The organism is Anaerostipes sp. PC18, from assembly GCF_039789045.1.
GTDB classification, from domain to species: Bacteria; Bacillota; Clostridia; order Lachnospirales; family Lachnospiraceae; genus Anaerostipes; species Anaerostipes hominis.
In genome coordinates this window covers 2,351,012-2,465,220 of record NZ_CP121164.1, presented here as the reverse complement: position 1 = coordinate 2,465,220, position 114,209 = coordinate 2,351,012, and the positions used below count along the sequence as shown (strand labels likewise).

At 44.1% G+C, this 114,209-nt stretch carries 124 protein-coding genes, 1 tRNA gene and 7 pseudogenes (2 of these 132 running past the window's edge); 114 read left to right on the top strand and 18 right to left on the bottom strand.

The genetic code is table 11. The annotated features are described in order from the left end of the window. Positions 1–927, top strand: partial view of an IMP dehydrogenase gene (gene guaB / locus P8F77_RS13420; RefSeq protein ID WP_024726815.1) — the 3' portion only. Its footprint begins 528 nt before the window's first position; the window shows 927 of its 1,455 coding nt (coding positions 529–1,455); its start codon lies off the left edge, out of view; its stop codon occupies positions 925–927. 240 nt (positions 928–1,167) lie between these two features. Here the strand turns inward: guaB and P8F77_RS13415 are convergent, their stop codons facing one another. Further along, positions 1,168–1,809: a superoxide dismutase gene (locus P8F77_RS13415; protein ID WP_024726816.1), complete on the bottom strand. Its 642-nt coding sequence runs from the start codon at positions 1,807–1,809 to the stop codon at positions 1,168–1,170. 136 nt (positions 1,810–1,945) lie between these two features. Between P8F77_RS13415 and P8F77_RS13410 the strand changes: the two genes are divergently transcribed. The 33 genes from P8F77_RS13410 (at position 1,946) to P8F77_RS13250 (ending at position 36,191) form a co-directional block, all read left to right on the top strand. Next, a complete protein-coding gene (locus P8F77_RS13410; RefSeq protein WP_148459661.1) occupies positions 1,946–5,623 on the top strand; it encodes an efflux RND transporter permease subunit in 3,678 nt (1,225 codons plus the stop codon). A 121-nt stretch (positions 5,624–5,744) separates the two neighbouring features. After that, positions 5,745–6,461 (top strand): phosphatase PAP2 family protein, encoded by a 717-nt coding sequence (locus P8F77_RS13405; protein ID WP_287517307.1) that lies wholly within the window; start codon positions 5,745–5,747, stop codon positions 6,459–6,461. Continuing rightward, on the top strand, positions 6,451–7,473 hold the full coding sequence (locus P8F77_RS13400; protein ID WP_024726819.1) for a lysylphosphatidylglycerol synthase transmembrane domain-containing protein: 1,023 nt from the start codon (positions 6,451–6,453) through the stop codon (positions 7,471–7,473). Before P8F77_RS13405 ends, P8F77_RS13400 begins: the two co-directional genes overlap by 11 nt. Positions 7,474–7,483: 10 nt before the next feature. Then, positions 7,484–8,095, top strand: coding sequence for a CDP-alcohol phosphatidyltransferase family protein (locus P8F77_RS13395; RefSeq protein ID WP_024726820.1), 612 nt, complete (start codon positions 7,484–7,486; stop codon positions 8,093–8,095). 12 nt (positions 8,096–8,107) lie between these two features. After that, positions 8,108–8,989: a phosphatidylserine decarboxylase gene (locus P8F77_RS13390; protein WP_148459660.1), complete on the top strand. Its 882-nt coding sequence runs from the start codon at positions 8,108–8,110 to the stop codon at positions 8,987–8,989. Positions 8,990–9,057: 68 nt separating this feature from the next. Continuing rightward, positions 9,058–10,266 carry an HD domain-containing protein gene (locus tag P8F77_RS13385; protein WP_287517308.1) on the top strand — a complete coding sequence of 403 codons (1,209 nt, stop codon included), beginning with the start codon at positions 9,058–9,060 and terminating at the stop codon, positions 10,264–10,266. Positions 10,267–10,379: 113 nt separating this feature from the next. Further along, positions 10,380–10,799: a transcriptional repressor gene (locus P8F77_RS13380; RefSeq protein ID WP_024726823.1), complete on the top strand. Its 420-nt coding sequence runs from the start codon at positions 10,380–10,382 to the stop codon at positions 10,797–10,799. A 134-nt stretch (positions 10,800–10,933) separates the two neighbouring features. Next, on the top strand, positions 10,934–12,283 hold the full coding sequence (glmM, locus tag P8F77_RS13375) for a phosphoglucosamine mutase (protein WP_148459658.1): 1,350 nt from the start codon (positions 10,934–10,936) through the stop codon (positions 12,281–12,283). A 3-nt stretch (positions 12,284–12,286) separates the two neighbouring features. Further along, positions 12,287–14,512 carry a primosomal protein N' gene (priA, locus tag P8F77_RS13370; RefSeq protein WP_034548972.1) on the top strand — a complete coding sequence of 742 codons (2,226 nt, stop codon included), beginning with the start codon at positions 12,287–12,289 and terminating at the stop codon, positions 14,510–14,512. Positions 14,513–14,541: 29 nt separating this feature from the next. Beyond that, entirely contained in the window at positions 14,542–15,012 is a 471-nt protein-coding gene (gene def, locus P8F77_RS13365) for a peptide deformylase (RefSeq protein ID WP_024726826.1), read from the top strand. A 10-nt stretch (positions 15,013–15,022) separates the two neighbouring features. Further along, the gene (gene fmt / locus P8F77_RS13360; protein ID WP_024726827.1) at positions 15,023–15,952 is read left to right on the top strand and encodes a methionyl-tRNA formyltransferase; all 930 of its coding nucleotides are present in this window, start codon (positions 15,023–15,025) and stop codon (positions 15,950–15,952) included. A gap of 1 nt (position 15,953) precedes the next feature. After that, positions 15,954–17,300 (top strand): 16S rRNA (cytosine(967)-C(5))-methyltransferase RsmB, encoded by a 1,347-nt coding sequence (gene rsmB, locus P8F77_RS13355; RefSeq protein ID WP_287517309.1) that lies wholly within the window; start codon positions 15,954–15,956, stop codon positions 17,298–17,300. Then, positions 17,297–18,361: a 23S rRNA (adenine(2503)-C(2))-methyltransferase RlmN gene (gene rlmN, locus P8F77_RS13350; protein WP_024726829.1), complete on the top strand. Its 1,065-nt coding sequence runs from the start codon at positions 17,297–17,299 to the stop codon at positions 18,359–18,361. The genes rsmB and rlmN overlap by 4 nt, the downstream gene beginning before the upstream one ends. A gap of 1 nt (position 18,362) precedes the next feature. Continuing rightward, on the top strand, positions 18,363–19,100 hold the full coding sequence (locus tag P8F77_RS13345; protein WP_024726830.1) for a Stp1/IreP family PP2C-type Ser/Thr phosphatase: 738 nt from the start codon (positions 18,363–18,365) through the stop codon (positions 19,098–19,100). After that, the gene (gene pknB / locus P8F77_RS13340) at positions 19,094–20,881 is read left to right on the top strand and encodes a Stk1 family PASTA domain-containing Ser/Thr kinase (protein ID WP_270430280.1); all 1,788 of its coding nucleotides are present in this window, start codon (positions 19,094–19,096) and stop codon (positions 20,879–20,881) included. Before P8F77_RS13345 ends, pknB begins: the two co-directional genes overlap by 7 nt. 9 nt (positions 20,882–20,890) lie before the next feature. After that, positions 20,891–21,766 carry a ribosome small subunit-dependent GTPase A gene (gene rsgA / locus P8F77_RS13335; protein WP_024726832.1) on the top strand — a complete coding sequence of 292 codons (876 nt, stop codon included), beginning with the start codon at positions 20,891–20,893 and terminating at the stop codon, positions 21,764–21,766. Next, positions 21,766–22,401 carry a thiamine diphosphokinase gene (locus P8F77_RS13330; protein ID WP_287517313.1) on the top strand — a complete coding sequence of 212 codons (636 nt, stop codon included), beginning with the start codon at positions 21,766–21,768 and terminating at the stop codon, positions 22,399–22,401. The genes rsgA and P8F77_RS13330 overlap by 1 nt, the downstream gene beginning before the upstream one ends. 22 nt (positions 22,402–22,423) lie before the next feature. Next, positions 22,424–22,702, top strand: coding sequence for a hypothetical protein (locus P8F77_RS13325; protein ID WP_024726834.1), 279 nt, complete (start codon positions 22,424–22,426; stop codon positions 22,700–22,702). A 32-nt stretch (positions 22,703–22,734) separates the two neighbouring features. Next, positions 22,735–23,775, top strand: coding sequence for a hypothetical protein (locus tag P8F77_RS13320; RefSeq protein WP_287517315.1), 1,041 nt, complete (start codon positions 22,735–22,737; stop codon positions 23,773–23,775). A gap of 382 nt (positions 23,776–24,157) precedes the next feature. Next, on the top strand, positions 24,158–24,451 hold the full coding sequence (gene gatC / locus P8F77_RS13315; RefSeq protein ID WP_024726836.1) for an Asp-tRNA(Asn)/Glu-tRNA(Gln) amidotransferase subunit GatC: 294 nt from the start codon (positions 24,158–24,160) through the stop codon (positions 24,449–24,451). 9 nt (positions 24,452–24,460) lie between these two features. Further along, complete coding sequence (gene gatA, locus P8F77_RS13310; RefSeq protein WP_024726837.1) at positions 24,461–25,933, top strand: Asp-tRNA(Asn)/Glu-tRNA(Gln) amidotransferase subunit GatA; 1,473 nt, start codon at positions 24,461–24,463, stop codon at positions 25,931–25,933. Further along, positions 25,933–27,372, top strand: a complete 1,440-nt coding sequence (gene gatB, locus P8F77_RS13305) for an Asp-tRNA(Asn)/Glu-tRNA(Gln) amidotransferase subunit GatB (RefSeq protein WP_287517316.1) — start codon at positions 25,933–25,935, stop codon at positions 27,370–27,372. The genes gatA and gatB (P8F77_RS13305) overlap by 1 nt, the downstream gene beginning before the upstream one ends. A gap of 337 nt (positions 27,373–27,709) precedes the next feature. Continuing rightward, positions 27,710–28,504 (top strand): HAD family hydrolase, encoded by a 795-nt coding sequence (locus tag P8F77_RS13300; protein WP_287517317.1) that lies wholly within the window; start codon positions 27,710–27,712, stop codon positions 28,502–28,504. Positions 28,505–28,516: 12 nt separating this feature from the next. Further along, positions 28,517–29,491: a sugar-binding transcriptional regulator gene (locus P8F77_RS13295; protein ID WP_024726840.1), complete on the top strand. Its 975-nt coding sequence runs from the start codon at positions 28,517–28,519 to the stop codon at positions 29,489–29,491. A 224-nt stretch (positions 29,492–29,715) separates the two neighbouring features. After that, the gene (locus P8F77_RS13290) at positions 29,716–30,114 is read left to right on the top strand and encodes a transcriptional regulator GutM (RefSeq protein ID WP_024726841.1); all 399 of its coding nucleotides are present in this window, start codon (positions 29,716–29,718) and stop codon (positions 30,112–30,114) included. 10 nt (positions 30,115–30,124) lie between these two features. Further along, the gene (locus tag P8F77_RS13285; protein ID WP_024726842.1) at positions 30,125–30,676 is read left to right on the top strand and encodes a PTS glucitol/sorbitol transporter subunit IIC; all 552 of its coding nucleotides are present in this window, start codon (positions 30,125–30,127) and stop codon (positions 30,674–30,676) included. Next, on the top strand, positions 30,669–31,652 hold the full coding sequence (locus P8F77_RS13280) for a PTS glucitol/sorbitol transporter subunit IIB (RefSeq protein ID WP_024726843.1): 984 nt from the start codon (positions 30,669–30,671) through the stop codon (positions 31,650–31,652). The genes P8F77_RS13285 and P8F77_RS13280 overlap by 8 nt, the downstream gene beginning before the upstream one ends. Before the next feature lie 95 nt (positions 31,653–31,747). Further along, a complete protein-coding gene (gene rpiB, locus P8F77_RS13275; RefSeq protein WP_024726844.1) occupies positions 31,748–32,197 on the top strand; it encodes a ribose 5-phosphate isomerase B in 450 nt (149 codons plus the stop codon). Between the two features lie 15 nt (positions 32,198–32,212). Next, the gene (locus P8F77_RS13270; RefSeq protein ID WP_148459644.1) at positions 32,213–33,391 is read left to right on the top strand and encodes a sn-glycerol-1-phosphate dehydrogenase; all 1,179 of its coding nucleotides are present in this window, start codon (positions 32,213–32,215) and stop codon (positions 33,389–33,391) included. A gap of 12 nt (positions 33,392–33,403) precedes the next feature. Next, complete coding sequence (locus P8F77_RS13265) at positions 33,404–33,784, top strand: PTS glucitol/sorbitol transporter subunit IIA (protein ID WP_024726846.1); 381 nt, start codon at positions 33,404–33,406, stop codon at positions 33,782–33,784. A 174-nt stretch (positions 33,785–33,958) separates the two neighbouring features. Next, the gene (locus tag P8F77_RS13260; protein WP_270430284.1) at positions 33,959–35,143 is read left to right on the top strand and encodes a sn-glycerol-1-phosphate dehydrogenase; all 1,185 of its coding nucleotides are present in this window, start codon (positions 33,959–33,961) and stop codon (positions 35,141–35,143) included. Between the two features lie 12 nt (positions 35,144–35,155). After that, positions 35,156–35,950, top strand: a complete 795-nt coding sequence (locus tag P8F77_RS13255) for an HAD-IIA family hydrolase (protein ID WP_024726848.1) — start codon at positions 35,156–35,158, stop codon at positions 35,948–35,950. A 61-nt stretch (positions 35,951–36,011) separates the two neighbouring features. Next, positions 36,012–36,191, top strand: coding sequence for a hypothetical protein (locus P8F77_RS13250; RefSeq protein ID WP_024726849.1), 180 nt, complete (start codon positions 36,012–36,014; stop codon positions 36,189–36,191). A gap of 121 nt (positions 36,192–36,312) precedes the next feature. Here P8F77_RS13250 and P8F77_RS13245 read toward each other — a convergent pair whose 3' ends face one another. Next, entirely contained in the window at positions 36,313–37,233 is a 921-nt protein-coding gene (locus P8F77_RS13245; RefSeq protein WP_287517322.1) for a TIGR01212 family radical SAM protein, read from the bottom strand. 124 nt (positions 37,234–37,357) lie between these two features. Between P8F77_RS13245 and P8F77_RS13240 the strand changes: the two genes are divergently transcribed. The 9 genes from P8F77_RS13240 (at position 37,358) to pfkB (ending at position 45,734) form a co-directional block, all read left to right on the top strand. Continuing rightward, complete coding sequence (locus P8F77_RS13240) at positions 37,358–37,627, top strand: hypothetical protein (RefSeq protein ID WP_330625550.1); 270 nt, start codon at positions 37,358–37,360, stop codon at positions 37,625–37,627. A gap of 124 nt (positions 37,628–37,751) precedes the next feature. Then, the gene (locus P8F77_RS13235; RefSeq protein ID WP_270430287.1) at positions 37,752–38,450 is read left to right on the top strand and encodes an HAD family hydrolase; all 699 of its coding nucleotides are present in this window, start codon (positions 37,752–37,754) and stop codon (positions 38,448–38,450) included. A gap of 143 nt (positions 38,451–38,593) precedes the next feature. Next, complete coding sequence (locus P8F77_RS13230) at positions 38,594–40,684, top strand: BglG family transcription antiterminator (RefSeq protein ID WP_148459641.1); 2,091 nt, start codon at positions 38,594–38,596, stop codon at positions 40,682–40,684. A gap of 4 nt (positions 40,685–40,688) precedes the next feature. Continuing rightward, entirely contained in the window at positions 40,689–41,153 is a 465-nt protein-coding gene (locus P8F77_RS13225) for a PTS sugar transporter subunit IIA (RefSeq protein WP_024726853.1), read from the top strand. Next, complete coding sequence (gene gatB, locus P8F77_RS13220) at positions 41,150–41,425, top strand: PTS galactitol transporter subunit IIB (RefSeq protein ID WP_024726854.1); 276 nt, start codon at positions 41,150–41,152, stop codon at positions 41,423–41,425. Before P8F77_RS13225 ends, gatB (P8F77_RS13220) begins: the two co-directional genes overlap by 4 nt. Before the next feature lie 41 nt (positions 41,426–41,466). Continuing rightward, complete coding sequence (locus P8F77_RS13215) at positions 41,467–42,822, top strand: PTS transporter subunit IIC (RefSeq protein ID WP_024726855.1); 1,356 nt, start codon at positions 41,467–41,469, stop codon at positions 42,820–42,822. Positions 42,823–42,887: 65 nt separating this feature from the next. Beyond that, on the top strand, positions 42,888–43,736 hold the full coding sequence (gene gatY / locus P8F77_RS13210) for a tagatose-bisphosphate aldolase subunit GatY (protein WP_287517327.1): 849 nt from the start codon (positions 42,888–42,890) through the stop codon (positions 43,734–43,736). A gap of 9 nt (positions 43,737–43,745) precedes the next feature. After that, positions 43,746–44,795, top strand: coding sequence for a galactitol-1-phosphate 5-dehydrogenase (locus tag P8F77_RS13205; protein WP_287517359.1), 1,050 nt, complete (start codon positions 43,746–43,748; stop codon positions 44,793–44,795). Between the two features lie 3 nt (positions 44,796–44,798). After that, a complete protein-coding gene (gene pfkB / locus P8F77_RS13200) occupies positions 44,799–45,734 on the top strand; it encodes a 1-phosphofructokinase (protein ID WP_024726858.1) in 936 nt (311 codons plus the stop codon). 123 nt (positions 45,735–45,857) lie between these two features. On the opposite strand, the gene P8F77_RS13195 is transcribed toward pfkB, so the two are convergent. The 3 genes from P8F77_RS13195 to P8F77_RS13185 are packed head-to-tail and all read right to left on the bottom strand — an operon-like array spanning position 45,858 to position 47,888. Further along, positions 45,858–46,343, bottom strand: a complete 486-nt coding sequence (locus P8F77_RS13195; RefSeq protein ID WP_270430288.1) for a prolyl-tRNA synthetase associated domain-containing protein — start codon at positions 46,341–46,343, stop codon at positions 45,858–45,860. Positions 46,344–46,359: 16 nt separating this feature from the next. After that, positions 46,360–46,992 carry an HAD family hydrolase gene (locus tag P8F77_RS13190; RefSeq protein WP_024726860.1) on the bottom strand — a complete coding sequence of 211 codons (633 nt, stop codon included), beginning with the start codon at positions 46,990–46,992 and terminating at the stop codon, positions 46,360–46,362. A gap of 14 nt (positions 46,993–47,006) precedes the next feature. Next, positions 47,007–47,888: an aldose 1-epimerase family protein gene (locus P8F77_RS13185; protein WP_024726861.1), complete on the bottom strand. Its 882-nt coding sequence runs from the start codon at positions 47,886–47,888 to the stop codon at positions 47,007–47,009. Positions 47,889–47,977: 89 nt separating this feature from the next. Between P8F77_RS13185 and P8F77_RS13180 the strand changes: the two genes are divergently transcribed. The 11 genes and pseudogenes from P8F77_RS13180 (at position 47,978) to P8F77_RS13130 (ending at position 59,067) form a co-directional block, all read left to right on the top strand. Continuing rightward, a complete protein-coding gene (locus tag P8F77_RS13180; RefSeq protein WP_024726862.1) occupies positions 47,978–48,883 on the top strand; it encodes a YafY family protein in 906 nt (301 codons plus the stop codon). Between the two features lie 64 nt (positions 48,884–48,947). Then, positions 48,948–49,409, top strand: a complete 462-nt coding sequence (locus tag P8F77_RS13175; RefSeq protein WP_024726863.1) for a GyrI-like domain-containing protein — start codon at positions 48,948–48,950, stop codon at positions 49,407–49,409. A gap of 9 nt (positions 49,410–49,418) precedes the next feature. Next, a complete protein-coding gene (locus P8F77_RS13170) occupies positions 49,419–50,315 on the top strand; it encodes a radical SAM protein (RefSeq protein ID WP_024726864.1) in 897 nt (298 codons plus the stop codon). Between the two features lie 207 nt (positions 50,316–50,522). Continuing rightward, positions 50,523–51,704 carry an ABC transporter ATP-binding protein gene (locus P8F77_RS13165; protein ID WP_287517332.1) on the top strand — a complete coding sequence of 394 codons (1,182 nt, stop codon included), beginning with the start codon at positions 50,523–50,525 and terminating at the stop codon, positions 51,702–51,704. A 3-nt stretch (positions 51,705–51,707) separates the two neighbouring features. Further along, complete coding sequence (locus tag P8F77_RS13160) at positions 51,708–53,285, top strand: glycine betaine ABC transporter substrate-binding protein (RefSeq protein WP_287517333.1); 1,578 nt, start codon at positions 51,708–51,710, stop codon at positions 53,283–53,285. 616 nt (positions 53,286–53,901) lie between these two features. Then, positions 53,902–55,029 (top strand): annotated as a pseudogene (locus P8F77_RS13155) (acyltransferase). A 206-nt stretch (positions 55,030–55,235) separates the two neighbouring features. Next, positions 55,236–55,451 carry an SHOCT domain-containing protein gene (locus P8F77_RS13150; RefSeq protein WP_287517336.1) on the top strand — a complete coding sequence of 72 codons (216 nt, stop codon included), beginning with the start codon at positions 55,236–55,238 and terminating at the stop codon, positions 55,449–55,451. Positions 55,452–55,507: 56 nt separating this feature from the next. Continuing rightward, positions 55,508–56,021, top strand: a pseudogene (locus P8F77_RS13145) (transposase); the annotation flags it as partial. Positions 56,022–56,151: 130 nt separating this feature from the next. Further along, entirely contained in the window at positions 56,152–57,396 is a 1,245-nt protein-coding gene (locus P8F77_RS13140) for a tyrosine-type recombinase/integrase (RefSeq protein ID WP_148459440.1), read from the top strand. Next, a complete protein-coding gene (locus P8F77_RS13135; protein ID WP_024728891.1) occupies positions 57,386–58,342 on the top strand; it encodes a tyrosine-type recombinase/integrase in 957 nt (318 codons plus the stop codon). Before P8F77_RS13140 ends, P8F77_RS13135 begins: the two co-directional genes overlap by 11 nt. Beyond that, positions 58,339–59,067: a tyrosine-type recombinase/integrase gene (locus P8F77_RS13130; protein ID WP_287517342.1), complete on the top strand. Its 729-nt coding sequence runs from the start codon at positions 58,339–58,341 to the stop codon at positions 59,065–59,067. The genes P8F77_RS13135 and P8F77_RS13130 overlap by 4 nt, the downstream gene beginning before the upstream one ends. Before the next feature lie 45 nt (positions 59,068–59,112). Here P8F77_RS13130 and P8F77_RS13125 read toward each other — a convergent pair whose 3' ends face one another. Continuing rightward, a complete protein-coding gene (locus P8F77_RS13125) occupies positions 59,113–60,021 on the bottom strand; it encodes an IS3 family transposase (RefSeq protein WP_289707463.1) in 909 nt (302 codons plus the stop codon). Next, positions 60,018–60,350, bottom strand: a complete 333-nt coding sequence (locus P8F77_RS13120; protein WP_289707462.1) for a transposase — start codon at positions 60,348–60,350, stop codon at positions 60,018–60,020. The genes P8F77_RS13125 and P8F77_RS13120 overlap by 4 nt, the downstream gene beginning before the upstream one ends. 173 nt (positions 60,351–60,523) lie before the next feature. Here P8F77_RS13120 and P8F77_RS13115 point away from each other — a divergent pair, with 173 nt between their 5' ends. The 10 genes from P8F77_RS13115 to P8F77_RS13070 all read left to right on the top strand — a co-directional run bounded on the left by P8F77_RS13115 (position 60,524) and on the right by P8F77_RS13070 (position 68,314). Continuing rightward, positions 60,524–60,889, top strand: coding sequence for a GNAT family N-acetyltransferase (locus P8F77_RS13115; RefSeq protein ID WP_330625732.1), 366 nt, complete (start codon positions 60,524–60,526; stop codon positions 60,887–60,889). Positions 60,890–61,019: 130 nt separating this feature from the next. Beyond that, positions 61,020–62,615, top strand: a complete 1,596-nt coding sequence (locus P8F77_RS13110; RefSeq protein WP_287520487.1) for a peptide chain release factor 3 — start codon at positions 61,020–61,022, stop codon at positions 62,613–62,615. A gap of 216 nt (positions 62,616–62,831) precedes the next feature. Then, entirely contained in the window at positions 62,832–63,326 is a 495-nt protein-coding gene (gene infC, locus P8F77_RS13105) for a translation initiation factor IF-3 (protein ID WP_006569065.1), read from the top strand. A gap of 39 nt (positions 63,327–63,365) precedes the next feature. Further along, positions 63,366–63,563 carry a 50S ribosomal protein L35 gene (gene rpmI / locus P8F77_RS13100; protein WP_006569064.1) on the top strand — a complete coding sequence of 66 codons (198 nt, stop codon included), beginning with the start codon at positions 63,366–63,368 and terminating at the stop codon, positions 63,561–63,563. Positions 63,564–63,593: 30 nt separating this feature from the next. Continuing rightward, a complete protein-coding gene (rplT, locus tag P8F77_RS13095; RefSeq protein ID WP_287520491.1) occupies positions 63,594–63,950 on the top strand; it encodes a 50S ribosomal protein L20 in 357 nt (118 codons plus the stop codon). Between the two features lie 270 nt (positions 63,951–64,220). Next, positions 64,221–65,369: a C40 family peptidase gene (locus P8F77_RS13090; protein ID WP_024726868.1), complete on the top strand. Its 1,149-nt coding sequence runs from the start codon at positions 64,221–64,223 to the stop codon at positions 65,367–65,369. A 149-nt stretch (positions 65,370–65,518) separates the two neighbouring features. Next, a complete protein-coding gene (locus tag P8F77_RS13085) occupies positions 65,519–66,802 on the top strand; it encodes a glucosaminidase domain-containing protein (protein WP_158221709.1) in 1,284 nt (427 codons plus the stop codon). Between the two features lie 340 nt (positions 66,803–67,142). Continuing rightward, positions 67,143–67,487, top strand: a complete 345-nt coding sequence (locus tag P8F77_RS13080) for a helix-turn-helix transcriptional regulator (protein WP_095142856.1) — start codon at positions 67,143–67,145, stop codon at positions 67,485–67,487. Between the two features lie 399 nt (positions 67,488–67,886). Beyond that, the gene (locus P8F77_RS13075; protein WP_024726871.1) at positions 67,887–68,225 is read left to right on the top strand and encodes a hypothetical protein; all 339 of its coding nucleotides are present in this window, start codon (positions 67,887–67,889) and stop codon (positions 68,223–68,225) included. Positions 68,226–68,230: 5 nt separating this feature from the next. Beyond that, positions 68,231–68,314, top strand: a tRNA-Leu gene (locus tag P8F77_RS13070). Positions 68,315–68,501: 187 nt separating this feature from the next. Here the strand turns inward: P8F77_RS13070 and P8F77_RS13065 are convergent. From P8F77_RS13065 to P8F77_RS13050, 4 genes are all read right to left on the bottom strand, one after another. Continuing rightward, positions 68,502–70,103, bottom strand: coding sequence for a transposase (locus P8F77_RS13065; protein ID WP_347256053.1), 1,602 nt, complete (start codon positions 70,101–70,103; stop codon positions 68,502–68,504). Positions 70,104–70,396: 293 nt separating this feature from the next. Beyond that, positions 70,397–71,305, bottom strand: a complete 909-nt coding sequence (locus tag P8F77_RS13060) for an IS3 family transposase (RefSeq protein ID WP_289707463.1) — start codon at positions 71,303–71,305, stop codon at positions 70,397–70,399. Next, positions 71,302–71,634 (bottom strand): transposase, encoded by a 333-nt coding sequence (locus P8F77_RS13055; RefSeq protein WP_055159092.1) that lies wholly within the window; start codon positions 71,632–71,634, stop codon positions 71,302–71,304. The genes P8F77_RS13060 and P8F77_RS13055 overlap by 4 nt, the downstream gene beginning before the upstream one ends. Positions 71,635–71,664: 30 nt before the next feature. Further along, positions 71,665–71,802, bottom strand: a complete 138-nt coding sequence (locus P8F77_RS13050; RefSeq protein WP_347256150.1) for a hypothetical protein — start codon at positions 71,800–71,802, stop codon at positions 71,665–71,667. Positions 71,803–72,309: 507 nt separating this feature from the next. On the opposite strand from P8F77_RS13050, the gene P8F77_RS13045 reads away from it, so the two are divergent. The 16 genes and pseudogenes from P8F77_RS13045 (at position 72,310) to P8F77_RS12970 (ending at position 83,727) form a co-directional block, all read left to right on the top strand. Further along, the gene (locus P8F77_RS13045) at positions 72,310–72,945 is read left to right on the top strand and encodes a helix-turn-helix transcriptional regulator (protein ID WP_132280861.1); all 636 of its coding nucleotides are present in this window, start codon (positions 72,310–72,312) and stop codon (positions 72,943–72,945) included. Positions 72,946–73,079: 134 nt separating this feature from the next. After that, positions 73,080–73,172, top strand: a pseudogene (locus tag P8F77_RS13040) (conjugal transfer protein); the annotation flags it as partial. Positions 73,173–73,294: 122 nt separating this feature from the next. Then, positions 73,295–73,900 carry a recombinase family protein gene (locus tag P8F77_RS13035; RefSeq protein WP_347256149.1) on the top strand — a complete coding sequence of 202 codons (606 nt, stop codon included), beginning with the start codon at positions 73,295–73,297 and terminating at the stop codon, positions 73,898–73,900. 350 nt (positions 73,901–74,250) lie between these two features. Further along, entirely contained in the window at positions 74,251–76,455 is a 2,205-nt protein-coding gene (locus P8F77_RS13030; RefSeq protein ID WP_347256148.1) for an immunoglobulin-like domain-containing protein, read from the top strand. A 17-nt stretch (positions 76,456–76,472) separates the two neighbouring features. Continuing rightward, positions 76,473–76,697 carry a hypothetical protein gene (locus P8F77_RS13025; RefSeq protein ID WP_132276313.1) on the top strand — a complete coding sequence of 75 codons (225 nt, stop codon included), beginning with the start codon at positions 76,473–76,475 and terminating at the stop codon, positions 76,695–76,697. A 176-nt stretch (positions 76,698–76,873) separates the two neighbouring features. Then, positions 76,874–77,293 carry a sigma-70 family RNA polymerase sigma factor gene (locus P8F77_RS13020; protein ID WP_347256147.1) on the top strand — a complete coding sequence of 140 codons (420 nt, stop codon included), beginning with the start codon at positions 76,874–76,876 and terminating at the stop codon, positions 77,291–77,293. Positions 77,294–77,298: 5 nt separating this feature from the next. Continuing rightward, a pseudogene (locus P8F77_RS13015) lies at positions 77,299–77,534 on the top strand (helix-turn-helix domain-containing protein). 230 nt (positions 77,535–77,764) lie between these two features. Continuing rightward, positions 77,765–78,289, top strand: a complete 525-nt coding sequence (locus P8F77_RS13010; protein ID WP_024726875.1) for a DUF4865 family protein — start codon at positions 77,765–77,767, stop codon at positions 78,287–78,289. 101 nt (positions 78,290–78,390) lie between these two features. Beyond that, positions 78,391–79,044, top strand: a pseudogene (locus P8F77_RS13005) (conjugal transfer protein); the annotation flags it as partial. A 120-nt stretch (positions 79,045–79,164) separates the two neighbouring features. Beyond that, on the top strand, positions 79,165–79,980 hold the full coding sequence (locus P8F77_RS13000; RefSeq protein ID WP_024726876.1) for a MerR family transcriptional regulator: 816 nt from the start codon (positions 79,165–79,167) through the stop codon (positions 79,978–79,980). An 80-nt stretch (positions 79,981–80,060) separates the two neighbouring features. Beyond that, the gene (gene tsaA, locus P8F77_RS12995) at positions 80,061–80,537 is read left to right on the top strand and encodes a tRNA (N6-threonylcarbamoyladenosine(37)-N6)-methyltransferase TrmO (protein WP_024726877.1); all 477 of its coding nucleotides are present in this window, start codon (positions 80,061–80,063) and stop codon (positions 80,535–80,537) included. A 13-nt stretch (positions 80,538–80,550) separates the two neighbouring features. Further along, positions 80,551–81,111: a GNAT family protein gene (locus P8F77_RS12990; protein ID WP_287520403.1), complete on the top strand. Its 561-nt coding sequence runs from the start codon at positions 80,551–80,553 to the stop codon at positions 81,109–81,111. 9 nt (positions 81,112–81,120) lie between these two features. Beyond that, positions 81,121–81,332, top strand: a pseudogene (locus P8F77_RS12985) (hypothetical protein). Between the two features lie 238 nt (positions 81,333–81,570). After that, a complete protein-coding gene (locus P8F77_RS12980) occupies positions 81,571–81,900 on the top strand; it encodes an RNA polymerase subunit sigma-70 (RefSeq protein WP_287520401.1) in 330 nt (109 codons plus the stop codon). A gap of 402 nt (positions 81,901–82,302) precedes the next feature. Continuing rightward, complete coding sequence (locus P8F77_RS12975; RefSeq protein ID WP_287520399.1) at positions 82,303–83,274, top strand: AraC family transcriptional regulator; 972 nt, start codon at positions 82,303–82,305, stop codon at positions 83,272–83,274. Positions 83,275–83,292: 18 nt separating this feature from the next. Then, positions 83,293–83,727: a DUF3788 domain-containing protein gene (locus tag P8F77_RS12970; RefSeq protein WP_024726882.1), complete on the top strand. Its 435-nt coding sequence runs from the start codon at positions 83,293–83,295 to the stop codon at positions 83,725–83,727. Positions 83,728–83,759: 32 nt separating this feature from the next. Here P8F77_RS12970 and P8F77_RS12965 read toward each other — a convergent pair whose 3' ends face one another. Further along, positions 83,760–84,392: a helix-turn-helix transcriptional regulator gene (locus tag P8F77_RS12965; protein WP_287520396.1), complete on the bottom strand. Its 633-nt coding sequence runs from the start codon at positions 84,390–84,392 to the stop codon at positions 83,760–83,762. 124 nt (positions 84,393–84,516) lie between these two features. Here P8F77_RS12965 and P8F77_RS12960 point away from each other — a divergent pair. From P8F77_RS12960 to P8F77_RS12925, 8 genes and pseudogenes are all read left to right on the top strand, one after another. Further along, positions 84,517–85,020, top strand: a pseudogene (locus P8F77_RS12960) (dihydropyrimidinase); the annotation flags it as partial. Positions 85,021–85,099: 79 nt separating this feature from the next. Beyond that, positions 85,100–85,918, top strand: coding sequence for a selenium-dependent molybdenum cofactor biosynthesis protein YqeB (gene yqeB / locus P8F77_RS12955; RefSeq protein ID WP_024726884.1), 819 nt, complete (start codon positions 85,100–85,102; stop codon positions 85,916–85,918). A gap of 5 nt (positions 85,919–85,923) precedes the next feature. Then, positions 85,924–86,943, top strand: coding sequence for a molybdopterin-binding protein (locus tag P8F77_RS12950; RefSeq protein WP_287520393.1), 1,020 nt, complete (start codon positions 85,924–85,926; stop codon positions 86,941–86,943). A 5-nt stretch (positions 86,944–86,948) separates the two neighbouring features. Next, positions 86,949–87,467, top strand: a complete 519-nt coding sequence (gene moaC, locus P8F77_RS12945) for a cyclic pyranopterin monophosphate synthase MoaC (RefSeq protein ID WP_024726886.1) — start codon at positions 86,949–86,951, stop codon at positions 87,465–87,467. Then, positions 87,454–87,882: an MOSC domain-containing protein gene (locus tag P8F77_RS12940; protein ID WP_287520391.1), complete on the top strand. Its 429-nt coding sequence runs from the start codon at positions 87,454–87,456 to the stop codon at positions 87,880–87,882. Before moaC ends, P8F77_RS12940 begins: the two co-directional genes overlap by 14 nt. Positions 87,883–87,893: 11 nt before the next feature. Next, positions 87,894–88,394 carry a molybdenum cofactor synthesis domain-containing protein gene (locus tag P8F77_RS12935; protein ID WP_024726888.1) on the top strand — a complete coding sequence of 167 codons (501 nt, stop codon included), beginning with the start codon at positions 87,894–87,896 and terminating at the stop codon, positions 88,392–88,394. Positions 88,395–88,477: 83 nt separating this feature from the next. After that, entirely contained in the window at positions 88,478–89,344 is an 867-nt protein-coding gene (locus tag P8F77_RS12930) for a DegV family protein (RefSeq protein WP_024726889.1), read from the top strand. A 20-nt stretch (positions 89,345–89,364) separates the two neighbouring features. Continuing rightward, positions 89,365–89,886: a nitroreductase family protein gene (locus P8F77_RS12925; protein WP_148460196.1), complete on the top strand. Its 522-nt coding sequence runs from the start codon at positions 89,365–89,367 to the stop codon at positions 89,884–89,886. Positions 89,887–90,049: 163 nt separating this feature from the next. Here P8F77_RS12925 and P8F77_RS12920 read toward each other — a convergent pair whose 3' ends face one another. After that, positions 90,050–90,214 (bottom strand): EAL domain-containing protein, encoded by a 165-nt coding sequence (locus P8F77_RS12920; protein ID WP_347256146.1) that lies wholly within the window; start codon positions 90,212–90,214, stop codon positions 90,050–90,052. 26 nt (positions 90,215–90,240) lie between these two features. Then, positions 90,241–91,185 (bottom strand): L-lactate dehydrogenase, encoded by a 945-nt coding sequence (locus P8F77_RS12915; RefSeq protein WP_024726891.1) that lies wholly within the window; start codon positions 91,183–91,185, stop codon positions 90,241–90,243. Positions 91,186–91,337: 152 nt separating this feature from the next. Between P8F77_RS12915 and P8F77_RS12910 the strand changes: the two genes are divergently transcribed. From P8F77_RS12910 to P8F77_RS12860, 11 genes are all read left to right on the top strand, one after another. Next, a complete protein-coding gene (locus P8F77_RS12910; RefSeq protein ID WP_347256145.1) occupies positions 91,338–91,613 on the top strand; it encodes a hypothetical protein in 276 nt (91 codons plus the stop codon). 33 nt (positions 91,614–91,646) lie between these two features. Beyond that, positions 91,647–91,859 (top strand): hypothetical protein, encoded by a 213-nt coding sequence (locus P8F77_RS12905; protein WP_024726892.1) that lies wholly within the window; start codon positions 91,647–91,649, stop codon positions 91,857–91,859. A 203-nt stretch (positions 91,860–92,062) separates the two neighbouring features. Continuing rightward, a complete protein-coding gene (locus P8F77_RS12900) occupies positions 92,063–92,248 on the top strand; it encodes a hypothetical protein (RefSeq protein WP_287519867.1) in 186 nt (61 codons plus the stop codon). A 120-nt stretch (positions 92,249–92,368) separates the two neighbouring features. Beyond that, entirely contained in the window at positions 92,369–93,478 is a 1,110-nt protein-coding gene (locus tag P8F77_RS12895) for a helix-turn-helix transcriptional regulator (RefSeq protein WP_287519869.1), read from the top strand. Between the two features lie 2 nt (positions 93,479–93,480). Continuing rightward, positions 93,481–93,681, top strand: a complete 201-nt coding sequence (locus tag P8F77_RS12890; protein ID WP_024726904.1) for a PLD nuclease N-terminal domain-containing protein — start codon at positions 93,481–93,483, stop codon at positions 93,679–93,681. Beyond that, entirely contained in the window at positions 93,681–94,598 is a 918-nt protein-coding gene (locus tag P8F77_RS12885; protein WP_287519912.1) for an ABC transporter ATP-binding protein, read from the top strand. Before P8F77_RS12890 ends, P8F77_RS12885 begins: the two co-directional genes overlap by 1 nt. Beyond that, complete coding sequence (locus P8F77_RS12880) at positions 94,595–95,359, top strand: ABC transporter permease subunit (protein WP_270430302.1); 765 nt, start codon at positions 94,595–94,597, stop codon at positions 95,357–95,359. The genes P8F77_RS12885 and P8F77_RS12880 overlap by 4 nt, the downstream gene beginning before the upstream one ends. A 202-nt stretch (positions 95,360–95,561) precedes the next feature. Next, a complete protein-coding gene (locus P8F77_RS12875; protein WP_024726908.1) occupies positions 95,562–96,092 on the top strand; it encodes a dihydrofolate reductase family protein in 531 nt (176 codons plus the stop codon). A gap of 165 nt (positions 96,093–96,257) precedes the next feature. Further along, on the top strand, positions 96,258–96,953 hold the full coding sequence (gene yqeC, locus P8F77_RS12870) for a selenium cofactor biosynthesis protein YqeC (RefSeq protein ID WP_024726909.1): 696 nt from the start codon (positions 96,258–96,260) through the stop codon (positions 96,951–96,953). Positions 96,954–96,963: 10 nt separating this feature from the next. After that, positions 96,964–97,722, top strand: coding sequence for a threonine/serine exporter family protein (locus P8F77_RS12865; RefSeq protein WP_287519873.1), 759 nt, complete (start codon positions 96,964–96,966; stop codon positions 97,720–97,722). Next, positions 97,719–98,204 (top strand): threonine/serine exporter family protein, encoded by a 486-nt coding sequence (locus P8F77_RS12860; protein ID WP_287519875.1) that lies wholly within the window; start codon positions 97,719–97,721, stop codon positions 98,202–98,204. Before P8F77_RS12865 ends, P8F77_RS12860 begins: the two co-directional genes overlap by 4 nt. A gap of 94 nt (positions 98,205–98,298) precedes the next feature. Here P8F77_RS12860 and P8F77_RS12855 read toward each other — a convergent pair whose 3' ends face one another. Further along, positions 98,299–99,720 (bottom strand): phospholipase D family protein, encoded by a 1,422-nt coding sequence (locus tag P8F77_RS12855; protein ID WP_287519877.1) that lies wholly within the window; start codon positions 99,718–99,720, stop codon positions 98,299–98,301. Between the two features lie 197 nt (positions 99,721–99,917). On the opposite strand from P8F77_RS12855, the gene P8F77_RS12850 reads away from it, so the two are divergent. The 6 genes from P8F77_RS12850 to P8F77_RS12825 all read left to right on the top strand — a co-directional run bounded on the left by P8F77_RS12850 (position 99,918) and on the right by P8F77_RS12825 (position 104,604). Further along, positions 99,918–100,376 (top strand): TetR/AcrR family transcriptional regulator, encoded by a 459-nt coding sequence (locus P8F77_RS12850; protein ID WP_287519879.1) that lies wholly within the window; start codon positions 99,918–99,920, stop codon positions 100,374–100,376. After that, the gene (locus P8F77_RS12845; RefSeq protein WP_287519881.1) at positions 100,373–101,263 is read left to right on the top strand and encodes an ABC transporter ATP-binding protein; all 891 of its coding nucleotides are present in this window, start codon (positions 100,373–100,375) and stop codon (positions 101,261–101,263) included. Before P8F77_RS12850 ends, P8F77_RS12845 begins: the two co-directional genes overlap by 4 nt. Then, complete coding sequence (locus P8F77_RS12840) at positions 101,256–102,065, top strand: ABC transporter permease subunit (RefSeq protein WP_287519883.1); 810 nt, start codon at positions 101,256–101,258, stop codon at positions 102,063–102,065. The genes P8F77_RS12845 and P8F77_RS12840 overlap by 8 nt, the downstream gene beginning before the upstream one ends. 81 nt (positions 102,066–102,146) lie before the next feature. Continuing rightward, positions 102,147–103,022, top strand: coding sequence for a methionyl aminopeptidase (locus P8F77_RS12835; protein WP_148459963.1), 876 nt, complete (start codon positions 102,147–102,149; stop codon positions 103,020–103,022). An 11-nt stretch (positions 103,023–103,033) separates the two neighbouring features. Then, positions 103,034–104,020: an XdhC family protein gene (locus tag P8F77_RS12830; RefSeq protein ID WP_287519885.1), complete on the top strand. Its 987-nt coding sequence runs from the start codon at positions 103,034–103,036 to the stop codon at positions 104,018–104,020. A gap of 2 nt (positions 104,021–104,022) precedes the next feature. Further along, positions 104,023–104,604 carry a nucleotidyltransferase family protein gene (locus P8F77_RS12825; RefSeq protein WP_287519887.1) on the top strand — a complete coding sequence of 194 codons (582 nt, stop codon included), beginning with the start codon at positions 104,023–104,025 and terminating at the stop codon, positions 104,602–104,604. A 47-nt stretch (positions 104,605–104,651) separates the two neighbouring features. On the opposite strand, the gene P8F77_RS12820 is transcribed toward P8F77_RS12825, so the two are convergent. From P8F77_RS12820 to modA, 3 genes are read right to left on the bottom strand one after another with little or no spacing between them, the layout of a single operon-like run. Beyond that, positions 104,652–105,701 (bottom strand): ATP-binding cassette domain-containing protein, encoded by a 1,050-nt coding sequence (locus P8F77_RS12820; RefSeq protein ID WP_287519889.1) that lies wholly within the window; start codon positions 105,699–105,701, stop codon positions 104,652–104,654. After that, a complete protein-coding gene (modB, locus tag P8F77_RS12815) occupies positions 105,698–106,381 on the bottom strand; it encodes a molybdate ABC transporter permease subunit (RefSeq protein WP_024726920.1) in 684 nt (227 codons plus the stop codon). Before modB ends, P8F77_RS12820 begins: the two co-directional genes overlap by 4 nt. After that, positions 106,381–107,175: a molybdate ABC transporter substrate-binding protein gene (gene modA, locus P8F77_RS12810; RefSeq protein WP_287519892.1), complete on the bottom strand. Its 795-nt coding sequence runs from the start codon at positions 107,173–107,175 to the stop codon at positions 106,381–106,383. The genes modB and modA overlap by 1 nt, the downstream gene beginning before the upstream one ends. Positions 107,176–107,329: 154 nt before the next feature. On the opposite strand from modA, the gene P8F77_RS12805 reads away from it, so the two are divergent. From P8F77_RS12805 to P8F77_RS12765, 9 genes are all read left to right on the top strand, one after another. Continuing rightward, entirely contained in the window at positions 107,330–109,081 is a 1,752-nt protein-coding gene (locus tag P8F77_RS12805; protein ID WP_148459968.1) for a S8 family peptidase, read from the top strand. 32 nt (positions 109,082–109,113) lie between these two features. Further along, a complete protein-coding gene (locus tag P8F77_RS12800; RefSeq protein ID WP_287519894.1) occupies positions 109,114–109,629 on the top strand; it encodes a restriction endonuclease subunit S in 516 nt (171 codons plus the stop codon). After that, positions 109,610–110,281 carry a type I restriction endonuclease gene (locus P8F77_RS12795; RefSeq protein ID WP_330625696.1) on the top strand — a complete coding sequence of 224 codons (672 nt, stop codon included), beginning with the start codon at positions 109,610–109,612 and terminating at the stop codon, positions 110,279–110,281. Before P8F77_RS12800 ends, P8F77_RS12795 begins: the two co-directional genes overlap by 20 nt. Before the next feature lie 87 nt (positions 110,282–110,368). Continuing rightward, positions 110,369–110,848 (top strand): DEAD/DEAH box helicase family protein, encoded by a 480-nt coding sequence (locus P8F77_RS12790; RefSeq protein ID WP_330625697.1) that lies wholly within the window; start codon positions 110,369–110,371, stop codon positions 110,846–110,848. Positions 110,849–110,865: 17 nt separating this feature from the next. Further along, on the top strand, positions 110,866–111,510 hold the full coding sequence (locus P8F77_RS12785; protein ID WP_330625698.1) for a hypothetical protein: 645 nt from the start codon (positions 110,866–110,868) through the stop codon (positions 111,508–111,510). Further along, a complete protein-coding gene (locus tag P8F77_RS12780) occupies positions 111,498–112,253 on the top strand; it encodes a hypothetical protein (protein ID WP_330625699.1) in 756 nt (251 codons plus the stop codon). Before P8F77_RS12785 ends, P8F77_RS12780 begins: the two co-directional genes overlap by 13 nt. A gap of 16 nt (positions 112,254–112,269) precedes the next feature. Then, positions 112,270–112,800 (top strand): RhuM family protein, encoded by a 531-nt coding sequence (gene rhuM / locus P8F77_RS12775; protein ID WP_287519896.1) that lies wholly within the window; start codon positions 112,270–112,272, stop codon positions 112,798–112,800. Continuing rightward, positions 112,710–113,357, top strand: coding sequence for a restriction endonuclease subunit S (locus tag P8F77_RS12770; protein ID WP_287519898.1), 648 nt, complete (start codon positions 112,710–112,712; stop codon positions 113,355–113,357). The genes rhuM and P8F77_RS12770 overlap by 91 nt, the downstream gene beginning before the upstream one ends. Positions 113,358–113,388: 31 nt before the next feature. Beyond that, positions 113,389–114,209 carry the 5' portion of a type I restriction-modification system subunit M gene (locus P8F77_RS12765; RefSeq protein ID WP_287519900.1) on the top strand. 781 nt of this gene lie beyond the right edge of the window, so the window shows 821 of its 1,602 coding nt (coding positions 1–821); it begins with the start codon at positions 113,389–113,391; its stop codon lies beyond the right edge, outside the window.

Here is a 114,209-nt window from a genome sequence, read left to right as displayed (position 1 = left end):
AGGAAAGAAAAGCTTCCGATCGTGGACAAAGACTTTAACTTAAAAGGCTTAATTACCATTAAGGATATTGAAAAACAGATTAAATATCCACATGCTGCAAAAGACGAACAGGGCAGACTGCTGTGTGGTGCCGGAGTGGGGATCACAGCCGATATCTTGGACCGTGTGGATGCGTTGGTGAAAGCTCACGTAGATGTAGTAGTTGTCGACTCAGCCCATGGACATTCTGCAAACGTATTAAAAGCAGTCAGAATGGTTAAAAAGGCATATCCTGAACTGCAGGTCATTGCAGGAAATGTAGCTACGGCAGAGGGCACAAAAGCATTAATTGAGGCAGGGGCCGACGCTGTCAAAGTGGGAATCGGACCGGGTTCTATCTGTACTACACGTGTGGTTGCCGGAATTGGTGTTCCGCAGATTACTGCGATCATGGGGGCATATGAAGAGGCAAAGAAAGCAGGAATTCCAATCATTGCAGACGGCGGGATCAAGTTTTCCGGAGATATTACAAAAGCGATTGCAGCCGGTGCCAGTGCATGTATGCTCGGAAGTATGATGGCCGGATGTGATGAGAGTCCCGGAGAGTTTGAACTCTACCAGGGCAGAAAATATAAAGTATACCGCGGAATGGGATCTTTAGCAGCTATGGAATGCGGAAGCAAAGACCGCTATTTCCAGACAAACGCTAAGAAATTGGTTCCGGAAGGTGTCGAGGGCCGTGTGGCATACAGAGGGACTGCAGAAGACACCATTTTCCAGTTACTCGGCGGACTCCGCTCCGGCATGGGATACTGCGGGGCAAAAACTGTAGAAGAACTGCAGGAAAAGGGTGAGTTTGTACAGATTACGGCTGCATCCTTGAAAGAAAGCCATCCGCATGACATCCATATCACAAAAGAAGCACCTAATTATAGTGTAGACGTATAAGGATAAAGGACAAAGTGGGCAAGACCACATCATCTTCCCAATCCTCACTTTTTGAGGGGCTTGACAACTTTGCGTGCCAGATGCAATTTGCCGAAGGCAAATGATTTCCTTACGCATCTGTGTACAACCCGTGGAGCGTTTTTATTTCATAGGAAGGGACGTAGGCCTTTCCTATGAAATAAAAAAGGAACAATCCTGCGATATCAAGAGATTGTTCCTTTTTTTGCTGAATGGTTTAGGCTATTTATGTTCCTGAAACCATTTTTTGCTGTCTTCCAGCCGCTCATTTACATAGTCCCAGTTAATAAGCGAGAACCAGTTATTTACATAGTCCGGACGCCGATTTTGATACTGGAGATAATAAGCATGTTCCCAGACATCAACAGGAAGAAGAGGATAAAGAGTATCACTGAGCGGTACATCCTGATTCGGAAGATTAATCACTTTTAGTTTTCCATTGTTATTTACAAGCCATCCGTAACCGGAACCAAACTGTGAAAGTGCGGCTTCCGTCATTTCTTTCATAAAGGCATCAAGAGATCCGAAATCCCTCTCTATGGCTTTTCTAATTTCCCCTTCGGGAGTTGTAAATTCATCCTTTTCCATAGCATTAAAATATACTTGATGGTTGTAAACTCCTCCGCCGTTGTTCTTAATAGGAGTTTTTGCTTCTTCCGGAATTTTATCAGGTTCTGTAAGCAGCTGTTCCAGCGTCATGTTATGCAGTTCTTGGTGGGGTTTGATTGCCGCATTCAATTTTTCTACATAGGTGGCAAGATGTTTATCGTGATGAAATCTGAGAGTTTCAGCATCAATCACCGGCTCCAGGGCATCATAATCGTATGGAAGAGGTTCGAGGGAAAATGGGTATGTTTCATTCATATTATAGTTTATCTCCTTTTTTCTTTTTATTTTACGTGGGAATATAAAATAATATTCAAAAAAACTTGAATCCTTTGAGCGATCATGCTAACATTGTATTATTCTTATAATACAAAAACTCAAAAGGGGAAAAATCATGTTTTCAAAATTTAGTGTGCGCAAGCCATATACGGTCATTGTGGGAGTCATCCTGGTAATCATTCTGGGCATTGTCTCTTTTTCCAAAATGACTACGGACTTGCTTCCGAGTATGGAACTTCCATACGCTCTTGTCATGACCACGTATCAGGGGGCTTCTCCTGAAGAAGTGGAGACTACGGTGACAAAACCGGTGGAGCAGGCCATGGCCACCATATCCAACATCAAACAGGTGGCATCTTCGTCCAGTGAGAATATGTCCGTTGTCTACATGGAGTTTGAAGGCGATGCCAACATGGATTCGGCAGCTCTTGACATGCGGGAAAAGCTGGATATGATTAAAGGATACTGGCCTGATAAAGTAGGCAACCCTACGATCATGAAATTGAATCCGGATATGATGCCGGTGCTTGTGACTGCGATTGATTCGGACAACAAAGATATGTCCGAGATCTCAAAGCTGATCAAAGACAAAGTTTCTCCGGGTGTGGAGGCCGTGGAAGGTGTTGCCTCTGTCGGTGAGACCGGAATGCTTGAAGAGAATATCAATGTCATCATCAACGAGGACAAGATCAAATCATTGAATAAAAAGATTCAAAAGGCTTTGGACGGCCAGTTTGATGAGGCGCAGGATGAACTGGACCGGGCGAAAGCAAAGCTTGACGGAAGCAAGGCACAGCTGAATTCCAAGAGAACAGAGCTCAACGATACCCTTGCGAAAGCACAGACGGCTTTAAACAGTGGGAAATTAAGCCTTGTCCAGAAGGAAGTAGAGGTCACAAGTGCGCTGACAAATCTTCAAAATCAGAAAAAAGCTTTGGAACTTGTAAAGCAGGCAGGGGAAGAAGGACTCAAACAACTGGAGGCACAGCTCAAAACTGTGACTGATCCCGCGCAGAAGGCGCAGCTCCAGGCTCAGATCACAGAGATTAAAAAGCAGCTGAAAACAGCAGACAGTACCATAAAGACCCTGGATAAAAATATTGGAGTTTTACAGAAAGCCTTAAAGCAGATCCAGGAGGGCAAAAAACAGATTGACGCCAATCTGACGACAGTGACCGCGCAGACCGCCAATGCCAACAGCCAGATGACATCAGGGGAGATCGGCATCGCACAGGGCGAATCTCAGATCGCTATGGGCCAGCAGCAGCTGGATGCCAGCAAAAAGCAGGCAAAAGCGGCGGCTGACATAAAAGATAAACTGACTGTGGACAATGTGAAAGCCATGCTGATCGCACAGAATTTTGAAATGCCTGCGGGATATATTTCAGAAGACAACACACAATATCTGGTCAGAGTCGGGGATAAAGTCACCAGTCAGGAAGATCTGGAAGACATGGAGCTGATGGATCTGGGCATTGATAACTTTGCGCCCATCCGTCTGAGCGATGTTGCAGATGTTGCCGTTGTCAACAATAAGAAGGACAACTACTGCAGAGTAAACGGAAATGATGCGGTAGTGCTGAGCATTCAGAAACAGAACAACTATTCTACTGCAGACGTATCAAAGCGGGTTTCTGAGAAGTTGGAAACGCTCAAAAAAGAGAACCCCGGGCTGCATTACACAAATCTGATGGATCAGGGGATTTACATAGATATGGTTGTTGGATCTGTTTTGCAGAACCTTGGAATGGGGGCAGTTCTGGCAGTGCTGATCCTGCTTGTGTTCCTAAAGGATATCAAACCGACTGCCGTTATTGCCTGCTCAATCCCGATCAGTGTAGTGTTTGCCGTGGTCATGATGTACTTCAGCGGTATCACCTTAAATGTTATTTCGCTTTCCGGCCTTGCGCTCGGAGTCGGTATGCTGGTGGATAACTCGATTGTTGTTATAGAGAATATTTACCGGCTGAGAAAAGAAGGGGTGCCGGTCAAAGAGGCGGCGATCGAGGGAGCAAAAGGGGTAGCCGGAGCAATTACCGCTTCAACGCTGACAACAATCTCCGTCTTCCTGCCGATTGTGTTTACATCAGGACTTACTAAGAAGCTGTTTTCCGATATGGCACTGACGATCGGATATTCACTGATTGCCAGTCTGATCGTTGCTGTGACTTTTGTGCCGATGATGTCCGCCGGAGTGCTTCACAAAGTGACGGAAAAGGACAACAAGCTGTTTGACGGACTTCAGTCTCTGTACCGCGGAGTCATGGATAAGGTGCTCAGAAGGAAATGGATCGCCATCGTACTGACACTCGCAGTGTTTGTGGGAGCAGTGATTGGGGCAACAAAGATTGGAACTTCCCTGATGCCGTCTATGGATAGTTCACAGATGAGCCTTACCATTGAGATGCCGAAGGGATCAGGCCTGAGTGATACGGCGGCTATGTCTGATACGGTCATGAAAAAAATTCGTGAGATTCCTGATGTAGATGGTGTCGGAGCCATGGTAAGCAGTTCATCAGGCATGGGAGGCACTTCATCGGGAAGCAAGGCAAGTCAGGACACAGCCAGCATGTATATCATGCTGAAAGAAGAAAAAAAGCAGACGAATAAAGAGATAAAAAAAGAGATCATAAAAAAGACAAAGAAATTCAACTGTGAGATCCAGGTACAGGAGTCCAACATGGATATGAGCGCACTCGGGGGAAGCGGGATCGCCATTGAAGTCAAAGGAAATGATATGAAAACGCTCCGTAAAACAGCCAGTGATATTGCAAAAAGGGTGGAATCTGTCAAAGGCACAAAGAATGTCAGTGACGGACAGGAGGAGACGACTCCGGATATTCATGTCACAGTTGATAAAGCAAAAGCCGCAAAATACGGCCTCACGGTGGCGACCGTTTATCAGCAGCTCAATTCCAAGATTCAGGAGGGCTCCACAGCGACAACGATCAGCCAGAATGAGAGACAGTGGGATGTAAAAGTGTCCAATGATACCAAGGACAATATCACAAGAGCACAGCTAAAGAAAATGAAGCTCACAGGAACAAAGAAAGGAGAGAGCAAGGAAGTGGCACTTTCCAAAGTGGCCAGCTTCAGTGATACCGACAGTCTCTCCACGATCTCAAGATCAGCTCAGGAGAGAATACTGAATGTAACCGCAGAGCTTGAAGACGGGTACAATATCGGTATCGTCAGCCAGAATGTGAGCAAAGCGCTGAAGGGATACAAGGCGCCTGCAGGATACAGCTATAAGATGGCTGGCGAGATGGAATCCATAAATGATACGGCGGGGCAGGTAGGATTGATGCTGATCCTGGCAATCGCATTTATGTATCTGATCATGGTGGCACAGTTCCAGTCACTCAAGTCTCCTTTCATTATCCTGTTTACAATCCCTCTGGCATTTACAGGAGGACTGATCGGACTGTTTGTGGCGGGCAAGGATCTGAGTATCATTGCCATGATCGGTTTCGTAATGCTGTCCGGTATCATCGTAAATAATGGTATCGTTCTGGTGGATACCATCAATCAGCTTAGATATAAAGGTTACGAGCTTATGGATGCTGTCATAACTGCCGGTTCCATGAGAATCCGGCCGATTTTGATGACGGCGATCACGACAATTCTCGGTCTTACTACCATGGCACTGGGTCTTGGGTCCGGGGCAGAGATGGTACAGCCGATGGCTATCGTAACGATCGGGGGACTGATTTATGGAACTTTGCTTACATTAATCTTTATCCCTTGTATCTACCTGGTATTTAACAGAAAGAAGAAAAAGCAGAGCTCCTGATTTTCTTACAAATGTATTAAATAAATGTGCTTGGCTTTACATTTTGATGATGGAAAGCTATAATAAGACAAGAATCATGTCATGTATTATGACATGGTTTTTGTTTGTAAAGGAGTGAAACATGAAAAAACTGGATGGGTATTTATGGATTATGATTCCCAAATATGCAGTACTCCCCCTGATCTGTTCTTTCACTTTTAATTCACTGATTTATACGGGTACACAGATTCTGTGCAGGGATTTAAAGCATTATGATTTTACCACGGCATTTGACCGTGCAGTTCCTCTGATACCGGGATTTACGAGTATCTATCTGATCTGCTATCTGTTTTGGGCTGTGAATTATATCATGATAGGAAGGATTGGGAAGGAGCATTTATACCGGTTCTTAGTAGGTGATTTTCTTTCAAGAATCATTTGCGGAATCTTCTTTGTAATGGTTCCGACAACTCTGGCAAGGCCCGAAATAACCGGAACCGGGATCTGGGATCAGATGCTGAATCTGGTTTATACGATTGATCCGTCGGCAAATTTGTTTCCATCCATTCATTGTCTGGTCAGCTGGTTTTGTTTTGTAGGCATACGAGGACAGAAAAAAGTTCCTGTTTGGTACCAGTGTTTTTCCTGTGTTTTTGCAGTTCTGGTATGTATTTCCACGCAGGTTACGAAGCAGCATTACATCATCGATCTTATTGCAGGGGTACTGCTGGCAGAGGCTATGTATCTGGTCGGACAGAAGACGGACTGGTATCTGAAGCTGCAGAGCATGTTTACAAAGATCAACCGGGGAGTACATTTGGAGAGGGCAATCGACAAAGAGGTAGGTTATGGAGATTAAGAAGCGCTGGATTGGCAACGGCATCTTCTTTTTTGCACTGTTTGGGCTTACATTTTATGCAATTTTTCGTGGAAAAGAGCTGCCGGAACTTTTAAAGGTCATGAGAAGCGTCAGTCCTGTTTACTATATATCAGGCTTAGGTCTGATCATCGTGTTTGTATGCTGCGAAGCTTTTATCATATACAGAATGTTGCGTGTGCTCCGGTACCGCGTGCCGAAAAGGCACTGCATTCTTTATTCGTTTGTAGGATTTTTTTTCAGCTGCATTACGCCGTCGGCCACCGGAGGACAGCCGGCTCAGCTTTACTATATGAACCGGGATAAGATCGACGTTTCGGTGGGAACCGTTGTTTTGATGATTGTTACAATTTTATATAAGTTTGTATTGGTATTCCTGGGAGCAGCGATCTTTGTTTTCCGGCACAGCCTGATTACAGACTATATATATCAGGTAGCATTTTTCTTTTATCTCGGGATCGGACTGAATGTTTTCTGCGTCGCACTGATGCTGATGCTGGTATTTGAACCAACGCTTGCGTCCAGGGTGCTTCTGGCAATGATACGGATGCTGGAAAGGATTCATATCCTTAAAAAGAAAGAAGAGCGAATCCGCAAAATCGAGGACTGGATGCAGGACTACCATAAGACAGCTGCGGTCATTAAAGAATATAAACTGATGATTTTTGAGATGTTTTTGGTGACATTAGTACAGAGAATTCTGCATTTTTCCATCACATATCTTGTCTATAAGGCATTGGGACTCTCTGCACTTGGATTTGTTGATATTGTAGCACTTCAGTGTGTCATATCTATCTCGGTGGATATGCTTCCGCTTCCGGGGGGGATGGGAATCAGTGAAGGCTTGTTTTTAAGTATTTTCCAAAAGATATTCAGGAGCAGTTTGCTGTATCCGGCAATGCTGCTGAGCCGGGGAATCAGTTATTATGCTCTGGTGCTGATCAGCGCATTCTTGACTTTTGTGGCTCATGTGACAATAAAGCGTAAGGAATAGAGGTTTAGTTATGATAGGATTTTATAATGTATCAGTGATACTGACATATGCAGGCGTCGTCAGTGCTGTGTTCGGTATGTCAGCGGCATTTAACGGAAACTTTAAAATAGCAATGATTTGTCTGATGATCTCCGGATTTACAGATATGTATGACGGAACCGTCGCAAAAATGATCAAACGCTCCGATGACGCAAAGAAATTTGGAATTGAGATTGATTCCCTCTGTGATTTGATCTGTTTTGGAGCGTTTCCTGTCGTCATAGGTTATTCCATGGGGATGGACGCCTGGTATGCAAAAATCATATATATGATGTATATTTTAGGAGCGGTGATCCGGCTGGCATTTTTTAATGTTACCGAAGAACAGAGACAGGCAGAGACAAGCGAGAGAAGAAAACATTACCGGGGACTTCCGGTCACATCGGTAGCATTAATCCTGCCTATCGTATATCAGCTGAAGAGGTTTTTTACAGCACAGTTTCCTTACATATATCTGCTGGCAGTACTGATCATTTCTCTGCTGTTTGTGATTGATTTCAGTGTGTTTAAGCCGGGAAAGAAGTGCATGTTCGCATTTGTGATTATTGGCATCCTGATAGCCGTCAGAATATATTTTCTTTAAAGGAGACAGGTAATGAAATATGTGGACCAAAAAGGCCGCTGTTACGAGGAAGAGACTTTTCAGGATAAATTCCTGAAGCTTCTTTACGGAACTTACATCGGCCGTATAAAATTAAAGATTCTCACAAAGCCCTGGGTATCCAGACTGGGAGGGCTTTTTCTGAGTACAGGCTGCTCAAAGTGTATGATCGAGCGGTTTGTCAGAAAAAATAAGATCGATATGAGAGAGTATGAGGACAGGATCTATACGTCTTATAATGATTTTTTTACAAGAAGGATCAAGCCGGGAAAGCGGCCGCTTCCTGAAGATCAACACATTCTGTTCAGTCCGTGCGACTGTAAAGCAAGCGCATACCGCATAACAGAAGACACGTCATTTTGTGTGAAAGATACGGTCTATACCGTGGAGTCATTGCTGAGGAGCAGAAAGATTGCTGACCATTTCAAAAACGGCTACGCAGTCATTCTACGCCTTACAGTCGATGATTACCACAGGTACTGCTATTTTGACAACGGCATAAAGAGCAGGAATTATTTCATAAAAGGGGCATATCACACCGTGAATCCGACAGCCAATGACTATGTGTCTGTCTATAAAGAAAATGCCAGGGAATTTACCATGATGAAGACGGAGCATTTCGGCGATGCAGTCCAGATGGAAGTGGGGGCTCTGATGGTAGGACGGATCGTAAACCATCACGAAGAAGGCATCATGCGCCGCGGTATGGAAAAGGGATATTTTGAGTTTGGAGGCTCCACCATCGTTCTGCTTTTCAGAGGCGATAAGGTAGACATTGATGAATGTTTATTGGAAAGAACGAAAGACGGATGTGAGACAAAACTAAAACAGGGCCAGCGTTTAGGCGTGGCACAAAACCAAAGTCTGCAATCATAATTGTAGGCTTTTTCTGTTTTATAAATTGAGTCAGTGGGCTTGATTCGGGATTTAGGGAGGAAGAAAAAATGCTTTATTATCATGAACTTTCAAAAGAACTGCAGAGGGAGATCATCAGGGACCGGGAGGAGGGCTGGAAAAACCCCTGTGCATGTACGGATGAACAGGTGATCCGGAAAAACCGGGAGAGGGATAAAGCCAGCCTCTGGAGACCGGCTTTTGTCCGGGATGTGGAAAAGATCATCCACTCTCCGTACTATAACCGGTATACAGATAAGACCCAGGTATTTTCGTTTTTTCTGAATGACGATATATCCAGAAGATCTTTGCATGTGCAGCTTGTCTCAAGGATTGCAAGGAATATCGGTAAGCTCCTCGGCTTAAACTGTGACCTGATCGAGGCGATCGCTCTCGGACACGACATCGGACACACGCCGTTCGGACATGCGGGAGAGCGGTATTTGGATGAGCTTTATCATGAGAAGACAGGATGCTGTTTCCAGCACAATATTCAAAGCGTGCGGGTGCTTGACGGGATGTTTGAACGCAACCTTTCGCTGCAGACATTGGATGGAATCCTCTGTCACAATGGAGAATTTGAACAGCAGGAGTACCGCCCCTGCCGGATGGATACTTTTGAAGAGTTTTATGAGAAGATGGAAAACAGCAGTCAAAACAAAGACTATATCAAGACTCTGATACCGTCGACTCTGGAAGGATGTGTGGTCAGGATATGCGATATGGTTGCCTATCTGGGCAAGGACCGGCAGGACGCGAAGAAAGCAAAGCTTATTGAGAGCAGTGATATTTTTACTCAGGGGGAGATCGGAGTAGAGAATGCGGAGATCATCAATAACATGATTGTAAATATAGTTGAAAACAGTTACCGAAAAGACTATATTATGCTGGATTCAAAGTATTATGATGCCATGAAGATCGCCAAGAAAGAAAACTATGAACAGATTTATTTCAACAAAAAATTGGACCGTATTTATTCTGAAAATGTGGCTCCGATGTTCCGGGAAGTCTATGAAAAGCTATATGCGGATTTGATCAGGGGGGATGAAGACTCGGTGATCTTCAAACACCATATAGAATTCGTGGAGGAGGCCAGGTCCTATTATGAGACGTCCAGGCCCTATACAGAAGAGGAGCCGAACCGGATGGTGACCGATTACATTGCGAGTATGACAGATGATTATTTTGTAGATCTTTATCATCACTTATTTCCAAAGGGGAAATACTATGTGAATTATAAGTCATATTTTGAAAATTGATATCAATAAAACTTGACAATTTAAGAGAAGTTGCGTATGATAAATCTATAAATGATATTGGTTATCAAATTTGCAGAGGTACGGCAGAGAGGCAGATGCGAATGGGAGGCAGTATGACCACAGAACTTAGCCGGGAAAGAATCATAGAGCAGCTTCGGGAGCAGGGACTCAGGATCACGAGCCAGAGAAAAGTGATCCTGGATGTGATCTTAAAAAATAATTGTTCCTGCTGCAAAGAAATCTTTTATGAGGCGACTAAGATAGATCCTGCCATAGGCAGAGCGACTGTCTACCGGATGATGAATACACTGGAAGAGTTAGGAGTCATCGACCGGGGAAAACAGTATGAGATCTGTTATGAGGGATTATTCGGGACGGAGAAGGATCAGACGAGTCTGCTCACAAAAGAAGAGATAAAAGAACTCCCCAAGGATATATGGTATCCTGCCCTGAAAAAAATGCTCAGGGCCCTTGGCGAGATCAAGAATGAAGATATTTCCGTCGTTGTAAAAGTCAGCCGGAAAAGCAGTTAAAAGTGTGTCCCCGCCGGAGACAGTGCTGTCAAAGCATTGTCTCCGGCGGGGATTTTTTGTTTTTCAACGGTGAGACTTTATGTTATAATACATTCTAGGTTATTTTAAAATAAAGTATGAGAAAGAGGTCAATCATGGGAAAATATTTTGGCACTGACGGCTTCCGCGGAGAGGCAAACATCGATCTTACGGTGGAGCATGCATATAAAGTAGGAAGATTTTTGGGATGGCACCTGGGCAAGGAAAAGAAACGTCCGAAGGTAGTTATCGGAAAGGACACAAGAAGAAGCAGCTATATGTTCGAACACGCGCTCGTAGCCGGACTCACGGCTTCCGGAGCCAACGCCTATATGCTCTATGTGACCACGACTCCGAGTGTATCTTACGTGGTCCGCACGGAACAGTTTGACTGCGGCATTATGATCTCTGCCAGCCATAATCCTTACTATGACAATGGGATCAAGCTGATCAACGCCAAGGGACATAAGATGGATGCGGAAGTCGAAGAACAGATCGAGGCATACATTGACGGCAAGATCGGGGAACTTCCTTTTGCTACGAAAAGCGACATCGGAAGGGCGAAAGATTACGCATCAGGAAGAAACCGATACATAGGATATCTCATCTCCCTGGCCACACGGTCATTTAAAAATGTAAAGGTCGGACTGGACTGTTCCAACGGAAGCTCCTCAAGCATTGCAAAGAATGTATTTGAGACACTGGGCGCGGAGGTCTATGTGATCAACAATGAACCGGACGGTACAAATATCAACACCAACTGCGGTTCCACTCATATAGAGATACTCAAGGGATTTGTAAAAGAGAACCATCTGGATGTGGGATTCGCATACGACGGCGATGCGGACCGCTGTATTGCCGTGGATGAGAACGGGGCAGAAGTAAACGGCGATCTGATCCTGTATGTATGCGGAAAATATATGAAAGAGCACGGTGCTCTCAATAACAACACGGTCGTTACAACGGTCATGTCCAATCTCGGCCTTTACAAGGCATTTGACCGGGCCGGTATCGACTATGAAAAAACAGCGGTGGGAGATAAATATGTGTACGAAAATATGTCCAGAAACGGACACGGCCTGGGCGGTGAACAGTCAGGGCATATTATTTTCAGCAAGTTTGCGACTACCGGAGACGGGATTCTGACTTCTTTAAAGATCATGGAGGCCATGCTGGAACAGAAACAGTCACTTGGACAGCTGGTAAAGGATGTGGATATATATCCACAGATTCTTGAGAACGTCAAAGTCCGGGATAAAAAAGACGCCAGGGAAGACGCAGACGTGATTACAGCAGTGGAAGCTGTGGAGAAGGAACTCGGAAATGACGGAAGGATTCTTGTAAGGGAGAGCGGAACGGAACCTTTGGTGCGTGTCATGGTGGAAGCCAAAACTCACGAGATCTGCAGGGAACATGTGGACCGTGTAGTTAAAGTCCTGCGCCAAAAGGGACACGTCATCGACTGATTTATGGAAACATTGTACGCAGATATTATCATCAATATTTCGCATGAGGCACTGGATCGGGTATTTCAATATCGAGTGCCTTTTTCCTTATGTGATCAGATCCGGGTCGGGCAGTCCGTTCGGGTGCCGTTTGGAGCAGGAAACCGGGAACAGAAGGGATATGTTGTCAGGCTTTCGGATAGGGCAGATTACGATCCTAAGAAAATAAAGGAAATTTTGTCCATAGAAAAAGACGGTGTGGACGCAGAATCCAGGATGATCAAGCTCGCCTACTGGATTCGGGAAAACTATGGGTCTACCATGATCCAGGCACTGAAGACCGTGCTTCCCGTGCAGGATAAAATGAAACAAAAAGAAAAAAAGTCTGTCAGGCTCTTACTGCCAAAAGATCAGGCTCCCGGTCTGCTGGATGAATATTTAGGCAGGCATTACGCTGCAAAAGCCAGGCTGCTGGCTGCTCTTATGGATGAGCAGACGGTTTCCTGGGAGCGTGTGACGAAATGCCTGAAGATTCCGAGGACAACGGTTGCAGGTATGGAACAAGACGGTATAATCCGCGTCGAAACAGAAAAGTTTTACCGGAATCCCGGCCCCAGCGGGATGGAGGCGGAAGATGCCCTGCCCCTGAATGAGAGTCAGGAGAAGCTGATACAGGAATTCAAAGCAGATTACGCAGCAGGGGAGAGGAGAACGTATCTTCTCCACGGGATTACCGGAAGCGGGAAGACAGAAGTCTATCTGGCGGCAATCGAGGAAGTTGTCAGAAAAGGGAAACAGGCTATCGTGCTGATCCCGGAGATCGCTCTTACGTACCAGACGGTCTGCCGTTTTACGAAGCGGTTCGGAGACAGGGTGTCCATCCTTAATTCCAGACTCTCCAAAGGAGAAAAATACGATCAGTGGCTCCGGGCAAAGAATGGGGATGCCGATATTATCATCGGTCCCAGATCTGCACTGTTTGTGCCGTTTCCAAATCTTGGGCTGATCATCATTGACGAAGAACATGAGGGCAGTTATAAAAGTGAGCAGACGCCCAAATACCACGCAAGAGAAGTGGCTCTGGAAAAAGCGGACATGGAGGGCGCGGCGGTGATTTTAGGGTCCGCAACGCCGTCTCTTGAGAGCTATCAGAAGGCACTTGACGGGGAATACAGGCTCTGGACGCTGAAAGACCGGGCAAAAGAAGCGATCCTGCCCGATGTGTATATAGAAGATTTAAGGGAAGAATTAAAGCAGGGGAACCGCAGTATGTTCAGCAGAAGGCTCTATGAACTGATCGGAGACCGGCTTCGGAAAAAAGAGCAGATCATGCTTTTTTTGAATCGGAGAGGATATGCCGGGTTTGTCTCATGCAGAAGCTGCGGCACTGTGATGCAGTGTCCCCACTGCGATGTATCGCTTACGTATCACAGGGACGGGAAACTCCGCTGCCATTACTGCGGATATGAAGAAGCGATGCAGGATGTCTGTCCTGAGTGCGGCAGTCCATTTATCGGAACGTTCGGACTCGGCACTCAAAAGGCAGAGGCCGCTATAAGGAAAGAATTTCCGGAAGCAAGAGTGCTCCGGATGGATATGGATACCACAAAAAGAAAGCACAGCCATGAAGAGATTCTAAAGACTTTTTCGGAAGGCCGGGCCGATATTCTTGTGGGCACGCAGATGATTGTCAAAGGACACGATTTTGCAAACGTTACTCTCGTCGGAATCCTGGCAGCGGATTTATCTCTGCATGCCAGTGATTTCCGTGCAGCAGAACGGACATTCCAGCTTTTGACTCAGGCGGCCGGCCGGGCAGGGAGAGGCGATAAAGCCGGAGAGGTTGTCATACAGACCTATTCGCCGGAACATTACTGTATTGTCACAGCGGCAGCCCAGGACTATGAAGAGTTTTACCGCCAGGAGATATCCTACCGGACGATGCTTTGCTATCCTCCGGTTTGGCAGATGCTTACAGTCCTTCTTGCCGGGCCTTCGGAAGAGGAATGCAAAAAGACGGCACAGCGCATGGCCAGGGTGATTCAGAATTCGGGCATCCGCGTCATCGGACCCGGCGAGGCCTCTCTGGCAAAAGTCAATGATATTTACCGGCAGGTGCTGTACGTAAAAAAGAAAGATTACAAGGAACTTATGAAGGTGAAAGACCGGCTGGAACTGTGGATCGACCGGCAGGAATTGCCCAAAGACATTCATATCACATTCGATTTTAATCCTATGAGCAGTTATTAACAAAGAATATTTGAGAAGGAGAAGTATTCATGGCAATCAGAAACATCAGAAAAATGGGGGATGAAGTCCTCAGAAAACCATCAAAAGAGATTAAAGAAATGACATCCAGAATCATGCTGCTGATCGATGACATGTTTGAGACAATGTATGAAGCATACGGCGTGGGACTGGCCGCTCCTCAGGTGGGAATCCTGAAACGGCTGGTGGTCATCGACACATATGAAGGCCAGCCGCTGGTCCTGATCAATCCTAAGATCGTGGAAAAAGACGGCGAACAGATCGGAGACGAGGGATGTCTGAGCCTTCCGGGGAAGGTTGCAGTCGTAAAGCGTCCGAACCATGTGGTATGTGAAGCGCTGGACCGGGATATGAACCCGATCAGAGTGGAAGGAGAAGGACTTCTTGCGAGGGCGATCTGCCATGAACTTGACCATTTGGACGGAATCCTTTATCCGGATGTGGCGGAAGAACCGGTGAGAGATGTGGAAGAGGAAGAGTAAGGAGGATACGATGAACGTAGTATTTATGGGAACGCCGGAATTTGCGGTGCCTACGCTGGAGAAGCTGATACAATTTCATCATGTGGCTGCGGCAGTTACGCAGCCCGATAAGCAGAAGGGAAGGGGAAAGAAACTTTCTTTTCCGCCGGTGAAAGAGGCTGCATTGAAACATGGAATCCCTGTCCTTCAGCCGGCAAAAGCCAGAGATGAGAAATTTATAGAAGACCTTGAACATCTGGCTCCGGATGTCATCGTAGTTGTCGCATACGGACAGATTTTGCCGGAGCGGATACTGAATATCCCCAAATACGGATGTATCAATGTCCATGGGTCACTTCTTCCGAAATACCGCGGAGCGGGACCGATCCAGTGGGCCGTCTTAAACGGTGAAAGGGAAACGGGAATTACGACCATGTATATGGAAAAGGGTTTAGATACGGGGGATATGATAGATAAAGCAGTCATTCCGCTGGATAAGAAAGAAACATCCGGAACCCTTCATGACAAGCTAATGGCGCTGGGCGCAGACTTATTGCTGGAGACATTAGAGAAATTAAAAGATGGGACGGCGGTAAGGATCAAACAAAATGACAATGAGAGTTCCTATGCCCCGATGCTGAGCAAAGAGATGGGGAAGATAGAGTTCACGAAAAATGCCGCTGAGATTGAACAGTGGGTGCGCGGACTGAACCCATGGCCGAGTGCTTATACGGAGCTTGGAGGGAAAACACTGAAAATATGGGATGCGGACGTCGTTTCCTATGACGGAGGAGAGAGACCCGGAACCATTATTGAAGTGACTAAAAAACAGATGATTGTGGCCTGCGGTCAGGAAGCATTAGCACTCAATGAAATCCAGCTTTCCGGGAAAAAGCGGATGTCAGTCCAGGCATTCTTGGCAGGCTCCAAGGTAGATGCCGGAACGGTATTAGGAGAATAATATGCAGAATCCAAGAGAATCGGCTTTAGATGTTCTGATGAAAATAGACAGAAAAGAGGAACTGTCCCATATTGCCATCGGAGAGACACTGGAAAAGTATCAGTTCAGTGAAAAGAAGGACCGGGCTTTTTTTACAAGGCTATGCCAGGGAACTCTGGAGCGCCGCCTGACCATTGATTATGTGATTGATCTGTATTCCAAGACGAAGGTAAGGAAAATGAAGCCGCTGGTGCGTTCACTGCTCCGCATGGGTGCCTGCCAGATTCTGTTCATGGATCACATCCCTGACTCCGCGGCATGCAATGAATGTGTGAAGCTGGCCAAAAAGCGGGGCTTTTCAAGATTATCCGGCTTTGTAAACGGTGTTTTGAGAACAATTTCCAGACAGAAACAAGATATCCCGTTTCCAGACAGGGATAAGGATTTTGTAAAGTATCTGTCCGTTGCCTGTTCCATGCCGGAATGGATCATCCGTCATTTTCTGCGTTCTTATACAGAGGAAGAAACAGAAACGATCGTGAGTTCTTTCCTGGAGCCAAAAAAGACAACGGTTTCATGGATGGAAAGCAACGGCTCCAGAGAAGAACTGATCACTTCCCTGAAAAAAGATGGTGTGGAGGTGGAAGACGGAAGACTGCTTCCGGAGGCAATTCGTATTTCTAACTATGATTTTCTAAAGCGTATTTCGGCATTCAGAGAAGGCCGTTTTATCGTGCAGGATGAAAGTTCCATGCTGGCCGGAAAGGTCGCAGATCCAAAAGAGGGACAGAAGATCCTTGATATTTGCAGCGCTCCGGGAGGCAAAGCACTGTATGCGGCAGACAAACTCCACGGAACGGGGCAGGTTCTGGCCCGGGATCTGACGGATTACAAAGAAGTACTGCTGAAAGAAAACATCGAACGTGTGGGATTTGAAAATATCCGTACTCAGATCTGGGATGCCAGAATTCCGGATGAACGTCTGGCAGAGTCTATGGACGCTGTACTGTGTGATGTCCCGTGTTCCGGACTTGGGATTATGGGAAAAAAGCAGGACATTAAGTACAATCTGGAAGAATCCGTTTTGGAAGACCTTGTGAAACTGCAGAGAGAAATATTAAAAACAGCCCTATCCTATGTGAAGCCGGGAGGAAGCCTGCTTTTTTCTACATGTACGATCAACCCGAAAGAAAATGAAGAAAATTTCAGGTGGATTGCAGGACAGAACGGATTTGAGCCGGTAGACCTGACGCCTTTTCTCCCCAAAACCCTTGACATTAAGACGGCCGGAGAGGGGTATATCCAGCTGCTGCCGGGAATTCATCCGTGCGACGGATTCTTTATCGGAAAACTTAGGAGAACAAAATGAGAGATCTTAAATCAATGACACTGGAAGAACTGGAATTTGCGGTGGAAGAACTGGGAGAAAAAAAGTTCCGTGCAAAACAAATATTTGAGTGGTTCCATAAGAGGCTGGCATCCTCTCTTGATGAGATGAACAATCTGCCGAAAAATCTGAAAGAAAAACTTCAAAAGGAATATGAAGTAGCGGAACTGAAAGAAGTGGAAACCTATGTATCCAAGATTGACGGTACAAGAAAGTATTTATTTCAGCTGAATGATGGGAATATTATAGAAAGTGTCCTGATGAAATACAAGCACGGCAATTCGGTGTGCATTTCGTCACAGGCCGGGTGCAGGATGGGATGCAGATTTTGTGCGTCTACCCTCGGGGGACTGGACCGCAGCCTGCTCCCTTCAGAAATGCTTGGACAGATTTATTATATCCAAAAAGATACTGGGGAACGGGTGTCCCATGTGGTCGTTATGGGAACCGGGGAACCTTTGGATAACTATGAGAATCTTTTAAAATTTATCAGACTTTTGACCGACGAGAAAGGACTGAATTTAAGTCAGAGGAACCTGACGGTGTCTACCTGCGGACTGGTGCCGAGGATACGGGAATTGGCGGATGAAAAGCTTCAGATGACGCTTGCGATCTCACTTCATGCCTCCAATGACGAAATGAGGAAATCCCTGATGCCGGTGGCAAATCAGTATTCTATGGAAGAACTGCTCTCTGCCTGTAAATATTACTTTGACCGGACGGGACGGAGGATCACGTTTGAATTCAGTCTTGTGGCAGGAGTGAATGACAGCTCCCGGAATGCCAGGGAACTTTGCCGCTTTTTAGGCGGATTTCCATGCCATGTCAATCTGATCCCAGTCAATCCTATCAAGGAGAGAGACTTCCGGCAGTCTATGCCGGAGTTTGTGAACGACTTCAAAAACATACTTGAAAAAAATCGTGTAAATGTTACCATAAGAAGAGAAATGGGCAGAGATATCAATGCTGCCTGTGGACAATTAAGAAGAAAGAAGCTGGATTCTGTGGAAAAACAGGAAATTCGCACAAAAAAGGAGAACTAAGATGCAATCCGTTGGAACTTCTCACAGAGGAAAGGTACGGTCTGAAAATCAGGACACCATCTTTTACTCTGATGAACCCGTAGGACAATTAGATAATTTATATATCGTTGCGGACGGCATGGGAGGCCACAGGGCAGGAGGTTTTGCGTCCTCTTTTGCGGTCAGTCGTTTTGTGGAATTTATACGAGAGATTGAGAATTCAGATCCTATTGAGATCATGAAGGAAGCACTGCAGAAAGTGAGCAGTGAGATATTGCTGAAGTGCGAGGAAGAAGAATACGCGGGCATGGGAACAACTATGGTAGCGGCCACTGTGACAGAAGAGAGTATTTTTGTGATGAACATTGGAGACAGCCGTCTGTATTTTGCAGATCAGGATCTTGTCCAGGTGACCACAGACCATTCTTTTGTAGAAGAATTGGTGAAGGCCGGAGAGATTGAGCGCAGACATATGAGGCAGCATCCAAAAAGAAATCTGATCACGAGAGCAATCGGCGCAGGTATTGAATCTGTTCCCGATTTTTTTGAGCTGCCGAAGAAAGACGGATATTTACTTTTGTGCAGTGACGGATTGACGAGCATGATTGCGGATGATGAAATCAAAGAACTCCTGTTGGATCACAGTCAATTGGAAAATAAGGCAGGCCAGTTGGTGAACAGGGCTAACGAATATGGCGGCAAGGACAATATATCCCTGGTGATCGTTGCGCTGGGGGAGCGAGGTGAGATCACATGTTAGAAACAGGAACCATTTTAGGAGGACGCTACGAAATCCTGAAAAAGATTGGTACTGGCGGGATGGCTGACGTATACATGGCAAAGTGCCATAAACTGAACCGGAACGTTGCTATCAAAGTGTTGAAAAATGAATATGTAGATAATGAGAAGTTTTTAAAAAAGTTTCAGGTGGAAGCAGAGGCGGTCGCAAGACTGGCCCACCCCAATATTGTGAACGTATATGATGTAGGCCAGGAAGACAGTGTCAATTACATTGTCATGGAATTGGCAGAAGGCATTACCCTGAAGGAATATATTATGAAAAAGGGGCATCTTTCCGCAAAAGAGACCGTAGAATTGTCTCTTCAGATAGCTTCAGCGATCGGGCATGCCCATGGGCATCACACGATCCACAGGGATATTAAGCCCCAGAATATTCTGGTCTCAGATTCCGGTCAGGTAAAAGTCACGGATTTTGGAATAGCAAAGGCGGCCAATTCCAATACGGTCACATCCACGGCCATAGGATCGGTCCATTACATTTCTCCGGAACAGGCCAAAGGAAAGTACTGCGATGAGAAGAGTGATATTTATTCTCTGGGGATTACAATGTATGAGATGGTCACAGGCCAGGTCCCTTTTGACCACGAAAATGGGGTTACCATTGCTCTGATGCATCTCCAGAATGAAATTACGCCACCGGGAGAACTGATCGGAGATATTCCGGAAAGCCTGGAAAAGATCATTCTCAAATGTACCATGAAAAAACCGGAAGACCGGTATCAGTCTGTGAACGAACTGATAGAGGATTTAAAGTTGGTTTTCGAAGACACGAAAGGAAGCTATGTAGGCATGGCGCCCTTTGTGGACGATTCGCCGACTCAGATGCTTCACACAAAAGAGTTTGTAAAACCGGAGGAGACGGAAGAAGAACCGGAAGAGGAATTCGGATTTGTGGATGACGACGATGAGGAAGAGCCGCGGGGCATGAATTCCAAGATTGAAAAGCTGGTTGTCGTCCTGGCCGCTGTGGTGGGAGCCATTATTCTCATATCCATCATTGTACTGGTCATTAACAGTTCAGGGCTGTTCCGCTCAGGGGATAATGCCGGCACAGAGAAACTTACGACTACGGAAGAAAGCACCACGGAAAAGCTTGAGAAGGTACCGGTTGAAAACTATGTGGGAATGACTTACGATGCGGCGTTGGCATCCATCGATGAAGATCTGAAAGTGGAGCGCAAAACAGAGGCTTCATCTTCTTATGAGGCGGGATATATCATCCGCCAGAGTCTGGAGTCAGACCAGGAAGTGGAAAAGGGAACGACCATTGTATTGACTGTCAGTACCGGCGAGAGCAAAATTGAGGTGCCGGATATCCGCGGGTACAGCCAGAAGTCTGCCACGAAGATCCTTTCAGACCAGGGATTCAAAGTTTCTGTGTCCACCAAATTCAGTTCCAGTGTCAAGGAAGGTGATGTGATTTCTCAGTCTCCGGGAGCGGGGAATAAAATTTCCAGAGGCTCCAAGGTGACGATCACGGTCAGCAAAGGTGAGAACAAGGTCACAGTGCCGGAAATCGTATTTAAGACCGCAGATGATGCGAGAGAAGAGTTAAGCAGAGAAGGACTAAAGCTGATCATTTCTTCCCAGAAGTACGACAGCAGGGTGCCGGAGGGATGTATTATCAGTCAGTCACCGAAAGCCGGGAAAAAAGTTACAAAAGGGACAGGAATCGGCGTGGTCGTAAGCCTGGGAAAGCAGCCGACAACAGAATACACCATAGATAATACAGAGGAGTAAGATCAGTTCATGCAGGGAAGAATTATCAAAGGAATCGCAGGGTTTTATTATGTTGACACGGGCAGCAGTTTATATGAGTGCAAAGCAAAAGGCATCTTCAGAAACCGGAAAATGAAGCCGCTCGTGGGAGACATGGCAGAGATCGAAGTCCTGGATGAAGAAAAAAAGCTGGGAAATCTGACAGAGATACTTCCAAGGATGAACGAATTAATCCGCCCGGCTGTCTCAAACATCGATCAGGCGCTGGTTATTTTTGCAGCCAAGAATCCAAAACCAAATTATAATCTGCTGGACCGGTTTTTGCTTATGATGGAGAAGCAGAGAGTCCCTGCGGTGGTCTGTTTTAATAAGACGGATCTGGCCAGAGAAAAGGAATTGTCTGTTCTCATGGACGTATATAAAGACTGCGGCCACCGGGTGATCTTTACCAGTGTCTCCGACGAGACGGGACTTTCGGAGATCAGGGAGGCCGTAGAGCACAAGACAACCGTGCTTGCAGGCCCTTCCGGTGTAGGGAAATCTTCTATGATGAATCTTTTGTATCCGGATGCGAACATGGAAACCGGAGCGGTAAGTGAAAAGATTCAGAGAGGAAAGCATACGACCAGACATTCGGAGCTGATCCGGGTGGGAGAAGACACTTTCGTCATGGACACGCCGGGCTTCAGTTCTCTGTTTGTGGATATGTTCGAGGAAGACGAGATTAAATATTATTTTAAAGAATTTGAACCCTATGAGGGACAATGCCGGTTCCAGGGTTGCAGCCATACTCATGAACCTGGCTGCGGTGTCAAACAGGCACTGGCGGATGGAAGGATCAGCGAGACTCGCTATGACAACTATGTACTCATCTACAATGAATTAAAAGAAAAGAGAAAATGGTAATGCATATCTTAATTTTAACAGGCGGAGAATTGGACAGGGTCTTCGCCCGTTCTTATATTCAAACGCAGAAATTTGATAAAATTATTGCTGCGGACAAAGGACTTTTATACGCAGAACAGATCAAAATCCGCCCGGATTTCATATTGGGTGATTTTGACAGCTGTCCGGAAGAAACGGTAAAACGATTTAAACAAGAAGATATTATGATTCTTCCCAGAGAAAAAGACGATACGGACACGGGGATCGCTGTGGAACAGGCAGTCCGCATGGGGGCTACAAAGGTGACGATTCTTGGGAGCACGGGCACCAGATTAGACCATGTGCTCGGGAATATGGGACAGCTTGTATATGCACTAAAACATGGAGTGGAGGCATATATAGTGGATTCACATAACCGCATCCGGGCAGTGGACCGTCCTCTCAGCATAAATAAAAAAGAACAGTTTGGGAACTATATCTCCCTCATTCCGGTGGGCACGGTGACAGGAGTGACGCTTCACGGATTCTATTACCCGCTGAATGACGATACGCTTGTATTCCATGAGACATGGGGGATCAGCAATGAACTGGCAGAGGAAACGGGAAAGATTGAGATGAAAACCGGGACTTTGCTCGTGATAGAAAGCAAAGACTAGAGGGTGCGGGGCGGCGCTGCTTTTGGAACGGTTTCTGGTAGGACCCGGCACAGGTAAAATCTATACGAAAACAGAGTCATTTGCACTTCTTTTAGTCTTTGTTTATATGTTTGTAATGATGTTTCAGGCCAAGGGAATCATGACGCTTTCTTTTTTGGGAAATGATCAGAGATCACTTTGGATCCTTGCACCGGCGCTGGCACTATTATGGTTTACAAAGACCATTGCCCCGGAGATCGAGCAGAAAGATAAAGAACGCATCGAAAAAAGGAAGAAAAAGTTTAAGAACCGGGCTAGATAGCGGGATATTTTTATAGGCCGGAGGGAATGAATATGAAATATGACAAATGTACGATTTGCAATGAAAAATTAAGGAATGGCGTTTGTCCTATGTGCGGCTATGATTTTAAAAGGCTGGAGAGAGGGCAAAGGACGGGAAGCTGCTCGGACTACGGGACAAGGCCAAATATAGAGCCAAAGAGTTCTATGACAAAACAGCATAAGAGGGTGTACAGGCAGTTCCGGACAGAGGAAAAAGGCAGAGTAGGAAAATTTATCAGGCTAGTACTGAGTCTTGTGGTTATTTTTGTTGTGTTTTTGGATGCAGTAGGTGAGGTTGATATCGGAACCCTGATTAAAAATGCTCAGATTTATATGAGTGAAGACGGAAAGAAAAAGTGGACAAAAACTATGCCGGATTTTACATATGAAAACGCGGACTATGCTTTAGAGAAGACCGGAAAAAGTTTTTCTGTGAGACTTTCTTCCGGCAGATATATCGTAGGATTGGATCTTCCGGAAGGAAATTACACAATGACTGGAGAAGGGGATGATTTAACTTTTTCAGCAAACAATGATGCACAGTATGTCAATATTAATGAGCAGTTTACAGACAAGGAAGTATTGGAAGCTAATCGGTACACCGAAGTAAAGAATATCCGTCTTTATCAGGGTTCTTTAGTAGAAGTTTCAGGAAAAGGGAGTATATACTGCAAAACATCGGATGCTAATCTAAAGAAAATGGAGAAACCCGGAGAAAATACTCTGAGTGAAGAAGTGAAAGTTTTCAGCGTACTTACAGCAGGAAAAGAATTTCCGGCCGGGACGTATGATGTAGTTGCGGTCGAAGGTAATGGCAGCTTTGAATTTACTTTTGAACAAGATAAGGATGATGAATATGGGGCAAATAGTATTTGGCTCTCAGAAGATTCACAAGGGGAAAATCCGAATAAATATGTGAATTTAGAACTCACAGAAGGTACAAAAATAGAAGTTTTATCAGAAGAATACTTAGATGTTAAACTTGTACCGAGCAAACGTGTCAGACCTGAAAATATGCATGTTTATGATTCGTCAATGGGGCTTGATTCATAAAAATAACTGTGTTATGATTAAACATCATAGAAGAAAGGCAATGAAAAAGACTCAAGGCAAAAGGAACCTCACAGGGAGGAAAGCCCACAGACTGAAAGCTTTCCAGGGACACCTTGCGGCGGGAACACTTTGGAGCCGGGCGGCTGAAAGGCAGGATGCATGTTAGGCAGTCACGTGGTACGCGTTAAGTACAGAAATGAGAAGAGATCAGACAATTTGTCCTGATATCAATACGGGTGGTACCGTGGGAAGATATTCCCGCCCCGAAGCATAGAATATTTGCTTTGGAGCGGGTTTTTTATTTCTTAATGAAATCAAAAAATGCTCCGCGAGGATACACACAAATGCGTAAGGAGAACCAATCATTTAAGGAGGAATTAGAATGGCAAATCACATCAGTGATGAAACGATCGAATACGTCGGTATTCTGGCAAAGCTTGAGCTGTCCGGCGAAGAAAAAGAACAGGCGAAGAAAGACATGGAGAGCATGCTGGACTATGTAGACAAGCTGAATGAACTGGATACGGACGGTGTTGAACCTATGTCTCATGTGTTTCCGGTAAACAATGTATTCAGAGAAGATATCGTCACAAATGGAGACGACAGAGAAGAGATTCTCGCCAACGCACCGGAGAGAAAAGACGGTGCCTTTGTGGTGCCAAAGACCGTAGAATAGGAGGAAGCCATGGGAATTTTAGATTTGACAGCCCTTGAACTGGGCAGAAAAATAAAAGCAAAAGAGATCAGCGCAGTGGAAGCGGTACAGGCTGTGCTGGAACAGACTAAGAAAGCAGAGCCGGCGGTGCATGCCTATGTATCATATGATGAAGAGAGTGCATTAAAGAGAGCAGAAGAGGTGCAGAAAAAAATTGATGACGGCACGCTGACTGGTCCGCTGGCCGGTGTTCCAGTGGCTGTGAAAGATAATATTTGTACAAAAGGATACAAAACTACGTGCAGTTCCAGGATTCTCGAAAATTTTGTTCCGACCTACGCCGCTCAGGCGGTGGAAAATCTTATCGCTGCCGGTGTGGTCATCATAGGGAAAACAAACATGGATGAGTTTGCCATGGGAAGCACGACTGAAACTTCGGCGTTCGGACCGACAAAAAATCCATGGAATCAGGAACATGTGCCGGGAGGATCTTCCGGCGGATCGGCGGCAGCAGTGGCGGCAGGAGAGTGCTTCATGGCACTCGGCTCAGATACCGGAGGATCGATTCGCCAGCCGTCATCTTTCTGCGGGATCACCGGAATGAAACCGACCTACGGCACAATTTCAAGATACGGATTGATTGCTTACGGTTCTTCCCTGGACCAGATCGGGCCCATGGCTAAAGACGTATCAGACTGTGCGGCTCTTTTAGAGGCTTCTGCATCCTATGACAAGAAAGATTCCACATCCATTGAGAGGGATGAGTATGATTTTACTTCCGCCCTGGTTGATGATGTTAAAGGAATGAAGATCGGAATCCCGAAAGACTATTTTGGAGAAGGACTGGACCCTGAAGTCAGAGAAGCTGTCATGGCGGCTGCCCGGACATTGGAGAAAAAGGGAGCAGTTGTTGAGGAGTTTGATCTGGGACTTGTGGATTATGCGATTCCTGCATATTATGTCATTGCGTCGGCGGAAGCCAGCTCAAACCTGTCACGGTTTGACGGGATTAAATACGGATACCGCGCCAAGGGAGCAGAAGGACTCCACGACATGTATAAAAAGACACGCTCCGGGGGATTCGGGCCGGAAGTCAAGAGAAGGATCATGCTTGGATCGTTTGTTTTAAGTTCCGGTTACTATGACGCGTATTATCTGAAAGCACTGAGGACAAAAGCACTGATCAAACAGGAATTTGACAAGGCATTTGCTTCCTATGACCTGATCCTCGGGCCGGCGGCGCCGACCACTGCACCGAAGCTTGGTGAGAGCTTAAGCGACCCGATCAAAATGTACCTCGGAGATATTTATACGATTTCGGCAAACCTGGCAGGACTGCCCGGAATCAGTGTGCCGTGCGGAAAAGACAGCAAAGGGCTGCCGATCGGCCTGCAGCTTTTGGGAGACTGTTTCCAGGAAAAGAAACTGATCCGGGCTGCCTATGCATTTGAACAGACGAGAACTTATGAAGCACCGGAGATTGTAAAGGGAGGTGTTCAGTAATGAGTAAACAATATGAGACTGTCATCGGGCTGGAAGTCCATGTGGAATTGGCAACTAACACGAAGATTTTCTGCGGATGCAGCACAGAGTTCGGGGGAGCGCCGAATACACATACCTGTCCGGTGTGCACGGGAATGCCGGGTTCCCTTCCGGTATTAAATAAACAGGTAGTTGAGTATGCCGTGGCTGTGGGACTTGCCACCAACTGCAGCATTACACAGAACTGCAAGTTTGACAGGAAGAATTATTTCTATCCCGACAACCCGCAGAATTATCAGATTTCCCAGCTGTATCTTCCGATCTGCAGAGACGGACATGTGGAAATCGAGACTGACGGAGGGACAAAGTCCGTCGGGATTCACGAGATCCATATGGAAGAGGATGCGGGAAAGTTGATCCATGACGAATGGGAAGACTGTTCCCTTGTGGATTACAACCGGTCCGGCGTGCCGCTGATCGAGATCGTCTCAGAGCCGGATATGCGCTCCGCAGATGAAGTCGTGGCTTATCTGGAAAAGCTTAGACTGATCATCCAGTATCTCGGGGCTTCCGACTGCAAACTTCAGGAAGGCTCTATGAGAGCCGATGTCAACCTTTCCGTCAGAGAAGCGGGAGCCGAAGAGTTCGGAACAAGGACAGAGATGAAGAACCTGAACTCTTTTAAGGCTATCAGGCGCGCCATTGAGGGAGAGACAGACCGCCAGATCGCTTTGCTGGAAGAGGGCAGAGAGGTGATGCAGGAGACGAGACGGTGGGACGACACAAAAGAAAAATCTTATCCGATGCGCTCCAAAGAGGACGCACAGGATTACCGCTACTTCCCGGACCCGGATCTTGTGCCGGTGATCATCAGCGATGAGTGGATAGAGCAGATCAGGGATGCACAGCCGGAACTGCGGGACGAAAAACGGAGACGTTATAAAGAAACTTACGGCCTGCCGGACTATGATATCGATATCATAACGGGAAGCAAACATCTGGCGAATATCTTCGAGGCAACCATCGATCACGGAGCCGAGGCGAAAGAAGTATCTAACTGGCTGATGGGAGAGACGATGCGTCTGGTCAATGATTCGGAAATGGATCTTACAGATATTTCCTTTGCACCGGAACATCTCGCGGCTCTGATCGGCATGGTGAAGAAGAATGAGATCAACCGTAAGGTAGCCAAGGAAGTCTTTGAGAAGATATTCAAAGAAGATGTGGACCCGAAAGCCTACGTAGAAGAACACGGATTGAAATCAATGAATGACGAGGGAGCGCTTAAAGAGACCATCACGCAGATTGTCAGCGGCAATCCGAAATCGGTGGAGGACTACAAGGCAGGGAAGAAAAAAGCCATGGGATTCCTGGTTGGACAGACCATGAAGGCGACCCAGGGGAAAGCAGATCCCGGAGTAGTCAATAAGATCCTGAAAGAAATATTAGAAAGTTTATAAAAAAGAACAGAAGCTTTGGTATGATTGTCACCCAAAGCTTCTTTTTGTGTAAAAACACAAAATGTTAAGAAATTATTCACAAATTGGTTGGGAATTCTGAAAGAGAAATCCGGTATGATATTGTCAAAAGATAAAATACAACGGAAAAACAAATCAGAAGGAGCGTTATCATGAAGGATTTTTACAGATCGATGTTTCTGCTTTCCCTTGGGATTACCCTGATTTTGATCGTGCAGGTGCTTATGATGTAGGATACCGCTTGAAATGGGAATTAAAAGAAAGTACAATAGTATTGGTTAAGTAAACGAGCACGATCAATAAGGAGAAGAGCCATACTATGAAGAAATATAAAGGAGCGGTATTTTTTGACTATGACGGAACATTAGTTGATGAAGTGGACCATATCAAGACAGTTATGCCGAAGACCCTGGAGGCTATTAAGAGACTGCAGGACAACGGATATGCAGCCCTGCTGTGTTCAGGGCGGACCAAACGATTTCTGGAGGCGGATATCGAGCATTTTGACGGGGCCGTCACCTGCAATGGAAGCTATGCGGAAGTGGACGGGGAAGTGCTCAGGGATATTTATATTGAGGAAGATCTGCTGCATGAAGTCATAGACAAGTATTTTATAAGAGATACGATCATCCAGATGGATACCCAGGACGTGACATACTATTTACATAACGACGAGGAATTCTTTAAGTATTTCTGCCGTCTGTTCAGTCTTCCGATGGAGTGGTATGCCCCGTGGAAGTACTGGGAAAAACAGCATATATCAAAGCTTACGATGAACTATAAAGAGCCTGATGTATTTGAAGATTTTAAAAGAGAATATGCAGACACATTCGAGTGTGCCAAACATGTCCGTGAGAATTTCTTTGACATTACGCTCAAAGGTGTCACGAAAGGAGACGCGGTTGTCCAGGTAGCAGATGATCTTGGGATTTCTAAAGAGAATCTCTATGCATTCGGTGATTCGGACAACGACGTAGAGATGCTTAAAAATGTCGGGACCGGTATCGGCATGGGACGGTGCAGTGATGCAGTGAAGGAGACTGCGGATATGTTCACCCAGACGACAAAAGAAAACGGAATCTATAATGCGCTGAACGAATTAGAATTGATATAAAGGTGGAAGCAGATGAAGAAAATTGTCGATGACGACCGTCTGATATATAAATGCTGCAATTTATACTATATGAAAAATAAGACCCAGGTGGAGATCTGCAACACCCTGGGACTTTCCAGGGCCACTGTATCCAGGATGCTGGCTCTCGGGAGGGAACAGGGAATTGTGAAGATCGAGGTCATAAACCCTATCAGCTACGATTACGGGGAATTAGAGCAGAAGCTGGAACAGAGGTTTGGTCTGAAAGAGGCCATCATTGTGGAGAGCGAGCCGCTTGACACAAAAGAGGAGCAGATGGATATGCTTTCAGAGGCGGCCTTTGACTACCTGAGCCATATCCTGAAAAATGATGACTATGTGGGAGTCACGATGGGGAGGACGCTGTCCCACATTGCCCATGTGGATAAATTTTATAACAAAGGCAATAAGCTTTTGTTTGTGCCCCTGTACGGAGGGATATCCCAGAAAAGGACGGAAAAGAGAGATGTACAGTCCAACCGGATTGCAGTGGAATTTGCGGAAAAGTTCGGAGGTGATTATGTCCAATTCCTGTCACCCGGTATTTTTTCCAGCAAAGAGGTGAAAGACATTTTCCTTCAGGAGGATACGGTAAACTACATCTATGAATATTTTTCAAAACTCAGGGTCGTGGTCATGGGGATCGGAATCCCGGAGGCCGGAGGAACAGCTCTTGTTGCAGAAGGATATTTAACGGAGAATGAATTAAAGAATTTTGTTGAGATGGGGGCAGTCGGAGACGCGTCGCTGTATTTTTACAACATCGAGGGAAATACGAAACCGTTTGATTCTTTCAATCAGCGTGTGGCAGGCATATCACAGGAGCAGCTGAAAAATATTGAAATAAGGATCGGGGTTGCAGGGGGAATCGAGAAATCAAAATCTGTCGTCGGAGCCGTGCGTTCCAAAAATATTAATGTTCTGATTACAGACTCAGAATGTGCAAGACAGATGCTGAAAGAAGTTTGAGTTTCATAATATCATCATAAGTTCATAAAGGACATAGAAAGGGACCTTCCGGAATTGCTGAATTCCGGAAGGTCTTTTTTTGTACTGATGTGTATTGAAATGATGTATAAATGTCGAGGTGATTCTAAATACTTATACAATATTTCAATAAAAACTATAGACTATGCAATAATAAAAGGGTTAAAATACATATACAGAAAAAAAAATCAAAGAAAGGAGAGAAAATGTCAAATCATGTGTTGATTCTTTTTGGAGTGTTTCTTGTACTGTTTCTGCTTCAGTCTGCCGGAGGGATTTTTCAGATCAAAGATTATGAGAAAGCCGTGCGGAGAGTAAACCGGGACGGAGCGGTAGGTATCGGACAGAAAAGAGGACGTCTGCTGTCCGGAGGCCATATTGTCATTCTTGCATGCGATGAGGGCGGAAAGATTACCGGCGGAGAAGCTATGGACGGGATTTCATTTCTGGCCAGATTCCATCCGGTGTCTGAGGTTTATCAGGTGCAGATACTGGGAAGGGATTTTCGGGAAGTTCTTTCGGAACTCCGCAGTATGACGAAGAAGAAACAAAAATTCTATAAAGGATACATACAGGCACTGGAAGCATTGGAAATGAGAGTGTAAGGAGGAACATATGCAGGTTATATCTAATTTGGCGAATGGATTCATGAAGCTGTTTTCCACAGGAGGACAGACGTTTTTGGGATGGGTGACCACGATTATTCCAACGGTAGTATGTCTGATGACAGCAGTCAACGCGATTATAAAACTGATCGGAGAAGACAGGGTAGAAAAATTTTGTATGAGGATCACCGGAAACAGGCTGTGCCGGTATTTATTTCTACCTGTCATCGCAATGATCTGTGTCGGCAACCCGATGGCATATACTTTTGGCAGATTCGTAGAAGAGAAGTATAAGGTTCCTTTTTTTGACGCGGCGATCAGCTTCTGTCACCCAGTGCTGGGGTTCTTTCCCAATGCCAATGCCGGTGAGCTGTTCGTATACATGGGGATTGCAGCAGGTATCCAAAAGCTGAGCCTGCCGCTGGGTGATCTGGCAGTCCGCTATTTTCTCGTGGGACTTGTAGTTATTTTTATCCGCGGCATGGTGACAGAAAGAATTTATCTGATGCTCAGCAATAAATATCAGAAGATGGGAAATAAGGAGGTAGCTGTCCATGAATAAGCCAGTAAAAATCGTCGCAGGTTCCGGAGGATACGGGGGACCGCTTGTAGTGCAGGCAACAGAAACATGCAATAAGATTCTTTGTATGACAGCGATAGGAGGAATTCATCCGCTGGCCGCAAAGCTGGCGGAGATGACCGGCGGGGAAGCAGTCGACGGTCACAAGAATAATGTACCGGATGAAGAAATCCTGGTCGCTATCGTCGACTGCGGAGGAACGTTACGGTGCGGAATTTATCCGCAGAAGGGAATTTTTACCGTTAATTTAAATCCTGTTGGACAGTCAGGGCCTCTGGCAAAATATATTACTCCGGATATATACGTATCTGCTGTTAACGAAAGCTGTCTGTCTTATGCCGACGGTGAAGCTGCCACCGAGAAAAAAGCGCCGGAAGAAGAAAAAGACAGCAGCCGGGATATGAAACAGGAACAGACGGCTGAGCGGCCGGGACTGATCACGAGGCTCGGCATCGGAGTAGGGCAGGTTGTCGGAAAGTTTTTTGCAGCAGGACGTGAGACTATTGAAATGGTAGTAAAAAATATCCTTCCGTTTATGGCATTTACCAGTACGATCCTTGGAATCATCACAGCTACGGGACTCGGGAACGTCATTGCCAAGACAATTTCGCCGCTGTGTGCCACGCTCCCCGGAATGCTGATCATATCTCTTATTTGTGCTATGCCGTTTTTGTCACCGGTGCTCGGCCCCGGAGCCGTTATCGCACAGGTCGTGGGAACTCTTCTGGGATCACAGATCGCTATGGGCAAGATACCGGCCCAATATGCACTGCCGGCACTTTTTGCGATCAATGCCCAGGTAGGATGTGATTTCATCCCGGTAGGGCTGAGTCTTGCGGAGTGTGAGTCAGAGACCATAGAACTGGGTGTTCCGTCCGTCCTGTATTCCCGTGTCATTACAGGGCCGTTGGCAGTTATCATTGCGTTCGCTGCAAGCTTTGGACTGTATCATTCATAGAAAATAATATTTATACATAATTTCAATATTAAATATAGACTTTGCGTAAATAAAAAGGTAAAATGAAGACATAAAATCAAAGGAGGCAGAAGTATATGAAGATTTCAATTGGATGTGACGAAGCAGCCTATGAGTTAAAAGAGGCAATCAAAAAGAGATTGGAGGAGACGGGTCATACCTGTGTGGACAATGGAGTGGAAGCCGGAGAAACCGCATTGTATCCGGATGTTGCGGTAAAGACCTGTGAAAAAGTGACCAGCGGTGAGTGCGACAGGGGGATTCTCGTGTGCGGCACCGGCATCGGTATGGCTATGACGGCAAATAAGGTGCCGGGAATCCGGGCGGCTGTCTGCCACGATCCGTTCTCCACAGAGCGCTCCATTCTGAGCAATGACGGAAATGTGATGTGCATGGGAGCCAGGGTGATCGCACCTCAGCTGGCTTTATATCTTTTGGATATTTGGATGGGACTTGAATTTAAAGATGGGCCGTCTACCGAAAAGGTCGAGAGGATCACTTACTACGAGAAACAATTCAGCAAATAGACAGGAGGAGAGCATATGGATGAAGTTTTAAATTATTCTATGAACGAAATGGCAGGCGCAGATTTTGACTGCAGCTGCGGCAGACATCATACACTGGATATCAGGCATATCATCATGGGGCAGGGGGTTCTTAAGGAACTCACAAAAGTACTGGAGCCGTTTTCCGGCAAAAAGGTTTACATGCTCAGTGATAATCACACATTTAAGGCAGCAGGAGACCGGGTGCTTTCAATTCTGGAAGGCGAGGATTATCTTGTAAAAAACGTGATGCTGGATTCCGGGGATGATATTTTGATTCCCAATGAACAGGCCGTGGGAACGATGTTTCTGAACCTGGAACCGGATACGGCGGTGATCGTTGCGGTTGGCTCAGGGACGATCAATGATATGGCAAAATATATGTCTGCGAGAACAAAGATTCCATATGTGATCGTCTGTACGGCTCCTTCCATGGACGGATATGTCGCCGACGGGGCACCGCTGATCCTGGAGGGAAAGAAAATATCTTTTGTCGCCACACTTCCTTACGGCGTCATCGGAGACACAGATATCATGAAGCAGGCGCCAATGCATATGATCCATGCCGGATTCGGCGATGTGCTGGGCAAACTGACCGCCCTTGCCGACTGGTATCTGGCAAAAGAAAAAGTCGGCGAATACTGCTGTGAGACCTGTGTGACTCTTGTGCAGAGAGCACTGGACAAAGTCACAGGCAGCGCAGAAGCCCTGGCAAAGAGGGACGATGACGCGGTCCTTTACCTGATCGAAGCGTTGACCCTCACAGGGGTGGCCATGGGACTGATCGGTGTATCCCGCCCGGCTTCCGGTGCAGAGCATATGCTCAGTCATTACTGGGAGATGGACTTTATCGCGAAGGGAAAGTTCCCGGAACTGCACGGCATCAAGGTAGGCATTGCAACGCCTGTTATTGCAGAAATATTTGAGCTGATGAAGGATGAGGTGCCAAAAGAAGCCATGAAGCTGGCGCCTTCCAGAGAATATGTGGAGGGACTCTTAAAAACAGTGGGGGCGCCGGTGTATCCGACGGATATCGGAATTGACAGAGAACTGTTTTATAACAGCATTTTGGAGGGATACAAGGTAAGAAATCGGTACAGTATTCTGGAACTGGCCCTGCAAACGGAAAAACTTGAAGAAATTGCAGAAAAAATAACCAATCGTATTTATCAGTAAGGGAGAGATGAAATGAAATATTTTACAAGAATTCAGAAGCTGGGGAAAGACTCGCTGACATTTTTAGGAGACCCTGATTCAAATTTTATTATTCTGTTTAATGATAATGCGCCCCCTGCATTTGAGGATCTCTGTGTGCTGCATACGATTGAGGAGCTGAGAGCAAATATTGAGCCGGGAGATATGATGCTGATCAATGAAAAAGGATTTGAAGTGACGGCAGTGGGTACTGAAGCAAATGAAACTCTCAGGGGACTCGGACACTGCACGGTAAGCTTTAAAGGCGGTCCGGAAGCAGAGCGCCCGGGATGTATTATGGTGGAGGCGGTAAAAGGTGAGGAGCCTTTGACATCCGCAGATTTCGCACCGGGAAATACAATCGAATTCATATAAGAATTTATACAAATGTATGTATAATAGCGGTTTTAAAAGCATTTATACAAATGTTCAAAATAAGGTATGGATTTTATCATAGAATGGAAGTAAAATGAAGGTATATTACCAGTGGTATTATTTATATTGCAGGTGGTAATCTTATTTGAAAATTAAGATTCGGGAGGAAGCAAAATGGATGAGATCTTAAACTATTCTATGAATGAAATGGCAAAAGCAAGTTTTGACTGCAGCTGCGGAAGGCATCATACTCTGGATATCGACAAGTTGGTGATGGGTCAGGGAGTAATAAAAGAACTGCCGGAAATGGTAAAGGGCCTTGGTGCAAAGAAAGTCTACATGCTGAGCGACAACAATACATACAAAGCGGCGGGAGAGACCGCAGAGAAACTGTTGAAGGATGCAGGATTTCAGGTGAAAAGTGTGGTCCTGGATTCAGGGGAAGATATTTTAATCCCGGCTGAGCATGCTGTTGGAACGATGTTCTTAAACCTGGAGCCTGAGACGGATGTTTTGATCGCGGCAGGTTCCGGAACTTTGAATGATATGGTAAAATATATGTCAGCCAGGACAAAGATTCCATACATCATTGTCTGCACCGCACCTTCTATGGATGGCTATGCATCAGACGGAGCCCCTCTGATCCTGGGAGGAAAGAAGATTTCCTTCATTGCAACCCTTCCCTACGGCATCCTCGGGGATACGGATATCATGAAGCAGGCGCCAATGCATATGATTCGCGCCGGGTTCGGGGATGTGATAGGAAAACTTACCGCTCTTGCAGACTGGTATTTGTCCAGGGAGATGACCGGGGAATACTGCTGTGAGACTTGTGTGACCCTCGTTCAGAAAGCCCTTGATAAAGTAACCGGAAGTGCAGAGGCACTTGCAAACAGGGATGATGAAGCGGTTCTCTATCTGATCGAGGCGCTGACGCTTACCGGAGTGGCCATGGGACTGATCGGCGTATCCCGTCCGGCATCCGGAGCAGAGCATATGCTGAGCCATTACTGGGAGATGGAGTTCATCGCAAGGAAAAAGTATCCGGAGCTCCACGGAATCAAAGTCGGCATCGCCACACCGATCATTGCGGAAATTTTCGAGATTATGGGAGACGAAATTCCGGAGGCGGCGAAGAAGCTGGCACCGACCAGAGAATATGCGGAAGGGCTTTTAAAGACCGTAGGTGCGCCGGTTTCTCCGAAAGAAATCGGAATCGACAGAGATCTGTTTTACCAGAGCCTGCTTGACGGATATAAAGTCAGAGACCGGTACAGCGTCTTAGACCTGGCAGTGGAAAAAGGAAAGATGCAGGAGATCGCGGAGAAGATCACACATCGCTTTTATGATGAAGATTAAGGAGAATGACAGATGAAGCAAAATATTCAGGCAGTGAAAGATATTAAATGTTTTGTCCTCGACATGGACGGGACCATCTATCTTGGAAATGACTTGTTTCCATTCACACAGGACTTTTTAAAGAAAGTGGAAGACACAGGGAGGGAGTATTATTTCTTTACGAATAATTCTTCCAAGAGCCAGCAGGCCTACATAGATAAACTTTCGGGAATGGGAATTTCCATCACACCGGAGCAGATGATGATTTCCAGTCATGTGATGATCCAGTACTTAAAAAAGAACCATCCGGGGGAAACCCTCTATGTGGTAGGGACACCTTCTCTTCTAAAAGAGTTTGAAGCCTTTGACATGCCGCTGGTGGACGAAGATCCGGACATCGTCATCCTTGGTTTTGATACGACACTTACTTATGAGAAGATTTCTAAAGCCTGTCATTATGTGCGTAATGGATGTACATACTATGGCATTAATCCGGACTGGAACTGTCCGATGGAAGGCGGAAATTTCATACCGGACTGCGGTTCCATGGCGAAACTGGTGGAGGCATCCACGGGACGTTTCCCTGAATTCTTTGGGAAACCTTCAAAACATACCCTGAATTATTTTGTGGAGCAGTCAGGGTACCGTCCGGAAGAGATCGCTATCGTAGGCGATCGGCTGTACACGGATATTGCAGTGGCGGACGGAAGCCCTGTGACTTCAATCCTGGTGCTTTCGGGAGAGAGTACGCTGGAGGATGTAGAGAAAAGTGATGTGAAGCCGGATGTGATCGTGGATTCATTGGAGGATATCACGGAGATTCTTTAGCCTTCATTGATTTCGTTCAGGCCGGATGTTATAATGGAGACAATCAAAGGAGGAATTCATTATGACAAAAAGAGAAGCATTTTTCTTCGGCGGATTCTGGCTCTGGCTCGGCGTAGTCATCGGTTTTCTGATCGCTCCGATTAAAAAAGGAGTGGAGATTGGCAATAACAATACGTGTGACAACAACACTTATGAAGGCAGACAAAAGAAACCTGAGCCGGACAAAAAGCACCATAAATAATCAATACCCTTTCGGAGACGTGATTCCGAAAGGGTATTTTTACGTATACCTTATCGCGCGAAGCGCGTCCACCCGAAGGGTATAAAATACGGTGTGCCCTGCGGGTATGATTTAAATTTTCTCAGACGAAACGTTTTCCCTGACGGCTGTCCGTCTCCTTCATGCGCCGGGAAATCTCATTCAACACTTTTCTTTTGTTGAGCGTCCAGAGTGGAGCAATCAGCAGGTCCCTGGGACCGTCCCCTGTTAGGCGGTGGATAACAATATCTCCTCGTAGTTCCTCAATACAGCGGATGACGAAATCAACGTAGTCATCAAGTTCATAGACAGGGAATGGATGTTTCTCATACAGAGCGCCGAGATCGGTGTGTTTCAGCACGTGGAGAAGGGAGAGTTTGACCCCGTTTATCGGAAGCTGATTTAAATACCGGACAGACTGAAGCATCATCTCTTCTGTTTCTCCAGGCAGTCCGAGAATCAGGTGGACTACAACATTGATCCCTAGATCATGCAGTGCTTTTAATGCCTGTTGAAAACAGGAAAGAGGATAGCCTCTTCGGATGAATTGTGCAGTTTTCTCATGGATGGTCTGGAGTCCAAGTTCCACGAAGACTGGCTTTATCTGATTTAGTTCATCGAGCAGTTCAAGCACGTCCTGAGGAAGGCAGTCCGGGCGGGTGCCGATGGCAAGTCCTACAATTTCTTCCTGCAGGATAGCCTCATGAAAAAGAGAGTGCAGTTTTTCATAAGGAGCATAGGTGTTTGTAAACGCCTGAAAATAGGCAATATATTTATGGGCATCCGTCTTTTTGCTAATCAGGCGGATACTTTCTTTGATCTGTTTATCAATGGGGAGAACAGCGTCGGGCGCAAAATCTCCGGAGCCTCCTTCGCTGCAGAAAATACAGCCTCTGTTTCCAAGGGTGCCGTCCCGGTTCGGACATGTGAAGCCTCCGTTTAAAGAAATTTTATATATTTTTTCGCCAAAGGACTGTTTTAAATAAGAATCAAAAGAGTAATAGCGTTTTCCATCCCAATCCATTAAATGTGGTTCCTTTCTGCTATGTGGTATATTTCCATAGTTTGTTCACACATTGATCCTAAGCCTTTCCAATTCGTCCTATAAAATGGAAATATCTAAAAGAAGGATGGGGAGGCTAATATTAATGAAGAAAAAACTAAAGGATATCATGGTTATGATACCGGGAAAAATAAAAAAACACAAGAAGCTGACGGCCGTTTTATTGGCTTTGTTTGTGGCAGTGGGCGTATTTTCGGGGAGATTGGTTTTGACAAGAAAGGCAAAAGGTGAAGATCCTTACTGTGGGAAATGCATTTGTAGATACATCCTTAAGCATATCTCCGGTCATTTGAATGATATTTCTTATATTTTCGGCTGCAGTGGGGATTATTTTCGGATTATATCCTGCGAATAAGGCGGCAAATTTAAAACCGGCGGAAGCCCTGCATTATGAGTAAAATCTTTCGTGTTCTGTCTTTTTTTCTCGTGAAATGTCGGTTATAATCATCCTAGACGACAGGGAAAGGAAGAATAGAAATATGGATGCGGTTTTATTTGATGTTGACGATACATTGTATGATCAGCGGGAGCCTTTTAAAAGAGCCTTCTATCAGTTGTTCGGCGAAACATATGAAGTTGATATGGAGCAGCTGTTTGTGCTGAGCAGAAAGTACAGTGATGAGGCTTTTGAACATTCCCAAAGCGGGAAGATGACAATGGATGAGATGTATATTTACAGAATTCGGAGGGCACTGAAAGAGTTTGATATAAGAATCCCAGATGAATCCGCACTTCAATTCCAGCATTTATACGCCGGATATCAAAAACAGATTGCGGTTTCGGAGGTTATGAAAGAGGTCCTGACATTCTGCCGGGATAGGGTTCCCATAGGGGTGATCACAAACGGACCGTCCGGACACCAGTGGGAGAAAATAGAGACGCTGGGCCTCAGAAAGTGGTTTTTGGACGATACAATCTTCGTGTCCGGAGATGTGGGAACTGCAAAGCCTGCTGAGAAGATTTTTTGGTATGCATGTGATAAGATGAAGCTTCGGGACGCCTCGGTCTGGTATGTCGGGGATTCCTTCCGGAATGATGTAGAGGGAGCAAAAAACGCCGGGCTTCATTGCATATGGATGAACCGGAGGAATCATACATATCCGGTATCCAAAATACGTCCGGATCACTGTGTCTGCTCGGAAAAGGAGCTGTACCAGCTGCTGCAAAAGCTTCTGTGAGATAAGACAGGTCTAAAACTTTTCAAAACGTATGGAAAAGTTTTAGACCTGTCTATTTTTTTGCAAAAATGTCCGAAATCCTTTTGACTGTTTTTTGAAAGGGGACGGTGATATAGTAAAGACACAGCAACGGAGGGATAAAAATGAACAAGAGATCAAGGGAGATTTTGCTGGGACTCATAGATTTGGAGAAGACATTCCGTATCAGTGAACTGGCAGAGAAATTCCAGGTGTCGGAGCGCACTATAAGAAATGACATCAATGATGTCAATGACTTCTTGGAACAACATGAGCTTTCTTCAGTAAAACTGGGGAGCAACGGGACACTTCTTGTGGAGGATGACATTGAACTGGCGGCAGGCCTGTTTAATCAGAATGATTTTTACACATACCGGCTTTCCAAAGAAGAGAGAAAGCCGCTGATCGCGGCGATCCTGATCGAAGCTTCGGGCTATACGACTTTATCAAACATGGCAGAACTTTTGTATGTGAGCAGGGCCACAATCATCAACGATTTAGAGAGTGTCAAGCAGATGCTTTTAAAGGAACATCTCACTGTGGAATCCCATTCCAACAAAGGGCTTGCCCTTCACGGAAAGGAGAGTGATAAGCGGGCATGCCTGTTAAAACTTCTGAACCAGGACGGATCTTTTCAGGCCGCAGGTTCTGTGGTCCAGAGCTTTATCAGAGGACTGAATATCAGCCACAGGCTGAAAAAAGAAGACAAACAGAACCTGCAGAAAATCATTAATGAACAGGAGCACACACACGGGAGGTTTTTAACCGACGCATCTTTCAACTATCTGCTCTCGTATCTGACCATACTGATCCAGAGAGTTAAGCAGGGGCATCAGATCACCGAGTCTCTGGAGGTAAAGAAGAGCAAGTACGAGATGGCAGAGGATATTTTGAGGTATGTGTGCCAGTACTGGGAACTTCCTGAGAGCCAGGGGGAAAAGGAACTGTTAAGCGATATTCTGGACAGCTTAAGCTACATAAAAAAGGACAGCAGGAACCAGAGAATCATCGGCCTCCAGTTGGTCACAAGGAAATTCATTGAGCAGATATCCAATGAGCTTCAGGTGGACCTTAACCGGGATTTTGTGTTTTATGAAAATCTTGTAAACCATCTGGAATCCATTTTTACGAAAGAGTTTAATATCACTCAGAGAGACGATTTTCTCAGACAGATCGTAGAACAAAATCAGGAAGCCCTGCATGCGGTTAAGAACAACATTGAGATGCTGGAACGGTTTGTGGGAAGAAAGATCCAGGCGATCGAGGCCGATTACATTGTGATTCACATCAGCGCCGCTCTGGAGCGGAGAAAGAAAAAGGAAATTGATTTCCGAGTTGTCATTGTCTGCAACGGCGGAGTGGGGACATCGCAGCTCCTTCTGGCAAAAATGAGAAACCGCTTTGATTTTCACATCATCGATGTTGTCTCTGCCCATGATCTAAGAAAAAGCCATTATGAAGACATTGACATGATCGTGTCCACGATTCCCTTAAAGGCTTATGAGGGAGAATATGTGCTTGTGACACCGATGTTTTCTGACGAAGATTATCTGAGGGTTAATAAAAAGATCGAGCTTCTCCAGAAAAAGAACAGGGTTCGCCAAAAGAAGCTGCCCGAAAAAGAAAGAAATCCAGATGAACTTTCCGCTTTGCTGCGGCCGGTGATCAGAGATCCGGAACTGTTCAGGGAAGTGTCCATGAAGATCTATGAGTATTTCGAGGAGTCCTTTGATGAGGAGCGGGAGCCGTTTTTGTGTGAATTGTTGAGAGAAGAGAATATTCAGCTTAATATCGAGTGCAGAGACTGGAAGGATGCCATCAGAAAATCGGCAGAACCGCTGCTTTTAAAAGGGTATATCGAAAATCGGTATGTGGACGCCATGATAGAAAATGTACTGGAAAACGGCAGCTACATCGTTATTTCCAAGGGATTTGCACTGCCCCACGAGGGATTTGAGCTGGGCAGCCGGAAAGTTGGGATGAATATGATCCGTCTTAACAGGCCGGTGATCATTGAGGACGAGGACGGTGACCGGGAAGAAGTGAGATTTTTCTGCTGCCTGAGCACCGTGGACCACAAAAAGCACATCAAAGCCTTTTTCCACCTGGTTAATATGCTGACCAATGAAAGATTTAAGGAAGAGCTGTGGAATGCCGAAAGTCCCCGGGAGACAGCGGCAATTATTAAAACTTATGAACAGAGAATAAAGGAGTGACAACATGGTTTGGGAACATTTAAACAAGGAATTGATACTGCCTCAGATTGATGCCAAAGACAGTGCAGACATTTTTGAGCAGGCGGGAGGAAAATTAGTCTCTCTGGGCTACTGTAAGGACAGCTATGTAGAGGCATTAAAGCTGAGAGAGAAAGATTTCCCCACAGGCGTTGACATGGGAGGGGTGGGAGTTGCCATTCCCCATACGGATGTGAGCCATGTCCTGAAAAAGGGCATCGTCATCGCTACCACAAAGAAGCCGGTCACCTTCGTACAGATGGGAACGGACGATGAGACCGTAAATGTAAGGGTCGTCTTCATGCTGGCCGTGGATGAGAAAGGGCATCTCGAGTTATTGCAGGCAATTTTAGGGATTCTGCAGGACCTTCATGTAGTAGAAAAACTAAGCAGCGCGCAGAACCCGGAAGAAATTATAAATATCATCAAAGAAAAGGAGAATTCATTATGAAAAAGAAAGTTATCGTAGCATGCGGAGGAGCAGTGGCAACATCCACAGTAGCGGCAAATGCAGTGGTGGATCTGGCGAAGGAAAATGGAATTGATGTGGAAATCGCGCAGGTAAGAATCTCAGAGATCGAGTCCAATCTTCCGGCCGATCTGATCGTGACGACCTCAAAGGTAAAACGGGATTACGGTGTGCCGCTGATTACAGGGATGCCGTTTATCTCAGGGATCGGCGCAGACAAGACAAAAGAAAAGATTTTGGAAGTACTGAAATAACAGACACGTGGGAAACACCAAGGAGGTAAAGGAGAAAAACTATGGGTATTTTTGGAGACGCGATTAATTACATCATTGGCTTGGGTGCATCCGTTATGCTGCCTCTCGTCATCGCTATACTGAGTATTATTGTAGGAGTGAAAGTAGGAAAGGCCATCCGTGCCGGACTTATGGTAGGTGTTGGATTTGTAGGGCTGGGACTTATCGTCGATATGATGAATGCAAATCTGGGGCCTGCGGCAAAGGCCATGTCAGAGACTTTTGGGCTCCACATGAGTGTGGTAGACGTAGGGTGGCCGGGGATGTCGCCGATTACATGGGCATCCGGCATCGCAACCGTTGCGATCCCAGTAGCAATTCTTGTAAATGTGGTGATGCTTATACTCAAGCTTACCAAAACCGTAAATATTGATATTTGGAACATCTGGCACATGACATTTACCGGGGCGATTGCCTATGCAGTGACAGGAAACTTTGCCATCGGGATTGCAGGCGTAGTGGTCCATGCAATTTTTACATACAAATTCGGTGATCTGTATGCTCCGCTGATGGAAGACTATTTTGAACTGGAAGGCCTTACAGTTCCCCACGGAACATCCGCCTACCTGGCACCGTTTGCCTGTACGATCGACGCCATTATCGAAAAGATACCAGGACTGAACAAGATCAGCATTACTGCCGATAAACTACAGGAAAAAGTAGGTGTGCTCGGAGAACCTATCGTCATCGGAGGACTCCTCGGAACTTTAGTAGGTGCGCTGGCAGGCTATAATTTTCAGGCCGCACTTCAGCTGGGCATCAAGATGTCCGCAGTCATGGTACTTATGCCGAAAATCACAAAATGTATCATGGAAGGCCTCATGCCGATCTCAGAGAGAATGAAAGAAATTCTCACCAAACGTTCCGGGGACGGAGAATTTTACATCGGACTTGATCCGGCGATCCTTTTAGGGGATTCCCAGGTAGTAACCGCAGGGCTGATTTTTATCCCGCTGACAATCTTGATCGCAGTAATCGTGCCGGGAAACATCATTCTTCCATTCGGTGATCTGGCGACGATCGGGTTCTTTATTGCCATCGCTGTGGCTGTCCATAAGGGAAATCTGTTCCGCACGCTGATCTCAGGCTCCGTGATTATGTATGTGACCATCTGGATCGCCAATCAGGCAATTCCGTGGACTACGGCACTTGCTAAGTCCGTTAACCTGACAAACGGAGCATCCAGAATTGCCGCACTCGACCAGGGCGGGTCACCAATCACCTATATGTTCACACAGATCTTTACGAGGGAAAACCTTGCAGGGCTAGCTGTAATCGCCGTGATCTACGCAATCTGTCTCGTATTCACTGTAAGGACATCCAAGGCCAGAGCGGCCGCATTAAAAGAAGAGAAGTAAAACATCAGAAAACCGGGCGGGCTTTTGCACGCCCGGACTGATAACAGAATATCAGGAGGAAAAAGATGCCATTAATGACAACAACACAAATGCTCCTCGATGCCCAGAAAAACGGGTATGCAGTGGGTGCTTTTAATGTAGAAAACATGGAAATGGTCATGGCGGTCATGGAGGCAGCCGAGGAACTTCATTCCCCGGTCATCATGCAGACTACGCCGTCCACGGTAAACTATGCGGGACTGGATTATTTTCTGGCAAATGTACGGACGGCGGCAGAGCGTGCCAGCGTGCCCATCGCCATGCATCTGGATCACGGAAACAGTTTTGAACTGGCCATGCAGGCATTGAGGGTTGGCTATACATCCATTATGATCGACGGGTCCCATGAATCCTTTGAGGAGAACATCCGGCTCACCAAATCCGTAGCCGATGCATGTGCCCCGTCCGGAGTTCCGGTGGAAGCGGAGCTTGGAAAAGTCGGCGGAAAGGAAGACGATTTGGACGGAGGGGCCGGAGGATACACGGAACCTTCAGAGGCGTTGGAATTCGCAGACAAAACGGGAATTACTTCTCTGGCCGTGGCCATCGGCACAGCCCATGGCGTTTATAAAGGGGAACCGAAGCTGGATCTTCTGCGCCTGTCAGAAATCCGGAAAGTGGTTTCTGTACCACTGGTGCTCCATGGAACAAGCGGTGTGCCGGACGAGACGGTGACGGAATGTGTCAGCCGGGGGATCTGCAAGGTAAACTACGCTACAGATTTAAGGATCGCATTTACAAGCGGGGTTACCAGTGTGCTCAAAGAAAAACCAAATACGATCGATCCCAAAAAATATAATGCCGCGGGAAAAGAAATGGTAAAGGAATATGTCAAATCAAAAATAAAGGTCGTAAAGAGTGAAGGAAAGGCTTAGGTGAGTGGTATGAAAGCAGGAGTGGTCCATGCAAAAAATGACATCCGGTTCGAGGAAATCAAGACCCCGGTTCCGGAAAAAGGGCAGGTGCTGATCAAAGTCAAATATACAGGAATCTGTGGCTCTGATGTGCCGAGAGTCAACGGGGATGCGTGTCATTTCTTCCCGAATGTGCTGGGACACGAGTTTTCCGGTGTTGTGGAGCAGACCGGGGAAGGAGTTCAAGCCCTGAAATCCGGAGACCGGGTAGCCGGGGTGCCTCTGGTGCCCTGCATGAAATGTGAGGACTGTCAGAAGGGAAATTATTCCCTTTGCAGGCATTACAGTTTTATCGGGTCCAGGGAATTCGGCAGTTTTGCCGAGTATGTGGCAGTGCCGGAGAAAAATGCAGTAAAATTTGAAGATTCCGTATCTTTTGAGCAGGGGGCTTTCTTCGAGCCTGCCACAGTGGCTCTCCATGGACTTTTAAGGACCGGCTACCGGGGAGGAGAAAATGTGGCGATCCTGGGCGGCGGTACCATCGGGCTGTTCACGGCCCAGTGGGCAAAGATTTTCGGTGCAAAAAAAGTTACGGTTTTTGACATCAGTGACGAGAGACTTAAGCTTGCAGAGAAACTGGGCATCGACGAGGGTATCAATACTCTGGATAAAGACTTCATGGAGCAGGCTATGGCGCTTACCGGGGGTAAAGGATTCGGCTATGTGTATGAGACCGCAGGGGTTACCACGACCATGAAATATGCATTCCGATTGGCAGCCAATAAAGCGGGAGTCTGCTTTATCGGAACACCGACTAAAGAATTATCCTTTAGTGTGGAAGAATGGGAAAATATGAACCGGAAAGAATTTACTCTGACCGGGTCCTGGATGTCCTACAGCGCCCCGTTTCCGGGGAAAGAATGGGAGCTTACAGCCCATTATTTTAAGACCGGGCAGCTGAAATTTGATGATTCACTGATATTCAAGAAAATTCCTTTATCTGAAATAGCGGATGCTTTTGAACTTTACAAAGAAAAAGGTACAGTAAAAGGCAAGATTTTGATTGACAGTGAGGGATGATTTATGATTTTAACAGTGACACTGAATGTATCAGTGGATAAAGCATACAAAATAAAAGGAGCTGTGTGTCCCGGCGCCGTCTCCAGGGTGGAGGAATGCAGGAACACCGCAGGAGGAAAAGGGCTCAATGTGGCAAGGATTGCAGATCTGTGCGGAGAAGATGTTTTAGCAGCTGGTTTTGCCGGAGGATTCAACGGCGATTATGTCAAAGCAATGCTTTGCGAAGACGGAATTCAAAGCAGATTTACAAAAGTAAAAAGCGAGTCCAGAAGCTGCATTAATATATTGGCCGGGGACGGTACATCCACAGAATTTCTGGAACCGGGTGCGCCGGTAGAGGAAGAGGAGTGGAATCGGTTCTTAAAGGATTTTGAAGAGATGGTAAGAGAGAGTCATGTGGTTACTATCTCAGGCAGCGCTCCAAAGGGACTTAGGACGGATTGTTACCGGAAGATGATCGAAATAGTGAAGAGGCAGGGAAAAGAGGTTATCTTAGATACCAGCGGAGAGTATTTAAGAGATGGACTGAAAGCGAAACCTACGATGATAAAACCCAATCAAGAAGAACTGGAAGACCTGCTTGGAGTGGAGATTAAAAACCGGGAAGAACTGATCTCGGCAGGGAAAAAGCTTGGAAGTCAGGGAATCCCATATGTAGTCATATCCCTTGGGGCAGAAGGAGCTTTAATGATTTGTGATGAAAAAATCTATCACGGAAAGCCTCCTGAATTAGACGCGGTGAATCCTGTAGGATGCGGGGATTCCATGGTAGGAGCCTTTGCAGCGGCGTTCTGCCAGGGAAAAACAGACAAAGAAACACTGGCTTATGCAGTGGCAGTGTCTGCTGCCAATGCGATGAATCCGGGGACAGGAAGATTCCGCATCAAAGATATGGAAGAAATTTTTTCAAAGGTAGAAGTTGAAGAGATTACTTATTAACAGCAGAAAAGCAAGACACTATGCAGCATGAAGTGTCTTGCTTTTTATTATTTCTTAGGAAAGACATTGTAAAGCCCCTCAAAGAGTGAGGGCCCAGGAGATGAAGCGGGCTTGCCATTTTGTTCAGACAGGGATATATGCAACGGAATTCCCATGGTGGCGGATGACCTGTTCCAAATCGGCACAGCTGATCCACACCGTGGCAGTGTTATCGTTTGGATGAACTCCGATGCAGGAGCTGTCTTTGAGTTCTTCGTCTATAAAAACTTCCACAGCCAGATGTTCATCGTTTAAGATTCCCATGGGAGAGACAGAACCTTTGGTTACCTTCAAATGTTTCATGAGCCGTTCCTCCGATGCGAAACTTAATCTGGATGAACCGATGGTCTGCCGGAGCGTTTTCAGATCCACCAGTTTGTCTCCGGCAACAAGAACGAGAAAATGCCGCTTGCCGCTGCCGTCTCTTAAAAAGAGATTTTTTGCAATGGATTCATTGGGTCTGGTCAGATGCAAAGCCTCGATCTCCTCCATCGTATAGGCAGCAGGGTGATTTTCGTACTCATATGGGATGTGGAGGCGGTCAAGCGTATCTAATACCTTTTGTTTCATGTTCAAGTCCTTCTTTCTATTCGATCAGTGACAGAAGTTCGTCGGGTTTTTCCAGCACAACGGCATTTTCTTTTTTCAGTGCTTCGGAGGCTCCCCATCCTGCAAGGGCAAAATCACATCCGGCGGCTCTGGCACAGTCTATGTCATAGCTGGTATCCCCGATAAACAGCATTTGGCTTATCGGTATTTCAGACTGTTCTGCCAGATATAACAGAGGTTCAGGGTCCGGTTTGGCATGTGCTGCCTCGTCCAGGCAGATGGAGTGCTCCATGAAATGTTTCAGCCCATGGCGCTCCATCGTTTCTTCATATTCGATTCGGAGTTTATTTGTAGCAACGCCCAGGATAAGCCCTTTTTGCCTCAGGGCAGATAAAGTGTCCAAAATTCCGTCAAACGGATGGATCGTATGTGCATAGCAGTCAATATATTTTAACCACCCGTTAATACTTCCCTCAGGAAAGCCCATAGAGTCCAGCAGGGCCAGGCTGTCGCCGCCGAGAACAAATTCAAGCTCATTAAGCGGCCTGAATTCTTTCCATGTCTCTTCGTACAGATCTCTGAAGCCTGCGAGAATGGAATATTTGGTGTCCAGCAGAGTACCGTCCAAATCAAAACAGATCATCTTATAACCAAGTGATAAGCTATTCATATATCTTCCTCACTTTATAAAACAGAAATCGTATAGGCAAGTGTCTCTGACTGCCCCGGGCCCAGTATGCGGACTCCGCGTTTGTGTTCAAAAATGCCGTCCTCATTGGAACAGGTAGAAGTGCCTGACCAGGGTTCAATTGCCACAAACGGTCCGTCATTGGCGCTGGACCAGATGCCGAGATAATCAAAGTCTTTAAAATCGACGCGGATTCCTTTTTGCGTTTCTTTATGCAGCAAAGAAGCCGATCTGGATTCCAGACTGTCAAAGATCAGGGCGTCGTCATAAAAAAGTTCGTGCTTTACGCCGAATGAAGACGCATGATCAAGCAAAGCCTTTCTGTTGTTTACATTGATCAGGCCGTCCTCTGTCAAAACCGGACATCCGGCCGTCTCCGGCTTTTCAAATTCTATGATATAATCCTCAAAAGCTTCTCCTTCATTCAGTGGACAGTTAAACGCGGGATGTCCTCCAACAAAATATGGCATCACTTCAGAGCCACAATTCTTCACGGTGTGTTCGACAATCACACTGCGGTCTTTGACACGGTAAGTCATTTCAAGTTCAAAGTCATAGGGGAAAGATTTCATGGTCTCTGCGTCAGCGTGCAGAAACAGAGAAATGCTGTCGCTATCCAGGTGACGGAGGGTAAATTCACATCTTCTGGCTATTCCATGCCTGCCCATAGAACAGGATTTACCGTCTCCGATTTTCGCCTCCCCGTTCCTTAAACTTCCGCAGATTGGAAACAGGATTGGAGCCTGTCCGCTCCAGAAATCAGGATTGCCCTGCCATAAGTACTCTAAGCCTGCTTTATCTTTAATAGAAGTAAGGCCTGCCCCGGATGTGTCAACAGAAACTGTAAGAACACCGTTTTTTAATTGATATGAACTCATATTACGCTCCTTTTGCTGAACAAAAATAAACAAGTTTCTTTTCAGAATATTATACCTTATATGATATAATGGTGCAAAGGAGAAACATTATGACAAGCAGCCGTTTATTTGAGATCATTTATATTTTGCTGGAGAAAAAGAAAGTGACAGCGCCGGAGCTCGCCGAGAGGTTTGAGGTTTCGGTGAGAACGATATACCGGGATATCGATGCGCTGAGCAGTGCGGGCATACCGGTATACTGTACTCAGGGAAAAGGAGGGGGCATTGGCCTGTTGGAAGACTTTGTCATGGACAAGTCTGTCCTCACGGAGGAGGAACAAAATCAGATACTTCTCTCACTCCAATGTATGGCAGTCACGAATCACATGAATGCTGAAAAGCTTCTATCCAGATTGTCCAGCCTGTTCCAGAAGGACGATGAGAACTGGGTCTACGTAGACTTTTCACGCTGGAACCCAGGGGGAGAAAAGGAACTGTTTGAAAAACTGAAAGAAGCGATCCTTAACAGGGAAGTGGTCATATTTGATTACTATAATGCGAAGGGGGAACATTCCAGAAGGGAGGCAGAGCCCATGCAGCTGTATTTCCGCGGCATGGACTGGTATCTCGCTGCATTCTGCAAAAAGAGCAGGGAGATAAGGATCTTTAAACTCAAGAGACTTAAAAATCTGGAAAAAACAGAAGAACGCTTTTTGAGAAAAGACATCCGGGATATGAAAACAATGCCGCTCCTGGAAGAAAAGAATGATATGGAAGTATCCGTCAAGGTAGAAAAAAGTCTTGGATTCCGTGTCTATGATGAATTCGATCCGGACTGGATTCGGGAGCAGGAGGGATTTTTTTATATCACGTTCCCATGTTCCGGGGAAGAATGGCTGTATGGATGGCTTTTATCCTTCGGGCCGGGGCTTGAGGTGCTCGGGCCAAAAGAAGTCCGCAGCGAAATGAAATGCCGTCTCCGGCGCATGGCAGGCCGGTATGAAGAAAATATTTAAAACCTGACAGACAGCTGTCAGGTTCTCTGTTGTACAATAAAGAAAAAACAATGGAGGCAGAATTATGAATTATGAAGTGGTAGAATTAGAAGAAAAGATTGTTGCAGGGATCAGTGCGAGGACATCCAATGATGCACCGGATGCCGGGATGGTGATAGGATCTCTGTGGGGGCGTTTTTTTAAAGAAGGGATCTTTTGTAACATTGCAAACAAAGTAAATGAAAAGAGTATCGGCCTGTATTCTGATTATAATGATGAGAGTATGCAGGAATATCAGATCACAGTGGGATGCGAGGTAAGCAGCACCGAACAGGACCAGGAAGGACTTACTTTCATTGTGATCCCAGAAGGAAAATATGCAAAGTTTATTGTCCGGGGCCATATGCAGAAAGCTGTGACCGAGTTTTGGATCAAGCTGTGGAAGATGGATTTAAACCGCAGCTTTACAGGGGATTTTGAAGAATACCAGCCGGGAGGCACGCTGGAAGACTCAGAAATTCATATGTATATTGCACTGAAGGAGTGATACACAAAAATGGATTATGTGAAAGCAAAGCATATCATAACCAGAGGACCGGGGGACTCCTGGTTCGGCGGAGATTATAATATGAATATATACCGTGGCTGCTGCCACGGTTGTATTTATTGTGACAGCCGGAGTGACTGTTATCATATTAAGAATTTTGATCAGGTGAAAGCGAAAGAACATGCCATGGAAATTATCCGGGATGATCTGAGAAGGAAAACAAAAAAGGGAGTTGTGGCAACCGGCGCCATGAGTGATCCGTACAATCCTTTTGAAAAAGAACTGATGCTGACCAGGCATGCCCAGGAACTGATCAACGCTTTCGGCTTTGGCAGTGCCATTGCAACGAAAAGTGCCATGATTACAAGAGACATCGACATTCTGGAAGAGATAAAGGAACATTCCCCTGTAATCTGCAAGCTGACGATTACGACCTGTGACGACACTCTCTGCAGAAAAATAGAGCCGGGGGTATCCCTGTCATCTGAACGGTTTGAGGCTCTTGCGAAACTCAAAGACGCGGGGATTTTTGCAGGGATCTTAATGATGCCGGTGCTTCCGTGGATCGAGGATACAGAAGAAAATATTCTTGGTATTGTTAAGGCAGCGAAAGAATGTGGAGCAGATTTCATCTATCCTGCCTTCGGAGTGACATTGAGACAGAATCAGAGAGAATGGTATTTTGAGAAACTGGACAGACTGTTTCCGGATGAAAATTTGAGGGAAAAATATAAGAAGAGGTATGGAGACCGATACCAGTGTACCAGTCCGCATGTAAAACAGCTGTGGAGCCGGTTTGCGGCCGCCTGCAATGATGCGGGTATTCTGTTTAATATGCGTCATATCATTAGGGCATACAGGCGTCCGTATGAAGCCAGGCAGATGAGTCTGTTTGACCTGTTTTAAGAAAATATAACAAGGGGCATTGTACAGCGGCTGTACAGTGCCCCTTGTGCCTGAGTGGAAAAAAGTTTTCAAATATGGTAAACTGGAAGATACAGTGCTGACAATTCTATATATAGAACAAATTAAATTTGTTTTATAGGAAACAGAATAAAAGGATCTGGAGAGATACAGATCCTTTTGACTGTTTATACAAAAGGAGTGAATTGAATGATAGAGTTTCAACATGTAACTAAGAGTTTTAAAGATAATAAAGTCCTGTCGGATATCTCTCTGACGATTGAAGATGGGGAACTGGTGGCGATTATCGGTTCCAGCGGCTGCGGAAAAACCACAACGCTGAAGATGATCAACCGGCTGATCCGTCCGACGAAAGGCAAGATTTTTATCGACGGAAAAGACATTGAAGATATGAACAAAGTCGAGATGCGGCGCAGTATCGGATATGTTATACAGCAGGCCGGGCTGTTTCCTCATATGACTGTCAGAGAGAACATCGAACTGATCCAGAGATTGGAAAAAAAGAATGATGAAGAGATCAGGAAAAATACAGATTATCTCATGGATATGGTCGGCCTCGAAGGAGAGGAATTTCTCGACCGCTATCCCAATGATTTAAGCGGCGGACAGCAGCAGCGAGTAGGTGTTGCCAGGGCGCTGGCCAATAACCCGAAGATTATTTTGATGGATGAGCCGTTTTCAGCGCTGGACCCTATGACAAGAGTCAGCCTCCAGGATGAACTGATCGCTCTCCATGAGAAGGTGGACACGACCATCGTATTTGTCACACACGATATGGACGAGGCCATCAAGATCGCAGATAAGATATGTATTATGAAAGACGGACACATTCTCCAATATGATACACCGGAAGAGATTCTTAAAAATCCGGCCAATGAGTTTGTAGAAAACTTCGTAGGAAAGAACCGTATCTGGGGATCACCGGAATACATAAAGGTGGAAGATATCATGATCGAGAATCCAGTCACCTGTTCCGGGGACCTGTCCAGAAGCCGGTGTGTGAAAAGGATGAAAGAACGCCATGTAGATACACTGCTTGTAGTGGATCAAAACAGGAAACTTCAGGGTATGGTCAACAGGAAAGCCCTCTACCGGGCTAAGAATCCGCTGGCTGCAGCGGATACTATGATGAAGACAGATGTCCTGACCGCAAGCCCGGACGACAACATTCTCCAGCTTTTAAAGCTGATTGATGAGTATGACGTAGGAAACATCCCTGTGGTAGACGAAAATGAAAAGGTGCTGGGTCTGATTACAAACAGTAATCTGATCTCTACGCTGAGCCAGCAGTATTTGACAGAGGATGAAGAAGAAACAGAGGGAGAACCGTCAGAAGGTTCCCATGCAGAAATGACAGAGGAGGAGGTGTAACCGATGGAATTTATTCAGTATATGATACAAAATAAACAGCAGATTTTTTCTCTTGTGACAGAACATATCGAACTCACCGCCATTGCGGTGGGATGCTCCATTCTCGTCGGTGTGCCTCTAGGAATATTGATCAGCTATGTAAAGAATTTAAACAAGCCGGTTCTCGGAGTGGCAAATGTAGTACAGGCGATCCCAAGTATGGCACTTTTAGGACTGTCCATTCCGCTTCTAGGAATCGGAACCCTTCCCGCCGTGGTGATGGTTATCATTTATTCACTGCTGCCGATCATTAAGAACACATTTACCGGTATTAACAGTATCAGTCCGGAAATGGTGGAAGCAGCCAAGGGAATCGGATTAACAAAAGCACAGGTGCTGTTTAAGGTAAAAATACCGCTGGCTCTGCCGATCATCATGGCAGGTGTCCGTATCTCTGCGGTAACGGCAGTGGGACTTATGACTATGGCTGCCTTTATCGGTGCCGGAGGACTTGGATATCTGGTATTTTCAGGAATCCGTACAGTCAACAACGCACAGATCCTGGCAGGTGCTATCCCGTCATGTATCTTAGCTCTTCTGGTAGACTATCTGGCGGGGCTGATTGAAAAGCTTGTGACGCCGATCAGTCTGCAGCAGGGATATGAAGGTTCAAAAGAACAATTAAAAAGAAAGAGACGCCGCCAGAAAGGTGTGCTGGCACTGGTAGGAGTTCTGATCGTTGTGATCATGGGCAACTCCATCATCTCAAGCTTCAAGGGAGATGACAAGAGGATAGCCATCGGAAGCAAGGACTTTACGGAACAGCTGGTTCTCTGTAATCTCTATGCCGATGTGATCGAGGACAAGACAGATATCAAGGTGGACCGGAGAGAAAATCTCGGAGGCAGTGAGGTCTGCTATGAAGCCCAGGATAAAGGCGAGATCGATATGTATGTGGAATACACAGGAACTGCATATATGAACATTATGAAACAGGAATCCACCAACGATATGGATAAAGTCTATCAGGCTTTGAAGAAATACTTTAAAGAGGAAAATGATTTTGAAGTCCTTAACCAGACTAAGTTTAACAATACTTATACATTGGCCGTGAGCAAAGAGACGGCCAAGAAGTATAATCTCAATAAGATCAGTGATCTGAGGAAAAGTGGATCCCAGCTGAGCATCGGTTCCACGCTGGAATTCTTAAACCGTGCGGACGGTCTTCCGGGATTATGTGAAACTTACGGTTTTAAGTTTAAGGGTGAGACCGGAATCGACGGTTCTCCGAGATATACGGCACTGGAAAATAAGAAAGTGGATGTTGTAGATGCGTTTGCGACAGACGGCCTCTTAAAGAAGTTTAAACTGAAGGTATTGGAAGATGACAAAAAATATTTCCCTCCGTACTATGCGGTGCCGGTGATCAGAGAGGATACACTTAATCAATATCCTGAGCTGAAAAAAGTCATCAACGACTTGAGTGCCCAGCTGACCAATGACGCTATGATGGAAATGAATTACGAAGTAGATGAATTGGGAAAAGAGCCGAGAGAAGTTGCACACGACTATCTGGTAAAACAGGGACTGATAAAAGAATAAGAATTAAAGGCAAAACGGGGCTGTCGTTTTTACGATTGAAAAGTTGTAAAAGCGTCAGTCCTTTTCCATTTGTTTTTCTAAGATTTCTCTTATGTTAGAACTTCCATTTTTTTGGGGCGTACTTGCCCCCTTGGGTCTGATCGTTTCTTTTTTTACTAGCTCTAAAGTTATCGGCTTTTTTGAATGTAAACAAATGTCTCGCTGTCTTCTACGACTTAAGTATCTTCAAAATCCCATATCCTGTTTTAACTAACCAAAGGATCCTTCCGCCTGAATGCTTCTGTTCATCCTTAACTGGTGCCCCTCTCCACTTTAAATCTGTATCATATCATAATAATCCATATAGCAATTCGAAGTCTGTGATTAAAATCAAGAATAATTTTGTTGAAGGAGGTACAATTAATTGCATGTATCACGGAACATCAACGGAAAAAACTATTTTTTGGCATTCAATAATTCCTTGGATGTTAAAATAATGGAAGGACCTGCGAATGACACATCACATGTTTATAACATATTAGTAGAATTGTGGAATAATAATACTAGTATCAGTTAGTGTATACTTTTAGACTAATGCTCGTGATAGTATGTTATATAGATTGAATTACACCACCAAATGGTATATTATAAAGTGAGCATAAGTAAATGGAGGTATAATATGAGTAGTAATAGTAAAATTCATTCCTTACAAGCGTTGCGAGCATTAGCGTTTACGGGTATATTTTTATCACATGTACAGTATAAAGTAAGTTGGCCAGCATTAGGCGTATCGATTTTTTTTGTCCTTTCTGGATTTTTGATGTTAACAAATCATTTTAACGATAGTTTCAGTGATTCACCCATTGATAGTTTAAAGTATTCAATTAGTAAAATACGTAAAGTATATCCATTACATATAATAACGATGATTTTTGCAATACTTTTATATATTATCATAAAGTTAACTTCAGAAGGGATGACTATAAAGTCAATTTGTATTTTATCTGCAGAAACAATAAGCAATACACTATTAATACAAACATGATTCCCGTCATTAAAGGCTAGTACATCACTAAATGGTGTGGCATGGTATTTGTCGGTAATGTTATTCTTATATTTTTGCTTTCCATATATCGTTAAGTATATTAAGAAGGTAAGCAATAAAAAGGCTATCGTCATAATGAGCTTTTCTATTATAATAGCTCAGATTTGTGTGGCTTTATTGGTAAAGATGTTTAGTGAATCGGTATATAATTGGTTCACATACTGCTTTCCAATATTTAGATTGGGTGATTTCATTATAGGATGCAATTTAGGATATTTACTTACTAGTAAAAAGGCATCTGATAATAAGGATGGCTTATTTAAAGCAAGCATAGTTGAGATTTTTGCTATTGGTACCACTGTTTTGGCTTTTGTATTTGCAAGAGCACAAATTCATAACTTCGTATTAAATGTGTTTCAAAATTGGACTACCATATGGATAATTATTGCAACTATTTGGGTGTATTTGTTTTATCAGTGTAAAGGAGTAATAACAAAACTGTTTACTAATCAAATTTGTATTTTTATTGGTAATATTAGCGCATATGCGTTCTTAATTCATTATGTTATTACTCAATATTATATTTTTGTAAGAAATTATATGAATTGGAATTTTCCTGAATACATTAACTTAACACTGATATTTGTTCAATATGTTGTTTCTATATTGTTGTCATATATATATAGTACTCTTACAAAAGAGAAAATTGAAACTGCATAGTAAGCTTTTGAAAAATAAAGCGCACTAGAATTTAAAGAAAATCAGAGGGCTACCAGACTAAGAAATTAGCTTGATAGTCCTTTATCGTTATTTTAGAACTCATGGATTTGGACAAGAACAGAACGAGAAATGGGGAGTTAAGCACTTCTCACTAATCGAAAATATGGTATCTACGGTTTAAGATGTGCTGATACACAGAGTGTTGGATGCTTTATCAGCTAAATCAAATCAATCTCATAAAACATCTTCTAAACAACAACGGTGACATATATAAGCTAAAAGAGTTGCTTGATAATGGAATCATTACACAAGAGGAGTTCAATGCAAAAAAGAAGCAACTTTTAGGATTATATTTTTTTCAAATAAAATGGCAAAAATGGAAACACAGAAGTATTTCCATTTTTGGTGAGGAGTTTTGCTAAAAATTTTGAGTGGCTACACTCAATTCCATCCGGGAACTGAGGGAGAAGGGACCACCAATGTCTCCGGTATCGAAGACAATGTTCTTTCCATGTATTCCAAAGGAATGAGCCAACGCGACATTGTTGCGATGATCCAAGACATCTATGGGAAGAAAGATATTCTTGGCTTATGGTTGAATCAGACCGATAGCAAACACAGCTAGATGCAGATCTTTAATGAAATCAAAGAGAGGACGTAGAAGATATCTTCTTTTCGTCCATGATGGAGTCAGTGGCCTGGAAAGTGAGGCAAAAGCGATTTTCAAAGATGTGGTAGTACAGCGATGTATGGTGCATCTGATCCGGAATTCGGTAAAATACGTACCGAGCAAAAACTATAAGGGATTTATGGGTCAATTAAAGAAGGTTAATGGTGCCCCCAGCGTGAAAGTGGCAAGGGCGGAGTTTGAGAAGTTAAAACAGACATGGAGTGGGTATCTGGGAGCGGTCGATGTATGAGAGAGATATTTTGCCCATGTAGATCAACTATACGACTATGGAAGTGTAGTACGAAAAATCATGTATACAACTTATACCGACAAAAAAACTATACCGACATTTCCAGGAATCCCACTGCATACAGATACTTTTGAAAAAATGTCGGCATAGTTTTGACAGCCGTAAAGATATACTTCATCATGGGAAGAAAAGGAGGTTCCTGATGATGAAGGATAACAAAAGAAAACTAGATGATCTGGTTGTGGAAGTAATGGGGCAAATGAAGAAAAGAAAGTATGGCGAGAAGATATCTTCCCATTATCGTTCCAGTTTTTCGAGCCTCAAGTCTATATCAGAAGACATTGGAGAAGAGTATCTCTCCGAAAAACTCATTGAATCCTTTTTAGATAGTCCAGTGGGATGCAGTGAAAAGTGGGGGAAAAAGGAGCGGACACACCGGCTACGTTGTATCAGACTACTAAAGTCACTTGAGCAAGACGGCTCTATTGATTGGGGAAGACAAAAACCAGAAAGCCTATCCGGCGCAATCACTATAAATGTTTTCCGTATGGATCTGGAACGATTTATCAGACAGATGGAAGATAGAGAACTCCGTCCGAATACCATGTATGGATATAAACGTATTGTCACATATTTCCTGATTTTTTGTCAGGAAAACGGATATACATCTCTGTCTGATGTAAAAGCAAATGATGTGACCAGATTTATCCTGTCGCTTTATAATGATGGAAGATTTCGGCCAACAACAATTGGAAGCGTACTCTCCGGGTTTCGTGAATTCCTATCTGCGAATGAATCTACAGAAAGATTTTCTATGGAGATACCAGTGCATCTTCCACGGGAGACAAAGATTATAGAAGTTTACAGCAGTGAGGAACTTGACGCTATAGAGAAACTGCTTTCGTCTGGAATTATGACCAGGAGAGATACCGCTATCTGCCGGCTTTTGTTGGAAACAGGGCTGCGCGGAACGGATGTCTGTTCACTGGAATTGAAGAACATTGACTGGGAGAAGGATGCCATTTACATTGAGCAGGACAAAACAAAAAGGATGCTTACTGTACCGCTGAAAGCTTCGTATGGAAATGCGATTGTGGATTACATAATGGAGGAACGTCCCAAAATTGAAGATACACATGTATTCCTGAGAAGTTTTGCACCATTCAAAAAGCTGGAAGCCGGAGCTGTATGGCCAATCTTACAAAAAATGGAGAACATGGCCGGAATACAAAAGAAAGGACGAGTGAGCGGAAGCAGAATGACACGGCATAACGCAGCGTCCTGCATGCTCCGAGCCGGTGTTCCCATGTCTGATATTTCCGCCGTACTCGGACACAAGGATCCAAACATTGTCTCTGTGTATCTTTCAACAGACGCATCCAGCCTTGCTGCCTGCACACTTCCGCTTCCTGCTATTCGGAAAGGAGGAGATCCTAATGCAGAATGATTCCCTCCAGACTTTAATTGATCAGTTTATTTCTTATAAAAAGCAGAATGGATATGCATACCAAAGTGGGGTTTATTATCTGAAGAAATATGCTTTATCTGTTTTAGAAATGGAAACAGCAGTGATAGTACCGACTAAGGAAAGTGCTGAAATATTCCTTGGAAAGTATGAAAATGCCCCGGGAAGTCTTTACAATGCTGCCGCGTTTTTACGTGAATTCAGCAGGTATCTCATAGCACGCGGATATTCAGAGGCATATCTTATCCCATCTGGAAGAATCCATCTTCCAACACCAGTCCAGCCATACTTTTTTACAGAAGAAGAGATCACGGCATTTTTTAGTGAATGTGACAAGGTTATGGATAATCCGCATTATAAAGGCCGCCACATAGTACTTCCCGCAATGTTCCGGTTACTATACTGCTGTGGCCTCCGGTGTAAAGAGGCCCGCATTCTTGCTCGGGAAAACGTACATTTGGGTGAAGGATATCTTGATGTCCTTCAATCGAAAGGCTCAAAGAGCCGTAGAGTTTATATTTCCGGAGAACTCAGGGATTATCTCAATACTTATGATCTTCGGATAGGGCAGCTGTTTCCGAACCGTAAGACGTTTTTTCCAAACCGGTATGATGCCCCATATGGCGCGTCCATGTTAGAAAAGAACTTTCTGCGTTTCTGGTACTCTGCTTTTCCAGAAAAAAAGAATTCCGGTATCAGCATCCGCGCGTATGATTTTCGGCATCATTTTGTTTATGCGAATATGAACCGCTGGCTTCGGGAGGGAAAGGATGTAAATGCCATGCTTCCTTATCTTATGCGCTATATGGGGCACTCTGACATAAAAAATACACTTTACTACTTTCACCTGATACCAGATATTTATGGTTCGGTCATTGCAAAATCCGGTCATTCGGAAAAACTGATACCGGAGGTGTGGGATATTTGAAACGAAATAGAGCAAAAGACCATGATAGTGTTTTCTTCTGGGAGACAGCCGCATGTTTTCTGAATCATGAGTTGCCCAAAATAAGAAAAAAGAGTACAAATACAGTTACAGCTTACCGCATTTCGCTAAATATCTGTATTGATTATCTGGAAGATGTGAAAGGAATCCAACGTGAAAAAATATGTTTTTGTGATCTGAAAAAAGAGAACCTGAAAGATTTTCTTGTATGGATGGGACAGGAAAAAAAGTGGAGTCCTAAAACCTGCAATCTGCGGATGACGGCAGTAAGATCCTTGTTATCTTTTGCGGCAGAAGAGTGTATGGATATCACTTATCTCTTTGCGGCAAGTAAGACCATACGCAGCCTGAATGTTCCCGGCAGAGAGATTGAATATTTCGAAGATGACCAGCTAAGTGGAATCCTTGAGGCGCCTGGAAAGGAAAAACGTTCCGAACGCAGGAACCGAATGCTGCTCATTCTAGGATATGACGCGGCAATGCGGGTGGGAGAATTAATAGATCTGAACGTAGAAAATATTCACCTTGATGCGGAAATCCCTTATGTTCGGATACTTGGAAAGGGAGAAAAATACCGTAGCGTACCCTTAATGGGAAAAACAGTAGAACATCTGCGTAAATACCTCTATGAGTTCCATGGAGATATCTCAGATCCCTCAGCGCCTCTCTTTTATGCTGTCACGCACGGGCGGATCCATAGCCTTTGATATTGTCAATATTAGTTGACACATTTTTCTCAAGCATATCACTGACTATGCGGCCAGTTCCAAATCCTCATAATACTGCCTGCGTTTTATCATAGGTGGAAGCCCGCCATTGGCAGAGCATATCCTCCGGTTATTCCAGTAGCTGAGGAAGTATCTCCAAATGAGTACCTTTAATTCCTCTACAGTCATCTGCTTTGTTTCATAGCGGTCGTAGAGAAGTTCTGTCTTCATTCTGGCCCACATGCTCTCGCAACGGGCATTATCATGGCAGCGTCCTCCGGCACTGTTCATGCTTTGATGGATGTGATACTTCCGAATGGCCTGACGGTAGACCTCACTGGTGTACTGTGTTCCACGGTCACTGTGGATGATAGCGCCTTCCAGTGCAGGATAAGCAGTCAGGGCGTTTTCCAGTGTATGGACACACAGATCTGCTTTCATGTTTGTTTCCATTGCCAGACCAAGGACGCTAAGATCAAAGCAGTCGAAAATCACAGATACATACAGTTTCCCATTGGACGCCGGGATTTCCGTGATATCTGTAATACATTTTTCTAATGGGGCATCTGAATGGAAATCCCGTTTCAGCAGATCATCTGATTTCATAGCCTCCCGGTCTGCCTTTGTGATCCCGTTCGGTCTTCGCTTGGGGCGATGGCTCAGGCCAATTTGGTCCATGACCCGGTATACGGTCCGCTCACTGGGAATCGACACTCCCTCCGGCCGCTTCAGGCACAGTGCCTGATACATCCGAATCCGTCCGTAAGTATCGTTACATTCATCCTCGCTGGCGATTTCTTTCATGGCATCCGCCAGGTCTTGGTACTTCCAGGGACGATCTTTGGTTTCAAGATATTTATAGAAGCCTTGCCGGCTGATACCAAGCATTCGGCAATAAAATGAAATTTTCCCGGTAATCCTGCCGTCCTCTGTTTTCAAAGCCAAAAAGATCATTCTCTGGTTTTTACTGACTTCCGACGGCTGGCGGCGAAAAAAGCGCTGGCCTCCTCCAAAAATTCGTTTTCTTCCTTTAGGCGACGGATTTCTTTATCCTGCTCCTTAACCCTCTTACGCAGCATGGTAATCTCTTCTGACAGGCTCATTGCGCTGGCAGGGGTATGGGAACCTTCCCCAATATCCAACTTGCCAGCTCTTACGGCTTTCAGCCATGTATGGATGGTTCCTTCAGGGATTCCCAGTTCTTTAGCCGCTTTGACGCCTCCGATTTCTTTGGCAAGTTTTACTGCCTGTACTTTGTATTCATGGTCATATTTACGTGCCACTTTGAATACCTCCTTATTCTCTTGGTTTTATTATGAAATCCTTGAGAATAAACTGTCAACTTTTTTTATACCACACCACTCTTACGCCAGAGCAGCTTGATCTATGGACTTGTGATATAGACAAACTTGAAAAGGAACTCAATTGTTCCTATCAAGCTGAACCAATGGAGGGGATGTTCCGTGAGATTGTCTGTGCGCAGGCAGAAAAAGCAAAAAGAGATCCTGCGAATTATCTATGGCATACATTTTGGTTTGTTATGAGAAAATTGGACCGCTGTGTCGTTGGATCCATTGATTTTAAAGATATTCCAAATATAGAAGGCGAGGTTGAAATAGGATACGGTCTCGGAAGCAGCTTTGAACATAACGGTTATATGACCGAAACGGTCCAGGCATTCTGTGACTGGGCATTGGGGCAGGAGGAAGTCGGTCATATCATTGCGGAAACCGAGATAGATGGACTTTCATCACAGAAGATTTTGCAAAAAACCGGCTTCACAGAATATGACAGAAGTGATACTGTGTGGTGGCGTTGTTAAAATATATATCAATTCTTAGCATAGAGTTTCTCAAATGAAACTCTATTTTTAGTGGAAATCCATCTTTTGTTATGCTATCATAACCAAGAATACCCACAGGGGCATGTGAGATAAAGAAAGAGGAAGAACTATGGCAAACAGTATTGAAAAGGAAATTGGCAGAAGAAGGACCTTTGCGATCATTTCGCATCCGGATGCCGGAAAGACCACCCTGACAGAGAAATTTCTGTTATATGGAGGAGCCATCAACACAGCAGGTTCCGTAAAAGGAAAAGCAAATGCAAAACATGCGGTGTCTGACTGGATGGAAATCGAGAAGGAGAGGGGAATTTCAGTTACCTCATCTGTTCTGCAGTTTGAGTACAACGACTACTGCATCAATATCCTGGACACGCCGGGACATGAGGACTTTTCTGAGGATACCTACCGGACTCTGATGGCTGCGGACTGTGCGGTGATGGTCATTGACGCGTCCAAAGGTGTGGAGGCACAGACGATCAAATTGTTTAAAGTCTGTGTCATGAGGCACATTCCTATTTTTACTTTTATTAATAAAATGGACCGGGAGGCAAAAGATACATTTGAACTCCTGGATAATATTGAAAAAGTGCTCGGGATTGACACCTGTCCGGTCAACTGGCCGATTGGATGCGGAAAAGAGTTTAAGGGAGTTTATGAGAGAAACAGCAGAGAAATCCTGGGATTTGAATCAGTATCCACAGGCGGTTCCAAGGAGGCGAAAGAGACCATCGTTTCCATTGATAACGGACAGGCTGAGCAGATGATAGGAGAGGACTTCTATGAAAATCTTATGGAAGAGATTGAACTCCTGGACGGTGCATCCCAGCCTCTCGATATGGAAAAGGTCCATAAGGGTGAGCTGTCCCCGGTATTTTTTGGATCTGCGCTGACGAACTTTGGTGTGCAGCCGTTTCTGGAGCATTTCCTTCAAATGACCACAGCGCCGCTTCCGAGAGTATCAAAAGGGACAGAGATCGCTCCTGCGGAACATGATTTTTCCGCTTTTGTTTTCAAGATTCAGGCAAACATGAATAAAAACCACAGGGACAGGATCGCTTTTATGAGGATCTGCTCCGGTAAATTTGAAGCCAATATGGAAGTAAAACATGTACAGAGCAAAAAGAAGATGCGCCTTTCCCAGCCGCAGCAGATCATGGCACAGGAGAGGAAAATTGTAGAGGAGGCCTATGCCGGAGATATCATCGGGGTATTTGATCCGGGGATCTTTTCTATTGGAGATACGGTCTGCATGCCGAAAGACGACTTTGAGTATGAGGGAATCCCTACGTTTGCGCCGGAGCATTTTGCCAGGGTCATTCAGCTGGACTCTATGAAGAGAAAGCAGTTTGTAAAAGGTGTGGAGCAGATCGCCCAGGAAGGTGCCATTCAGATATTCCAGGAACACCAGGCCGGTTTTGCCGAAATCATAGTGGGAGTCGTCGGAACCCTGCAGTTTGATGTGTTAAAATACCGTCTGGAGAATGAATACAACTGCGAGATCCGTCTGGAGCCGCTTCCGTACCAGGCGATCCGCTGGATTAAGGACGTCAAGACAGACATGAATAAATTAAAAGGCGTTGCAGAGGTAAAGAAAGTCCGGGATATGAGAGGAAATCCCCTTCTTTTATTTAAAAACGAATGGGGCATCCAATTTGTTCTGGACCGCAACGAAGGACTGGAACTGGTGGAATTCAGCAAAGAGTAGACAAAAACAGTTGACAGGATCAGATTTTGATTGTATGATATTAAGAGTTGTGAGAAACAACAGGAACAAGAAAGAAGAGTATCCACTCTCACCTTAGCACCGGAGTGACTTGGGTTAATATTTAAGAAATTGATTCTATAATCATGCTTGAATGTAAAGTGGATAGTCTGACTATCCACTTATTTTTTATGGAGGTGTAACGTTATTAGCGATTTAATGATCAATGGACAAATCAGAGACAAAGAAGTGCGGCTGATCGGAGAAGATGGATCACAGTTAGGGATTATGTCCGCAAGGGAAGCTCAGAAAAAAGCTGATGAGGCTGAACTGGATTTGGTGAAGATTTCTCCGAAAGCGAAACCGCCTGTGTGCAAGATTATCAATTACGGAAAGTATAAGTATGAACTGGCCCGCAAGGAGAAGGAAGCGAAGAAGAAGCAGAAGACTGTTGAGGTGAAAGAGGTTCGGATGTCTCCGAACATCGATACGAATGATCTGAATACAAAGATCAGCCATGCCAGAAAGTTTTTGTCTAAGGGTGCCCGCGTTAAAGTAACGCTTCGTTTCAGAGGAAGAGAGCTTGCCCATGTAAATTCCAGCAAGGGAATCCTTGATGAGTTTGCAAAAGCTTTAGATGACGTAGCGACCGTTGATAAACGTCCTAAATTTGAAGGCAGAAGTATGATTATGTTTTTAGCACCTAAGAACTAGTGCCAGGAAGAAAGAAGAAAGTACAAGGAGGAAATTATCATGCCAAAAGTAAAGACATGTAGAGCAGCAGCAAAAAGATTTAAAAAGACAGGAACAGGAAAATTAAAAAGAAATAAGGCATATAAGAGCCATATCTTAACAAAAAAATCTCCTAAGAGAAAGAGAAATCTTAGAAAATCTGCAGTGACAGATTCTACAAACGCAAAAGTAATGAAGAAGATTTTACCGTATTTATAAGATAGAATATTGAAGGAGGTACTATAAGAAATGGCAAGAATCAAAGGCGGAATGAACGCGAGAAAGAAACATAATAAAGTATTAAAGCTGGCAAAGGGTTACAGAGGTGCCAGATCAAAACAGTATAGAGTTGCAAAACAGTCTGTTATGAGAGCTCTCACATCTTCTTACGCAGGAAGAAAACAGAGAAAACGCCAGTTCAGACAGTTATGGATCGCACGTATCAATGCAGCTGCAAGAATGAACGGTTTATCTTACAGTAAATTCATGCACGGATTAAAGTTAGCGGAAGTTGACATCAACAGAAAGATGCTTTCTGAGATGGCAATCAGCAATCCGAAAGCGTTTACAGCACTGGTAGACGTTGCAAAAGGAAAATTAGCGTAAACATATCATTTGATTTTACGGCCCTTGCGGCTTTCAGATGCCCTTTCTGCGGGATACAGTTTTTATACTGTATCCCGCAGGAAGGGTGTTTTTTACATTAAATACCTCCGTTTGACATGTTTCTCTATAATGTTACAGAATATGCGTATTTATTACGAAACTATTACGAAATTATTTAAAAAGTATTGACATGGAGGCTGGGCGTGTTATAATAACACCTGTAACAACGATCTTAACAAAATTGTAACATTTAGAATTTGAGGAGGAAACATGATTATCAAGAAGATGAAACTGTCCGCCGCAGTAGTGGCCATGGCAGGTATGATATTGACATCGGCTCCTGTAAATGCGGCACCAAAAGAAACAGCGAAGCCGGCAGCGGAGGACCAGAAAAAAGAAAACAACCAGGAGCAGAGCAAGTATGCCGATAAAGTAGTTGCGAAAGTAAAGAGCTCCTCTACTTTGAACATAAGAAAGAAGCCGAATACAGATTCCAAGATTTTAGGAAAGATGAAAAGAGGAGCACTCGGGACCATTGTAAAAAAAGGTACAGAATGGACTAAAGTGAAATCTGGGGATGTGATCGGTTATGCGAAAAATGACTATCTTGTCTTTGAAGACGATATACAGGCGTTTGCAGAGAAAAATATTAAGAAGGTTGCAAAAGTCACCACAGAGACTCTCAGGGTCAGGGAAAAAGCTTCTAAAAACGCTGATGTAGTGACATTAGTCTCTCAGGATGAAACTTATAAGGTGAAAAAACATAACAGTGACTGGGCAAAGGTAAAAGTCGATGGTGAAACCGGATATGTTTCAAAAGATTATGTGGATGTAAAATATAAATTTAAAAAAGCAAAATCTATGAAGCAGATCGAGGCAGAGCGCCAGGCAAAGCTGGAAGCAGAAAGAAAAGCCCGGGAAGCCCGGGAACAGCAGACTGTTCAGAACTCAGTCCAGTCATCAGGAAGCAGTTCCGCAGACACGCAGAGCACCGGAAGCAGCCAGAGCAGGGAATCGATTCCGGCATCTGCAAGCGTTTCAGGAACATCTACAGGAAAAAGAGTGGCGAACTACGCACTGCAGTTTGTAGGGAACCCGTACCGCTACGGCGGAAACAGCCTCTCGAACGGAATCGACTGTTCCGGATTTACACAGCAGGTCCTGGCCAAGTTCGGATACAGCATCAGCAGAACGTCCAGTTCACAGGCCTCTGAAGGTGTCGCAGTTTCCACAAGTAATCTCCGTGCAGGAGATCTTATCTTTTACGGAAGCGGCGGAAGCATCAACCACGTAGCCCTTTATATCGGCGGTGGACAGGTTGTGCATGCAAGTAATTCAGCTCCTTATCCAAAAGGAGGAATCAAGGTCTCAAATGCATTCTACCGGACTCCTGTATGTGCAAGAAGGATCATCCAGTAACAAAAGAATATACAAGAATAAAATTAATTTCCCGGAGACTTCGGTTTCCGGGATTTTTAGATTTATTAAAAAAATCTGAATTTATCTCTGAGAGTTGCAAAATTATGACAGCCGATGTATCATGGGTAATATATAAGGGGGGTATTATCGTGAATAAAGCTTTAAGAAAGGCCGCAGGTGTTTTATGTATGGTCATTCTTACTCTGAGCGTGTCGGTGCCGGCATACGCCGTGGAACCGGATAAAGCAAAGGACACTGCTGAGACTTCATCATCCAGTGCTTCAGAAACAGAGACAGAGGCGACCACAGAAGAACAGACGGCAGCACAGGAGCCTAAACCTACAACGGCTTCAGAAAAGCCTGCCACAGAGAAAAAGGGGGACAAAGCAAAGACAGAAAAAGTACATAACAAGAAGAAAAAGAGCAAGAAGAAACTAAAAAAGAAAAAAGATAAGAAGAAAGAGAAAGAAAAGAAGATCGTCGCTCCGGAGGAGTCTGTTTCCGTCAGATCAGAGACAGCTCTTGCCAGAGAGGAAAAATTAAAAAGACAGCTCTTGAGGGAAGAAAGCCTGGAGCAGAGTCTCATTCATGCGGATAAGTTAAAGGAAGAGATCCAGAAGTTTTATCAGGCACTGAATGAGCAGAGCGGCAGTGTGGCAATTCCGGGTGTAGTGGCATTGACCGGGGTGAAGAAGGACGTGAATGACACTCAGATCGGCCACAGAGTCAATCATTTGCTTCTGGAACTGTCAGTAAAGACCAAGAACGGTTATCTCAAAGACATCGCAGAAAACTATAATTTCGATGTAGCCGGTGAAGTGAAGGTGGCGGATGTCATTGAAGATGAAGAGACGATCCAGTTAAAGCAGTATTTGGACCAGCAGATTTTAAACTGCGACAAAACACAGGAGCAGAGGCTGAAGGAACTGAAAAAGAGCGGGAAAAAGATAAGGTCACTCAAGAAGCAGATCAAAGAGCTGAAGGCGGATAAGCCCCGCGTATTTGATCCGATGAATCTTCTGAAGAAAAGTAACTTGTCAGTGGAAGAGATTCGTCTGATGCTGAAGGGTTCCGCTCTTGAAGAACAGGCTCCCGCATTTTATAAGTGTGAGAAGAAATATGGGGTCAATGCAGTCGCTGTGATGGGCATTGCTATCCATGAGAGCGCCTGGGGGACCAGCAGGCGTGCCAGGGAGGACCACAACCTCACAGGCTACGGGGTCACATCTGACAGCGCCAAAGGCATCAATGCGCCGACTAAGGAAGAGAATCTTCTGATGACTGCCAAACTGCTGAAAGAAAAGTATCTGGTCAAGGGAGGGGCTTATTATCACGGCCCCACAGTAAAAGGAGTCAATCAGTGCTACTGTGTTGGGAACACATGGGCCGGCTATGTGACCAACCGATGCTATGAGATCATGAAAAGATTATAAAGATTCTGACGAATCATCGTCGAAGGGACGGTATTTTATACGCCACCTTTCGACGACTTTTTTTGCCCATTTTTCTCTTTGCCTGTATTGGAACAATGACAGGAACAGAGAAAGAAAGATGAGAAAAGTACACAGAACCCAGACCTTAAATAAGTATTTTTTGTCCATAAAATTCACCTTTTAAACTATGTAAATGATTTTTATTTATATAAGCTATTCTAACAAAAACAAATAACGGAGACAATAGAGACAGAAAAATGTATTTTAAAAATAGAAAATATTTATGTAAGCAGGAGTTTGTTGCTCTCGATTCATAAATATGTAAGAAGTGGAGTAGTGTATGAAAATGAATTATGAAGCGCTGGGACGGAAAATAAAAGAAGTGAGGAGAAAACAGAACATGACTCAGGAGTATTTAGCTGAGAAAGTTGATCTGTCGGTCAGCCATATTTCAAATATTGAAACGGCAAAGACAAAGGTTTCACTTCCCACGTTGGTTGAGATCAGCAATGTATTAGGAGTTTCTGTGGACTACCTGCTGATGGACAGTTATCAGTCACCGGAAATGAAAGAGGATATTTTTGTGAAAGAGCTTGACGCGGTGATTGAAAACTGCGGGCCGAGAGATAAAAAGATTGTATTGGAGATTTCCAGAAAGCTTGCGGAATTGTTAGACGGTGAGTAGAAAGATGGATGGGCAGACAGTTCTCGATGTGAGTCAGGGGGATATTCGGATCACAAAAAATGGGGCCACCGGGGCAGTCTTGCACAGAATAAGACAAGCCTGAATCCGAAAGGATACCGGATCACAGGTACGACAACTTCCAATAACATCGAAGTGCTGGAAGGAGTAGAGACAGATAGATGTCACGATCACTTTGGTCGGGGAGAATCAGCTGACCTGCAATTCGGGTACAGTGTGAATATGCAGGGATAGAAGACCATCGTTGCAATAGTTCCCGTGGATCGCTTCTTGCAGAAGGAAATCCGGACATATGGCTTATAGGAGCTATCGGCAGCACTTTAAGAAATGTTGCGGATAAGAAATACTGTGATCGTTGCCTAGGGCGATGAGACGACAGGAATGCCAGGCATCGGATCAGCAGGGGGCAATGGAAAGGTATTCAATGTCACAGCGGCACCGGATTTCGGATATCAGGAATATATCCAGGACGGGACTTCCCTTACAGATTACTCCTTTGTGGATGGCACACCGTTTAAAGAGAGCACCGCGATCCAGGTCGGAAAGTTTTATACGAAACTCTATTTCGGACCATTTCGTGATACCAATGAGATCGAAAAGTGGATGCAGGAACAGCAGAAAATTTTCAATAGTTTCAGGCGTGTATGTAAAAAAGTACAAGAAAAATTAAAAAAAGACTGGATATTTTCTTTGGAATCGTGTATTATTAATCATGCTTGAGACATGCAGAAGTGGCGGAACTGGCAGACGCGCTGTCTTCAGGCGGCAGTGGGATTACTCCCGTGAGAGTTCGAGTCTCTTCTTCTGCATTATAAGTAACGGTTAAGTTCGATTACAGAACTTAACCGTTTTTTTATTTCATAGGATTAGGGTGTCAAAAGACACATTAATAAATATCTGATTTTGTTTGTACCTTGAAAATTTAACACGAATTGGTTTGAGAATATTAAATTTAGAACAATCAACAGAAGGTGAGCTTGATGTTTTGAGTATTAATTATGCTATCTCTTTTTCAGAGGCACAATAAACCAAGCTATTTTCATAATCCAATAGCTTTTGAAAATTCAAAGCTGCGACTTTGAATCCGAAATGCAGACGAGTCTGTTTTTTGCCATGTGTTGGGATTTTGTCGGCATGATATTTTCTGCGAAGCAGTGAAGGTAATGATTCTACTCCATTTCGGAAATGTGCATACTGCTTGAATTCTTCTGTTTTCATAAAACGAAGTTGTTTTGCTCGATTGACTGCTTTCCAAGACAGTTCTTTTAACGCATTGTTTTGGCGTAAACGTGGTTTGCATTCTGCCAGGTATGGACAGTCTGCACAGTCACATTTTTTAAACAACGCATCACAACGGTCATTGTGCTCATCATAGCGGAACTGATATGGCTTTTTATGATTGATACACTCCAACAGTTCATGCCCATCTTCGCTAAAAATAAACTCTGCAAAAATATCAGCCGGTTTTCTCCCGGTAAAATTCGTAGTGATAAGTCGGATTCTATGTTTAGCAGCTTCGGCAACATTAACCTCACTGCCGTAAGCACCATCGGCAATCAGTAATACTTCCTGTTTATATATCGGTTCCTTGGCTAAATGATCCTTCATGAATTGGCTGTCTCCGTATATGTTTTGTTCGTACGCATAATCGGTGATCAGGCTTTTGTTTTCCCCTACGGTTTCTGTGAGATTTGCTACGTATCCTAAATGTTTACCTCCTGCTTTTTTTCGGAAAGTGGCTTCCGGATCAGATGGATTTAACAACACTTTTGATGGATCCTCTTTTTCCTTTTTTTCACGCAACCTGCGGGTCCCATCGTCATTGAAGATGGTTTGTTCTTTGAGTAAACGTATCAACAGCTGATATTCGCTGGTATCATCAAAATCTCCTTCGCAGAGTTCCAGAAGTTTTTCGGCATCATGCATTACAACAATTGTTCTTTCGTTAGCATCTAGCTTACGCTGGTGATAGATAAACGCATTGTAATCATCCTTTTCCACATAATGTTTTTGCTTTTCTGGAAGAGTAACCCCTCTGCTAACCATAACTTTTGCTAAATTTGCAGTACAAGTATAGAAAAGCTCTAATAGTGAAAGATTCCGGATATTTGCCGCGATCATCATACTGTCCATTCTCTGCATAGAAGGGGTAAGCCCCATAAATTCAGATATTTCTTTTGATAAAGAGGTAACACATATATGAATCAGGTCAATACCGGTTTCTGTTTCATAAGCAAGGCATCTTGCACGAAATCTACTCAGAGTTCTGTCGCTCAAGGGCTGTTCTTCAAAACTAGTAGTATGAAGAGCATGCTGATACCGTATATCAAACATTAGAGCCTGAACAAGTTCATCATCACTATCACCAAGTGCTTCTTTGAGAATCAATGCACCAACGATGACATTTACGGGAGTATTTGGACGAGAAGCTTTACTACTATACAATACAGAAAATATATCTTCGTTTATGGCAGGAAAAATCCTATCCGAAAAAGTCTTTGCCCATGATTTTTCAAGAAACCTACGTTCTCTTTCTGTCAGGTTAAATGTGCTGTCAGTCAACGACATTTGTTGACTATTATTTGATACAAAACACATGCGAATCACCTCGATATTTGATATTTATATTTTACCAAATGTTCGGATGGATTGATATATCGTGTTAAATTTTCAAGGTACAAATTTATATCAAAGGTCAATGACCTTTTGACACCCTAATCTTCATAGGAAAGTTCTACGACCTTCCCTATGAAATAAAAACGCTCCGCGGGTTGTGCACAGATGCGTAAGGAAATTATTTGCCTGCGGCAAATTGCATCAGGCACGCAAAGTTGTCAAGCCCCTGATATTGTCAATATTAGTTGACACATTTTTCTCAAGCATATCACTGACTATGCGGCCAGTTCCAAATCCTCATAATACTGCCTGCGTTTTATCATAGGTGGAAGCCCGCCATTGGCAGAGCATATCCTCCGGTTATTCCAGTAGCTGAGGAAGTATCTCCAAATGAGTACCTTTAATTCCTCTACAGTCATCTGCTTTGTTTCATAGCGGTCGTAGAGAAGTTCTGTCTTCATTCTGGCCCACATGCTCTCGCAACGGGCATTATCATGGCAGCGTCCTCCGGCACTGTTCATGCTTTGATGGATGTGATACTTCCGAATGGCCTGACGGTAGACCTCACTGGTGTACTGTGTTCCACGGTCACTGTGGATGATAGCGCCTTCCAGTGCAGGATAAGCAGTCAGGGCGTTTTCCAGTGTATGGACACACAGATCTGCTTTCATGTTTGTTTCCATTGCCAGACCAAGGACGCTAAGATCAAAGCAGTCGAAAATCACAGATACATACAGTTTCCCATTGGACGCCGGGATTTCCGTGATATCTGTAATACATTTTTCTAATGGGGCATCTGAATGGAAATCCCGTTTCAGCAGATCATCTGATTTCATAGCCTCCCGGTCTGCCTTTGTGATCCCGTTCGGTCTTCGCTTGGGGCGATGGCTCAGGCCAATTTGGTCCATGACCCGGTATACGGTCCGCTCACTGGGAATCGACACTCCCTCCGGCCGCTTCAGGCACAGTGCCTGATACATCCGAATCCGTCCGTAAGTATCGTTACATTCATCCTCGCTGGCGATTTCTTTCATGGCATCCGCCAGGTCTTGGTACTTCCAGGGACGATCTTTGGTTTCAAGATATTTATAGAAGCCTTGCCGGCTGATACCAAGCATTCGGCAATAAAATGAAATTTTCCCGGTAATCCTGCCGTCCTCTGTTTTCAAAGCCAAAAAGATCATTCTCTGGTTTTTACTGACTTCCGACGGCTGGCGGCGAAAAAAGCGCTGGCCTCCTCCAAAAATTCGTTTTCTTCCTTTAGGCGACGGATTTCTTTATCCTGCTCCTTAACCCTCTTACGCAGCATGGTAATCTCTTCTGACAGGCTCATTGCGCTGGCAGGGGTATGGGAACCTTCCCCAATATCCAACTTGCCAGCTCTTACGGCTTTCAGCCATGTATGGATGGTTCCTTCAGGGATTCCCAGTTCTTTAGCCGCTTTGGCGCCTCCGATTTCTTTGGCAAGTTTTACTGCCTGTACTTTGTATTCATGGTCATATTTACGTGCCACTTTGAATACCTCCTTATTCTCTTGGTTTTATTATGAAATCCTTGAGAATAAACTGTCAACTTTTTTTATACCACACCATATATGCAGAAGTTCGGCAAGCTGTCCTTGTGAAAGCCCACTGGCAAGTCGTTTGTTTTTTAATTCCTGTGTAAATTCCTTTTGTTCCATTTTGTCCTCCATTCCGCCATTTTTGATAGAAAATAGATGTAAACCTGACTTCAAGTATTGTGATAATCCGTATCTTATTAAAACTTCTTATACCGTTTCATAGCTTTGGGATTGTATGGGTTTTGGTAAGTTTCTTATGTAATAGTGCCCCCCCCCTGTTAGATAACGGGGGCACAGACAAGGCTCGCCCAGCTGACAAAGCATTTCCGTCCTTTGACGGCAGAGCCGTCATGGCGTTGTTGCTTACGCACGCCAGCAGTCCTACAATGCTTTGTCAGCTAAGCCTGTTTTTCCCTTTTCTAACAAGTACCATTTCAATCAATATTCATATCTACGGGTTTAATCAGATAGGTTTTACTTTTTGAACATTCTTATATTTCGTTCTATTGTGCTTATTCGATTACAAGAACATAGTAATTCTTATATGCTTATTTGTCAATATCTTTTTTTGCCTTTACAAACTATATTAAGCGTGATAGACTTATAACAGTGAAGATATAACGAGATATGGAGGGTTATGCGATGAAAATAAGCCATTTAGGAAATAATATACAGACCATAAGAAAATTCAGAGGAATGAAACAACAGGAGCTTGCGGACAAAATCGGTATCAATATGCAGAGCCTTTCCAAGATTGAAAGAGGGTTGAATTATCCTGCTTATGATACGCTGGAAAAGATAATGGAAGTGCTGGACGTAACACCGAACGAATTGCTATCGGGGGAATGGAAATATGTCAATCAAGCAGAAAAGGAAGTCTGCCAGTTTCTAAGAGCGGAAGAACGTTTAAATGCGGAACTGAAACATGGACATTATGATAACTTTTTTGACAGCGAAGAAGAATGGCTGGACTATGAATTAGAACAGCTACGTAAATATATTACTGATTATATCAACGGAAAGAATATCAAGGCAAGCGACCTTTACCCAATCAAAGAAGTTATCCAGCATTTGAAATTTCAGAAGATTTTAGACCGTTATGATGATTTATACAGCATGGATATGTTCGGGGAAAGCACAGAGGGACACAAGTATAAAACACCTTACTATGCTGTAAAAAGGATAAATCCAAATTCAAAGGAAGATGTGGAACTTTTACAGGAAGTATTAAGGAATAATTATTTTAATGATGAGGACGAGTAACTTTTTTCCTCTTGCGAGAAGATACAGCAAACAAAAAGCCCGATCAAGAGTGCAAAGCACCACCAATGGTGGCAAGCTCTTGACAGGGCTTTTTCTTTTCTGTGCTGGGTAATCAAGAGGAAGAAAGGGATAAAATCTGATTTATGGTAAATCAGACGAAGGCAATGCAGGTATCGCAGTTTGAGCTTGTGCTACATAAGGATAGTAACCGGAAGATTGTAAGATAGATTTATAACAGCGTGCATTTTTTTGTAAGTCTGCACGCTGTCCTTTGCCTTTCATTCATCTTTTATCCTAATACCTTGATTATAATCTCCTTTGTGGATAATAGACAAAGGAGGAATTTAATATGGCGAAATACGCATATATCCGAGTTTCAAGCAAAGACCAGAATATCGCAAGGCAGGTGGAAGCCATGCAGGAAATTGGACTGACAAAGAAACAGATGTATATTGATAAACAATCAGGAAAGGATTTTATACGCAAGAATTATCAAAGGCTGGTAAAAAAGCTGAAAGCAGGCGACGAGCTTTATATTAAGTCCATAGACCGTCTGGGACGTGATTATGATGAAATACTAGAACAATGGCGTTATCTAACAAGAGCAAAAGACATTGAATTGATTGTGTTGGATTTCCCTCTGCTTGATACCAGAAATCAAGTGAATGGCGTTACAGGAAAATTTATAGCAGATTTGGTATTGCAGATACTTTCCTATGTCGCCCAGATTGAAAGAGAAAATACGAAACAAAGACAAGCGGAAGGAATACGTATTGCAAAAGAAAAAGGCGTACAATTTGGCCGACCAAAGCATGATTTCCCAGAACAATTTGAAGAAATTTATCAACTGTGGGAAACTGGGGAAATCAGTATGCGTGAGGGTGGACGACGACTAAATACCCATCACACAACATTTGCGAGGTGGATAGCCCGTTACCAACATGAAAAGGCATAAAAAGTAGACTTTCTACACCACTTCTAAACTTTGGTTTTTTGTACTGATTTAAGTGTAAAACAGCTATTTTTATCCAAAACTATCCTATACTAAATGATAACACACACGGCACAAAAAGTCTGCTTTTTGTGCCATGTATACTTCTACCATTCAATCCTTTTTATCCTGATGTGAATATCATAATCTACATTGAGGGGAGGGGGAAAACGAGATAACGGCAAAACGAAGATTTTTCATAATGAGAAATCGGGAGAGCGAACCAGAGAAACAACGGCTCATGGAGATGCAGGATTTGCCCTGTCTGGTTCAAGACCCCACAAAAATGAACAATCAAAAAAGGAGAAAACAAGATGAAATCAAAAAAATTAAAAAGCATTCTCGCCTGCACGCTTATCTTATGTATGGTCTTTGGTATTCAATCTAATCTTGCCTTCGTTTTCGCACAGGAAAATGAAGAAGCTATTGAATTTTCCAATGCGACAGCTCCCTATTCAGGTACATATTTAATTAGCACAAAAGAGTCCTTAGTTGCTTTATCCATAGCGGTTAATAGTGGGAACACCATGAAAAATATCAAATTTCAATTACAAAATGATATTATTTTAAACAATGGACAGTTTTCTGCGGAAGAAAATAACTTATATTATACACCAGATAAATCTTATACCGCTTATCCAGTTGACATTCAAAATGCAACCTATATGGAAAATGAACAGCTTATGACATTCATACCTATTGGATTTCAAGCAAAAAGCGACTCTTCTCTATGGGAAAATAATGGCTTTGCGGGAGAGTTTTATGGAAACGGATATGAAATAAAGGGGATTTTTATAAATGATAATAGTGGAGATAGCGAGGCTCATTATAAAGGTCTATTTGGAGCTTTGTTAGATGGCGGTGTAGTTTCAAATTTGAGTGTTTCTGGCTGTGTGTATAGTACTGGGTCAAACACAGGGGGTATTGTCGGAAAAAGTTCAGGTCTTATAGAACATTGTCGTTTTTCAGGTGTGGTTATGGGAGCCTATAACGTAGGTGGTATTGTTGGAGAATCTAACACTGAAAGTACAATAACTAATTGCATGAACATGGCACATATATCAGGTGGCAGTACAGGCACAGCTGGAGGAAATTGGGGTGGTATTGCTGGATGTGCAAATGGAAAAGCTATTCAAAACTGTATCAACCATGGAAATGTAACCTCAAACACCTTTGCTAATGTTGGAGGGGTTATTGGAGTAGGTAGTGCAAGTATTACTACTTGTATCAATTGGGGAAGTATCACAGGTCCTACAAACAGCAAAACTACTGGAGGTATTGCAGGAAGTGGTAGAAAAAATAATGCAGATAATAATTTTATTTGTATTACAACATCAGAGGAACTGGAAAAATATGCAGGAATACCGGCCTTGAACAATTTTTCTTGTGGAGCAGTTTTGTATCTCAATGGTGGTTCATTTTATGAAAACATTGTTGTAACTTCTGATACTTTAGCTATTCCTATCAAGAAAGGTTATGTTTTTGGAGGATGGTATGAAAATGCAGATTTTAGTGGGACTTCAGTTGAAAATATTGAAAAAGGTAATATCTATTATGCAAAGTGGAATGAAAAGGCATCTACGTCTATTTCTTTCAAAGATGGCTTAGATTTAAATAAAATCTATGATGAGAATGCTGTATCATTATCAGAAAATGATTATACCGTAACAGAAGGAGCAGGAAAAATAACTTTCATCTATCAAACTAAAGAGGATAATGAGTGGAAAAATATTGATACTGCTCCAATCAATGCAGGAACTTATCAAGTGAAAGCAATCGTTGCGGAAAATGATACTCATAAGCGAGCAGAAACAGACTGGAAAGAGTTTATAATCAGTAAGGCAATGCCGACTTACGAAGTACCAACTAACTTGACAGCTATTGTTGGACAGACCCTTGCAGACGTAACACTTCCAGAGAGCTTTGCGTGGCAGGACGATACAACAACTTCTGTTGGCAGTGCTGGAACAAATACATTCAAAGTGACATATACGCCAAAAGATACGACTAATTATAATACTGTAACAGATATTGAAGTTATTTTGACTGTCAATCCAAAAATGGAAGAATTAAACGCAATTCCAATAATCAATGCCAGTGATAAGACATTGACAGTTGGCGATACATTCAATCCATTAGAGGGTGTTACTGCTTCTGATAAAGAAGACGGCGACCTTACAAAAGTAATCGAAGTCTTAGAAAATAACGTAGATACAAGCAAGGCTAGCATTTATGAAATTACATACAAAGTAACAGACAGCAAGGGGGCTTCAAGCACAAAAACGATTACCGTTACTGTCAAGGCAAAAGACACACAAAATCCAACAATAGATGATAACAAGAAACCGTCTGCAACGGATACGGATAAGAAACCAGCAAGCACAGATAAACAGACAACGTCTAACAGCCCTAAAACTGGTGACAGCACGAATATGACAACATGGCTTGCGCTCATGTTCGTATCTCTTGGTCTGCTGGCTGGCGTATTCACAGTAAGGAAATCACGCAAAAGCAGATAAAGACTGCGGGGAATTTTATGGACAGAGATATTTTTGAGGACATGAAGATTGAAACGGAGTGTGCTTATATTTCAGATTTACCCTACATCAAGAATACAGTAGAAAAGAAACTATTTGAACTTCCGTTTGACCTCTATTCCAAAGAACAGCTTCAAGAATTTTGTGACTATGTTTTTCGTGACAACGGAGCTGTCTATCAGTCTCTTATGATGAAATACCGCAGGAACAGCAGATATAATTAGGCTTGCAGGAAAAGATATACAATCAAATATCACTTTAATTAGCTCGTACAGACTATATGTTTTGTACGGGCTTTTTATATACCTCTTTTCTGCATTTTCAGAAGTTATAAACAAATATTTTCGCTATGAAATATTCCGTTTGTATAGTTTGGCTCTTGCAGAAAGGAGATGAGATTATGGGAACCTCTTCTTTCGAGCATATCGTCAGATTACAAATTAATGCTTTGATGATGATTGTCATTAAAGGTGCATTATCAAGTCATAGAAGACAGATTGCTAGGCGTTCAAAACATGAAATACTATTTTGTGAATTGCCTGAAATGAAACAAATTGAACATAGTATGAATGATGAATATTCTTGTGATTATGTATCGTTTCAAGTTATGCATTTTGTAATTTATGTAGCTGATGAAGAATTAAGTACAGCATTGAAAGAATTAACAGAGAAACAGCGTAATGCTATCTTGTTGTATTTCTTTCAAGGCATGAACGACAGAGAAATCTCAAAATTGTATCATGTATCACGTTCAGCTATCAATAGCAGACGGGATAGAGGACTAAGAAAATTACAGAAGTTATTGAATGAAATGGAATAGGAAAAATGAAAAAAGATTATGGTTATCCCTCTTACGACCTTATTTGCAGAGCGTCTAATGGAGATGAAAAGGCAGTCAGAGGAATTTTAGACTTTTACAACGCTTATATCTCTAAAGTATGCTTGCGTCCATGCTATCATGCAAATGGTACTTAAATATGCAGGTTGATGAAGAATTAAAAGGTCAAATTCATACAGAAATGATGAAAGCCATTTTAAGGTTTGAAATCAGAGAGAAGTAGTCAAGTGGTATGAAAAAGGGAGATACACAGTTTCATTTCATGTGCTATCTCCCTTGTGGTTTATATTGTCATATCAAGGCTCTTCAATCGTGGTAAATTCGTGGTAAAATGAATGTTTTTCAATTTTGAAACTGCTTATAAATGTAGTGTTTATGGGAATAATTCAAAATCTTATATAAAATTTATAATTAAATTGAAATTTGAAGCAGGATAGATAGGAGGATAAAATAATGATTGCTATGCAATATAAGATTTCACTACCAGATAACTACGACATGAACATGATTAGACAGCGAGTAGCTGATAATGGACATAGGACGGATGGCTTTCAAGATTTAATATTTAAAGCATATCTCATATCTGAAAAAAGAGATTCTTCAAAGAGTTGTAATGAGTATTCTCCACTATATGTATGGCAGAATAATGATGGCATGAACAAATTCATTTTTGATGGTTACTATGATAATATTTTAAGTTCATTCGGTTGGCAAAAAATAAATATAGGTATTCCAATAACATGTTGTTTGGGAAAAGACTTTAATCTGTCAAAGTTTGCTCTTGAAATTGAACATGAAATTACACCAATGGAACAAATGAAAGCTATAAATTTTTCATTGGAGAAAGATGACTGTACAAGTAAAGTGTTAATATACAATCCAGACAAATGGAAATATGTAGAATACTATTTCTATAAAGATAGACCTATTAAAAAAACTATTGGAAAAATTTATTCAATTTTGCATTTGTCACAATAAAATATGTTTTGAAATATTGAATACTTAAATATGCAAAAAAACAAATGCAACTGGCTATGTGGCTATATCTACTAAAAAGCTATGTGATAGGTTGGGATTAAATTTAAACATTACTTCTAAAAGGCATGAATACACAAGGTTGACAAACTATACAGTTACGATTAAACGATACCAACGGGATTGAAAATTTCGTGAAGAACTTTGAGAAGTCCTATTACACATGGAGCAACAGCAACGAAGCTATTGAAGCAAGGACGCAGGCAATCAGCGGTTATCTGACAAAGGAGTTGTAGGACTTGAATGTAGATACTATCAAAACGGATATACCGACCAGCTCTGCGGTTACAGATGTGATTGTGTGGAATATCGAGCAGTCGGGAACGGACACTTTTTCTGCTACCTACGAAGTAGATCAGCAGATAAAAGAGGGCGACCAGACAAACAATGTAACAGCAACCTATACGGTAAAAGTCCATGGGGACGCTGACGGGGATATGGTAATCGTTCAGAATCCTACCCTTTCCTCAGCAATCGCAAAATCAGACTATGAATCAAAGACACCAGAAGCCGATAACAGCGTGGACGCAGATACAATCAATAACGCTACCGCTTTTCTGGAAACTTTCTTTAAGCTGTATGCAACAGCCGCAGAAAAGGAGCTTGCCTACTATGTATCGGGGAATGTGCATGAGCCTATCGGCAGGAACCATGTATTTTCGGAACTGGTAAACCCTATCTTTACAAAGAACGGGAATTGAAAGATTGTAAGGTAACATGAAAACGGGTTTGTATCATAACTGTGGTGTGCAAGCCCTTATTATATTGAAGTATAAATTAACAATAATTATAATTAGGTACATGAATGGAGGGATAAAATGTTCAAAATTGGTGAGTTTTCAAAATTGACACAAGTTTCTACTCGAATGTTGCGTTATTATGATGAAATGGGTTTGTTAAAGCCTGCTAAAATCGATTCATTGACTGGATATCGTATGTATTCAGCAGAACAAATCTCAACTTTAAATAGAATCATATATTTGCGTGATAGTGGCTTCAATGTTGCTGAAATTGCATTAGCCCTCAATTACAGTAATATTGCCATTATAGAACAGCTTGATAAAAAGTCTATTGAAATTATGGATAATATACAGAAAGAACAAGAAAAATTAAAGAAAATTGAGATTGCTAAAAAGGAATTGTTACATGGCAAAAGTGAATTGTATTTTAACATAACCATAAAAGAGATACCGAGTTATTGTGTTTTATCTTTAAGAAAAGAAATACCAGATTATTATTACGAGGGCGAGCTCTGGAAAGAACTTTCTGCTTTTGCTAAAGAAAATAAAATAGATATTGCTGATGAAACGTTCTCAATATATCACAATGTGGAATATAAAGAAAAAGATGTTGATGTAGAATTATGTGCATTTGTAAATAAAATAGGAAAAGATACTGGCGATTTTAAGTTTCGTTTTACCGAACCAGTTTCTATGATGGCTTGTACTATGGTATATGGAGATTTTTCTAATATTTCTTATGCTTATCGTTCATTTGCTAAATGGCTTCAAGAAAACAGTCAATATAAAATGAAAGGTTCAAGCCGTCAAATAGTTCATCGTGGACCGTGGAACGAGAAAAATCCAGAGAACTATCTAACAGAAATCCAAATTCCTTTAGAAAATCTCTTGTAAAAAATGATAATCTGCCTTGACTTTAACATGGTGTTAAGGTTTATCGTTTATTTAGCAAGAAGAAAACGGAGGAAAATACAATGACAACTTATAAAGTAAATTCAATAGGTACTATCTACAACAATGAAAATAGTGCTTTCATTCAACTTGAAGCACCATATATTCCAGCATTAAAGGAATTAGACGGATTTAGTCATATCAATGTTTTATGGTGGTTTAGCGATTTTGACAATGAGGATTTCAGAAGCGTATTGGAAACAGACCAGCCTTATAAAAAAGCTCCAGAAAAAATGGGGATTTTTGCAACAAGGTCGCCAGTACGCCCAAATCCGATTGCATTATCAGCAGTAGAAATTATCAATATTGATTATATAAGTGGGCTGATAAAAATTGCTTACATTGATGCTAATGACAAAACGCCTATCTTGGATATTAAACCATACACGCCGAGTTTGGATAGAGTGGAAAATCCGCAGGTTCCAGATTGGTGTAGTCATTGGCCTCATAGCTTAGAAGAATCTGCTTCTTTTGCATGGGAAAACGAATTCAATTTTTAAGGAGTAATGAACCATGAGTTTGCAGGAGTACATTTTTGAAAAACCAGTAATTGAAACAGAACGCCTTATTTTAAGAACAATGAATAAAAGTGATATTGATGATTTGAAAGAATGGATTAGTGATATTTCTTTATATGAGTATTGGGGCAAGCGTCCATCAAAAAGCGAAAAAAATCCAGAAGTACTCTTTAATAAGCCAGAAAAAGCTACTAAAAGTTTTCATTGGGGAATTGTCCATAAACAAGATAGCAAAGTGATTGGTGAAATATGGATATATCTTATTGAAAATAATAGAATGGCAAAAGTGGCTTTCAGACTTTCTAAGCAATATCAAGGTAATAGACTAATGAGTGAAGCGTTGAAAAGCGTAATTGAATTTTGTTTTTTAAAAACAGAATTACAAAAATTATGGACAGATGTGCATATTTTAAATCATGCTTCTTATAAAACATTAGAGAAAGTAGGTTTTCAAAAAGAAGGACATATTCGTGAGGGGAAAATGGTAAATACCTATTGCGACTACTACCTATATGGGATTTTGAAATCTGATTATGTCAGTAGTTATAGTGAATGAGATAGTTTTATGATAGAACTAAGAAAACGGGATATTAAAAAAGTCTTGAAGGCTGGTGGTATGTCATGGCTGACGTTCGGGCTAATATAGAAGCTACTATTAATGAAGCTATGAACAGTACAGACCCAGAGGTGCAGGCAAATTTCAAGAAGTATTTCGGAAATAAACGCCCTACACCAGAAGAATATATTTATATCTTTATCAAGAAGACGAAAGTTTAGAATGGTACAATCGCTTTAAGGGGGATTGTGTATGAAGTGTTTTAAGCAATTTACCAAAAACTCAAGAACAACTTAACAGCAATCCATGCACTACTACAACTGAATATTTTAATATCTTAGTTCATACAGACTATATGTTTTGTGTGGGCTTTTTTCTTACTCTCTTTTCCGTATTTTCCAAAGGTATAGACGGTATTTCCGTTTATTATTTCAGCGTTTGCGGAAAGGGGGTGAGATTATGAACACATCTTCTTTTGAGCATATCGTTAGAATACAGTTTAATGCTTTGATAATGACTGTTACCAAACGTACAATAAAAAGCAAGAAAAGACAGTTTGCAAGACGTTCTAAGCGTGAAGTTTTGTTCTGTGAATTGTCAGATATGAAACAGCTTGAATGTGGAACAACAGATAACTATTCTTGTGATTATATTTCTTTTGAAGTCTTGAATAATACAATCCAAGTATCAAATGAGAAACTTGCTGTTGCTTTACATAAGTTATCAGAGAAACAGCGTGATGTAATCTTATTACGCTTTTTTCAAGGCATGAGTGACCAAGGCGACTGATGAAAAATCTTGTCTTGGAATATAACGCACTCCCTCACACCCTTATCGCTGGTGGGATTGGCGGTGGTAAAACATACTTTCTGCTAAATCTCATTGAAGCCTTGTTACAGACCAATGTCGTCCTTTCCAATCTGCACACGGTACATGAAACAGAAACAATTTCTATTCAACCGCCATAGAAAAGGAGCTTGCCTACTATAATCCCAAAGCGCAACCCCTATTTCATAGGGATAGATGATTTCAATATACCAACCGAACATTTCACGCAAAATTAGAAGCATTTGGAATGACACAGAGCATGTCAAGGGTAGCGAAATGTATTATAAGATAATGGCATTGTGCGACAAGCCGTACAAATATTTTTCGTGTATACTGTAACTATAAAAAAAAGGAGATACTGATATGTACGCATATGAAAATATTGAAATGTCATTAAATTACATTGAACAACACTTGAATGAGAAAATTGAAACAGAGAAACTAGCAAAGATTGCCTGTCTATCTACATTTTATTACCAGAGACTATTTAAAAAATTAGTCAAGAAATCAGTTCAAGAATATATTAAACTTCGTCGTTTAGCAATGGTAATAACAGAATTAAATAATTCGGAGGAAAGAATATTAGACATAGCTTTAAAATATGGATTTTCAGACCATGCTAATTTCACCAGGGCATTTAAAGAAGTTTACCATATTACTCCTGATGAATACAGAAAGAGCGTTCCTATGTTAAATACATTTGACAAGCCAGAACTTTCTTCTCATTATGTTTTGATTGATGAAAATGTCCCACTGATTGTAGGGGGTATTGTTCTGGAAATTCAAAGGAAAACATTAAAAGCAAGCGAAACGTATTTTGGTTTTAAAAAAGCAGTAAATGTCGATGAACAGATTCCCCCTGGAAAAAGCACGGGAATTGATATTCCGGGTCAGCTATGGCGTGAGTTTCATGCAAAGAAAATGCAGACCGAAAATGTTGTTTTTAACAACAATATTGAACTCGGCGTGTCTCATTCGGCAAATCCAGATAAAGGAACGTTCCTTTATTTTGCGGGAGGTATGGTTTCATCAACAGATGTATGTCCTAAAAATATGGTACAACATACATTACCAGCAGGTGAATATGTTGTATGCCGAATTGAGGCAGAATCTTTTGATGAACTTGTTACTACTGCTTTAAATCAAGCAAATAAGTATCTGTTTGAAACTTGGCTTCCAAATCATAAACTGGTTACAAAGCCGTTCATGGCAGAAAAATACTACAAGGAAAATGCAGATTTTAGTTATATGGAAATTTGGGTAATTCCTGTGGAAATAGGAAATGCTGAAAAGGAATTATCCAATGTCAATGGAAATAAAACAGAAAGTCTATAAAGGAGAGTGTAGTTTGTTGTGATAAATATAAAAGATATAAATTATGCACCTAATATTAGTGAAATAAGCAGTTATATTGAAAACCCTATATTTGATGAGTTCTATCAGTATATGAACGATAAATATAAAGCGGTTTGCAAAATCGAATACAGTAAAGATGTCTGGGCACGCGGCTGGAATGTGAAGTTTAGAAAATCTGGAAAATCATTGTGTGTTATCTATCCTAAAAAAAACTATTTTACTGTGTTGGTGGTCGTGGGTAATAAAGAGAAAGAACGTGTTGAAAACTTGTTACCTAGGCTTTCTGAATATATACAGGAAATCTATCACAATACTAGAGAGGGAAATGGACAAAAGTGGCTTATGATAGATTTAAATTCTAAGGATAACGCATATCAAGATGTATTAAGACTTGTTGATATTCGTTATGCCCTAAAAGGTGTAAACCCGTAATTTGATTGTTTCCATATAGATTAAATCCGCCTTTATTTGTTGACGTCGATGTAGCTGTATAAAGTAAACTTTGATATGCCAAAGTACTTGGCGACTTTATCACCGGATTTTGTGATCAGAAAGGCTCCGGCATCATTTAAAAACTGAATAGCTCTTACTTTTTCTTCTTTGTTCATCAGAGCCGCTGGTTTTCCGACCAATGAGACAGACTGTTCGATCAGACTGTCCAGCATGTCGTGAACGTTTCCTACGATGGCGGTGGGCTCATCCTGTTTTTGTTCCTCCACATGCATCAGAGACTGGAGGGAAGCGTCGATCATTAAGAGAGCGCTGATATCATAATTGATGGCCACGATATAGTGGACTTCTCCGTCCTCCCCTTTTACAAATGTCGTTGTGGATTTTAAGATTTTGCCGTCGGATGTCTTGATCTGATATGCATAGTGGTCCTTGATGTCTTCCGGATCTCTGTGAAGTGTCTCTAAAACGACGGCGGAAGGGCCGTCTCCTAATTTCCCGTTGGTGACGTGTCCGTTTTCGATGTGTACGATGGTATGGTCCATATCCTTACTTGTAAGGTCATGGATGATGACTTCGCAGTCCTTGCCGAACTGCATGGCGATCGTATGCGCCATTTGCTTTAATAGTTCCAGTTCCGGATTCATATTGATCACTCCTTTTCTGAGTGTTTAGGTTACCTGATAAGTTAATCTTAGCACGTTTTTTTAGGATTGCAATAAAAAATACAAAAACTTTTAGATATCAAAAAAGTGTTTTGTATACATGATCCTGAATGACCATGATATTTTTATGGCGCTCAGGAAAATGAAAGAGATCAGCGGCATCACAGGCGTCCACTGCGAAAATGCGGAAATGATCGACGCGCTGACAGAAGAGGCGAAAAAGAGAGGGAATTTAGGAGCCGATGCTCACCCGAGAGTGAGGCCCGGCGGGGCGGAGGCAGAGGCAGTCAACCGTCTCCTGGCGATCGCGAAAGAGGTGGATATTTCGGTATTCGTAGTCCATCTCACATGCAGGGAGGTGCTCTGGGAAGGACTGAGGACAGGAAAGAGCCAGACAGTGTCCACGGACCACTGCAGTTTTACGGTGGAAGATAAGAATATGGGAAAGGATGATTTTACCGGGATTCCAAACGGAATGCCGGGGGTGGAAACCAGAGCCGTTTTATTTTATACTTATGGAGTGAGATCAGGCAGACTGACACCCCAGCAGATGTGCCGGGTGCTGTCAGAGAACCCTGCGAAGCTTTACAGCCTTTATCCTGAGAAAGGCTGTATACTCGAATGACGGACGGAGGAACAGTCATGAAGGAGAAACAAGGAAAATTTATAAAGAGAGGACCTCATATGTTATGAAGCCAATCGTTGTAAGAGGCGGCGGGGATATCGCCACCGGAACGATCTGTCAGCTGAGCAGGGCCGGATATCCCGTTCTTGTCCTGGAGACAGAACATCCGTCTGCTATCCGCAGGCAGGTGGCCTTCTGTGAAGCCGTATATGAAGGAACTGCATCCGTGGAGGGGCTGACAGCCGTGTGTGCAGATTCTTTGAAAAAAGCCATGGACATGGTAAGTCCTTCAAGGCCGGTGGTATTTATCGACCCGGAGGGGGATTCTATCAGGGAGATAAAACCCGATGTGGTGGTGGACGCCATTCTCGCAAAGAGAAATCTGGGAACCAGCCGGGACATGTCGGGGCTTACCATCGGACTGGGACCGGGATTCAGCGCAGGAGAGGATGTGGATTATGTGATCGAGACTATGCGGGGCCATAATCTCGGAAGGATCATTGAAGAAGGCACCGCCATGGCTGACACAGGCGTCCCCGGAAAGATCATGGGGTATGGAAAGGAAAGAGTCATCCACGCTCCGGCAGGAGGACTTCTGTATGGGCGGACAGAGATTGCCGCACAGGTAAAAAAGGGCGATGTCATTGCTGTGATCAAAGAAGACGGCGGCACGGAGGTGCCTGTATTTGCATCTCTTAACGGCATCGTCCGGGGACTCATCCGGGACGGCTACCCGGTGAAAAAAGGATTTAAGATCGCGGATATTGATCCGAGGATCGAAGAAAGAGACAACTGTTTTACGATTTCAGATAAGGCAAGATGCATCGCCGGCAGTGTACTTAGGCTTGTATGTGCCGGAGAGAAAGGACAGCTAAGAAGGTGAAGACTATGAAGAAAGTGCGGGTTCAGGACGCGGTTGGCATGGTGCTCTGCCACGACATGACAGAGATTGTGCCGGGAAGGTTTAAAGGCCGGGCATTCAAAAAGGGCCATGTAGTGATGGAAGAGGATATCGAAAAGCTATTGGATATTGGCAAACGCTATCTCTATGTTTGGGACTTGGAAGAGGGATATGTTCACGAGGATGATGCGGCGAAGCGGATGGTAAAGGCCGCCGCCGGAGCCAATATTTCTTACGGAGAACCGGAAGAAGGGAAAATAGAGCTCAGGGCATCCTGCCGGGGTGTCTTAAGGATTAACATTGATCTTTTGTACGAGTTAAACAGCTTAAAGGATGTCTGCTTTTCCACCATTCACTCCGGACAAACAGTGGAAGAGGGAAAGGTTCTGGCAGGTACGAGGGTGATCCCTCTGGTGACAGAGGAAGACATGCTTTTGCGGTTTGAGAAACTCTGTGAAGAGAAAGGCCCGATGATCGAAGTCCTGCCGTTTCATCACACCAGAATCGGGATTGTGACCACAGGGTCCGAGATTGCAGACGGGCGCATCGAGGATAAATTCGGCCCGGTTCTTAAAAGAAAAGCAAAAGAACTGGACGGGGAAATCATCGGACAGGTGTTTCCCGGAGATGAGAAAGAGGAGATCACGAAAGCAATCTTTCGTTTCATAGAACAGGGGGCAGGAATGGTGCAGGTTTCCGGCGGCATGAGTGTGGACCCGGACGATGTGACGCCCTCTGCCATCAGAGACTGCGGCGGTGAGGTTGTCACTTACGGAAGCCCTGTACTCCCGGGAGCTATGTTCATGCTTTCCTATGTAAAAGGAATTCCGGTAGTGGGACTTCCGGGATGTGTCATGTACTCGAAACGCACGGTGTTCGACCTGGCCGTGCCGAGACTTCTGGCCGGGGAAAAGCTGACGAGAGAGGATTTTATAAAAATGGCACACGGAGGATTTTGTATGCAGTGTGATCCGTGTACTTATCCGGACTGTGGATTTGGAAGGTAGGAGAGATGAACGATTTTTCACATTTTGATGAAAACGGAAACGCCGTGATGGTGGATGTGTCGGACAAAGAGAATACAAGAAGGGAAGCTTCTGCCCAGGGCAGAATCTTTGTCGGAAAAGAGGTCTATCAAAAGATCAAAACGAAGCAGGTAGAAAAAGGTGATGTACTTTCGGTGGCCAGGATCGCAGGCATCATGGGCGCGAAACAGACCAGCAGTCTGATTCCTATGTGCCATGTGCTGCTGATTCACAAATGCAGCGTAGACTTTGAGATGCGGGAAGAAGATTATTCGATCAGGGCCGTCTGTACAGTGAAGACAACGGGAAAGACCGGAGTGGAGATGGAAGCGCTCACAGGGGTGCAGATCGCACTGCTGACCATTTATGACATGTGTAAGGCAGTCAGCAAGTCCATGTCTATGGGAGACATTCATCTTCTTGAGAAATCCGGAGGAAGAAGCGGATCATTCCGTTATGTTTCAGAGGATATGGCAGAAACGGAGGACAGCAGTGGGAAAGATTGAGGCAATCTGTATCAGTGAAAAAAAGGGGACTGTAAAACGTCCGGTAGAAGAAGCACTTCTCGTTGAGGAGTTTGGAATCCGGGGGGATGCCCACGCCGGAAAATGGCACCGGCAGGTCAGTATTCTCGGATATGAGAAAATAAAAGAGTTTACTGAGCAGGAAGGAAAAGTGGAGGACGGGGACTTCGGGGAAAACCTCATTGTATCCGGAATCGATGTGGACAGTCTTGCCGTGGGCGACCGTCTCCTGGCGGGGGATGTGGTCCTGGAAGTGACCCAGAGGGGGAAGGAGTGCCACAGTCACTGCGAAATATACAAAAGGGTCGGAAAATGCATTATGCCGACAGAGGGCATTTTTCTGAGAGTGGTGTGCGGAGGGACTCTCCGGGTAGATGATCAGATCATAAGAGCATGAGGAGAAGAAACATGGCATATAAAATAGCAGTTATCACATTGAGCGACAAAGGCGCATCGGGTGAGCGCCGGGATGAAAGCGGTCCGCTGATCCGAAAGATGACAGAGGCGGAAGGCTATGAAGTAGTTTCGGCTGAAATCCTCCCGGATGGGATAGAACCGCTGAGAGGAAGACTCATAGAGATCTGTGACCGGCACACGGCGGATCTGATCCTGACCACGGGAGGCACCGGATTTTCAGAGAGGGATCTGACGCCGGAAGCCACACTTGAGGCGGCGGAGCGGCTTGCTCCGGGGATCAGCGAAGCCATGCGCCTTGAATCTTTGAAGATTACAAAGAGGGCAATGCTCAGCCGGGGAGTTTCTGTCATAAGGAAACGTACACTGATCATAAATCTTCCGGGCAGCCCGAAAGCAGTCAAAGAAAATCTGGAATGTATCCTGGACGAACTCTCCCACGGACTGGGTATCCTGTGTGGAAAAGAATCGGAATGCGGACATCCGGGGAAATAGGTATTTGACTGTATACCCTAACATTTGTTATGATAAAAGGACGGGATTATCAATAGTTCCTAAAAATCATGAAAGGATTCGTTATGGGAAAAGTTGCAGTAATTACAGATAGCAACAGCGGAATCACACAGAATCAGGCAGGGGAGTATGGAATCTACGTGCTGCCTATGCCGTTCTATATTGATGAAAAGCTGTATTTTGAGGATATTACCCTGACTCAGGAAGAATTTTATAAGAGACTTGGGGAGGGCGTGGATATCAAGACGTCTCAGCCTGCTCCGGGAGATGTGATGGATTTGTGGAACAAGGTGCTGAAAGAATATGATGAGATTGTCCATATCCCTATGTCCAGCGGCCTGAGTAGTTCCTGTGAGACGGCACATATGCTGGCAGAGGACTTTGACGGCAAAGTCCAGGTAGTGAATAACCAGAGGATTTCTGTCACCCAGAAGCAGTCCGTGCTGGAAGCCAAAAAGATGGCAGAGCAGGGCATGAGTGCGGCCGAGATAAAAAGCATATTGGAAGAACATAAAATGGAGTCATCTATTTTTATAACCGTAGATACATTAAAATATTTAAAGCAGGGGGGGAGGATTACTCCGGCAGCGGCAGCCATCGGCTCTGTTTTGAATATTAAGCCGGTGCTCCAGATCAAGGGAGAAAAGCTGGATGCATTTACGAAGGCAAGAGGAATGAAGCTTGCCAAGAAAAAAATGCTGGAAGCCGTAGAAAAGGAACTGAATGAAATGTTCGGTCCGTCTATGGAAAAGGAAGATGTCATTATTCAGGCCGCCTATACGGGAAGCGGGGAAGAAGCAGCTCTCTGGGCAGAAGAGATCAAAGGCCGTTTTCCGGGACATCACTTTGAGATGGACCCGCTGTCTCTGAGCATCGCCTGTCACATAGGCTACGGGGCATTGGCAATCGCATGGACAAAAACTCTTGTATAATACGAAACAGGAGGTATGAAATGAAAGATACGATTAAAGATTTAAAGGAAAGAAGAAGCATAAAAAAGTACCGGGACAGACAGATCGAAGAAGCGGACCTTCAGGAGATCCTGAAGGCCGGCATGAACGCACCCACAGGCATGGGGATGCAGTCACCGGTCATGGTGGTCATACAGGACAAAGAAACGATTTCAAAATTGTCGAAGATGAACGCTAAATTCCTCGGAAATGAATCGATCGATCCCTTTTACGGAGCTCCGACGGTGATCGTTGTTTTGGCAGACAAAAACCGGTCCACATATGTGGAAGACGGCAGTCTTGTGATGGGGAATCTGATGAATGCTGCACACGCGCTGGGAATCGGTTCCTGCTGGATTCACCGGGCGAAGCAGGAGTTTGAGAGCGAAGAAGGAAGGAAACTCTTGAGACAATGGGGAATTGAAGGAGATTATGCCGGCATCGGCCACTGCATTCTGGGATACCAGGACGGAGAAACACCGAAAGCAAAACCAAGGAAAGAACATTACATTTACAGAGTCTGATCATGAGAGACAAAGAAAAATGCTCCGCGGGTTGTGCACAGATGCGTAAGGAAATTATTTGCCTGCGGCAAATTGCATCTGGCACGCAAAGTTGTCAGGCCCCTCAAAGATTGAGGGGTTGGGGAGTTGAAGTGGGATTCCCACTTTGTTCCTTCTTTTTATGTTATTTTTCTATCCCGTTTAAGAGCGCGGCGAAGTTACCTTCAGGCATGGGTTTGTAGAAATAGTAACCCTGGACCGTGTGACAGCCGATATCCTTTAGAAAATCTACCTGCTCTTTATGTTCAATTCCTTCCACTACAATCCTTATATGTAATTCCTTTACCATGGAAAAAAGAGAGGGATGAAATACGATTATATCCGGCTGATATATTCACGAATCACCCGGCAGGAGTTTTCAAATTTCTCTTTTTCTTTGTCAGTCAGAGGGATCTCTATGATCTGTTCGATTCCGTCTTTTCCGATGACACAAGGGACACCCGCATGGATTCCGTACTGTCCGTATTCCCCATCAAGCAGGGGAGAGACCGGCAGGACTTTTTTTGAGTCATGGAAAATAGAGCGGACAATCTCTGACAGGGCGATGCCGATACCGAATTCTGTGCTGCCTTTTCCCTCGATCACCTCGTGTCCTGCATTGGCAGTCTCCTTTTCGATCTGTACAAGATCCAGTTTTCCATACCGCACTGGCTCATCTTTCATCCACTGAACCAGAGGTTTGCCAGAAATATGGACCGCAGAAAAAGGTATCATCTGTGAATCGCCGTGTTCGCCCATGACAAAGGCCTGGATAGAATTGCGGTCCAGGTGCATCTTCTGGGAAAGAATCCTTCTTAACCTGCATGAATCCAGGGAAGTTCCGGTGCTGAAACAGCGGTTTCTCGGAAGGCCCAGCTGCTTTCTCAGATAATCCGCCACGATGTCAGCCGGATTGGAAATGCTGATCAGGATTCCCGGTATATGCAGGCCTTGCATGTGAGAGGCTGTTTCTTTCATGATGCGGATAGAATCGTCCAGCATATCCAGACGGGTCTGGCCCGGGAGCCTGGAAACACCGGCGGCCATAACGATGACGTCTGCATCCTCCACATCCCCATAGTCTCCTGTCCGGACAGTGATCTGATGCGGGAGAAAAGAAACCGCATCGTCAAGGTCCAGTGCTTGGCTGTAAGCCTTTTCTCTGTCAATATCTATGTAAACCAGTTCATCAACTTCACCCCGGTACATGAGGCTGAGTCCACACATGGTTCCCACATGTCCCGCTCCGATGATAACGATCTTTCTAAGTTTAAATCCCATAGTCTGTCTCCTTTACAGTCTTGCTTTCATGTGATAAAATCGTAGCACTTTCTATTTTAAAAGTCAACGCAGGGGAGATGATAATATGAAGCATTGTCAGAACGGGATGCACACGGCCGGGAGACAATGGGCGGCGGCATTCCCTGTTATTTTTGTGTCTTTGTTACGGGATCGTGTGCGGGGCATCGTACGCGGCATCCTTAAATCTGATCCTCTGCTTTTTCCTGAATCTGTGGGTACAGTTCTTTCTTGTATTTCTTCTGACGGATACATTCAATCCTAAGGCGTACTTTCTGTACGGAATGGAATTTGTGTTTCTCCAGCTGCGCCTGATCCCGGGCACAGGCGATGCCTGCGCGCTTATGTGCATTTCTCTATGCCATTGCCGTCCTCACAGCTTTTCTGTATCTGCATTCCAGAATCATTAAGAAAAAAGGTATTATAAAACTGTAAGAAAAGGAATGAACAATCTGGCGGTGCAGTTTATCAGGCTATCGGACGGGAAGAAGGACTCAAGGGATAAAGAGGAGCTCATCCGGATGATGTACCATATGAACCAGACGGATAACGGTGAGATCATAGAAAAAATTAAAAGCTTCAGCCGGACGGAGAACCTGGTGTGCAGACTGACTAATCTGGAACACGGCTACTGGTATCCGATGAGCTCTTTCTGATGCTGATGCCGTATTCGGAGGAAAGCATGATGAAGATCAACAACCGTATCCTCGGGACCATTGTGGGGATGGGAGTGACCCTTGTGCTGACCGAAATATTTAAAAGCCTTGGCGGACACTGTACTTCTTGTGAATAAATTTCTTCTCCCCCATCACCGCAGAGTCTGATTTTTTAAAAAGTGTAAACAGCCTTCTTGATACTGATGAAAAAACAATGGGAGAAGATCGGCTCCTATATGCGCAGAAGGCAGATTACGCCGAAGAACAACATGATTCTGGGAGAGGACAGGGTATACGGATGCCTTGACGAGGAGCTGTATTTTAATACTCTTGCCATGAACTGCATGGAGACCGTCAATGAACTGAATAAGATTTTCCGGTATAAATAAAGGCTGCGGGATGCTATACCGCGGCATTGTTTCTTTTTGGTTGATTTTATCAACTAAAATCAACTTCAAATCCATTGTAGTATTCCTGTATACGGTTATAATGAACTTGAGGTGATGAATATGAAGGAGTTAAATCTGTCAAATATTTTGGTGAAAAAGAGAAAAGAAAAAGGAATAACCCAGGATCAGCTGGCAGCCTATATCGGTGTCTCCAAAGCATCGGTATCCAAGTGGGAGACCGGGCAGAGCTACCCGGATATCACGTTTCTGCCCCAGCTGGCGGCCTATTTCAACATGAGTGTCGATGAACTCATAGGATATAAGCCGCAGATGACAAAGGAAGACATACGGAAACTCTATTTAAGACTGGCAAAGGACTTCAGTCAGAAGCCGGCGAAAGAAGTATTTGAGGAATGTGACGGGATCTTGAAAAAATATTATTCCTGTTTTCCTCTTATTATGCAGATGATTATTCTGTACATGAATCATTTTGTCCTGCTGGAGAAACCGGAAGAACAGAAGACCGTAATGAAAACGGCGGCGGATCTCTGCCGAAGAGTGAAAGAAGAAAGCGGTGATGTCCTTCTCTCCTCTCAGGCAAACTCTCTGGAAGCCAGAATGGAACTGCTGGAGGGACATCCTGAAAAGGCGCTGGAACTACTGGACGAGGAAGTCAGGGCAAATTATTTTGATGAGGGTATCTTGTCGGAAGCGTACCGCATGCTGGGAAATGAGGTAAAGGCCAAAGAGACAGTCCAGATCAGTCTGTATCAGAATCTGGTGGGCGTGATGTCATTTATGATACAGGAGCTGACTCTGTATGAAAAAGATGAAGAAAAGTTTGAAATGCTTGTCCAAAGAGGCTGTCAGATCGCAGAGGCATTTGAACTGGACCTTCTGTACGTAAATGCAATGGCACAGTTATACTTCGCGGCCGCAGTGGGGTATATGGGACAGAAAAAAGAAGAAAAAGCACTCGCCATGCTTGAAAACTATGAGAGAGTCTGCCTGAACAATCTTCTGCCGTACACACTGCATGGAGATGATTTCTTTGATCTGGTCGATCCATGGCTGAATGAAATGTGTCTGGGAGTCCAGGCACCGCGGGAAGCAAAGCTGATCAAACAGTCAGTGATAGACGGGTTTAAACATCCGGCATTCGAGCCGCTCACAGGAAACCCCAGGTTTGAAGAGATTGTAAAACGCATACAAAAAGAATGGAGGTTATGACGATGAATGAGTTGATGGAATATATGCCTTTTTTAATCCCTGTGATCATATTGGAACTGGTGCTGATGGTGACCGCCCTGGTACATGTGGTGAGACATCCGGATTACCGGTTTGGGAACCGTATATTCTGGATATTAATTGTCATGTTTATACAATTTTTAGGACCGGTCGTGTATTTTGTGTTTGGAAGAGGGGATGAATGATGAATGTGCTGGAGATTCAACATCTTTCAAAACAGTTTGGAACCCATCAGGTGTTAAGGGACTTAACTTTTCAGGTGCCGGAGCACTCTGTATATGGATTTTTAGGCCAGAACGGAGCTGGAAAGACGACGACCATGAAGATCATCCTCGGGCTTTTAAAAGCTGACAAAGGGGAAGTGAAGGTGTTGGGAGAAACGGTTCGCTACGGTTTCGCAAAGACAAACCGCAGAGTGGGATATCTGCCGGATGTGCCTGAATTTTACGGGTATATGAAGGCAGAGCAGTACCTGCGTCTGTGCGGGGAGATCACAGGGCTTTCAGCAAAAGAGATTTGTTCAAGAAGCGAAGAACTTCTCAGTCTGGTAGGACTTTCAGAGGAAAAGAAAAAAATTCGCGGATACTCCAGAGGTATGAAACAGCGTCTGGGCATTGCACAGGCACTGCTCAACGAGCCCGGGCTTTTGATCTGCGATGAGCCGACTTCCGCCCTGGACCCACTGGGACGAAAGGAGATCCTGGATATTCTTTCAAAAGTCAGAGAAAAAACAACGGTATTATTTTCAACCCATGTGCTGTCCGATGTGGAGAGAATCTGTGACCGGGCGGCAGTGCTCAAAGACGGAAGCCTGGCCCTTTCGGGGAGCCTTGAAGAACTGAAGGAACAGCACAGGAAAGACAGCCTCTGTCTGGAGACGGGCACACCGGGAGGACAAAAACTGCTGGAATCTGAATTTCAGAAGAAGGGCTATGTTTTCGGGGTAGAGAAAAAGAATGGAGTTTTAATTTTCCACACATCGGATATGGCCCGTTTGGAGACAGAGCTTATGATCTGCATGACAGAGCACAATATATGTCCGCTGAAAATGGAAGTGCAGAAGCCGACCCTGGAAAACTTATTTATGGAGGTGATATCATGAGGGCGTACTGGGCGTTTACGAAAAAAGAGCTGCTGGAAAGTATCTGCACTTATAAATTGCTGATCCTCGGATGTATTTTTCTGATGTTTGGTTTTATGAATCCTTTTATAGCAAAGATTACCCCGGAGCTTGTGAAAAGCTTTATGCCCGGAGGCATCAGCATTGATCTTCCGGCTCCCTCGGCGGCGGATTCCTGGATGCAGTTTTTCAAAAATGTGCCTCAGATGGGGCTTGCGGTTTTAGCCATTCTCTTTTCCGGAATGATGGCAGGCGAGATCCAAAAAGGAACTTTGATCTTAATGGTCACCAAGGGGCTTTCCCGGACGGCGGTGCTCTGTTCAAAGTTTACGGTGGCAGTCCTTCTGTGGACAGTATCCTATGCGGTGTGCACGGGAGTAACCTATGGATATACAGTTTATTTCTGGAAAACGAAAGACATTGATCATCTGATGCCTGCGCTCCTGGGGGTATGGCTGTTCGGGGTACTGCTGCTGGCTTCAGACCTTTTGGGCAGCGTGATTTCAAAGAGCAGTTATTCTAGCCTTTTATTTACCGGAATTATGGTAGCTGTGATGTTTCTGCTGAATATCGTTCCCAGGATCCGGAAATTTAATCCTATGCGTCTGGTATCCGAGCCATACGGATTGATTACCGGGGCTCTCAAAACCTCGGATTTTTCCAGGAGCTTTCTGATGACGGGAGTACTCCTCCTGATCCTTTTGGTTTTATCGGGCATTGCCTTTCAAAAAAAACAGCTTTAAGGGAAAGCAGATGAATAAAGAAGGCTTTTGGAGAATAGCCCATTTTATTCGAAGAACACCTTTCCTGCAGATATTATGTCCATTTTCTACATGATTGGAGTGAGGCATTCTAAGAGCCAAACGGAAATCATGTGGAAAATGTCATGGGTTTTTCAAGGACTGTTGAAGAAAGAGCAATCAGAATTTGGTGAGGTAAACAGATATGAGAAGAGTTAGTTTGTTTATTGCAATGAGTCTTGACGGATATATTGCAGATAGCAATGGCAAAGTTGATTGGTTAGAAGGACAAGGCAGCAACAATGAAAATATTGATACTTATTCAGAGTTTGTAAAAGACATTGATACGATTTTGATGGGGTGGAATACTTATCATCAAGTAGTTACTGAACTTTCTCCAAATAAATGGATATATGACGATTATACAACCTATGTCATTACACATAACGAGCTTGCTTCATCTGAGAAAATCAGGTTTATAAATGAAAATCCTGTTGAGTTGATACATCATTTGAAAGAAGGAAATGGAAAAGATATTTGGATCTGCGGTGGTGCAAACCTGATTCAACAGTTCATAAATAAAAACTTGATTGACCGTTATTATATTACTGTAATTCCAACACTCTTGGGTTCAGGTACGCGTCTATTTGAAAATGGGAAACAGGAGATAAAGCTGAAGTTACTTAAAACACAATCATATAATGGCATCATAGATTTGGATTATATACGAAGATAAACTCCGATTTGCCGAATAAAAAATATGAGTTAAGCTACAAATAATGAACAATCATAAGTACACCCATAGGGCACACCGTATTTTATACCCTTCGGGTGGACGCGTTCCGCGCAATAAGCTAAAGTAAAAGGGAGGTTAGAAAATAAAACTTGGGAGAAACTAAGAATGAAAAGGATAGGAAAAGAGGAGCCGCTGTCCGAAGCCTTTGGAATCCGCGACGGTATCCTTTCCGTAGTGGGAGCCGGGGGAAAGACGACATCGGTATTTAAGATCGCAGGAGAACAGGAAGAGATGGGAAAAAGGGTCCTGGTGACGACCACCACTCACATGGAAATTCCGGGGAGGGAGACCGTGCTTTCCGGAGATGCGGATGATATTATACCGAGACTGAAGCCGGGCCGGACCGTTACAGCAGGACTTCGTGACGGAGAAAAGATGAAGGGGCTGCCAAAAGAAGTCTTTAAGGCAGCCTCCTCTTTTGCTGACGTTACCATAGTGGAGGCGGACGGAGCAAAGAGAATGCCGGTAAAGGCCAGAAATGAAACAGAGCCGGTCATACCGGAGGAAACGGACCAGATTCTGATCGTGGCAGGGATGAGTGCTCTCGGGAACCCAATAAAGGATGTGTGCCACCGGCCGGAACACGCGTGTAAAATTCTTGAAAAATCTGATGAAGAATTTCTTAATTATGAGGATATTATGAAGCTGATCCGTATGGAATATGTTATAATGCTCAGAAAACAATACCCGGATGCGGACCTTCTTATTCTGCTGAACCAATGTGACACAAAGGAGCGGATGGATCAGGCTGCCCGCATCGGTATCTGTTTTGACAGCCAATATCCGGTCATTTTACGTTAGAGGAGTTCACATGTTTTTAAAGCAGGTATTGATCCAGGCCATGGATCTCGGAAAAATGATGTTGATAAGCGGAGCCGGTGTTTCCAGAGTGGAAGACACTATCGAGCGCATCTGCCTTGCATACGGGGCGAGGGAAGTTGAGGCGTTTACGATCACATCCAGCATAGTGGTCACGGTGACTACGGAAGACGGAGATGTGTTTACCCAGACTAAAAGAATTAAATACTACAAGACGGATTTTCATAAATTAGACCGGTTAAATGATCTTTCCAGATATGTGTGCAGGGAGAAGCCGGATATTTCTTATCTGGAGGAAAAGCTTTCGGACATTCGTCAGGAGCACATTTACAGCCTGTCGGTGCAGTGTCTGATTGCATCTCTGATCGCAGGAACATTTGCAGTCTTTTTCGGCGGAGGATTTGTGGAAGGGATCATAGGGGCCCTATGTGGTGCGGCAGTCTGGTGGCTGATGGCTTTTCTTCAAAAGCTGGATTCCAATATTATGTTTTCAGACTTTACTGCAGCTTTTATGGTGGCCACTATTGCATATATACTGGCGCATCTGGGGGCCACCAGAGATTACGGCACGATCATCATAGGAAATATCATGCTTCTTGTACCCGGGGTGGCTTTTGTCAATTCTATCCGGGATATTATAGGAGGAGACGTGATGGCGGGTATGATACGGCTTTGTGAGGTGGTGGTGACAGCGGTATTTCTTGCGGCAGGTTCCTTCACCGCGCTGGTATTATGGGGAGGTATCTTATGATAACACAGGCGATCCAGGTTCTTTCTTCGTTTATCGGAGCTCTCGGCTTTTCTATTTTATTTAATGTGAGAGGAAAGAAGTTATTTTTTGCCGGTTTGGGGGGGCTTGTCTCATGGACGGTCTATCTGGTCATTGCTTCTTTGACCACGAGTACATTTCTGCCGAACTTCGTCGCATCCATGGCGGCGACCGTTTATGCGGAGGCACTTGCCAGACTGGCCAAGAGCCCAGCCACTATATTTTTGATCGGGGCCATCATTCCCCTTGTGCCGGGAGGGCAGCTTTACTATACGATGAATTATGCAGTTGCAAAAAACTGGGGGCTGTTTGCCATGTATGGGCAGAGAACCCTGATCATCGCCATGGCAGTGTCCGGTGGGATTATGATGGTATCCTCCGTATACCGATTGTACAATGGCCTGGTATTCAGCCGGGTCAAAAAGAAGAAACAGACAGGCAAAAAAGAAAACAATCCCGAATGACAGGGGTTGTTTTTTTCTCAGGAAAGACCTTGTCACGCTAGTGCATGAAAGTCTTTCCCGAGTGATGAAGCGGGCTTGCCCACTTTCTTCTCCGCTACGCTAAGTATCGGAAAAGCTGAATAAACAGGGAACTGAATTTAAACAGCAGCTTTTTGGAATTCTCTGGTTCTTTTTGGGTCACTCCCTGTTTCGGAAAATACTGTTCTTTTTTATTTATTTCAAGGGACTGGTCCTTCAACTTGTCCATGTTTGCTCTGAGTTCTCTGTTTAATTCGGGGCTGTCCAGCACGAGCATAGTCTCAGTGTCCAGATATGTGCTCCTCATGTCAAAGTTATAGGAGCCGATCACTGACAGCCGGTCATCGATGGCAATGGACTTGCCGTGGCAGGAGTGGTCTCCGAAAAATTCGTAGACCCTGGGGCCTGTTTTAAGGACCTTTGAACGGTTTCTTGTATAGTCTGAGGAAGCGATGAAATTATCACCCACGGCTGTGGAGTTCACCAGCATTTCTACGTTCGGGACTTTCCCGGTCAGTTCCTCCATTCCCTTATACATATCTTTGGAGAAAACCGCATATGGTGTCTGGATCGTGACGTCTTTTTTTGCAGTCAGCATGAGCTGCTGCATCGTATACCACACATAAGGCTCCTTATTGCCGATATGGACCGGGTTTGTCACAAAGGAAGCCTTTTTTACAGGAACGGTCTGTTTTACCCAGTCCGTTTTCGAAGGAAGCTTCTTTTTAATGGACTGGTAACGACGAGAGAGATATTTGATCTCACTCTTTGTCTTTTCTCTCTGGGGATCTCCCTCAAAAACTGTCTTGCAGTCTGAGGAATTCCAAACTCTTTTAAAATAAGAAAGGACCTGTGGAATAGCCCCGTTCTTTTGTTCCGGTTTTTTGGAATACAGAAGCACTTCCCGGTCATAGCCGATGCTTCCCCGGCTGTCATCTCCGATGAAATAGTCAAACATGTTCCGCCCTCCCATCAGAAGGAGCGAATCGTCCGCAACAACATACTTGTCATGAAGCCTTCCATTGATTGTCCACGGCTTTAAAAAATTCGGTTCGTTATAAAACCGGATTTCTATGTTTGGATGGCTTCCTGCTGCCTGGAATACTGATTTGCCGTTCATGTGCAGCATTCCGTAGAGCCCGTCCACTAAAATCTGTACTTTGACCCCGCGGTCGGCGGCATTAATGAGAGCCGCAAATGTATCGTCAGTGCTCTTTCCTTCCCGTATGTCGAAGGTAGAGATGATGATGTTCTTTTTTGCTTCCCGGAACATGGCAAGTCTTGTGTCCAGAGCGCCCATGTTTGTCTCGACTATGCCGGCCCGCTCCCTGCCGGGGCCCGAACCGTAAAACGCCGGGACATCGACTGTTTTTTTGTAGGAATCGCTAACTGTCTTCTGGAATGCAAAGGGCAGGCATGCCCCTGCCGCCTCATAAAGAAGGATCAGCAGTATGAAAAGCAGAATCCATCTGCCTGTTTTTCTTTTTGTCTTCGTCATATGTTCACCTTTTTCTTTCGCATATTTTTCATCTATTGTACCGCACCGGATATGGTTTTACAATATTCCAAAAAAATGAGCTTTACAGCTTTGGCCTTATCTTTGTTTCTGGATAATACAGGGGGTTGTTTTTTTGAGTCAATGGCATATAATCAAACTAACTCATGAACCGGAACAGTCAATGGAAGGAGGCTGTTTTGAACGAAAAGTTTTTGAAACTTCCCGAAGAAAAACAAAGAAAGATCATTTATGCGGCGATCCGGGTATTTGCGGAGAAAGAATATAAGCATGCCTCCACAGACAGGATGGCAGAACTGGCCGGCATATCAAAGGGACTGCTGTTCTTCTACTTTAAGAATAAAAAATCATTGTATCTTTATGTCTATGATTATCTGATTGGCCTGATCGTGAGGCAGCTGGAGGATATGGATTTCAAAGAAGAACATGACTTTTTTAAACTGTTTGAACTTTCGATACGGGTGAAATCCACTCTGCTGAAGGATAACCCATATATCCACGGGTTCCTTCTGAAGGCCAGATATGAAGAAAATGAGGCGGTGTGCAGAAAAGATTTTGATCTTGACCGGGTGTGCGAAGACTATGAGCGCTGGATGGACTGGATAAAGAAAAGCGTCTACCGAAAGGAGTATCTATGAATACGATTGAAATGAAACACCTGACAAAGGATTATGGAAATCAGAGGGGTATCTTTGATGTCTCATTTTCCGTGAAAAAGGGAGAAGTGATGGGATTCCTCGGTCCCAACGGAGCCGGAAAGACTACGACGATCCGACATCTCCTTGGATTTTCCACCCCGAATTACGGAACCTGTACGATCAACGGAATGGACTGTTTTCATAAGGCAAAGGATATTCACAGATCCCTCGGTTATCTGCCGGGAGAGATCGCATTTATGGATGATATGACGGGAAAGCAGTTTCTGAAGTTCGCCGCGGACCTGAAAGGCATGAAGAATAAGGGCAGGATGCAGGAGCTCATGGATATGTTTTCTCTGGACCCGGGAGGCAGGATCAAAAAAATGTCCAAGGGAATGAAACAGAAGATCGGCATTGTATGTGCATTCATGGATTCTCCGGATCTCTACATATTGGATGAACCTACGAGCGGGCTGGACCCTCTGATGCAGAATCAGTTTGTGGAACTGATCCTGGAGGAAAAGAAGAGGGGAGCGACGGTTCTCATGTCCTCCCATATGTTCGAGGAGGTGGAGAGGACCTGTGACCGCACGGCGATCATCAGAGAAGGAAGGCTTGTCGCCGTGGAAGACATGGGAACACTTGGAAAGAGCAAGCAGAAGGTCTTTACGGTCACCCTGGGTTCGAAAGCGGAGGCAGAGGCATTTTCCAGGGAGATGAACGGGGTGAGGCAGACCGGGGAGAACCGGGTCACGGTCGGTGTCAGGGGAGAACTCTCGGAGTTCATCAGATGTTTAGGAAAATACCGGGTCTTAAACCTGGCGGAACAGAAGCAGACCCTGGAAGACTTGTTCCTGCATTTTTACGGAGGTGATTCTCATGAATAATATATTTGTCATGCCGCTCTTGAAACGGGAAATAAAATCCAATTACAAAGTGTTTCTGATCATCGCAGCCGTGGCCTCCATGTATATCAGCGTCATGGTCTCCATGTTTGAACCCGATCTCGGGAAAATGCTGGCGGAGTTTGAAAAGGCGATGCCGGGGCTCATGTCAGCCGCAGGGATGACAAATCCCGGGACGACTCTTCAGAGCTTTTTAAAAACCTATTTATACGGCTTTTTTATGTTTGTGCTGCCTATGATATATGAGCTGTTTACTGCCAATAAGCTGGTGGCCGGATATGTGGACAGGGGTTCTATGGCATCCATCCTCTCCGCGCCTCATTCCAGGAGAAAAGTCGTCCGAACACAGGGGTTCTTCCTGACAGCCAGCGTGTGCCTGATGATCTTATATATCACGGTGCTGGGCATTGTCTGCTCTGAGATGATGTTTCCGGGGGACTTGGGAATCGCAGAATTTCTCAGTTTAAATGCGGGTCTGCTCTGTCTTCATATATGTATCAGCGGATTTTTCTTTTTTATGTCCTGTATCTGCAATGATACTCGCAGGTCCACAGGTATTGGAGTCGGAGTATTTCTTGTTTTTTATCTTGTACAGATGCTCTCAAATATGGGGGATAAGCTGGAAAATCTCAAATATGCCACAATTTTTACTTTATTTGATGGAGATGCTCTTTTAATAGGAGAAAGCCGGGCAATTGTCATGTCAGGGATTCTGCTGATGATTGGGATTCTGTTTTTTGAATTGGGGAAATACCGGTTTCAAAAAAGAGATCTGCCGCTTTGACAGAAGATATTTTCTTAACACGGCAGGACTCCAGTGATATAATAGGGGACAGAAAACAAATTTTAGAAAAGAGGAACTGACATGTTAGGAAAATTGGGAAGAAATGATGCCTGCTGGTGCGGCAGCAATAAGAAATATAAAGCCTGCCATATGGCTTCGGACGAAAAAATAGAGGCATTCGCGCGGCAGGGACATATTGTGCCGCCGAGATTTATTCTCAAAAACAGGGAACAGATCGAAGGAATCCGAGAAAGCGGAAAGATCAATACCGCAGTCCTCGACTATGTAGCAGAACATATCAGGGAAGGAATGACCACAGAGGAGATCGACCGGCTGGTTCACGATAAGACTGCGGAACTTGGGGGTATCCCGGCTCCTTTGGGATATGAAGGTTTCCCGAAAAGCGTATGCACTTCCATCAATGAGCAGGTGTGCCATGGCATCCCTTCTGAGGATATTGTGCTGAAGGACGGAGATATCATCAATGTGGATGTGTCAACGATCTATCATGGATATTTTTCGGATTCATCAAGGATGTTCTGCATCGGAAATGTAAGTGATGAAAAGAAGAAGCTTGTGGATGTGACGAAAGAGTGTGTGGAACTTGGGCTTGCACAGGTGAAACCGTGGGGCTTCATGGGAGACATGGGCCAGGCGGTCCACGATCACGCAGTCAAGAATGGATATTCGGTCGTGCGGGAGATCGGCGGACACGGTGTCGGGCTGGAGTTTCACGAGGAGCCGTTTGTCAGCTACGTCACGAAAAAGGGCACGGAGATGCTTTTGGTCCCGGGCATGGTATTCACCATTGAACCCATGGTCAACATGGGAACCGATGAAGTCTACACTGATGGAGGAGATAACTGGAGCGTCTACACGGCAGACGGCCGTCCGTCCGCCCAGTGGGAGATCCAGGTGCTCGTGACAGAGACGGGATATGAAGTACTGGCTTATTAGGAGGTGTCTGTTTGTCTGCATATGAATTGTTGTTTGAAATGCTCGGAGAGAGGGGAAAAGTTTTGAGTGCCACCATTTTCTCCGGCCCGATGGCAGGAGAAAAATGTATTTACACTCAGGAGGAGATGCATGGAGAGCATTTCTGGAAGGAATTTCTTCCTGAACTCAGGAGGGTGGAGCAGACAGAGACTGTTTCGATTGGGAAACGTGAGATTTTTGTGGAGCTCTTTCAAAAAGCCCCCAGGCTCGTTATTTTAGGAGGAGGCCATGTGTCACAGCCGGTCTGCCAGATCGGAAAGATTCTTGGATTTGACATAACGGTGGTGGATGACAGAGAAGAGTTTGTCACGAAAGACAGGTTTCCGTGGGCAGACCGGCTGCTCTGCTGTGATTTTGACTGTTTGCCGGATGAACTGTTCAGATATGAGAATACATTTTATGTGGCGGTGACCAGGGGACATCAGGGAGACCGGGCCTGCGCAAGAAAGGTCTTATCTCATCCCCATGCGTATTTCGGCATGATCGGCAGCCGCACGAAAGTAAAGATTACAAAAGATGCCCTGTTAGAAGAAGGGTTATCCGGCGAGAAGGTAGAGTCCATGCACTCACCGATCGGTCTGCCCCTTGGTGGACAGCTGCCGGAGGAGATCGCCGTGAGTATCATGGCAGAGATCGTGAAAGAAAAGAACCGCCGCCATACCGGCTTTGCGGATATGGATGTGGCAAATGCGGTCCTTGGAGGAGAACACGGAGTCATGCTGACGATACTTTCAAAGAGTGGATCTTCTCCGAGAGGGACAGGAAGCAAGATGTTCCTGGGAGAAGGAGGAACATCTTATGGAAGCATCGGGGGAGGCAGCGTCGAATATACCGCATGCAGGGATGCCGGACACGTATCTGGCGTACAGGTAAAGGAATATGACCTCTCGGCAAAAGATGCCTCTGACCTTGGAATGATCTGCGGCGGGCATGTCCGGGTCCTGTTTGAAAGGATATAGAGATGAAGATTCACATGATCCTGCTGGCCGCAGGGTTTGGCCGCCGCTTTGGGTCCAATAAGCTTTTATATGAGATCGGCGGTAAACCTATGTACAGGCACACACTGGATGTGATGCTTTCGCTGGCCCGGGAATTGAAAGACGCAGACGTGACTGTGGTGACCCGCTATGAAGAAATTTACCTGGATGCAAAAGAGAGCGGTGTGCTCTGCCTGATGAACCGGCACAGCGAACAGGGGATATCATCCTCTGTTCAGATCGGGCTGAAAGCCAATCTGCATCCGCGGGAGGATGCATACTATCTTTTCTTTACGGCTGACCAGCCGGAACTGAAAGAGGAGACGGTCAGGAAATTCCTGTCTGCTTTTTTGCGGGCGGGAAAAGGAATCGGCTGTCTCTCGGAAGATGGAATTCCGAAAAACCCGTGTGTGTTTCACAGCTGTTACGTGAAGGAACTTCTCTCCATACAGGGAGACCGGGGAGGCAAGCAGGTCGTAAGAAGCCATTCTGAAGATGTGTTTATATTTGAGGCCGGAGGACAGGAACTGAGGGATATCGATACATTGGATCAGCTGGAAAATTAAAAAGTGGATTTTACAAAGGATAAAAGCCGTGTAAAATCCACTTTTGTTTATCTCATAAAAAGAAATTTGTCTTTCGGAAACCTGAGAAAGATCGTATCCTTTTTTATCTGGTCGTTCCAGAGAGTTTTAGGTAGTTCAAAGCGCAGTCCCGTCCAGTCTCCGGACTTTTTATTCTGCTTTTCCCGAAAGAGAAGAATCATGGAAAAGGTATCTTCAATGATGTCCGTAACCGTACATTCTATCGTGTTGGGCAGAGACGCATCCAGTTCGATGGAAAAGTAATGGGCCCGGAAACCGGCGTATCTGATATCTTTTGGAACAGGGACGGAAGATGTCAGGACAATGTTCCAGTCGGACGCAAAAAATGTGTGGTCATCGATATACTCTGCATGAGAAATATTTTTGCATCCTGTAAGAAGCGCGGCTTCCAGAGATTCCGGATTCTGAAACAATTCTTTTTTGCGCTGTACGGTCTTTAGGCGGCCATTTCCCATGACGGCGATCCGGTCGGACATCCGGTAGACTTCGTCTCTGTTGTGCGAGACGAACAGGGCGGTTCCGGGAAAGTCCCGTATGATGTGCATCAGTTCCTGCTCCAGCTGCCATTTCAGATAATCATCCAAAGCCGAAAAAGGTTCGTCCAGCATGATCAGAGAAGGCCTGGATGCCAGCATCCTTGCCAGGGCCGTGCGCTGCTGCTGGCCGCCGGAAAGCTGGGAGGGATAATGGTCTTCGAGGCCGGATAAATAGAACTTTTCAACCCATGAGCCTACAAAAGACCTGTCCCTGGAAGTCAGCCCACAGGCAATATTTTCACGCACCGTCATGTGGGGAAATAAGGCATAAGTTTGAAACAGATATCCTATCTTCCGGTCCCTCACGGGCAGATTGATACGCTTTTGGGAGTCAAATAAAACTCTGCCGTCCAGAACGATCCGTCCCCGGTCCGGTGTCTCGATTCCGGCAATACATTTCAGAGTCAGGCTTTTTCCACAGCCCGAAGCCCCCAGAATAGAAAGTATTTCATTGCCTGCTTCAAAAGAAGTCCTAAGATGAAACCCAGGCAGATGTTTTTCAATATCTACATAAAGACTCATTTTGCTGCTCCTTTCCGCCGTGCAAAGCGCACCTGGAAAGATGTACAGAAGTTCATGGCGAGCATCATCACAAAGGAAAAACAGACGATGATCATGACCCAGAGATAGGCACTCTCACGGTCGCCTGCCTGCACTGCCGTGTATACGGCTACGGACATGGTCTGGGTTTTTCCGGGGATATTGCCTGCGATCATGATGGTGGCTCCGAACTCGCCGAGAGCCCTTGCAAAGGAAAGAATTGTTCCTGCAAGGATGCCCGGCCATGCCAGGGGGATGATGATCTTTCGGAATATTTTTCCCTCTGTCATTCCCAGGGTCCTGGCTGCATACAGATATTCCTGATCGATCTGTTCAAAGGCGCCGCGGACCGTGCGGTACATCAGCGGAAATGAAACTGCAGTTGAGGCGATGACCGCACCCTGCCAGGAAAATATAAAGGAAAACCCAAACTGAGAAAAGAACTGCCCTACCAGGCTGTTTTTTCCGAAAGCCAGCAGCAGGAAAAAACCGACGACTGTTGGGGGCAGGACTAAAGGCAGAGTAAACAGGCCGTCGATGACAGCCTGTCCGTGTTTCAGCTTTACAACGGTCCGGGCAGCACAGATACCCAGTACAAAGGTAAATATGGTAGCCGGAAGAGCTACTTTTAGAGAAATCCACAGTGGTGACAGATCGAACATTATTTTATCCTTTGGAAGCCGTAAGACTCGAACAGCTTCAGTATTTCATCGGTTTTTAAGTAATCTACAAACTTCTGGGCTTCTTTCTGATGTCTGCTGTCTTTTAACACGGCCACCGGATAGATCACAGGGTCGGCGGCTTTCTTCGGAGCCTCACAGACTACTTTGATCTTCTTCGATATTTTCGCATCCGTCATATAGACGACTCCGCAGTCCACTTCGCCGCTTTCTACCCATGTGAGAACCTGGCGGACATCGCTTCCATAGTTTGCCTTCTTCTTTATTTTATCCAAAATGCCAAGTTTTTGAAAGACTCCTTCTGAATATTGTCCGACCGGGACTGCTTTTGGCTCACCCAGTGCCACTTTTTTTACGCCTGAATCTGCCAGGTCTTCAAAGGTTTTAACGGATGTCTTGCTGCCTTTTGGGACGATCAGTACAAGCTTGTTTTCCAGCAGATTCGTGCGGGATTTTTTATTGATCAGGTTCTTTTTTGAGAGAGCATCCATCTGTTTTTGGGCAGCCGACATAAAAACATCTGCGTCCGCGCCCTCTTCAATTTGTGTCTGAAGTGCGCCGGAACTCCCATAGGAAAAGCGGAGTTCTACATTGGGTTCCTTTTCTTTATATTTCTCGGCGATGTCCTCTGTCACATCCGTAAGACTGGCGGCTGCGGGAATGGTCAGTGTGGCAGTTTTTTTTTCGGAAGTATTTTTGTCTTCGGAACTGCATCCGGACAGGGCCGCAGTTCCCAGCACTGCGGCAGCCAGCACAGCAAATATTTGTTTTTTCATTTAATATTGTATCCTCCTGTACTTCGTTTTTACATCTTTACTTTACCTGAAAAAGGAAAGCTGTTTTATTTGAAAAGTAAATAAAAGGTTGAAACTTCTTTTGGGAGGGAGACGCTGCGGTGAAATTCCAGCTATTCATAGATAAAAACTATAAATGAGTGAGGAGGCCGGGTTCATAGATTCAAATAACAGGGAAATTGCGGGGATTGATATGGACGAAAAAATAGAAAATCAGCTGAACCTTTCTCTGAGTCTGACTCCTGAAGAGCGGGAGAAGAGCAGAGACTTGGATGTGGGTTATGACAGGCAGCAGAATCTGTGGGAATTGATCATCAGGTATATCGGTGATATTAGTCAAATTCCGGTTCCGGAAGGGGGAAGACTGGAAGCCTTGAGCAATGAATATGCCATAGTTTATCTGCCTGAGGAATCTATCGATACTTTTTCAAATCTTCCTCAGGTTATTTATATGGAAAAGCCTAAGAACCTTCTGCTGAGCGATCAGGCTGGGATTGCGGCCTCCTGCATCCTGTCAGTAAGGGATGGACAAAAGGGTCTCCACGGCGATGGAACTTATGTGGCCGTGATCGACACGGGCATTGATATTTTTCATTCGGATTTCATCGATGACCAGGGGAATACGGTGATTGAAACTTTGTGGGATCAGACGATTCCGGGACATCCGCCGGAAGGCTTCTATGAGGGAAGTGTATACACAAGGGAGGATATTAACCGCGCGCTGAAGGCACCGGCGGCAGAGGGCAGGGATATTGTACTAAGCAGAGATACTAACGGGCACGGGACCCATGTGGCTTCCATCTGTGCGGGAAGACAGGGAGTTGCAGACAGAGCCTCTCTGATCGTGGTGAAGCTTGGAAATGCGACGGAACAGGGCTTTCCCAGAACGACACAGCTGATGACGGCTCTGGAGTATGTGATCCGTTACGCTGAGACAAAGGGAAAGCCGGTCAGCGTAAATTTAAGTTATGGGAATAATTACGGAGACCACAGGGGAAATACTCTGCTTGAAACATATATCAGCCAGATGGCCGGTCAGTGGCAGACTGCCGTCTGCATCGGAACAGGCAACGAGGGAGCATCAGGCAGGCACAGACAGGGATGTTTAAGGCAGCCGGAAGATGTGATCTTTGCAGTGGCGCCTTACGAACAGAGCCTGAACCTGCAGCTGTGGAAAAACTATGTGGATGAATTCAGATTGTGGCTTCAAAGTCCCTCAGGAGAGCGAAGGGAGATTCAGGACCAGGAGGGAAGGACTGACTACCGGTTTGGGACGACAACGGTCTATGTCTATTATGGCTCTCCGACTCCGTATAACAGGCTTCAGGAAATCTATTTTGCCTTTGTACCGCAGGGCGGCGAAATCGAGAGCGGTCAGTGGACCATTGTGATGGAACCGGGAAGGATCGTCAGGGGGGACTATTACATGTGGCTGCCTGTATCCGCCGGGACCAATGAGGGAACCAGATTTTTAGAACCCAGCCTGGATCTGACGCTGACGATTCCTTCTACGGCAAGAAGTGTTATATCTGTGGGAGCCTACGATGTATTTTATAATTCTTATGCATCTTTTTCCGGAAGGGGAGACCTGAATATCTGCATGGAAAAACCGGATGTCACGGCACCGGGAGTGGGAATTCTGGGGGCAAGTCCCGGCGGCGGGAATACAAGAATGAGTGGAACTTCCATGGCAACGCCGTTTGTGACGGGCAGCGCGGCTCTTTTGATGGAGTGGGGGATTGTGAGAGGGAATGATCCCTTTTTATACGGAGAGAAGATCAAAGCATATCTGCAGAAGGGAGCAAGGGAACTTCCTGGATTTAGTGAGTATCCGAATTCGCAGGTGGGGTATGGAAAACTGTGTGTGAGGGACAGTCTGCCGATATAGAGTCTGTTTGAAAAAAGTCGGGGGAAAGGGGAATGACAGGAATAAAACGGGACAGTAAAGGAAATGATTTGACAGATGACTTGGTAGGGATAAATTTATTATCAGGGGAACCGAAAAAGATTAGAACCAGAGACGAAGTGTCTATAGTATTCCCGCAGGATATCATATTCAGTTTAATATCAGGTACAGCAAGCATAGTTGGAAAAGACCATCAAGGTTACTTGTATACACAGAATTATGTTAGAGTAAAACCCGATAAAAATATCGCTCCTAAATATTTGATCTATTTGCTAAATGAAAATAGAGCCATTAGAAAACAATTTCAATTAGGCTTACAAGGGACGACCGTTTTAAAATATACATTAGCCCAGTTAAAAGAAATTGAACTTCCATCTTTGCCGTCGTTACATGAGCAGCAAATAATCGGAGAAGTTTATTTCAAACAGTTACGGGTGCAGGCTTTGAGAAAACGGGTGGCAGATTACAAGATGACAGTTTTACTGAACAAATTAGAGGGGGTACTAGAGGATGAAAGAAGCTCAGTTTGAATCAGAATTAATTCAATATCTTTCAGGTGAAACAGATACAGATGTTGCAAAAGCTTCTGTTATGTGGGAAACACCAAGTTATATTGTAAAAACAAAATTTTGGGAATACAAGCCGGAAATAAAAACAACAGACGCACTTTGGGAGAATTTCAAGCAAATTCTGGAACAGCATAACCAAAAAACGTTAGAGCATCCATTAAGTGTTGTAGAGTTTAACCAGGTTAAAAAGATTATAAGTAATCTGCATACACCATATAAAGCCGGGCAGTTTTTATATGGTTTAAATGGCGTTTCTCAAATAGAAATTGATTTGGATGATGGCAGACACGTGTTCCTGACCGTATTTGATCAAAAGCAAATTGGAGCAGGCGATACCATATACCAAGTGGTGTATCAAATAAAACGTCCGGCAGTTATAGCAGGAAAAAAGGATAGGATATTTGATACGACTTTGCTGATTAACGGACTGCCCATTATTCAAATTGAGGAAAAAAACGACCACCGGGATGTGGATGAGGCCTTAAATCAGATGGAACAGTATGTGGCCGAGAATCAATACCGGGATATCTATTCTACAGTACAGATATTGGTTGCCATTACTCCGAATAACGTGAAATACATGGCAAATACTACGGCGGATAAGTTCAATTAAGACTTTGCATTTCATTGGCAGAGACGGGAAGACAATACCATTGTCCGCAGCTGGAAAGAGTTTGCGGACAATGTGCTTAGTATTCCTATGGCACATCAGATGGCAACCAATTATATGATTCTGGACGGAACGAAGAATAAGGAAACGTTAAAGGTTATGCGTCCTTATCAGGTATATGCCACTCAAAAAGTAGTGGAAGGGATTAAACGGACAGATTTTGAAGCGGGAAATAACAAGATTGGGTATATATGGCATACAACAGGATCTGGCAAGACAATTACAAGCTTTAAGACTGCCTGGCTGGCAAGCCGTATGCCGAATGTGGACAAAGTCGTTTTTGTTGTAGATCGAATTGCTCTTACAAGGCAGACGAGTGAGGATTATAAGGCATATGACCCAGACGGTGAAATCGGCGATGAGACACGATTGGGAAGTGTCCGGGATACAAATAACACCAATGACTTAAGCCGCAAATTAAAAAGTAAAGATAATAATATTATAGTAACGTCTGTTCAAAAGCTGGGGACTCTGGTCAGCCGTAAGCTTTTAAGCAGTCCGCATGGATAGGATATACAGGGACGCCTATGTTTGATGAAAACGCTATAGGTATGAATACAGAGAGTATTTTTGGTCCGCTGCTTCACGCATATACCATTCGGGAAGCCATTGCGGATAGAAATGTACTGGGCTTTAAAGTAGACTTCGAGACAACAATTGATGAAGAGAAAATGAAGGAAGAATATCTTCCTGAATTTTATCGCCAACGATACCCTAAGTGGAGCGAGAAACAGATCAGAAATAAAATTCTAAATCTAACGGAAGAGGATATAGATGATGCGATAGAGCCCAGCTTCTATGATGAAAATATAGAGCACATAAAATTAGTGGTCGAAGATATATTCAAAAACTGGAAAAACCGTTCCGGCGAGGGAAAATATAATGCAATATTAACCACCCATGTAGGAGGCGGCAAAGCCAGTACACCAATGGCCATGATGTATTTTCGTGAATTTCAAAGAGTGAATAATAAGAATAAAAAACAAGGGAAACCGACATTAAAGGTGGCGATTACATATAGCCTTAATACCACAAATAATGACAGTCAGTTAGAGAGTAACCAGGGTCTAGAGCTATTACAAATCAATTTGAAAGGGTGCCGCCAAGTGAAAAAAAGAAAGAAGAAATGCTGCATCTGTTACGACAGTATAATAGCGGTATGGCAAAATTAAAACAGTATGCCCCGGAAGTAGTGGATGGGAAAGAGGAAGGCTTTGATTATGAACAGCCGGATCAACTGCTGAAGTCGCTGGGAATGGAGCCGGAAGAAGAGATTATGCTTACTACCGTTCTGAGTAATGAACTAAAACAGCAACTGGCAAAAGAGAAGAAAATATCAATTCACCAAATTGAGTTGAAGATGACACATGTAAAAGACATAAAGGTTGACTATGATTACTTGACAGAGCTTGTGGAGAAACTTCTGAATCAGGTTCATGAAAGAGATGAACAAGGAGCCTGTGAAACAAAAGAAAAGATTTACCAGTTTGCGAATGGACTGGAAAATAGAAGATATGCGGGGAAAATTATCAATGCTGCAGAAGCGATCGCAAAAGGATTGTATCCAACAGATCCGGATTTTAAGTATCCGGCCAAACTGAATGCGGGAAGTGAACAGATCATTCAGGAGGCAAACGACATAAGTCTGGATCGGTTATTACAGGAATTTAGAATCAAGTGGGGAATTATCGATGTTGTCACAAGCGCTGAAATGCGTACATTCTTCGCCCGCCATAAATATGGGATACAAGATTTAGATGATACCGGCAGAATTCGGGATATTATTGCAAAAGGAAGCAGAGATTATGCCGTTTTATCCCATGATAAAGAGATACAGTCACTTTCCAGAATAAAATACCGCAACAAATTAAGGGAAGCTATCTATGATCTTGCAGACAGATTAGTAGAGAACTAAGATAAAGGAAAACAATATGAATGAAATTGAGTTTTTAATGTATGAGGCAGATGCAAAAATAGAAGTCATAGTTAAGGATGAAACAATCTGGGCAACACAAAAAGCAATTGCAGGACTATTTGATGTAGGCGTACCGGCAATCAGTAAACATTTGAAAAATATTTTTGAATCGGGTGAACTGGATGAAAAAGTGGTTGTTTCCATTTTGGAAAATACCACGCGGCATGGAGCTCTGCAGGGGAAAACGCAGACAAAGAATGTAAAATACTATAATTTAGATGCGATTATATCGGTGGGTTATCGTGTGAATTCAATTAAGGCAACTAGATTCAGGGTGTGGGCAACGAACATTTTAAAAGAGTACATTCAAAAAGGATTCAAGATAGACGAAGAACGCATGAAACAAGGAAATACCCGGGATTTACGGACGAGTGGGAAGAGCGGAAGCTGGGGAAAATGGTTGATGTTCGCAGTGGTAAAGACTATAAGCACCTTAAAGAAGGTTCTATACCGGTCTATGGGACAGGCGGATACATGCTCAGCGTGAGTGAAGCATTATCATACTTGGAAGATGCAATAGGAATTGGAAGAAAAGGTACGATAGATAAACCGTATATCCTTAAAGCACCGTTTTGGACGGTAGATACACTGTTTTATGCGATTCCAAGAGATAGCAACGACCTGAACTTTGTGTTTGATATTTTTCAAAATATCAATTGGAAAAAGAAAGATGAGTCTACCGGAGTGCCGAGTTTGTCAAAAGCTGCAATCAATGAAATTGATGTTTTAACTCCTAAGACTATTGAGCAGAAAGTAATTGGAACCTTTTTTTACAACCTTGACCATCTTATCACCTTTCATCAGCTTAAGTCAGAGCATTTGCAAAAATTGAAGAAATCTTTACTTCAAAAATTGTTTCCTAAAAAAGGAGAAAAAGTTCCAGAACTTCGATTTCCCGGATTTACTGATACTTGGGAACAGCGTAAGTTGGGAGATGTGTTTCAAGAATATTCTGAAAAGAAACACGAGGAACTTCCAGTGTTAACAATTATTCAAGGAGGAAAAGATTTAAAAAAGGGCCTATTGCAGCAGATGTTTATATAAAATAGGAGAAATAGAAGAAAAGGAAGAAAAAATGTCAAATAACAATATTCAGACAATATCAAATAAATTATGGGCAATGGCAAATGAACTTAGGGGCAATATGGACGCAGCAGAATTCAAAAATTATATCCTTGCATTTATGTTTTACCGCTATTTGTCAGAGCATCAAGAAAAGTATTTAGCAAGATACGATATCATTGATATAGCCCCGGGACAGACTATTAACGAAGCATATAAGGAACAGGCATCAGGAGATGATTTGCCAGATTATCTGGAGGATATTTCTTCCAGCTTAGGATATGCTATTGAACCAGAGGACACATGGGCATCTTTAAATTATAAGATCGATGAGGCTCAGATTATCCCCAGTGATTATCAGACTATATTTGACAATTTTAATAGAAATGCTGAATTAAATATAGAGGCTTCCAGGGACTTCAGGGGTATATTTAACGATATAAATCTGGGGGATTCAAGACTTGGAAGTTCCACAACAGCGCGCGCTAAATCATTAAACAATATTGTGAAATTGGTGGATAGTCTGGAATATAAAAGTGATGATGGGAAAGATATCTTAGGTGAAGTATACGAATATCTTATCGGACAATTTGCAGCCAGCGCAGGCAAAAAGGGCGGCGAATTCTATACACCGCATCAAGTCAGCAAAATCTTAGCAAAAATAGTGACAGACGGTATTGCTGAATCGGACAAGACTTTTACCGTATATGATCCGGCTATGGGATCTGGTTCTTTACTATTGACGGTTCGTGATGAATTAGCAGGCGGTAATCGGCCGGGAGCAGTTAAATTTTATGGGCAGGAACTGAATACAACAACTTATAATCTGGCTCG

Bases quoted from the DNA above. Each gene is read 5' to 3' on its own strand.
- P8F77_RS13415 (WP_024726816.1), bottom strand. From the start codon at position 1,809: ATGAATGAAACATACCCATTTTCCCTCGAACCTCTTCCATACGATTAT.
- P8F77_RS13410 (WP_148459661.1), top strand. From the start codon at position 1,946: ATGTTTTCAAAATTTAGTGTGCGCAAGCCATATACGGTCATTGTGGGA.
- P8F77_RS13405 (WP_287517307.1), top strand. From the start codon at position 5,745: ATGAAAAAACTGGATGGGTATTTATGGATTATGATTCCCAAATATGCA.
- P8F77_RS13400 (WP_024726819.1), top strand. From the start codon at position 6,451: ATGGAGATTAAGAAGCGCTGGATTGGCAACGGCATCTTCTTTTTTGCA.
- P8F77_RS13395 (WP_024726820.1), top strand. From the start codon at position 7,484: ATGATAGGATTTTATAATGTATCAGTGATACTGACATATGCAGGCGTC.
- P8F77_RS13390 (WP_148459660.1), top strand. From the start codon at position 8,108: ATGAAATATGTGGACCAAAAAGGCCGCTGTTACGAGGAAGAGACTTTT.
- P8F77_RS13385 (WP_287517308.1), top strand. From the start codon at position 9,058: ATGCTTTATTATCATGAACTTTCAAAAGAACTGCAGAGGGAGATCATC.
- P8F77_RS13380 (WP_024726823.1), top strand. From the start codon at position 10,380: ATGACCACAGAACTTAGCCGGGAAAGAATCATAGAGCAGCTTCGGGAG.
- glmM (WP_148459658.1), top strand. From the start codon at position 10,934: ATGGGAAAATATTTTGGCACTGACGGCTTCCGCGGAGAGGCAAACATC.
- priA (WP_034548972.1), top strand. From the start codon at position 12,287: ATGGAAACATTGTACGCAGATATTATCATCAATATTTCGCATGAGGCA.
- def (WP_024726826.1), top strand. From the start codon at position 14,542: ATGGCAATCAGAAACATCAGAAAAATGGGGGATGAAGTCCTCAGAAAA.
- fmt (WP_024726827.1), top strand. From the start codon at position 15,023: ATGAACGTAGTATTTATGGGAACGCCGGAATTTGCGGTGCCTACGCTG.
- rsmB (WP_287517309.1), top strand. From the start codon at position 15,954: ATGCAGAATCCAAGAGAATCGGCTTTAGATGTTCTGATGAAAATAGAC.
- rlmN (WP_024726829.1), top strand. From the start codon at position 17,297: ATGAGAGATCTTAAATCAATGACACTGGAAGAACTGGAATTTGCGGTG.
- P8F77_RS13345 (WP_024726830.1), top strand. From the start codon at position 18,363: ATGCAATCCGTTGGAACTTCTCACAGAGGAAAGGTACGGTCTGAAAAT.
- pknB (WP_270430280.1), top strand. From the start codon at position 19,094: ATGTTAGAAACAGGAACCATTTTAGGAGGACGCTACGAAATCCTGAAA.
- rsgA (WP_024726832.1), top strand. From the start codon at position 20,891: ATGCAGGGAAGAATTATCAAAGGAATCGCAGGGTTTTATTATGTTGAC.
- P8F77_RS13330 (WP_287517313.1), top strand. From the start codon at position 21,766: ATGCATATCTTAATTTTAACAGGCGGAGAATTGGACAGGGTCTTCGCC.
- P8F77_RS13320 (WP_287517315.1), top strand. From the start codon at position 22,735: ATGAAATATGACAAATGTACGATTTGCAATGAAAAATTAAGGAATGGC.
- gatC (WP_024726836.1), top strand. From the start codon at position 24,158: ATGGCAAATCACATCAGTGATGAAACGATCGAATACGTCGGTATTCTG.
- gatA (WP_024726837.1), top strand. From the start codon at position 24,461: ATGGGAATTTTAGATTTGACAGCCCTTGAACTGGGCAGAAAAATAAAA.
- gatB (WP_287517316.1), top strand. From the start codon at position 25,933: ATGAGTAAACAATATGAGACTGTCATCGGGCTGGAAGTCCATGTGGAA.
- P8F77_RS13300 (WP_287517317.1), top strand. From the start codon at position 27,710: ATGAAGAAATATAAAGGAGCGGTATTTTTTGACTATGACGGAACATTA.
- P8F77_RS13295 (WP_024726840.1), top strand. From the start codon at position 28,517: ATGAAGAAAATTGTCGATGACGACCGTCTGATATATAAATGCTGCAAT.
- P8F77_RS13290 (WP_024726841.1), top strand. From the start codon at position 29,716: ATGTCAAATCATGTGTTGATTCTTTTTGGAGTGTTTCTTGTACTGTTT.
- P8F77_RS13285 (WP_024726842.1), top strand. From the start codon at position 30,125: ATGCAGGTTATATCTAATTTGGCGAATGGATTCATGAAGCTGTTTTCC.
- P8F77_RS13280 (WP_024726843.1), top strand. From the start codon at position 30,669: ATGAATAAGCCAGTAAAAATCGTCGCAGGTTCCGGAGGATACGGGGGA.
- rpiB (WP_024726844.1), top strand. From the start codon at position 31,748: ATGAAGATTTCAATTGGATGTGACGAAGCAGCCTATGAGTTAAAAGAG.
- P8F77_RS13270 (WP_148459644.1), top strand. From the start codon at position 32,213: ATGGATGAAGTTTTAAATTATTCTATGAACGAAATGGCAGGCGCAGAT.
- P8F77_RS13265 (WP_024726846.1), top strand. From the start codon at position 33,404: ATGAAATATTTTACAAGAATTCAGAAGCTGGGGAAAGACTCGCTGACA.
- P8F77_RS13260 (WP_270430284.1), top strand. From the start codon at position 33,959: ATGGATGAGATCTTAAACTATTCTATGAATGAAATGGCAAAAGCAAGT.
- P8F77_RS13255 (WP_024726848.1), top strand. From the start codon at position 35,156: ATGAAGCAAAATATTCAGGCAGTGAAAGATATTAAATGTTTTGTCCTC.
- P8F77_RS13250 (WP_024726849.1), top strand. From the start codon at position 36,012: ATGACAAAAAGAGAAGCATTTTTCTTCGGCGGATTCTGGCTCTGGCTC.
- P8F77_RS13245 (WP_287517322.1), bottom strand. From the start codon at position 37,233: ATGGATTGGGATGGAAAACGCTATTACTCTTTTGATTCTTATTTAAAA.
- P8F77_RS13240 (WP_330625550.1), top strand. From the start codon at position 37,358: ATGAAGAAAAAACTAAAGGATATCATGGTTATGATACCGGGAAAAATA.
- P8F77_RS13235 (WP_270430287.1), top strand. From the start codon at position 37,752: ATGGATGCGGTTTTATTTGATGTTGACGATACATTGTATGATCAGCGG.
- P8F77_RS13230 (WP_148459641.1), top strand. From the start codon at position 38,594: ATGAACAAGAGATCAAGGGAGATTTTGCTGGGACTCATAGATTTGGAG.
- P8F77_RS13225 (WP_024726853.1), top strand. From the start codon at position 40,689: ATGGTTTGGGAACATTTAAACAAGGAATTGATACTGCCTCAGATTGAT.
- gatB (WP_024726854.1), top strand. From the start codon at position 41,150: ATGAAAAAGAAAGTTATCGTAGCATGCGGAGGAGCAGTGGCAACATCC.
- P8F77_RS13215 (WP_024726855.1), top strand. From the start codon at position 41,467: ATGGGTATTTTTGGAGACGCGATTAATTACATCATTGGCTTGGGTGCA.
- gatY (WP_287517327.1), top strand. From the start codon at position 42,888: ATGCCATTAATGACAACAACACAAATGCTCCTCGATGCCCAGAAAAAC.
- P8F77_RS13205 (WP_287517359.1), top strand. From the start codon at position 43,746: ATGAAAGCAGGAGTGGTCCATGCAAAAAATGACATCCGGTTCGAGGAA.
- pfkB (WP_024726858.1), top strand. From the start codon at position 44,799: ATGATTTTAACAGTGACACTGAATGTATCAGTGGATAAAGCATACAAA.
- P8F77_RS13195 (WP_270430288.1), bottom strand. From the start codon at position 46,343: ATGAAACAAAAGGTATTAGATACGCTTGACCGCCTCCACATCCCATAT.
- P8F77_RS13190 (WP_024726860.1), bottom strand. From the start codon at position 46,992: ATGAATAGCTTATCACTTGGTTATAAGATGATCTGTTTTGATTTGGAC.
- P8F77_RS13185 (WP_024726861.1), bottom strand. From the start codon at position 47,888: ATGAGTTCATATCAATTAAAAAACGGTGTTCTTACAGTTTCTGTTGAC.
- P8F77_RS13180 (WP_024726862.1), top strand. From the start codon at position 47,978: ATGACAAGCAGCCGTTTATTTGAGATCATTTATATTTTGCTGGAGAAA.
- P8F77_RS13175 (WP_024726863.1), top strand. From the start codon at position 48,948: ATGAATTATGAAGTGGTAGAATTAGAAGAAAAGATTGTTGCAGGGATC.
- P8F77_RS13170 (WP_024726864.1), top strand. From the start codon at position 49,419: ATGGATTATGTGAAAGCAAAGCATATCATAACCAGAGGACCGGGGGAC.
- P8F77_RS13165 (WP_287517332.1), top strand. From the start codon at position 50,523: ATGATAGAGTTTCAACATGTAACTAAGAGTTTTAAAGATAATAAAGTC.
- P8F77_RS13160 (WP_287517333.1), top strand. From the start codon at position 51,708: ATGGAATTTATTCAGTATATGATACAAAATAAACAGCAGATTTTTTCT.
- P8F77_RS13150 (WP_287517336.1), top strand. From the start codon at position 55,236: ATGCTTTATCAGCTAAATCAAATCAATCTCATAAAACATCTTCTAAAC.
- P8F77_RS13140 (WP_148459440.1), top strand. From the start codon at position 56,152: ATGATGAAGGATAACAAAAGAAAACTAGATGATCTGGTTGTGGAAGTA.
- P8F77_RS13135 (WP_024728891.1), top strand. From the start codon at position 57,386: ATGCAGAATGATTCCCTCCAGACTTTAATTGATCAGTTTATTTCTTAT.
- P8F77_RS13125 (WP_289707463.1), bottom strand. From the start codon at position 60,021: ATGATCTTTTTGGCTTTGAAAACAGAGGACGGCAGGATTACCGGGAAA.
- P8F77_RS13115 (WP_330625732.1), top strand. From the start codon at position 60,524: ATGTTCCGTGAGATTGTCTGTGCGCAGGCAGAAAAAGCAAAAAGAGAT.
- P8F77_RS13110 (WP_287520487.1), top strand. From the start codon at position 61,020: ATGGCAAACAGTATTGAAAAGGAAATTGGCAGAAGAAGGACCTTTGCG.
- infC (WP_006569065.1), top strand. From the start codon at position 62,832: ATGATCAATGGACAAATCAGAGACAAAGAAGTGCGGCTGATCGGAGAA.
- rpmI (WP_006569064.1), top strand. From the start codon at position 63,366: ATGCCAAAAGTAAAGACATGTAGAGCAGCAGCAAAAAGATTTAAAAAG.
- rplT (WP_287520491.1), top strand. From the start codon at position 63,594: ATGGCAAGAATCAAAGGCGGAATGAACGCGAGAAAGAAACATAATAAA.
- P8F77_RS13090 (WP_024726868.1), top strand. From the start codon at position 64,221: ATGATTATCAAGAAGATGAAACTGTCCGCCGCAGTAGTGGCCATGGCA.
- P8F77_RS13080 (WP_095142856.1), top strand. From the start codon at position 67,143: ATGAAAATGAATTATGAAGCGCTGGGACGGAAAATAAAAGAAGTGAGG.
- P8F77_RS13075 (WP_024726871.1), top strand. From the start codon at position 67,887: ATGCCAGGCATCGGATCAGCAGGGGGCAATGGAAAGGTATTCAATGTC.
- P8F77_RS13065 (WP_347256053.1), bottom strand. From the start codon at position 70,103: ATGTGTTTTGTATCAAATAATAGTCAACAAATGTCGTTGACTGACAGC.
- P8F77_RS13060 (WP_289707463.1), bottom strand. From the start codon at position 71,305: ATGATCTTTTTGGCTTTGAAAACAGAGGACGGCAGGATTACCGGGAAA.
- P8F77_RS13050 (WP_347256150.1), bottom strand. From the start codon at position 71,802: ATGGAACAAAAGGAATTTACACAGGAATTAAAAAACAAACGACTTGCC.
- P8F77_RS13045 (WP_132280861.1), top strand. From the start codon at position 72,310: ATGGAGGGTTATGCGATGAAAATAAGCCATTTAGGAAATAATATACAG.
- P8F77_RS13035 (WP_347256149.1), top strand. From the start codon at position 73,295: ATGGCGAAATACGCATATATCCGAGTTTCAAGCAAAGACCAGAATATC.
- P8F77_RS13030 (WP_347256148.1), top strand. From the start codon at position 74,251: ATGAAATCAAAAAAATTAAAAAGCATTCTCGCCTGCACGCTTATCTTA.
- P8F77_RS13025 (WP_132276313.1), top strand. From the start codon at position 76,473: ATGGACAGAGATATTTTTGAGGACATGAAGATTGAAACGGAGTGTGCT.
- P8F77_RS13020 (WP_347256147.1), top strand. From the start codon at position 76,874: ATGGGAACCTCTTCTTTCGAGCATATCGTCAGATTACAAATTAATGCT.
- P8F77_RS13010 (WP_024726875.1), top strand. From the start codon at position 77,765: ATGATTGCTATGCAATATAAGATTTCACTACCAGATAACTACGACATG.
- P8F77_RS13000 (WP_024726876.1), top strand. From the start codon at position 79,165: ATGTTCAAAATTGGTGAGTTTTCAAAATTGACACAAGTTTCTACTCGA.
- tsaA (WP_024726877.1), top strand. From the start codon at position 80,061: ATGACAACTTATAAAGTAAATTCAATAGGTACTATCTACAACAATGAA.
- P8F77_RS12990 (WP_287520403.1), top strand. From the start codon at position 80,551: ATGAGTTTGCAGGAGTACATTTTTGAAAAACCAGTAATTGAAACAGAA.
- P8F77_RS12980 (WP_287520401.1), top strand. From the start codon at position 81,571: ATGAACACATCTTCTTTTGAGCATATCGTTAGAATACAGTTTAATGCT.
- P8F77_RS12975 (WP_287520399.1), top strand. From the start codon at position 82,303: ATGTACGCATATGAAAATATTGAAATGTCATTAAATTACATTGAACAA.
- P8F77_RS12965 (WP_287520396.1), bottom strand. From the start codon at position 84,392: ATGAATCCGGAACTGGAACTATTAAAGCAAATGGCGCATACGATCGCC.
- yqeB (WP_024726884.1), top strand. From the start codon at position 85,100: ATGAAGCCAATCGTTGTAAGAGGCGGCGGGGATATCGCCACCGGAACG.
- P8F77_RS12950 (WP_287520393.1), top strand. From the start codon at position 85,924: ATGAAGAAAGTGCGGGTTCAGGACGCGGTTGGCATGGTGCTCTGCCAC.
- moaC (WP_024726886.1), top strand. From the start codon at position 86,949: ATGAACGATTTTTCACATTTTGATGAAAACGGAAACGCCGTGATGGTG.
- P8F77_RS12935 (WP_024726888.1), top strand. From the start codon at position 87,894: ATGGCATATAAAATAGCAGTTATCACATTGAGCGACAAAGGCGCATCG.
- P8F77_RS12930 (WP_024726889.1), top strand. From the start codon at position 88,478: ATGGGAAAAGTTGCAGTAATTACAGATAGCAACAGCGGAATCACACAG.
- P8F77_RS12925 (WP_148460196.1), top strand. From the start codon at position 89,365: ATGAAAGATACGATTAAAGATTTAAAGGAAAGAAGAAGCATAAAAAAG.
- P8F77_RS12920 (WP_347256146.1), bottom strand. From the start codon at position 90,214: ATGGTAAAGGAATTACATATAAGGATTGTAGTGGAAGGAATTGAACAT.
- P8F77_RS12915 (WP_024726891.1), bottom strand. From the start codon at position 91,185: ATGGGATTTAAACTTAGAAAGATCGTTATCATCGGAGCGGGACATGTG.
- P8F77_RS12905 (WP_024726892.1), top strand. From the start codon at position 91,647: ATGAACAATCTGGCGGTGCAGTTTATCAGGCTATCGGACGGGAAGAAG.
- P8F77_RS12900 (WP_287519867.1), top strand. From the start codon at position 92,063: ATGAAAAAACAATGGGAGAAGATCGGCTCCTATATGCGCAGAAGGCAG.
- P8F77_RS12895 (WP_287519869.1), top strand. From the start codon at position 92,369: ATGAAGGAGTTAAATCTGTCAAATATTTTGGTGAAAAAGAGAAAAGAA.
- P8F77_RS12890 (WP_024726904.1), top strand. From the start codon at position 93,481: ATGAATGAGTTGATGGAATATATGCCTTTTTTAATCCCTGTGATCATA.
- P8F77_RS12885 (WP_287519912.1), top strand. From the start codon at position 93,681: ATGAATGTGCTGGAGATTCAACATCTTTCAAAACAGTTTGGAACCCAT.
- P8F77_RS12880 (WP_270430302.1), top strand. From the start codon at position 94,595: ATGAGGGCGTACTGGGCGTTTACGAAAAAAGAGCTGCTGGAAAGTATC.
- P8F77_RS12875 (WP_024726908.1), top strand. From the start codon at position 95,562: ATGAGAAGAGTTAGTTTGTTTATTGCAATGAGTCTTGACGGATATATT.
- yqeC (WP_024726909.1), top strand. From the start codon at position 96,258: ATGAAAAGGATAGGAAAAGAGGAGCCGCTGTCCGAAGCCTTTGGAATC.
- P8F77_RS12865 (WP_287519873.1), top strand. From the start codon at position 96,964: ATGTTTTTAAAGCAGGTATTGATCCAGGCCATGGATCTCGGAAAAATG.
- P8F77_RS12860 (WP_287519875.1), top strand. From the start codon at position 97,719: ATGATAACACAGGCGATCCAGGTTCTTTCTTCGTTTATCGGAGCTCTC.
- P8F77_RS12855 (WP_287519877.1), bottom strand. From the start codon at position 99,720: ATGACGAAGACAAAAAGAAAAACAGGCAGATGGATTCTGCTTTTCATA.
- P8F77_RS12845 (WP_287519881.1), top strand. From the start codon at position 100,373: ATGAATACGATTGAAATGAAACACCTGACAAAGGATTATGGAAATCAG.
- P8F77_RS12840 (WP_287519883.1), top strand. From the start codon at position 101,256: ATGAATAATATATTTGTCATGCCGCTCTTGAAACGGGAAATAAAATCC.
- P8F77_RS12835 (WP_148459963.1), top strand. From the start codon at position 102,147: ATGTTAGGAAAATTGGGAAGAAATGATGCCTGCTGGTGCGGCAGCAAT.
- P8F77_RS12825 (WP_287519887.1), top strand. From the start codon at position 104,023: ATGAAGATTCACATGATCCTGCTGGCCGCAGGGTTTGGCCGCCGCTTT.
- P8F77_RS12820 (WP_287519889.1), bottom strand. From the start codon at position 105,701: ATGAGTCTTTATGTAGATATTGAAAAACATCTGCCTGGGTTTCATCTT.
- modB (WP_024726920.1), bottom strand. From the start codon at position 106,381: ATGTTCGATCTGTCACCACTGTGGATTTCTCTAAAAGTAGCTCTTCCG.
- modA (WP_287519892.1), bottom strand. From the start codon at position 107,175: ATGAAAAAACAAATATTTGCTGTGCTGGCTGCCGCAGTGCTGGGAACT.
- P8F77_RS12805 (WP_148459968.1), top strand. From the start codon at position 107,330: ATGAGTGAGGAGGCCGGGTTCATAGATTCAAATAACAGGGAAATTGCG.
- P8F77_RS12800 (WP_287519894.1), top strand. From the start codon at position 109,114: ATGACAGGAATAAAACGGGACAGTAAAGGAAATGATTTGACAGATGAC.
- P8F77_RS12795 (WP_330625696.1), top strand. From the start codon at position 109,610: ATGAAAGAAGCTCAGTTTGAATCAGAATTAATTCAATATCTTTCAGGT.
- P8F77_RS12790 (WP_330625697.1), top strand. From the start codon at position 110,369: ATGGCACATCAGATGGCAACCAATTATATGATTCTGGACGGAACGAAG.
- P8F77_RS12785 (WP_330625698.1), top strand. From the start codon at position 110,866: ATGTTTGATGAAAACGCTATAGGTATGAATACAGAGAGTATTTTTGGT.
- P8F77_RS12780 (WP_330625699.1), top strand. From the start codon at position 111,498: ATGGCAAAATTAAAACAGTATGCCCCGGAAGTAGTGGATGGGAAAGAG.
- rhuM (WP_287519896.1), top strand. From the start codon at position 112,270: ATGAATGAAATTGAGTTTTTAATGTATGAGGCAGATGCAAAAATAGAA.
- P8F77_RS12770 (WP_287519898.1), top strand. From the start codon at position 112,710: ATGGTTGATGTTCGCAGTGGTAAAGACTATAAGCACCTTAAAGAAGGT.